General features: G+C 74.3%; 102 protein-coding genes and 3 riboswitches (2 of these 105 running past the window's edge). Of the genes, 56 read left to right on the forward strand and 46 right to left on the reverse strand.

Going from position 1 to position 114,462, the window contains the following annotated elements; genetic code table 11:
- A protein-coding gene (locus A8711_RS14020; protein ID WP_043323352.1) for a hypothetical protein crosses the window boundary here: on the reverse strand, positions 1-1,503 show its 5' portion. Its footprint begins 723 nt before the window's first position; only the first 1,503 of its 2,226 coding nucleotides appear in the window; its start codon is at positions 1,501-1,503; its stop codon lies off the left edge, out of view.
- A 174-nt stretch (positions 1,504-1,677) separates the two neighbouring features.
- Here A8711_RS14020 and A8711_RS14025 point away from each other — a divergent pair, with 174 nt between their 5' ends.
- Positions 1,678-1,962 carry a hypothetical protein gene (locus A8711_RS14025; protein ID WP_069088453.1) on the forward strand — a complete coding sequence of 95 codons (285 nt, stop codon included), beginning with the start codon at positions 1,678-1,680 and terminating at the stop codon, positions 1,960-1,962.
- Positions 1,963-1,984: 22 nt separating this feature from the next.
- Positions 1,985-3,214, forward strand: coding sequence for an epoxide hydrolase family protein (locus A8711_RS14030; protein WP_051610913.1), 1,230 nt, complete (start codon positions 1,985-1,987; stop codon positions 3,212-3,214).
- Positions 3,215-3,267: 53 nt separating this feature from the next.
- Here the strand turns inward: A8711_RS14030 and A8711_RS14035 are convergent, their stop codons facing one another.
- On the reverse strand, positions 3,268-4,233 hold the full coding sequence (locus A8711_RS14035; protein ID WP_030499177.1) for an N-acetylmuramoyl-L-alanine amidase: 966 nt from the start codon (positions 4,231-4,233) through the stop codon (positions 3,268-3,270).
- On the reverse strand, positions 4,233-4,385 hold the full coding sequence (locus A8711_RS32445) for a hypothetical protein (protein ID WP_176722812.1): 153 nt from the start codon (positions 4,383-4,385) through the stop codon (positions 4,233-4,235). The genes A8711_RS14035 and A8711_RS32445 overlap by 1 nt, the downstream gene beginning before the upstream one ends.
- A 210-nt stretch (positions 4,386-4,595) precedes the next feature.
- Between A8711_RS32445 and A8711_RS14040 the strand changes: the two genes are divergently transcribed.
- Positions 4,596-5,825, forward strand: coding sequence for a glycoside hydrolase domain-containing protein (locus A8711_RS14040; RefSeq protein ID WP_069088455.1), 1,230 nt, complete (start codon positions 4,596-4,598; stop codon positions 5,823-5,825).
- A 55-nt stretch (positions 5,826-5,880) separates the two neighbouring features.
- On the opposite strand, the gene A8711_RS14045 is transcribed toward A8711_RS14040, so the two are convergent.
- A complete protein-coding gene (locus A8711_RS14045; RefSeq protein ID WP_043323357.1) occupies positions 5,881-6,771 on the reverse strand; it encodes an SGNH/GDSL hydrolase family protein in 891 nt (296 codons plus the stop codon).
- A gap of 411 nt (positions 6,772-7,182) precedes the next feature.
- Between A8711_RS14045 and A8711_RS14050 the strand changes: the two genes are divergently transcribed.
- A complete protein-coding gene (locus A8711_RS14050; RefSeq protein ID WP_043323358.1) occupies positions 7,183-8,256 on the forward strand; it encodes a hypothetical protein in 1,074 nt (357 codons plus the stop codon).
- A 63-nt stretch (positions 8,257-8,319) separates the two neighbouring features.
- Here A8711_RS14050 and A8711_RS14055 read toward each other — a convergent pair whose 3' ends face one another.
- The 13 genes from A8711_RS14055 to A8711_RS14115 all read right to left on the reverse strand — a co-directional run bounded on the left by A8711_RS14055 (position 8,320) and on the right by A8711_RS14115 (position 23,252).
- On the reverse strand, positions 8,320-10,173 hold the full coding sequence (locus A8711_RS14055; protein ID WP_069088456.1) for an AfsR/SARP family transcriptional regulator: 1,854 nt from the start codon (positions 10,171-10,173) through the stop codon (positions 8,320-8,322).
- 101 nt (positions 10,174-10,274) lie between these two features.
- Complete coding sequence (locus A8711_RS14060) at positions 10,275-11,231, reverse strand: Gfo/Idh/MocA family protein (protein ID WP_043323360.1); 957 nt, start codon at positions 11,229-11,231, stop codon at positions 10,275-10,277.
- Positions 11,215-12,060, reverse strand: a complete 846-nt coding sequence (locus A8711_RS14065) for an inositol monophosphatase family protein (RefSeq protein ID WP_069088457.1) — start codon at positions 12,058-12,060, stop codon at positions 11,215-11,217. Before A8711_RS14065 ends, A8711_RS14060 begins: the two co-directional genes overlap by 17 nt.
- Positions 12,057-12,590 (reverse strand): flavin reductase family protein, encoded by a 534-nt coding sequence (locus A8711_RS14070; RefSeq protein ID WP_043323361.1) that lies wholly within the window; start codon positions 12,588-12,590, stop codon positions 12,057-12,059. The genes A8711_RS14065 and A8711_RS14070 overlap by 4 nt, the downstream gene beginning before the upstream one ends.
- Positions 12,587-14,080 carry an amino acid adenylation domain-containing protein gene (locus tag A8711_RS14075; RefSeq protein ID WP_064445641.1) on the reverse strand — a complete coding sequence of 498 codons (1,494 nt, stop codon included), beginning with the start codon at positions 14,078-14,080 and terminating at the stop codon, positions 12,587-12,589. The genes A8711_RS14070 and A8711_RS14075 overlap by 4 nt, the downstream gene beginning before the upstream one ends.
- 65 nt (positions 14,081-14,145) lie before the next feature.
- Complete coding sequence (locus tag A8711_RS14080; protein ID WP_083297011.1) at positions 14,146-15,258, reverse strand: acyl-CoA dehydrogenase family protein; 1,113 nt, start codon at positions 15,256-15,258, stop codon at positions 14,146-14,148.
- Positions 15,251-16,411: an acyl-CoA dehydrogenase family protein gene (locus A8711_RS14085; RefSeq protein ID WP_069088458.1), complete on the reverse strand. Its 1,161-nt coding sequence runs from the start codon at positions 16,409-16,411 to the stop codon at positions 15,251-15,253. Before A8711_RS14085 ends, A8711_RS14080 begins: the two co-directional genes overlap by 8 nt.
- Entirely contained in the window at positions 16,408-16,662 is a 255-nt protein-coding gene (locus A8711_RS14090; protein WP_043323366.1) for a phosphopantetheine-binding protein, read from the reverse strand. The genes A8711_RS14085 and A8711_RS14090 overlap by 4 nt, the downstream gene beginning before the upstream one ends.
- Positions 16,663-16,666: 4 nt before the next feature.
- Positions 16,667-17,914: a decarboxylase gene (locus A8711_RS14095; protein ID WP_069088459.1), complete on the reverse strand. Its 1,248-nt coding sequence runs from the start codon at positions 17,912-17,914 to the stop codon at positions 16,667-16,669.
- The gene (locus A8711_RS14100) at positions 17,907-19,406 is read right to left on the reverse strand and encodes a class I adenylate-forming enzyme family protein (RefSeq protein ID WP_069088460.1); all 1,500 of its coding nucleotides are present in this window, start codon (positions 19,404-19,406) and stop codon (positions 17,907-17,909) included. The genes A8711_RS14095 and A8711_RS14100 overlap by 8 nt, the downstream gene beginning before the upstream one ends.
- Positions 19,403-20,647 (reverse strand): acyl carrier protein, encoded by a 1,245-nt coding sequence (locus A8711_RS14105; protein ID WP_069088461.1) that lies wholly within the window; start codon positions 20,645-20,647, stop codon positions 19,403-19,405. The genes A8711_RS14100 and A8711_RS14105 overlap by 4 nt, the downstream gene beginning before the upstream one ends.
- Before the next feature lie 76 nt (positions 20,648-20,723).
- Positions 20,724-21,938, reverse strand: coding sequence for an inositol-3-phosphate synthase (locus tag A8711_RS14110; protein WP_051610915.1), 1,215 nt, complete (start codon positions 21,936-21,938; stop codon positions 20,724-20,726).
- 39 nt (positions 21,939-21,977) lie between these two features.
- A complete protein-coding gene (locus tag A8711_RS14115; RefSeq protein ID WP_233607809.1) occupies positions 21,978-23,252 on the reverse strand; it encodes a DegT/DnrJ/EryC1/StrS family aminotransferase in 1,275 nt (424 codons plus the stop codon).
- A gap of 105 nt (positions 23,253-23,357) precedes the next feature.
- Between A8711_RS14115 and A8711_RS14120 the strand changes: the two genes are divergently transcribed.
- From A8711_RS14120 to A8711_RS14130, 3 genes are read left to right on the forward strand one after another with little or no spacing between them, the layout of a single operon-like run.
- Complete coding sequence (locus A8711_RS14120) at positions 23,358-24,494, forward strand: glycosyltransferase (protein WP_233607808.1); 1,137 nt, start codon at positions 23,358-23,360, stop codon at positions 24,492-24,494.
- 14 nt (positions 24,495-24,508) lie between these two features.
- A complete protein-coding gene (locus A8711_RS14125) occupies positions 24,509-25,948 on the forward strand; it encodes a condensation domain-containing protein (protein ID WP_069088463.1) in 1,440 nt (479 codons plus the stop codon).
- Between the two features lie 38 nt (positions 25,949-25,986).
- Positions 25,987-27,222: an MFS transporter gene (locus A8711_RS14130; RefSeq protein WP_069088464.1), complete on the forward strand. Its 1,236-nt coding sequence runs from the start codon at positions 25,987-25,989 to the stop codon at positions 27,220-27,222.
- Positions 27,223-27,244: 22 nt separating this feature from the next.
- On the opposite strand, the gene A8711_RS14135 is transcribed toward A8711_RS14130, so the two are convergent.
- Together A8711_RS14135 and A8711_RS14140 are read right to left on the reverse strand one after the other, a co-directional pair.
- Positions 27,245-28,273 (reverse strand): ribonucleotide-diphosphate reductase subunit beta, encoded by a 1,029-nt coding sequence (locus A8711_RS14135; protein WP_043323372.1) that lies wholly within the window; start codon positions 28,271-28,273, stop codon positions 27,245-27,247.
- Complete coding sequence (locus A8711_RS14140) at positions 28,264-30,660, reverse strand: ribonucleoside-diphosphate reductase subunit alpha (protein ID WP_069088465.1); 2,397 nt, start codon at positions 30,658-30,660, stop codon at positions 28,264-28,266. The genes A8711_RS14135 and A8711_RS14140 overlap by 10 nt, the downstream gene beginning before the upstream one ends.
- 112 nt (positions 30,661-30,772) lie before the next feature.
- Positions 30,773-30,989: riboswitch (cobalamin riboswitch) on the reverse strand.
- Between the two features lie 120 nt (positions 30,990-31,109).
- Here A8711_RS14140 and A8711_RS14145 point away from each other — a divergent pair.
- Positions 31,110-31,937, forward strand: coding sequence for a PrsW family glutamic-type intramembrane protease (locus A8711_RS14145; protein ID WP_043323375.1), 828 nt, complete (start codon positions 31,110-31,112; stop codon positions 31,935-31,937).
- 35 nt (positions 31,938-31,972) lie between these two features.
- Here A8711_RS14145 and A8711_RS14150 read toward each other — a convergent pair whose 3' ends face one another.
- The 5 genes from A8711_RS14150 to A8711_RS14170 form a co-directional block, all read right to left on the reverse strand.
- The gene (locus A8711_RS14150; RefSeq protein ID WP_030499184.1) at positions 31,973-32,599 is read right to left on the reverse strand and encodes a LysE family translocator; all 627 of its coding nucleotides are present in this window, start codon (positions 32,597-32,599) and stop codon (positions 31,973-31,975) included.
- A gap of 3 nt (positions 32,600-32,602) precedes the next feature.
- Positions 32,603-33,115 carry an acyl-CoA thioesterase gene (locus A8711_RS14155; protein WP_030499185.1) on the reverse strand — a complete coding sequence of 171 codons (513 nt, stop codon included), beginning with the start codon at positions 33,113-33,115 and terminating at the stop codon, positions 32,603-32,605.
- 130 nt (positions 33,116-33,245) lie between these two features.
- Positions 33,246-33,447: riboswitch (cobalamin riboswitch) on the reverse strand.
- Positions 33,448-33,684: 237 nt separating this feature from the next.
- Positions 33,685-34,311, reverse strand: a complete 627-nt coding sequence (locus tag A8711_RS14160; RefSeq protein WP_043323378.1) for a copper resistance CopC family protein — start codon at positions 34,309-34,311, stop codon at positions 33,685-33,687.
- Between the two features lie 33 nt (positions 34,312-34,344).
- Complete coding sequence (locus A8711_RS14165) at positions 34,345-35,571, reverse strand: Dyp-type peroxidase (protein ID WP_069088466.1); 1,227 nt, start codon at positions 35,569-35,571, stop codon at positions 34,345-34,347.
- Positions 35,568-36,134 (reverse strand): copper chaperone PCu(A)C, encoded by a 567-nt coding sequence (locus tag A8711_RS14170; protein WP_069088467.1) that lies wholly within the window; start codon positions 36,132-36,134, stop codon positions 35,568-35,570. Before A8711_RS14170 ends, A8711_RS14165 begins: the two co-directional genes overlap by 4 nt.
- 213 nt (positions 36,135-36,347) lie before the next feature.
- Here A8711_RS14170 and A8711_RS14175 point away from each other — a divergent pair, with 213 nt between their 5' ends.
- The gene (locus A8711_RS14175; protein ID WP_043323380.1) at positions 36,348-36,749 is read left to right on the forward strand and encodes a Fur family transcriptional regulator; all 402 of its coding nucleotides are present in this window, start codon (positions 36,348-36,350) and stop codon (positions 36,747-36,749) included.
- 46 nt (positions 36,750-36,795) lie between these two features.
- Here A8711_RS14175 and A8711_RS14180 read toward each other — a convergent pair whose 3' ends face one another.
- The 4 genes from A8711_RS14180 to A8711_RS14195 all read right to left on the reverse strand — a co-directional run bounded on the left by A8711_RS14180 (position 36,796) and on the right by A8711_RS14195 (position 44,718).
- Positions 36,796-37,188, reverse strand: coding sequence for an SCO5389 family protein (locus A8711_RS14180; protein WP_069088468.1), 393 nt, complete (start codon positions 37,186-37,188; stop codon positions 36,796-36,798).
- A gap of 141 nt (positions 37,189-37,329) precedes the next feature.
- Positions 37,330-42,789, reverse strand: a complete 5,460-nt coding sequence (locus A8711_RS14185) for a carboxyl transferase domain-containing protein (RefSeq protein ID WP_069088469.1) — start codon at positions 42,787-42,789, stop codon at positions 37,330-37,332.
- Between the two features lie 232 nt (positions 42,790-43,021).
- The gene (locus tag A8711_RS14190; RefSeq protein ID WP_069088470.1) at positions 43,022-43,252 is read right to left on the reverse strand and encodes a DUF2188 domain-containing protein; all 231 of its coding nucleotides are present in this window, start codon (positions 43,250-43,252) and stop codon (positions 43,022-43,024) included.
- 86 nt (positions 43,253-43,338) lie between these two features.
- Positions 43,339-44,718: a rhodanese-like domain-containing protein gene (locus A8711_RS14195; protein ID WP_069088676.1), complete on the reverse strand. Its 1,380-nt coding sequence runs from the start codon at positions 44,716-44,718 to the stop codon at positions 43,339-43,341.
- A gap of 191 nt (positions 44,719-44,909) precedes the next feature.
- Between A8711_RS14195 and A8711_RS14200 the strand changes: the two genes are divergently transcribed.
- From A8711_RS14200 to A8711_RS14210, 3 genes are all read left to right on the forward strand, one after another.
- The gene (locus A8711_RS14200; protein ID WP_069088471.1) at positions 44,910-45,560 is read left to right on the forward strand and encodes a bifunctional 2-polyprenyl-6-hydroxyphenol methylase/3-demethylubiquinol 3-O-methyltransferase UbiG; all 651 of its coding nucleotides are present in this window, start codon (positions 44,910-44,912) and stop codon (positions 45,558-45,560) included.
- An 86-nt stretch (positions 45,561-45,646) separates the two neighbouring features.
- Positions 45,647-46,261, forward strand: coding sequence for a superoxide dismutase (locus tag A8711_RS14205; protein ID WP_064445658.1), 615 nt, complete (start codon positions 45,647-45,649; stop codon positions 46,259-46,261).
- A 4-nt stretch (positions 46,262-46,265) separates the two neighbouring features.
- Positions 46,266-46,532 (forward strand): hypothetical protein, encoded by a 267-nt coding sequence (locus A8711_RS14210; protein ID WP_064445659.1) that lies wholly within the window; start codon positions 46,266-46,268, stop codon positions 46,530-46,532.
- A 16-nt stretch (positions 46,533-46,548) separates the two neighbouring features.
- On the opposite strand, the gene A8711_RS14215 is transcribed toward A8711_RS14210, so the two are convergent.
- The 7 genes from A8711_RS14215 to A8711_RS14245 form a co-directional block, all read right to left on the reverse strand.
- The gene (locus A8711_RS14215; protein WP_233607857.1) at positions 46,549-47,775 is read right to left on the reverse strand and encodes a sugar efflux transporter; all 1,227 of its coding nucleotides are present in this window, start codon (positions 47,773-47,775) and stop codon (positions 46,549-46,551) included.
- A gap of 68 nt (positions 47,776-47,843) precedes the next feature.
- Positions 47,844-48,149 carry a DUF2470 domain-containing protein gene (locus tag A8711_RS14220; protein ID WP_013286808.1) on the reverse strand — a complete coding sequence of 102 codons (306 nt, stop codon included), beginning with the start codon at positions 48,147-48,149 and terminating at the stop codon, positions 47,844-47,846.
- A complete protein-coding gene (locus tag A8711_RS32835) occupies positions 48,146-48,811 on the reverse strand; it encodes a heme oxygenase (biliverdin-producing) (protein WP_043323393.1) in 666 nt (221 codons plus the stop codon). The genes A8711_RS14220 and A8711_RS32835 overlap by 4 nt, the downstream gene beginning before the upstream one ends.
- A 3-nt stretch (positions 48,812-48,814) precedes the next feature.
- Positions 48,815-49,684, reverse strand: a complete 870-nt coding sequence (locus A8711_RS32840; protein WP_051610918.1) for a heme ABC transporter ATP-binding protein — start codon at positions 49,682-49,684, stop codon at positions 48,815-48,817.
- A complete protein-coding gene (locus tag A8711_RS14235) occupies positions 49,681-50,781 on the reverse strand; it encodes an iron ABC transporter permease (protein WP_043323395.1) in 1,101 nt (366 codons plus the stop codon). Before A8711_RS14235 ends, A8711_RS32840 begins: the two co-directional genes overlap by 4 nt.
- The gene (locus A8711_RS14240; protein WP_233607858.1) at positions 50,778-51,812 is read right to left on the reverse strand and encodes a hemin ABC transporter substrate-binding protein; all 1,035 of its coding nucleotides are present in this window, start codon (positions 51,810-51,812) and stop codon (positions 50,778-50,780) included. Before A8711_RS14240 ends, A8711_RS14235 begins: the two co-directional genes overlap by 4 nt.
- Complete coding sequence (locus tag A8711_RS14245) at positions 51,809-52,636, reverse strand: neocarzinostatin apoprotein domain-containing protein (RefSeq protein ID WP_069088473.1); 828 nt, start codon at positions 52,634-52,636, stop codon at positions 51,809-51,811. The genes A8711_RS14240 and A8711_RS14245 overlap by 4 nt, the downstream gene beginning before the upstream one ends.
- 193 nt (positions 52,637-52,829) lie before the next feature.
- Here A8711_RS14245 and A8711_RS14250 point away from each other — a divergent pair, with 193 nt between their 5' ends.
- The 3 genes from A8711_RS14250 to A8711_RS14260 all read left to right on the forward strand — a co-directional run bounded on the left by A8711_RS14250 (position 52,830) and on the right by A8711_RS14260 (position 56,508).
- Positions 52,830-54,323, forward strand: coding sequence for an HtaA domain-containing protein (locus A8711_RS14250; RefSeq protein WP_043323401.1), 1,494 nt, complete (start codon positions 52,830-52,832; stop codon positions 54,321-54,323).
- 95 nt (positions 54,324-54,418) lie between these two features.
- Positions 54,419-55,609, forward strand: coding sequence for a WxL protein peptidoglycan domain-containing protein (locus tag A8711_RS14255; RefSeq protein ID WP_069088474.1), 1,191 nt, complete (start codon positions 54,419-54,421; stop codon positions 55,607-55,609).
- Positions 55,606-56,508, forward strand: a complete 903-nt coding sequence (locus A8711_RS14260) for a hypothetical protein (RefSeq protein WP_069088475.1) — start codon at positions 55,606-55,608, stop codon at positions 56,506-56,508. The genes A8711_RS14255 and A8711_RS14260 overlap by 4 nt, the downstream gene beginning before the upstream one ends.
- Here the strand turns inward: A8711_RS14260 and A8711_RS14265 are convergent.
- Complete coding sequence (locus A8711_RS14265) at positions 56,505-58,079, reverse strand: FMN-binding glutamate synthase family protein (protein WP_069088476.1); 1,575 nt, start codon at positions 58,077-58,079, stop codon at positions 56,505-56,507. The two genes, A8711_RS14260 and A8711_RS14265, sit on opposite strands and share 4 nt — an antisense overlap.
- A gap of 40 nt (positions 58,080-58,119) precedes the next feature.
- Here A8711_RS14265 and A8711_RS14270 point away from each other — a divergent pair, with 40 nt between their 5' ends.
- The 4 genes from A8711_RS14270 to A8711_RS14285 all read left to right on the forward strand — a co-directional run bounded on the left by A8711_RS14270 (position 58,120) and on the right by A8711_RS14285 (position 60,625).
- A complete protein-coding gene (locus A8711_RS14270; RefSeq protein ID WP_069088477.1) occupies positions 58,120-58,731 on the forward strand; it encodes an RNA polymerase sigma factor in 612 nt (203 codons plus the stop codon).
- Positions 58,724-59,437 carry a hypothetical protein gene (locus tag A8711_RS14275; protein ID WP_064445669.1) on the forward strand — a complete coding sequence of 238 codons (714 nt, stop codon included), beginning with the start codon at positions 58,724-58,726 and terminating at the stop codon, positions 59,435-59,437. Before A8711_RS14270 ends, A8711_RS14275 begins: the two co-directional genes overlap by 8 nt.
- A 65-nt stretch (positions 59,438-59,502) precedes the next feature.
- On the forward strand, positions 59,503-60,027 hold the full coding sequence (locus A8711_RS14280) for a hypothetical protein (RefSeq protein WP_043330037.1): 525 nt from the start codon (positions 59,503-59,505) through the stop codon (positions 60,025-60,027).
- 37 nt (positions 60,028-60,064) lie between these two features.
- The gene (locus A8711_RS14285) at positions 60,065-60,625 is read left to right on the forward strand and encodes a DUF5872 domain-containing protein (RefSeq protein WP_043323404.1); all 561 of its coding nucleotides are present in this window, start codon (positions 60,065-60,067) and stop codon (positions 60,623-60,625) included.
- A 64-nt stretch (positions 60,626-60,689) separates the two neighbouring features.
- On the opposite strand, the gene A8711_RS14290 is transcribed toward A8711_RS14285, so the two are convergent.
- Together A8711_RS14290 and A8711_RS14295 are read right to left on the reverse strand one after the other, a co-directional pair.
- Complete coding sequence (locus A8711_RS14290; RefSeq protein ID WP_043323406.1) at positions 60,690-61,883, reverse strand: endo-1,4-beta-xylanase; 1,194 nt, start codon at positions 61,881-61,883, stop codon at positions 60,690-60,692.
- Positions 61,884-62,085: 202 nt separating this feature from the next.
- Positions 62,086-63,090 (reverse strand): LacI family DNA-binding transcriptional regulator, encoded by a 1,005-nt coding sequence (locus tag A8711_RS14295; protein ID WP_043323408.1) that lies wholly within the window; start codon positions 63,088-63,090, stop codon positions 62,086-62,088.
- Between the two features lie 177 nt (positions 63,091-63,267).
- Here A8711_RS14295 and A8711_RS14300 point away from each other — a divergent pair, with 177 nt between their 5' ends.
- The 31 genes from A8711_RS14300 (at position 63,268) to A8711_RS14450 (ending at position 98,587) form a co-directional block, all read left to right on the forward strand.
- Entirely contained in the window at positions 63,268-64,536 is a 1,269-nt protein-coding gene (locus A8711_RS14300) for an ABC transporter substrate-binding protein (RefSeq protein ID WP_223201002.1), read from the forward strand.
- Entirely contained in the window at positions 64,533-65,531 is a 999-nt protein-coding gene (locus A8711_RS14305) for a carbohydrate ABC transporter permease (RefSeq protein WP_043323411.1), read from the forward strand. Before A8711_RS14300 ends, A8711_RS14305 begins: the two co-directional genes overlap by 4 nt.
- Positions 65,528-66,394: a carbohydrate ABC transporter permease gene (locus tag A8711_RS14310; RefSeq protein ID WP_043323413.1), complete on the forward strand. Its 867-nt coding sequence runs from the start codon at positions 65,528-65,530 to the stop codon at positions 66,392-66,394. The genes A8711_RS14305 and A8711_RS14310 overlap by 4 nt, the downstream gene beginning before the upstream one ends.
- 39 nt (positions 66,395-66,433) lie before the next feature.
- The gene (locus A8711_RS14315) at positions 66,434-68,758 is read left to right on the forward strand and encodes a glycoside hydrolase family 3 N-terminal domain-containing protein (RefSeq protein WP_043323415.1); all 2,325 of its coding nucleotides are present in this window, start codon (positions 66,434-66,436) and stop codon (positions 68,756-68,758) included.
- Positions 68,759-68,907: 149 nt separating this feature from the next.
- Positions 68,908-70,011 carry a glycosyltransferase family 39 protein gene (locus A8711_RS14320; RefSeq protein WP_069088478.1) on the forward strand — a complete coding sequence of 368 codons (1,104 nt, stop codon included), beginning with the start codon at positions 68,908-68,910 and terminating at the stop codon, positions 70,009-70,011.
- 101 nt (positions 70,012-70,112) lie between these two features.
- Positions 70,113-71,966: a glycosyltransferase family 2 protein gene (locus A8711_RS14325; protein WP_069088479.1), complete on the forward strand. Its 1,854-nt coding sequence runs from the start codon at positions 70,113-70,115 to the stop codon at positions 71,964-71,966.
- Positions 71,960-73,093, forward strand: a complete 1,134-nt coding sequence (locus A8711_RS14330; RefSeq protein ID WP_064445672.1) for a glycoside hydrolase family 26 protein — start codon at positions 71,960-71,962, stop codon at positions 73,091-73,093. Before A8711_RS14325 ends, A8711_RS14330 begins: the two co-directional genes overlap by 7 nt.
- Before the next feature lie 41 nt (positions 73,094-73,134).
- Positions 73,135-74,016, forward strand: a complete 882-nt coding sequence (locus tag A8711_RS31490) for a DUF1963 domain-containing protein (protein WP_083297012.1) — start codon at positions 73,135-73,137, stop codon at positions 74,014-74,016.
- A gap of 154 nt (positions 74,017-74,170) precedes the next feature.
- Complete coding sequence (locus A8711_RS14340) at positions 74,171-75,061, forward strand: lipase (protein WP_043330042.1); 891 nt, start codon at positions 74,171-74,173, stop codon at positions 75,059-75,061.
- A gap of 93 nt (positions 75,062-75,154) precedes the next feature.
- Positions 75,155-77,872 (forward strand): LuxR family transcriptional regulator, encoded by a 2,718-nt coding sequence (locus A8711_RS14345; protein ID WP_069088480.1) that lies wholly within the window; start codon positions 75,155-75,157, stop codon positions 77,870-77,872.
- Between the two features lie 565 nt (positions 77,873-78,437).
- Positions 78,438-80,717, forward strand: coding sequence for an FAD-dependent oxidoreductase (locus A8711_RS14350; protein WP_069088481.1), 2,280 nt, complete (start codon positions 78,438-78,440; stop codon positions 80,715-80,717).
- On the forward strand, positions 80,714-81,034 hold the full coding sequence (locus tag A8711_RS14355) for a putative quinol monooxygenase (RefSeq protein ID WP_043323424.1): 321 nt from the start codon (positions 80,714-80,716) through the stop codon (positions 81,032-81,034). Before A8711_RS14350 ends, A8711_RS14355 begins: the two co-directional genes overlap by 4 nt.
- Positions 81,031-82,257 (forward strand): cytochrome P450, encoded by a 1,227-nt coding sequence (locus A8711_RS14360; RefSeq protein WP_043323426.1) that lies wholly within the window; start codon positions 81,031-81,033, stop codon positions 82,255-82,257. The genes A8711_RS14355 and A8711_RS14360 overlap by 4 nt, the downstream gene beginning before the upstream one ends.
- Positions 82,258-82,309: 52 nt before the next feature.
- Complete coding sequence (locus tag A8711_RS14365; RefSeq protein ID WP_043323429.1) at positions 82,310-82,975, forward strand: TcmI family type II polyketide cyclase; 666 nt, start codon at positions 82,310-82,312, stop codon at positions 82,973-82,975.
- Positions 82,976-83,068: 93 nt separating this feature from the next.
- Complete coding sequence (locus tag A8711_RS14370) at positions 83,069-83,452, forward strand: DUF1622 domain-containing protein (RefSeq protein ID WP_043323431.1); 384 nt, start codon at positions 83,069-83,071, stop codon at positions 83,450-83,452.
- A gap of 55 nt (positions 83,453-83,507) precedes the next feature.
- Positions 83,508-85,628, forward strand: coding sequence for a heavy metal translocating P-type ATPase (locus tag A8711_RS14375; RefSeq protein ID WP_069088482.1), 2,121 nt, complete (start codon positions 83,508-83,510; stop codon positions 85,626-85,628).
- A 94-nt stretch (positions 85,629-85,722) separates the two neighbouring features.
- Positions 85,723-86,121, forward strand: coding sequence for a molybdopterin-binding protein (locus A8711_RS14380; RefSeq protein WP_043323433.1), 399 nt, complete (start codon positions 85,723-85,725; stop codon positions 86,119-86,121).
- A complete protein-coding gene (gene modA / locus A8711_RS14385) occupies positions 86,118-86,900 on the forward strand; it encodes a molybdate ABC transporter substrate-binding protein (RefSeq protein WP_069088483.1) in 783 nt (260 codons plus the stop codon). Before A8711_RS14380 ends, modA begins: the two co-directional genes overlap by 4 nt.
- Positions 86,897-87,694: an ABC transporter permease gene (locus tag A8711_RS14390; RefSeq protein WP_069088484.1), complete on the forward strand. Its 798-nt coding sequence runs from the start codon at positions 86,897-86,899 to the stop codon at positions 87,692-87,694. Before modA ends, A8711_RS14390 begins: the two co-directional genes overlap by 4 nt.
- Positions 87,691-88,746, forward strand: coding sequence for an ABC transporter ATP-binding protein (locus A8711_RS14395; protein WP_069088485.1), 1,056 nt, complete (start codon positions 87,691-87,693; stop codon positions 88,744-88,746). The genes A8711_RS14390 and A8711_RS14395 overlap by 4 nt, the downstream gene beginning before the upstream one ends.
- A gap of 104 nt (positions 88,747-88,850) precedes the next feature.
- Positions 88,851-89,114, forward strand: coding sequence for a hypothetical protein (locus tag A8711_RS14400; protein WP_205796395.1), 264 nt, complete (start codon positions 88,851-88,853; stop codon positions 89,112-89,114).
- Between the two features lie 49 nt (positions 89,115-89,163).
- Complete coding sequence (locus A8711_RS14405) at positions 89,164-90,183, forward strand: zinc-binding alcohol dehydrogenase (RefSeq protein WP_369830112.1); 1,020 nt, start codon at positions 89,164-89,166, stop codon at positions 90,181-90,183.
- A 2-nt stretch (positions 90,184-90,185) separates the two neighbouring features.
- Complete coding sequence (locus A8711_RS14410; protein WP_043323437.1) at positions 90,186-90,584, forward strand: 6-carboxytetrahydropterin synthase; 399 nt, start codon at positions 90,186-90,188, stop codon at positions 90,582-90,584.
- Between the two features lie 4 nt (positions 90,585-90,588).
- On the forward strand, positions 90,589-91,626 hold the full coding sequence (locus A8711_RS14415; protein ID WP_069088487.1) for a glycosyltransferase family 4 protein: 1,038 nt from the start codon (positions 90,589-90,591) through the stop codon (positions 91,624-91,626).
- The gene (locus A8711_RS14420) at positions 91,623-92,432 is read left to right on the forward strand and encodes a class I SAM-dependent methyltransferase (RefSeq protein WP_064445681.1); all 810 of its coding nucleotides are present in this window, start codon (positions 91,623-91,625) and stop codon (positions 92,430-92,432) included. The genes A8711_RS14415 and A8711_RS14420 overlap by 4 nt, the downstream gene beginning before the upstream one ends.
- 123 nt (positions 92,433-92,555) lie before the next feature.
- Positions 92,556-93,476, forward strand: a complete 921-nt coding sequence (locus A8711_RS14425; protein WP_176722819.1) for a lysylphosphatidylglycerol synthase transmembrane domain-containing protein — start codon at positions 92,556-92,558, stop codon at positions 93,474-93,476.
- Between the two features lie 69 nt (positions 93,477-93,545).
- A complete protein-coding gene (gene ribA, locus A8711_RS14430) occupies positions 93,546-94,175 on the forward strand; it encodes a GTP cyclohydrolase II (protein ID WP_030499246.1) in 630 nt (209 codons plus the stop codon).
- On the forward strand, positions 94,172-94,861 hold the full coding sequence (locus tag A8711_RS14435) for a RibD family protein (RefSeq protein ID WP_043323447.1): 690 nt from the start codon (positions 94,172-94,174) through the stop codon (positions 94,859-94,861). Before ribA ends, A8711_RS14435 begins: the two co-directional genes overlap by 4 nt.
- A 107-nt stretch (positions 94,862-94,968) precedes the next feature.
- Positions 94,969-96,648, forward strand: coding sequence for an extracellular solute-binding protein (locus A8711_RS14440; protein WP_043323449.1), 1,680 nt, complete (start codon positions 94,969-94,971; stop codon positions 96,646-96,648).
- Positions 96,645-97,670 (forward strand): sugar ABC transporter permease, encoded by a 1,026-nt coding sequence (locus A8711_RS14445; protein WP_069088489.1) that lies wholly within the window; start codon positions 96,645-96,647, stop codon positions 97,668-97,670. Before A8711_RS14440 ends, A8711_RS14445 begins: the two co-directional genes overlap by 4 nt.
- Positions 97,667-98,587 (forward strand): carbohydrate ABC transporter permease, encoded by a 921-nt coding sequence (locus A8711_RS14450; protein WP_043323451.1) that lies wholly within the window; start codon positions 97,667-97,669, stop codon positions 98,585-98,587. The genes A8711_RS14445 and A8711_RS14450 overlap by 4 nt, the downstream gene beginning before the upstream one ends.
- Before the next feature lie 9 nt (positions 98,588-98,596).
- On the opposite strand, the gene A8711_RS14455 is transcribed toward A8711_RS14450, so the two are convergent.
- The 5 genes from A8711_RS14455 to A8711_RS14470 form a co-directional block, all read right to left on the reverse strand.
- Complete coding sequence (locus A8711_RS14455) at positions 98,597-99,334, reverse strand: amino acid ABC transporter ATP-binding protein (protein ID WP_064445684.1); 738 nt, start codon at positions 99,332-99,334, stop codon at positions 98,597-98,599.
- Positions 99,331-100,107, reverse strand: coding sequence for an amino acid ABC transporter permease (locus A8711_RS14460; protein WP_069088490.1), 777 nt, complete (start codon positions 100,105-100,107; stop codon positions 99,331-99,333). The genes A8711_RS14455 and A8711_RS14460 overlap by 4 nt, the downstream gene beginning before the upstream one ends.
- 38 nt (positions 100,108-100,145) lie before the next feature.
- Positions 100,146-101,000, reverse strand: a complete 855-nt coding sequence (locus A8711_RS14465; RefSeq protein ID WP_069088491.1) for an ABC transporter substrate-binding protein — start codon at positions 100,998-101,000, stop codon at positions 100,146-100,148.
- A 109-nt stretch (positions 101,001-101,109) separates the two neighbouring features.
- The gene (locus A8711_RS32845; RefSeq protein ID WP_255358569.1) at positions 101,110-101,235 is read right to left on the reverse strand and encodes a hypothetical protein; all 126 of its coding nucleotides are present in this window, start codon (positions 101,233-101,235) and stop codon (positions 101,110-101,112) included.
- Positions 101,236-101,268: 33 nt separating this feature from the next.
- Positions 101,269-101,379: riboswitch (SAM riboswitch) on the reverse strand.
- 69 nt (positions 101,380-101,448) lie between these two features.
- Positions 101,449-102,924 (reverse strand): NAD(P)/FAD-dependent oxidoreductase, encoded by a 1,476-nt coding sequence (locus tag A8711_RS14470; RefSeq protein ID WP_069088492.1) that lies wholly within the window; start codon positions 102,922-102,924, stop codon positions 101,449-101,451.
- Positions 102,925-103,297: 373 nt separating this feature from the next.
- On the opposite strand from A8711_RS14470, the gene A8711_RS14475 reads away from it, so the two are divergent.
- Both A8711_RS14475 and A8711_RS14480 read left to right on the forward strand, forming a co-directional pair.
- Complete coding sequence (locus tag A8711_RS14475) at positions 103,298-104,614, forward strand: hypothetical protein (RefSeq protein ID WP_083297013.1); 1,317 nt, start codon at positions 103,298-103,300, stop codon at positions 104,612-104,614.
- Positions 104,615-104,678: 64 nt separating this feature from the next.
- Positions 104,679-105,131, forward strand: a complete 453-nt coding sequence (locus tag A8711_RS14480; protein WP_064445687.1) for a hypothetical protein — start codon at positions 104,679-104,681, stop codon at positions 105,129-105,131.
- Position 105,132: 1 nt separating this feature from the next.
- Here the strand turns inward: A8711_RS14480 and A8711_RS14485 are convergent, their stop codons facing one another.
- Together A8711_RS14485 and A8711_RS14490 are read right to left on the reverse strand one after the other, a co-directional pair.
- A complete protein-coding gene (locus A8711_RS14485) occupies positions 105,133-107,664 on the reverse strand; it encodes a hypothetical protein (protein ID WP_069088493.1) in 2,532 nt (843 codons plus the stop codon).
- Positions 107,661-108,995 (reverse strand): SWIM zinc finger family protein, encoded by a 1,335-nt coding sequence (locus A8711_RS14490; RefSeq protein ID WP_069088494.1) that lies wholly within the window; start codon positions 108,993-108,995, stop codon positions 107,661-107,663. Before A8711_RS14490 ends, A8711_RS14485 begins: the two co-directional genes overlap by 4 nt.
- 59 nt (positions 108,996-109,054) lie before the next feature.
- Between A8711_RS14490 and A8711_RS14495 the strand changes: the two genes are divergently transcribed.
- Both A8711_RS14495 and A8711_RS14500 read left to right on the forward strand, forming a co-directional pair.
- Positions 109,055-109,597, forward strand: a complete 543-nt coding sequence (locus A8711_RS14495) for a GNAT family N-acetyltransferase (protein WP_069088495.1) — start codon at positions 109,055-109,057, stop codon at positions 109,595-109,597.
- Positions 109,598-109,635: 38 nt separating this feature from the next.
- Positions 109,636-110,046 (forward strand): hypothetical protein, encoded by a 411-nt coding sequence (locus A8711_RS14500; RefSeq protein WP_069088496.1) that lies wholly within the window; start codon positions 109,636-109,638, stop codon positions 110,044-110,046.
- Positions 110,047-110,093: 47 nt separating this feature from the next.
- Here A8711_RS14500 and pgi read toward each other — a convergent pair whose 3' ends face one another.
- Positions 110,094-111,728 carry a glucose-6-phosphate isomerase gene (pgi, locus tag A8711_RS14505; protein WP_069088680.1) on the reverse strand — a complete coding sequence of 545 codons (1,635 nt, stop codon included), beginning with the start codon at positions 111,726-111,728 and terminating at the stop codon, positions 110,094-110,096.
- A gap of 243 nt (positions 111,729-111,971) precedes the next feature.
- On the opposite strand from pgi, the gene A8711_RS14510 reads away from it, so the two are divergent.
- Together A8711_RS14510 and A8711_RS14515 are read left to right on the forward strand one after the other, a co-directional pair.
- Positions 111,972-113,942 carry an ABC transporter ATP-binding protein gene (locus A8711_RS14510; protein WP_069088497.1) on the forward strand — a complete coding sequence of 657 codons (1,971 nt, stop codon included), beginning with the start codon at positions 111,972-111,974 and terminating at the stop codon, positions 113,940-113,942.
- A gap of 77 nt (positions 113,943-114,019) precedes the next feature.
- A protein-coding gene (locus A8711_RS14515) for an aldo/keto reductase (RefSeq protein ID WP_069088498.1) crosses the window boundary here: on the forward strand, positions 114,020-114,462 show its 5' portion. Its footprint extends 607 nt past the window's final position; only the first 443 of its 1,050 coding nucleotides appear in the window; the start codon lies at positions 114,020-114,022; its stop codon lies beyond the right edge, outside the window.

Genomic DNA, 114,462 nt, shown 5'->3' on the forward strand with positions numbered 1-114,462 from the left:
GCCCGGATCGGGACGGACCAGCGCCATCGCGGTGGTCGCCGCGCCCAGTCCGGCCATGACGGCGAACAGCACCGCCAGCGGCACCAGCAGGTCGGTGAACCGGGCCCGCACGATCATCGTCCGGACCTGCCGCAGCCGGGGCGCCGCCTCGGCCGGCGGCGACGGGAAGTCCCGCTCGACGATCGCCCCGGCGGCCCGCATCCGGCCGCGCCGGGACACCAGCGCCACCACTGCCGCGACCACCAGGGTGACCAGCAGCGCGCGGAAGAAGCCGTAGATCGCCCAGGTGTACGCGTGCGCCGGGCCCGGTATGTCGTCCGCCGGGGACACGCCCCGGTCCAGCAGGTCGGCGGTGCGCTGGACCAGCTCGGCGGAGTACGCCACCGCGAGCCCGCCCGCCGCCGCGGCTACCACGAGCGCCCCGAGCCCGTTCGGCGGCTGGTGGCCGCGGACTCGTAGGCGGTGCCAGATCAGCACCGCGGCCAGGCCGCCGAGCAGTACCGCGTGCGTGACCAGCAGCCAGGTCAGGATCGAGCCGTAGCCGGGCAGCCCGCCGCCGGCACGCCAGCGGGCCGGGGCGAACAGCAGATACCCGGCCACCACGACGGTGAGCCCGATCGCGGTGCCGCGCAGCACCCGGGCGACCCGGTCACGTCGCGGGTCGGTGGGCGCCCGGTCGACGAGCGGCGGCACGCAGACCAGGACCAGGCAGGCGAGCAGCACCGCGCCGGTGACCGCCAGCAGCACCGCCACCGTCGGCGGGACGCCCTGCGCGGCCCGGGCGGCGAGGAGACAGCCATCGAGGGTGGCGAAGGCCGCCGCGATGTGGATCGAACGCAGCCGGCCCATCAGCGGCTCGGTGTCCCACTGGCCGATCGTGCTCAGCGGAGGCCCGGCCGTCGCCCGCTCCGGCGCCCGGAACGCGGTGAACGAGCGTCCCGGCCGCCGGGAGCCCCACCAGACCAGGCTCACCGCGGCCGCCGGGACCAGCGCCAGCACCACCAGCCGCAGCCCGACCGGCCGCCCGCCCATCCAGGACAGCCACTCCCGGTCGGCGACGCACGCCGGGACGGACAGGCACTGCCAGGCCACCAGGTCCAGCGCGACCCCGGCCCCGGCGAGCACGTACAACGCGGTCAGGCTCAACCCCAGCACCCGGCACAGCGCCCGCACCACCGCGCCGCCGACGGCGTCCCCCGGCCGCATCCACACGGCCACGTTGAGCAGCATGAAGGGCATCAGGAACAGCAGCGAGAGGGTACGCAGCGCGGTGCCGGACGGCAGGTCGTTCCACTGGTACGCCTCCAGCGTCACTCCGCTCGCGCCGCGCCCGTCGGCCAGGTCCGGACGGGGACGGTAAAAGCCGGCGCTGCGGTCGCCCGCGACCTGCCGGACCAGCGGCCGGCCCAGCACCTCGGCGGCCCCGCCCGCGGAGACCCCGTGCACCCGCAGCTCCACCACCTCGCCCGGCGGGGCCTGCGCCCGCCCTGGTCCAGCCGTCATCGACCCTCCGCGACGTCCCGGCCGCCCACGCCGCCTGGCACGGCCCGCCCTCGGGTGGCGCAGCGTCCTACCCCGCCGGGCGGCGGGCAAACGCCCGCGCACCTGCCTCGGGCGGCCGTTCGAAGCCGTACCGTCCGGGTAACCGCCGACGGTCCGCCGAGGAAGGGGTCCCGCATGACCGGCGCTTCGCGTGACGACCTTGCCGTGGCGACCCGGCTGCCGCCGATCGACGTCCGCCGGTGGGTGAACTCCGCGCCGCTGACGCCGGAGGAGCTGCGCGGGCGCGTGGTTCTGGTCGACGTCTGGGAGTACACCTGCGTGAACTGGATCCGCACCGCCCCGTACGTGCGGGCGTGGCACCGCGACTACCGGGATCTGGGGCTCACGGTGATCGGCGCGCACGCTGGCCGACCGCTGGGTCGGCGTCTCCGCGCGTACGTCTTCACGTTCGGTCCCTGACCCGACCCGAGGAGGACAACCCGTGGCCGTCAAGACCCTGACGCCGACGCGTACCGGCGCCGACATCCGCGAGTTCCGCGTCGACGTGCCGGAGGCGGACCTGCAGGACCTGCGGACCCGGCTCGCGGCCACCCGGTGGCCAGAGCGCCAGACGGTGGACGACCAGTCCCAGGGTGTGCCGCTGGAGACCAGCCAGGCGCTGGCCCGGTACTGGGCGACCGAGTACGACTGGCGCAAGGTCGAGGCGCGGCTCAACGACCTGCCGAACTTCGTCACCGAGATCGACGGCCTGGACATCCACTTCATCCACGTCCGGTCCCGGCACGACGACGCGCTGCCGCTGATCGTCACTCACGGGTGGCCGGGATCGGTGATCGAGCAGCTGAAGATCATCGGCCCGCTCACCGACCCGACCGCGCACGGCGGCCGCGCCTCGGACGCGTTCCACCTGGTGATCCCGTCGATGCCCGGCTACGGCTTCTCCGGCAAGCCGGACGGGCCCGGCTGGGACCCGCAGCACATCGCCCGCGCCTGGACCGAGCTGATGCGGCGGCTGGGTTACACCCGGTTCGTGGCCCAGGGCGGCGACTGGGGCGCGCTGATCACCGACATGCTCGGCGTGCAGGCGCCGCCGGAACTCGCCGGCATCCATACGAACATGCCGTGCGTGGTGCCGCCGGACATCGACGCGCTGCTGCAACGCGGCATCACCGGCGTGAACAACCCCCTCGCGGAGCTGCCGGCCGGGCTCTCGGACGAGGAGCGGGCCGCCTGCGAGCGGATCGACTTCTTCTGGAAGCACTCCGCGTACGCGCTGATCATGACGACCCGCCCGGAGACGCTGACGGCGCTCGCCGACTCGCCGGCCGGGCTGGCGACGTTCATGCTCGACCACGACGCAGCCAGCCTGGATCTGATCTGCGCCGCCTTCGCCGGCCGGCCCGGCGGCCTGAGCCGCGACGACATCCTGGACAACGTCACGCTCTACTGGCTGACCAACACCGGCGTGTCCTCGGCCCGGCTGTACGCGCAGAACGCGCTGTCGTTCTTCGCCGCGAAGGGCGTCCGGGTGCCGGCCGCGGTGAGCCAGTTCCCGGACGAGATCCTGCTCGCGCCGCGCAGCTGGGCGGAGCGGGCGTACCCGAACCTGATCCACTACAACCAGCTGGACCGGGGTGGGCACTTCGCCGCCTGGGAGCAGCCGGAGTTGTTCGCGCAGGAGATGCGGGCGGCCTTCCGCTCGCTGCGCTGACTGCCGGGACGGATGCGGCCGGGTGGGATGTCCACCCGGCCGCGTCCGCGGATTCAGACCTCGGTCAGCCGGACCGCGTCGGCGATGACCAGGCCGGCGGCGGAGCTCCACCGGCTGACCGCCACCCGGTTGGCGTCCCCGGCCGGCAGCGTGAACGTGCCGAGTGAGCGCCACTGCCCGCCGGTCGCCCGCTGGTCGACGGTGACCGTCCGGTTGCCGGTGGTGGTGGCGACGATGTACGGCGTGGCCGCGTTGTAGCCCGCGTTCGCCGGCCACCACGCGTCGACCCGGTAGTTGCCGGTACGGGGGACGTTGAACTTGTACCAGGCGGCGTCGCTCGCGGCGACCGGGTCCGCGTACCGGTAGTCGGCGCCGTAGCGCTGCCCGGAGTAGGTCGAGGTGCCCCAGTTGGCGCTGGCGGTGAACCGGCCCGCGGTGGCGTTGTCCACCGTCGACGTCCAGCCGGTGCCGCCGCCGGCCATCTTGGCGGCCACGTCGGCGCGCATCGTGTTCAGGTCGATGAAGGACGGGTCGATCTTGCCGGTGGTGCTGGTCTCCCGGTGCCCCCGGGCGTAGCTGGAGTCCCGGCCGAGCCGCTTGAGCACGGCGGCGGTGGCCGCGATGCTCGCGTTGTACTGGGCGGTGGTCATCCGCTGGTCGACGCCGTTGTAGTCGATCTCCCAGCCGATCATCAGGGTGTTGCCGTCGCCGGCCGGGATCGGGCCGCTGCCGCCGCTGGTGCCGGCGTGGTTGCACCGGCCGGCCGAGATCACGTGGAACACGCCGTGGTAGTCCACGAGCGCCTGGCAGAGCGGGCCGGGCAGGTCGGAGCGGCCGTTGATGCAGATGTTCAGCGCCGGGTGCGGGTTGGTGGCGCTGGACGTGGCGGCGGTGTGGTGCCAGAGCACGCCGATCGGGTCGAACGAGCCGGAGCGCATCCGGTTGAGCCAGTCGCCCTCGACCACCACCTGCACGCCGGCGGCCCGCAGCACGTCAACGAGCCAGGGAATGGTGGCCATCACTGCTCCCGGAGCAGGTCGGCGAGGCACTCAACCTTCGGCGCGGCGTGCGCCGTACCGGGACGGACGGCCACCACGAGGGCGGCGGCCGCCAGGGCGGGTACGCCGAGCAGACCTCGGCGTCGCAGACGGGGGGATCGTGACGTGGGCATGGCGCTCCTCGGGTGACGGCGCAGTATCGATCGACGCTCGTGAGTGTGGGAACGCTATCCCGGCGTCGGGCGCTCTGTCGATACCCTTCAATGATCGTTTCCATTGTGAAAACTTTCGCCACCGCCATCTGTCGTCGTTCGTCGATGCGTGGTAGAAATCCTGCCCAAGTCTCGCCGTCGAGCGAGGAATCCTTCACAGGAGGGGCGCCGATGAGAGCGTTCGTCACGGCCCTGACACTTCTCGTTGTGGCCGCGGCCCCGGCCACCGCGGCCGCCCCGGCCGAGGCCGCCGCCGCTGTCGCCGCGGTCGGACCGCAGCCCGGCACCTTCACCGGCAAGGGCTTCGACACGTGCACCGCGCCGTCGCAGGCCGCGATGGACGCCTGGCTGACCGCCTCGCCGTACCGCGCGGTCGGCGTCTACATCAGCGGCGCCAGCCGCACGTGCGCCCAGCCCAACCTGACCGCGACCTGGGTCGCCGACCAGACCCGCAAGGGCTGGCGGCTGATCCCGATCGAGCTGGGCTACCAGGCGCCGTGCGGCACCCGTACGCCGAAGATGTCCGCCGACCCGGCCACCGCCCGCGGGCAGGGCCGGACCGCGGCGGACAGCGCGGCCGCCGCCGCGACGGCGCTCGGCATCGGCGCGGGCAGCACGCTCTACAACGACATCGAGCAGTACCCGTCGAACGCGAGCTGCCGTGCCGCCGTGCTCTCCTTCCTCTCCGGCTGGGTCGAGCGGCTGCACACGCGCGGCTACCTCGCCGGCATGTACTCCAGCGGCTCGTCCGGCATCACCGATGTCTGCGCCGCCTACGACGACACCCGGTACCTGCGCCTGGACCAGATCTGGATCGCCTGGTGGAACGGCGTCGCGGACACCGACGGGGGCACGTACTGCGCCGACGACCGCTACGCCGACCAGCAGCGCCTGCACCAGTACGCCGGGGACGTCACCGAGACGTGGGGCGGCGTGACCATGAAGATCGACCGCAACTACCTGGACGTACGGGCCGGCACCCCGCCCGCGACGTGGAGCGTCACGGTCGACAACGCCACGTCGGGCGGGTTCAGCGCGGGCGCGGCCTGGGGCGCCTCCGCGTACTCCGGGCAGCGCTACGGCGCCGACTACCGCTTCGCCACGCCGGTGGCGGCCAGCGACGTGGCCTGGTTCCGGGCGAGCCTGCCCGCGACCGGCGCCTACGAGGTGTCGGTGTGGTACCCGGCCGACCCCGGCTACAACGACCGCACCCCGTACCTGGTCGCCACCACGACCGGCAACCGGTCGGTGGCGGTCGACCAGCGCACCGGCGGCGGACGCTGGGTCTCGCTCGGCGTGTTCACGCTCGCCGCCGGCGCCGGGGACAAGGTCGGGGTGAGCCGCTGGAGCGCCGGGACCGGGTACGTGGTCGCCGACGCGGTCCGTATCACCCGGGTGTGAGCCCGCGGGCCGTGAGCCGGTTCCGCCTCGGCGGGGCCGGCTCACGGCGTCCGGGTCAGCTCAGGTGCGCCAGCAGGGCGGTGGCCATGCCCTGCTCACCGCGGGCGTTCGGGTGGAACGGCGCGGCCGAGTTCTGCGGCACCAGCCCCTCCACCCAGCGGGTGCCGCTGCTCTTGCACGCGTCCCGGCCGATCGACGGGGTGTAGACGTCGGCGTAGCTGGCCCCGCCCGCCGCCGCGGTGTCGGCGAGCATCGTGTTGAGCGCCTTCTGGACGCCGCGCAGGTACGGCACGTCCTGGTAGGCGATCGGCACCACCGGCCAGCAGCCGTACCCGCTGTCGGGCAGGATCGCCGGATAGCCGAGCACCACCACGCGCGCGTTCGGCGCGGCCTGGCGGACCGCCCGCAGCACGGCCGTCACCTTCGGCGCGGCGGCGGCGATCCGGGCCCGCAACTGGTCGGTGCCGCCCGCGGTGAACCGGTCCTTGCAGGGCGACCCGAGCGGGCTGCTCACGCTCGCCTCGGCGCAGTCGCCGATGATGCCGGAGAAGCCGATGTCGTTGCCGCCGATCTGGACCGTGACCAGCGCCGTGCTGGCGGTGACCGCGTTGACCTGCGGTGGCAGCGCGATGCCCAGCGCGCCGTCGCCGCCGTACAGGATGTCCTCGGTGGTGGCCCCGGAGCAGCTCACGTCGGTGAACGACGACGAACCGGCGGACGCCGCGACCAGGGACGGGTAGTTGCGGTTGGAGCGCAGGCAGTTCAGGTCGACCTGGGTGGGCACGAGCGGGGCGGAGGTGTAGGAGTCGCCGAGCGCCACGTACCGCCCGGTGGGCGCGGCGGCGACGGCGGGCGCGGTGGCCGCGAGCAGCACGCCGGCGGTGGCGGCGGCGACCGCGGCGAGTCTGGTGGCGGTCCGCATCAGCGGCAGGCGGGGACGGTTCATGGGGCCCTCCCGGAGGGGTCCTGGTGGTGGTGCTGGGATTCTGTCCACGCCTGTGGCGCACGTCAATATAGACAGGGCTCACTAAAGCGTGTCCCGGGATGTGGTCCGGCACTGCCTGGTGGAGGGTTGCCGACGCGGCCTCAGGTGTTGTGTGCGTCACACTTTTCGGCGTCCCCGGAGTCGGGTGCCGGGAGCCCGTAGACGGGTCGATTCGTTGCGGCGCAACGCTCCCCGGCACTGTCACTCCTGGTGGGTGGACCGGGGCCGGATTCGCGGAGGCACGCACCGGAGCCACCCCGGCACGGCTGGTGAGCGACCGATCGAACGTCGGCGATCCCGGATTTGCGGCCGTCATTACGCTGCGAAGTGGTTGATCGCCGGAACCACGGACGACAGGTGGAAGAACCTCAGATGAGTGACAATCACCCTCCCTACGGAGGCTATCCGGACCCGAACGCCGGAGCGTGGGGCAACCAGCCCGACCCGAACGCCCCGTACGGCGCGCAGCCGGCCTCCGGCGCGCCCTACGGCTCGCCGCCGGCGTCAGGTGCCCCCTACGGTTCGCAGCCGGCGTCGGGCGCGCCCTACGGCGCCCAGCCGGCCTCCGGCGCACCGTACGGCGCCCAGCCCGCTTCCGGCGCGCCCTACGGATCGCAGCCGGCCTCCGGCGCGCCGTACGGGGCGCCGCAGCCCGCGGTGTCGTACCCGGGGCAGGCCGGCTTCCCGCCGCCGGCCGCGCCCTACGCGCCCGGCACGCCCCAGGGCGGCGGCGGCAAGAGCAAGGGGCTGATCGTCGGCCTCGCCGCCGGTGCGGTGACGCTGACGCTGCTCTGCTGCGGCGGCGGGCTCGCCTACGTCGCCTTCAACGGCGACGAGGAGGACCCGAAGCCGGTCGCCTCCGGCAGCGCCACCCCCGGGCCGGACGGCAGTCCGTCCGCGACCCCCAGCGCGGACGGGCCGGAGTCGCCCGGGCCGGACGGTCCCACCAACAACGACGCGATCACCGCGCGGTACGCCAGCGAGATGTCGGCGGTCTGCGACGGGGGGCCGATCCTCAACGCCGCCCCGTACACCGCCCCGGCGGGCTCGAAGGCGTACGTCTTCTCCAACTCCCCGGACCGGCCGACGTTCTGGTCGCAGAAGACGATCAGCTCGGCCAAGCCGTACTACGCCAAGTCGGCGGACTTCGCCACCGTGTCCGTCATCGGCTGCCTCAAGATGGTCGAGGGCAGCGAGGGCACGCCGAAGAAGTGCCAGTACAAGAACAGCGAGGACAAGGTCGTCACCGTCGACTACATCTCCTCGCGGTACACGCTGACGTTCCACGCCGCCAAGACCGCCGAGAAGGTCGGTGACGGCGGCACGGTGAACGCTCCGGCCGCCCGCTGCCCGAGCTTCATCTCCTACAACAAGGTGACGATGAAGTCGTACGCGACGCCGGACAGCGGCACCATCGAGGCCGCGCTGGACCGCTTCCTCAAGTGAGGAGACCCGGATCGGGGTGTGCGCGTCGGCTGACCCGCACACCCCGATCCGGCTGCCGGCGGGTCAGGTGGCCGGCAACGGGCGGCCGTGCGCGTCCACACACTCGCGGGCGAAGAGCCGCAGCAGCTCCGGCAGGTGGAAGTGCTGGCCCGGATCGTCCGAGTCGACGGGCAGCAGCAGATTGTGCTGGACCAGGTGCTCCACCATCCGGTTGGCCTGCTGCCGGGGCAGGCGCAGGATCTCCACCGCGCTGGCCGGGGTGATGAACGAGCCGGCGCGGGCCAGCGCGCGCAGCGCCCGGCGGGCGTCGACGTCCAGCGCCTGGTAGCTGACCGAGAGGCTGTCGCGCACCGAGATGTCCCCGACGGCCAGCTCGGACAGCCGGTTCTCCTCGTCCTCCAGGTGCGCGGCGAAGCCGGGCAGGGCGACGTCGGGCTGGGTGACGAGCCGGCTGCCGACGATCCGCAGCGCCAGTGGCAACAGGTCGCAGGCCGCGGCGATCCGGCCGAACACCTCCGGTTGCTCACGTACCCGGCGCTCACCGGCGATCGTGGCCAGCAGTTCCACCGCGTCGGCGCGGTCGAGCGCGCCGAGCGTCAACCGCCAGCCGACGTCCAGGTCCAGCAGGCGCTGCCGGCTGTTGATCAGCACCAGGCTGCGGCCCGCGCCGGGCAGCAGCGGGCGCACCTGCTGCGCGCAGTGGACGTCGTCGATGATGAGCAGCAGCCGTCGGCCGGCGAGCGCGCACCGCAGCGCGGCGGAACGCTCCCGGATGTCCTCGGACACGTCGGCCAGCGGTACACCCAGCTCGACGAGCAGCTCCCTGATCAGTTCGCCGCTGCCGCGGGGTGTCTCGTCGCTGCTGTCGAAGCTGACGAAGAGCTGACCGTCGGGAAAGAGGTCGGCCAGGTCGTACCCGCTGGACACCGAGAACGACGACTTGCCGACGCCCGGCGCGCCGGACACGAGCACGACCCCGGCGTGCTCGTCGGCGCCGGCCGGGTCGGCGATCCCCTCGGCGATGGTGCGGAGCTGGCTGGCCGTGGTGTCCCGGCCGACCAGGGACGGCGGCTTCATCGGCAGGGCCTGCGGGCTCGGCGGCGGGCCGGGCGGCGCCGCGGGCCCGGCGCCGAGGGCCGCCGGCCAGCCGGACGGTGGTCGGACCTCGGCGGAGTCCCCGTCCAGCGCGGCCTGGAGGGCGCCCTGGAGGGTGGGACCGGGGTCGACGCCGAGCTCGTCGACGATGCCGCGCCGGGCCTGCTGGTACACGGCCAGCGCCTCGGCCACACGCCCCTCCAGCGTCAGCGCGGTCACCAGCTGCGCCTGCCGGCGTTCGTCGAGCGGCTCCTCGGCCACCATCCGGCGCAGCGACGGGATGACCCGGGCCGGTTGCCGCAGTCGCAGGCGCAGGTCGAACAGCTCGGTCGTGATCTCCCGGTGCTGCTCCCGCAGCGCCGTGACGGTCGCGCCCAGGTCGGTGCCCGGATCCGCCAGGTCCTCCAGCGGGGGCCCGCCCCACAGCTCGACCGCCTGGTCGAACAGCTCGGCGGCGACCTCCGGCCGGTCCCCCCGCGCGGCCCGGCGGGCGTCGTCGGTGAGACGCCGGAACCGCAGCAGGTCCAGCTCGTCCTCGTCGACCCGCAGGTGGTAGCCGGCGCCGTCGTGGACCAGCCGGTCGGCCGAGTCGCCGCCGCGGTCCAGCGCCTGCCGCAGCCGGTGTACGTACGTCCGCAGGTTGCGTACCGCCGACGCGGGCGGCGCGTCCGGCCACAGGCCGTCGACCAGCCGGGAGGTGGCGACCGTGCGCCCCGGGCTCAGCAGCAGCACGGCGAGCAGAAGGCGGGGCTTGGTGCCGGTGAGCGTGATCGGGTGATCGTCCACGTGAAGGGCCAGCGGGCCGAGGACACTGAACCGCATCGATGAATTCCCCCGCTCCGCAGGACCGTCCACAGTGTGGTGCACGGCTGGAATTCCCACCTTCGGCTGGGGAATACCTCGATCCCAGATGGTGCAAGTTGTCACCGATCGGTGTGTATCTCGTGACCCCGGGTGAGTTGCGCCGTCGCCCGGTGCGCCGCGTCGAGCACCGCCACCGCGTCCGCCACCCCGGCGCCCGCCGACCGGCCCGCGCGGACCAGCTCGGCGAAGTCCTCCGCCTGGCAGGCCAGGGCCGCGTACATGGTGGCGTCCCCGTCGGCCGGGTCGAGGAAGGTCAGCCGCTCGTGGTCCCGGGTGCCGAACACCTCCACCGTCGCCATGTCGCCGCCCCGGTGGTGCCGGCCGAGCGAGACCAGCGCGGTACCGCCGCCGGACAGGCCGAGCAACGCCTGCGCGCTGTCCACGTCCCGGCCGCGTACCGCCGGGTCGGTGACCGGACCGGCGGGCTGCGCGGCGACCCGGTCGATCTCCTGCCCGGTCAGCCACCGGATCTGGTCGAACTCGTGCACGCCCATGTCCACGAAGATCCCGCCGCTGCCGGTGCGGAACGCCGCCGCCGGCGGCTCGCCGTCCCACTGCGACGCGGCCACGAACAGGACCTCGCCGAGCGCGCCGCCGGCGATCCGCTCGCGCAGCCGGCGCAGCTGCGGGACGAACCGCCGCCAGTAGGCGACCTGGAACGGGATCCCGGCGGCGGCGGCCACCCGCCCCGCCTGCGCCGCCCCGGCCGGGTCGAGCCCGGCCGGCTTCTCGCACAGCACCGGCAGCCCGGCCTCGGCGGCGGCCGCGACCAGCTCGCCGTGCCGGCCGGTGGGCGCGGTCACCAGGAGACCGTCCGGCGTGGCGTCCGCGAGCAGGTCCGCCACGCTCGGGTACGCGGGCAGCCCGGCCGCGGCGACCTCCGCCCGTGCCGCCGGAACCGGGTCGACCACGTGCCGGATCCGGACCGTCCGGTGGTCGGCCAGGGCCCGCAGGTGGTGGCGGCCCATCCGGCCCGCCCCCACAAGTGCCAGCCGGAACTCATCGCTGCCGGTCATCGTCGGTTCCCTTCTTCTCGTCGGCGTCGTCCGTACGGTCGGGGCTCAGCCAGCCGGCCAGCGCGGCCACGACGGCCGGCGCGCCGGTGGCCAGGACCGCCATCCCGTCGTGGCGCCACCGCCGGGTCACCCCACCGGCGGCCTCGACCAGCGCGGTGCCGGCCGCGACGTCCCACGGCGCGGGGTCGAAGCTGACGAACGCGTCCAGTTCCCCCCGGGCCACCGCCGCCAGGTCGCAGACCGTGGAGCCGGAGTTGCGCAGGTCCGCGACCAGGGGCGCGACGCCGACGAGCGACTGGTACGCCCGCCGCCGCGGGCCGGGCGCGTTCGGCACCGCGAACGCCACCAGGGCGTGCCCCGGCGCGGCCTCCCGGTCGACGGTGACCGGGACGTCGCCGTCGAGCGCGCCGTCGCCGTCGAGCACCAGGCAGGCGCCGGTTGCCGGTTGCAGGATGGTGGCGGCGACCACCTGGCCGTCGCCGTCGTCGCAGCCGATCGCCACCGCGATGCTCACCGCGTAGCGGCTCGCCCCGTGGCTGAAGTTCAGCGTGCCGTCGAGCGGGTCGACTATCCAGCGCAGGCCGGAGCAGCCGGCGCTGAGCCCGGACTCCTCGGCCAGGACGGCGTCCTGCGGCCGGTCGCGGGCGAGCAGGTCGAGGATGGCCCGTTCGCTGGCGTGGTCGGCGGTGGTCACCGGGTCCTGTGCCGCCCCGCCCTTGTGCATGGTCCGGAAACCCTGGCTCCGTGCCTCGCGGATCGCGTCCGCCCCGGCCCGCGCGGCGCGCAGGCTCAGGTGGCGCAGGTCGCCGGGAGCGGCGCCGATGCTCATCGCGCCACCTGCGCTTCCGCCGGTGCGGCGACCCGCGCGTAGTGGCCGTCCACGAACAGCAGCGGTGGGGTCGGCCGGAGCAGGCCGGCGGAGCGGACCGCGCCGATCAGCACGGCGTGGTCACCGGCCGGGTCGGCGGAGACGGCCTCGCAGCCGAAGTACGCCACCCCGTCGGTCAGGCGTGGGCAGCCGGTCGCCCGCTCCGCGTCGTAGGTGACGCCGGTGAAGCCGTCGGCGCCGCTGGGCCGTCCCCGGCTGGCGAACCAGGCCGCCTCCGCGCGCTGGTCGTCGGCGAGCACTGTCACCGCGAAGCGCCCGGTACGCCGGACCGCGCCGAGCAGCCGGCAGTCCCGCCGCAGGCAGACCAGCAGCATCCGGGGCGACAGCGACACGGTGGTGAAGGAGTTGACCGTCATGCCCACCGGGCCGTCGGGTCCGACGGCCGTCGCCACCGCCACTCCGGTGGCGAACCGCCCGGCCACCGAACGGAACGCCCCTTCCTGCTCGTGTCCGTCTCCTGTCCCGGTCATCGTCGTTCTCCTCTCGTCGCGCTGCCGACCAGGTCGGCGGTCCGGCGTCGGTCGGTCTTGCCGTTGGCGTTCGTGGGAAGCGCGGCCACGTGGTGGATCCGGGCCGGCACCATGTAGCCGGGCAGCCGGTCCGCGCACCGGCGGGTCAACTCGGCGGTGATCCCGGCGGCGCCGGTGTAGACGGCGCGCAGGGCGACGTCGGCGCCCGCGCCGAACGCCAGCACCACCGCGTCCTGCACCCCCGGGTGGCCGCGCAGAACCATTTCGATCTCGCCGAGTTCGATCCGGTAGCCGCGCAGCTTCACCTGGTCGTCCAGGCGGCCGTGGTGCACGAGCGTGCCGTGCTCGCGGCGGACCCGGTCCCCGGTGCGGTAGTACCGGCGACCGGCGTACGTGACGAACCGGTCCTCGTCGTCGGCCGGGTCGAGGTAGCCGTCGAACCGCTGCGGCCCGTGCACGCACAGCTCGCCGTCGTCACCGCCGACGGTGCCGTCCTCGCCGCGCAGGATCGCGTCGAGCCCGGGGTGCGCGTCACCGATCGGCACGGTGCCGTTCGAGGTGGCCGGCCAGTCCGCCGGATCCGCCGGCAGCCGGTGACCGGTGCAGGTCACGGTCAGCTCGGTGGGACCGTAGAGGTTCTCCACCACGCTGCCCGGCGCCGCCGCCGCCCACGCCCGCGCCTGCTCCAGCGTCAGCGCCTCGCCGGCGAAGAGGCTGTGCCGCAGACCCGGCATGGCGCCGGGGGAGAGCATCCGCATCCGGCGGGCCAGCGAGACCACCGAGGGCACCGAGAACCAGTGCGTGATCCGTCGTTCGTTGACGAACCGCACCGGCGTCAGCACCTCGTCGGGCTGCGGCACCACGAGCGTGGCGCCGCCGCCCCAGGCGACGAACATGTCGAAGACGGACGGGTCGAAGGTCAGGTCGAAGGTCTGCGACAGCCGGTCGCCCGGGCCGACCGGGTAACGGTCCCGGCAGCACGTGAGGAACGCGTCGACGTTGCGGTGCCGGATCGGCACGCCCTTGGGCCGCCCGGTCGAGCCGGAGGTGAACAGCAGGTACGCCACGTCGTCCGGCGCCACCGGGGCGGCCGGCGGCGGGACGCCCGGCGCGCCGTCGAGGCGTACGGTCACGGCGTCGCCCGCGACCTGCGCCGCCGTCGCGGCGCCGGCGTCGTCGACCACCAGCGCGTCCACCCCCGCGTCCCGGCACAGCCGGGCGGTGCGGGCCGGTGGGAAGGCCGGGTTGAGCGGCACCACCACCGCTCCGGCGCGCAGCGCGGCCAGATAACCGGCGTACGCGGGCAGGCTGCGGGCGGCCAGCAGGCCGACCGCGCGCGGGCGTCGGCCCACCTCGGTGTGGATCCGGCCGGCGAGGCCGTCGGCGAGGTCGCGCAGCCGGCGGTAGGTCACCGGCTCCCCGCCGACCTCCAGCGCGACCGCCTCCGGCACCCGTGCCGCGGTTCGCTCGAACCACTGGTAGAGACTCACGGCGTTGCTCCCTTCGCTGTGCTGTCGTCGATCGGCGTCCCGCCGCCACCGGGCGCGGGACGCCCTCAGGTCACCGCGCCGGCCAGCTCGTCGGCGTGGTCGGCGATGCCGGCGAGCATCGCTCCGGTTGCTCCACCGGCGATGCCGAACATGGCCGCCTCGGTGCGCAGCTGCGCCTCCCCGCCGTCGCGGAACGCGTCCGCGCCGCGCAGGCGCACCGCCTCGGCGGCGACCCGGTCCACGGTCTCGGCGGCGCTGACCTTGAGCAGCATCCCGGTGACCGCGGACGGGACGGCCGCCGGCGCGTCCAGCAGCGGCGCGCACAGCGCGTCGAGCTGGTGCGTGGCGACCAGGCACCGGGCGTACCGCTCGCGGACGGCCGGGCGGTCCCACAGCGTGCCCGCTCCGGCCGGCCGGCGCCGCAGCCAGTCGCGCAGGCCCGCCAGCATCCGGTGGCAGATCGCCCGGGCCCACAGCGCCCCGGCGACCCGTTCGACGCCGACCTGCCGGGCGAACCCGGCCAGCGCCCGGCCGGGGCGGCCCAGTACGGCGTCCGGGGCCAGCGCCACGCCGGCGAAGCGCAGGTGGCCCACGCCGGAGCCGGCGAACGCCCGGCCGGCGGATCCGACTGTCACGCCGGGCGCGTCGGCCGGCGCCAGCACCCAGCAGAAGCTGGTGAAGTGCCGCGCCTCGCGGTGCCGGGCCAGCACCAGCGCCGCGTCGCAGCTCGTCGCGTTGGTGATCCAGTTCTTGCCACCGTCCAGGACGGCGCCGTCGTCGCCCAGCTTCACCCGGGTCGTGGCGTCGAGCAGGTCCGATCCCGACCCGGCGGCGTCGGTGACGGCCAGCGCCACCACGGTCTCGCCGCGCAGCATCCCGCGTCGCGCGCGCTCGGCCGGCCCGGTCGCGCCGGCCAGCAGCGGCAGCACCGTGGCGACCTGGACGCAGACCGACAGCGTCACGCCGAGCGGGCACCGGGCGTCCAGCTCGGTGAGCAGGGCCGACAGCCGCCGGGGGTCGGGCTGGACGCCGTCGGCGTAGAGCGCCTCGATGGTCCCGGCGGCGCCCAGCGCGCGCCACACCGCACCCGGGTCGGTGGGGTCCACGCCGGACAGCGCGGCGCCCGCCGGGGCGGCGTGGTCCCCGGCCGACGTCGGTGTCGCCCTCGGCTCAGGCAAGACGCACCCCCGGGTCGCGCAGTGACAGCGCCCCGTTCGCCAGGCGCAGCCGGTCGTTCGCGTAGTTCAGCGAGGCCGAGCGCAGATCCCGGAACGTGCGCTCCAGCGCCAGCGGCGAGTCGGTCAGGTAGCCGTGGCGCAGGCCCGCCAGCTCGACCAGTTCGTGCGCGGCGGCGAAGGACTCCTCGGCCGCGCGGATCTTCAGCGTGTTGAGCAGCAGTTGCACCGGCGCCGCCGACATGTCCGGCGCGTCGGTGACCACCGAGACGGTGTGCCGCAGCAGCGCGTGCGCCGCGTCCAGCCGGGCCCGGATCCCGGCCAGCCGCAGCAGCACCAGCTCGGAGGAGGGGGCGAACTGCCGCCGTCCCGCCTCGCTGCGGGCGTGCCGCAGCACCCGGGCGTACGCGCCGGCCGCCGCCCCGATCCAGGCCGCCGCCCAGCCGACGTGCGCCAGCGGCGCGAAGACAGTGGTGGCGATCTCCCGGAACCCGCCGTGTTCGCCGATCACCTGCCACTGCGGCACCGCGCCGCGCAGCCGCATCGGGACGCTGTGCGTGGCCCGCATGCCCAGCGGGCGCCACCCGCCGGTGACCTCGACCTCCACCTGGTCCCGGTCGGCGTAGACCAGGTCCACCTGGGCCGCCGAGCCGGCGCCCGGGGCGCGGGTGGTGATCAGGAAGGCGTCCGCGTACGGGCCGCCGGTGACGATCGGGGCCTGCCGGTCGACGCGCAGCATCTCGCCGTCGTGCTCCAGCGCCGACTCTGCGGTCAGCAGGTGACCGCCCTTGCCGGCCTCGGTGGTGACCGAGCCGAGATACCGCTCGCCCCGGGCCACCGACGGCAGCACCTCGGCGCGCAGCTTCTCCCCGCCGTACGCGGTGATCGCGGCGACCTGCTGGCAGTGCATGGCGAAGACCATCGCCACCGACATGTCCACCCGGCCCAGCGCCAGCGTGACGTCGACCAGGTCCGGCAGCGTCCCGCCGGCGCCGCCCTCGGCTTCGGGGACCAGCAGCCCCAGCAGCCCGCTACGACGCATGGCGGCCAGCGCCTCGGTGGGGAAGGCCGCGGTCTCGTCGGCCTCCCGGGCGTGCTCCGCCGCGATCTCGGCGACGGTCTCGACGGCCGGGGCGTACCCGGCGACGGCCGTCATCGGGAACCACCACCGACCGGTGTGCGCAGCTCCTCGACCACGCCCCACAGCCCGCCGGCGGTGGCGAACGTGGAGTCGACCAGCTTGTCGTCGGGCACGGCGACCCCGAACGTCTCCTCGATGGCGAACAGCAGCTCGATCTCGCGCATGGAGTCCAGGCCCAGGTCGCGCAGCCGGGCGTCCTCGGTGATCTCCTCCGGGCCGGCGAACTTGAGGAACGGCCGGAGCAGCTCGGTGAATTCGGTGTTCATGACGTCACCTTTCTTCTCGTGGTTCGTCAGTGGCTCCCGGCGCGTCGACCGGGTGCCGTGTCAGGGTCAGCCGGGACGTCTCGACGACGCGGTCGCCGTCGCAGACGACCTCGACCGGCGCCGGGTGGCCGAGGAAGGCCAGCAGGCTCGCCGAGAGCCCGTACGCCCCGACGTTCGGCACGGCGAGCACGTCGCCGGGCCGTACGTCGGGCAGGCTCGCGGCTCGGGCCCAGGTGTCCAGCGGCGTGCACAGCGGCCCGGCGACGATCGCGGCCTCCAGTGGCGCGCCGTCGCGGTCGTCAGCGGCGTGCAGGGCGGGCACGAGCGGCGGCAGCCGGCGCAGGCCGGACATCCCGCCGAGGTGGTTGATGCCGGACTCCAGCACCACCACCGGCGTGCCCTGCGACCGCTTGACGTCCAGCACCCGGGTCAGCAGCGTGCCGGCGGTGGCGGTGAGGAACCGTCCCGACTCGAAGGCCACCGTGGGCGCGCCGTCGCGCCAGCCGGGGAAGAGCCCGTCCAGGGCCGGGCCGACCCGGTCGGCGAGGCCGGTCAGGTCCGCGTTGTGGCCGGGCCGGGCGAACGGCGCGCCGAAGCCGCCGCCGAGGTCGAGCAGGGTCAGGTCGATGTCGAGCAGGTCCCGCAACCGCCGGGCGGTACGCGCCGCGGCGGTGAACTGGGACACCAGCGCGTCCACCGAGTCGACGTTGCTGCCGGTGTAGAGGTGGAACCCGCGTACCGGGGCCGACGGGCGGGAGCGGAACCGGTGCGGTTCCCGCTCGATCCAGTCGGCGTCGGCGCCGAACTGGGACGCGACGCCGGTCATGGTCAGCCCCTGACCCGGGTTGGGCACCCGGTCGTTGACCCGCAGCAGGCAGCGCAGTTCGACGCCGTGCGCGGCGGCGATCCGGTCGGCCTGGTCCAGGCCCTCGGGCGAGTCGACGGAGAACCAGCGGACACCGGCGCGTACCGCCTCGGTCACCTCGGCGTCGCGCTTGCCCGGTCCGGTGTAGAGCATGCGCTCGCCCGGCACGCCGGCCCGCAGCGCCGCGGCCAGCTCGCCCGGCGAGCAGATCTCCGCGTCGCAGCCGGCGGTGTGCAGCGCCGCGACCAGTGCCGGGTGCGGGTTGGCCTTGAGCGAGTAGAACAGCCGGCTCGGCGCGGGCAGCGCGGCGACCAGGGCGGCGTGGCTGGCGCGTACCCGGGCCAGGTCGTAGCGGTAGGCCGGGGTGTCGAAGGGCAGGTCAGCCATTGTGCTCACCCGCCAGCCGGGCCAGCGCCCGCCGGTCCACCTTGCCGTTGCCGGTGAGCGGCAGGTCGGGTAGCACGACGCAGCGCGCCGGCACCTTCATCTCCTCCAGCTGCTCCCGTAGCCGGCGCAGCACGTCGGCGGGGGTGAGCGCGGCCACCACGAACAGCGTCGCGCCGTCGTGGCCGTCGGCCGGCGGCAGCACCCCGGCCGCGGCCACGCCGTCGACCCGGTACGCCGCGGCCTCCACCTCGGTGGCGCTGACCCGGGTGCCCTTCTCCTTGTAGACGTCGTCGCGCCGGCCGGCGAAGTGGACGTACCCGTCGTCGTCCACGTGGCCGTGGTCGCCGGTGTGCAGCTGCGGGAAGAGCCCGTGTACGCGCCGGAACCGCTGGGCGGTCAGCTCGGGCCGCCGCCAGTAGCCGGCCATCACGTGCGGGCCGCGTACCACCAGCTCGCCGGGAACGCCCGGTGGTTGACGCCGCCCCTCGGCGTCCACTGTGAAGATCTCGGTGCCGGGCAGCGCCCGCCCGCAGGCGCCGGGCCGGCGCAGGTCGGCGTCCGGCGGCATGATCGCCGCGCGTTTGCACTCGGTGAGGCCGAACATGAGCTGGACGCTCAGGCCGGGCAGCAGCCGGCGCAGGCCGGCCAGCACCTCCGGGGGCATGGCGGCGCCGGTGTTGGTGAGCAGGCGCAGCGGCGGGCGCGGCGCGCCCGCGCGGCCGAGCAGCCGCAGCAGGTTGATCGCCAGCGACGGCACGCAGGGCAGCACCGTGGCGCCGGACTCGACCAGGCTCACCAGCAGGCGGCCACCGGTCTCCGCGCTGTCGCCCAGGCGCAGCCGGGCGCCGGCGACGGTGCTGAGGAAGATCTGGTAGAGGCCGTAGTCGAACGACGGCGGCAGCAGGACGTGCACCACGTCGTCGGGCCGGTAGCGCAGCTCCGACTGGATCGCCCGGACGGCGAACGTGACCTGGGCGTGCGTGGAGACCACGGCCTTCGGCATGCCGGTGCTGCCGGAGGTGTAGATCAGGCAGACCGGGTCGATGGCCAGCGGGCCCGGCCCGGCCGGCGCGTCGCCGCCGGCCGCGCCGGATGCCGCGCGCCGCAGCGCGGCGGCCCCTCGCGCCGGGACGCCACGGGCGTGGCACAGGCCGGTGAGCACCCGGTCGTCGGTGAGGACCAGGACCGGTTCGGCGTCGTCCAGCACGTGGGCGAGGGCGACCTCGGGGGCCGGCGTCCGGAGAACGACGAAGACCGCGCCGGTACGGGCGACCGCGTACAGCAGCGCCGGCAGCGTCGCGTCGGCGGGCAGCGCCACCAGCACCCGGTCGCCGCGCCGGACGCCCTGCCCGCGCAGCCAGCCGGCCAGGCGCAGACTGTCGGCCCGCACCTGACGGTACGTGCGCTCGACGGTCCCGTCCCCGGCGGCGGGCGCGTCGGGGCGCGCGCCGGCGGTGCGGTCCAGCAGGTCGTGCAGCAGTTCGGCACTCATCGGGCACCTCCGGTGGCGGCGCCGAACATGGCGCACAGGGAGCCGACGTCGCGCAGGTCGGCCGCGGAGAGCGCGGTGGCCGGAACCTCGACGCCGAGCCGCCGCTCGACCCGGTCGATGACGTCCACCAGCCGGAACGAGTCGAAGCCGGGAAGCTCCCGGAGCACGTCGGTGGTGCGCAGCGTCGAGCCGTCCAGGTCCAGGGTTTCGCCGAGCGCGCCGAGCACCGCGGCGCGTACGCCCTCTCCACCTGCCGGGTCCGGCGCGGGCCGCACGGCGTCGTGGCCGGGCGTGGCGGCCGGTTCGGCGATCGCCTCCAGCGCGTCGAGGTGGTCGGAGATCAGCTCGCCGAGCGCGTCCGCCAGTTCCGGCGCGGCCGGCCGGCCCGCCTGGGCCCGTCGCAGCGCCACGTAGCTGCGCGTGGCGAGCTGCTGCCAGCGCGCGGCCTGCCCGGCCAGCGCGGCGGCGGCCTCCGGCGCGACCGCCGCGAGCCAGCGCTCGTGCAGGTCGCGGGCGCGCGCCAGCAGCCAGACGTCGAGCACGAAGCGGTGCAGCCCGGCCACCGTGTCCAGGGCGGCGCCGGTGCGGTCCAGGTAGCGGGCGATCTCCGGGCGGGCCCGGCGAGCCCGGGCGGCGTTGCCGGCGAGCATGGCGGGCACGTCGATCGCCGGCGCCGGGTGCGCCGTCACCGCCAGCGTGTGCGCGCCGCCGGCCAGCGCCGCGTCGAACGCGGCGGTGGGCAGCCGCCACACGCCGGGCCGCGCGGGGCCCCAGGCGGTGTCGTTGTGGTAAGCGTCGACCACTGTGACCTGATCCGGCCCGGCCTCGGTGGCGAGGAAGCTGTGCCGCATGTGCTCGTGCCCGTGGTAGGGACACCACGGCAGGTCGTACGCGTCGGCGGTGACGTAGAGCGGCTGGCCGGGCGCGCACAGCCGGCGGACCTGCGGGCCGTCGAGCTGCATCCACCGGCCCTCGACGCGCAGGCCCAGCAGGTCGACCGCTTCGGCGGCCCGGTCGTCCGAGGTCGCCTCGACGGAGATCAGAGCGTCCTGATCCCGGGTGCGGAACCCGTACCGGGCGCCGAGGGCGAGATGGCTGCCGGACCCGTTCGCGTAGTCGGCGAGCAGAGCGAAGCTCGTCTGGAGACAGTCCAGCGCGGTCGCGTGCAGACCGGTCAGGATCGGCGTCCACACCGGATCCGTGCTCGGCCGGTCCGGCGCGTTCGGGACGTGTGGGGACATGGGAGGCTCCTCGATGCGGATACGTGGGGCGGGGCCGCCGGCGCGGGAGTCGCCGCGCCGGCGGCCGGTACGAAGGTCAGCTGTCGCCGCGGCCGTCCAGCCCGTTGGCCCAGCTGGCGAGCGCCTGCGCCTGCTCGGCCAGCGCGTGCTCGTCGGTGCCGATCGGGTCCTTGAAGAAGAACCCCAGCTCCTCGATCGGGCCGACGTGCCCGGCGCGGTGCGCCGCGGCGGTCAGCCGGGCCAGGTCGAGCACCAGCGGGGCGGCCAGCGTGGAGTCCACCCCGCTCCAGGTGAGCTGCATGGACATCCGGACGCCGAGGAAGCCCTCGAACGAGACGTGGTCCCAGGCGGTCTTGTGGTCGCCGAGGTCCGGCACGTTGTCGATGTGCAGCGGGGCGGTGACGTCCTCACCGAGCAGCGCGGGCAGCACGCCCGACTTCGAGCTGAGCTTGCTGCGGGCGTTGCGCGGGTCCTCCAGCGTCGCGCCGTCACCGCCGCCGAGCAGGTTCACCCCGGCCCAGGAGAGCACGTGCAGGGCGCGGCTGGTGAACATCGGCGCCAGGGCGGTACGCAGCAGCGTCTCCCCGGTCTTGCCGTCGGAGCCGGCGAACGGCACCCGCTCCCGCTGCGCCAGCATCTCCAGCGCGGGCAGCCGGGCGCCGGTGGACGGGGTGAAGTCGACGAAGCCGCAGCCGGCCCGGAACGCCGCGTACGCGACCACCGAGCTGGCCGGCAGCGCCTTGTCGTCCGGGTCGGCCAGGGCGCGGGTCAGCGCGTCCAGGTCGTCGTGCTCGGGCCGGTGGTCGGCCGGCGGCTCGGTGGAGGACACGTTGATGACGACGACCCGGGACAGCCCGTGGCGGGCGCGGAACTCCTCGATGTCGCCGGCCAGCCGGTCGACCACCTCGGCCAGCGGTCCGGTCTCGGTACGCGCGTCGTAGCCGGTGCGCAGGTTCTGCTCGACCTCGGGCAGGCTGCCCCGCACGGCGGCCAGCACCGGCGCTGGGATGACACCGGAGTCGACGAGCGACTCGGCCTTCTTCTCCAGCGGCGTGTCGACGATGTCGTGCCCGCCGACCACCAGGTCGGTCCAGCTCACCAGCGGCGCGTCGCGCAGCATGCCGGTGTCGGTGACGCAGCCGGTCGAGTCGGCCATGCCGGCGCGCAGCGCCAGCAGACCGGTGATCGCCGTGGTGGCGACCGAACCGCGGGCGCCGTTGAGCCACACGCCGACGGGTGCGTCCGTTTCGGGGGACGGGGCGTGCGAGGTCTCGCGTTGGGTGACGGTCACGGGAAGACTCCTTCTCTGGGTGCGCCGGGACGGCGCGGTTCAGCGGGTGAGCACCTTGGTGACGGCGGCGGCGATGTCCTCCATGTCCTGTTCGGTGCCGAGGAAGGTGCTGTGGTGTGTCTGGACGGTGTGTGCGGCGAGCCACTCGGTGTTGGGGTACGTGCGCTCCCGGTGGATCGCCGCGAAGCGTTCGGCCAGCGGCGCGAGCAGCGGCTTCGTCCACGGCTGCAGCAGCCGGCTGCGGTGCAGCGGCTCGTCGGTGCAGTAGAACCGCCGGCCCAGCTCGGCGGTGAGCGCGGCGGCCACGGCGGCGTTGTCCAGGCCGGCCGGCAGCTCGTCGAAGACGATCGTGCCCTCGTAGATCGAGATGCGGGTCTGCCCCGGCGCCGGTTGCAGCAGCCGTACGCCGTCGACACCGTCCAGCAGGTCGCCGAGCAGCCGGTAGTTGTGGTTGCGCACGTCGTGCTGGCCGTCCAGGACGGCCAGTTGCGCGCAGGCCACGGCGGCGGAGAACTCGCTCAGGCAGAAGTTGGCGCCCTGCACACCGGCGCTCTCCTCCAGGTCCAGTTCGCCGGCCGGCGTCCGGTCGCCCCGGTAGCGGCGCGAATCGGCCCGCAGCTCCTCGAGCACCGGCGCGAGCGTGTCGTCGTCGGTGACCACGGCCCCGCCCTCACCGCAGGTGAGGACCTTGCCGTGCTGGAAGCTGAAGCAGCCGAGCCGGCCGAGCGAGCCGGCCTGGCGGCCCTGCCAGGTGGCGCCGTGGGCCTGCGCGCAGTCCTCCACGACGGAGATGCCGCGCGGCCGGGTGACCGCGTCGAGCGCCGGCACGTCGGCCATGTTGGAGGCCCAGTGCACGGCGACCACGGCCCGCGGGTCCACGGACAGGTCGAGGTGGTCCGGCCCGACGCAGCCGGTGTCCCGGTCGACGTCGACGAGCACCGGGACCAGGCCGGCGCGCAGCGCGGCGGTCGCGGAGGCGGTCCAGGTCAGCGCCGGTACGAGCACCGTCTCGCCGTAGCCGAGGCCGAGTGACTCCAGGGCCACCACCAGGGCACTGGACCCGTGGTCGACCGGCACGCAGTGGCGGGTGCCGACGTAGCGGGCGAAGTCGGCGGCGAAACGTCGCTCGAACAGGACTGTGTCGCCGACGGACGGGCTGCTGATCGCCCACCGGCCGCCGGTCAGCACCGCGGACAGGTTGGCGGCGGCATCCGGCGCGGGGGTCGGCCAGCGTGGCCATGGGCGGTCCGGCGGGCGGACCGGCCGGCCGCCGTCCACGGCGAGCCGCCGGTCGATGGGGATGGAGGTCGTCATGCCTTCGACCTTGATGGCCATTGATACATCAGCGGTACATGTGCGATGGCCGCAACGGCCGGCGCTGTGTATCGGCGCTGTACCCCGGTGGTCGAACCTCGGGGCATGAGCCGATCCGCATCGCCCGTGGGCGAACCGACCGAACCCCGCGCCGTCACGCGCGGCGTCTCCGTGGTCATCCCGGTCAAGGACCGGGTGGCGGAGATGCGCCGCCAGCTCCGCAGTCTGCGCGACGCCGCCCCGAACTGCCCCGAGCCGGTGGAGGTGGTGGTCGTCGACGACTCGGCGCCCGCCGCGGCCGCCGCCCACCGGGCGGCCTGCGCCGAGTACGGCGCCCGCTACGTGCGCGGGCCCCGGCACGTCGGGGCCAAACGGAACCTGGGCGTCCGGCACGCCCGCCACGACCTGGTGCTGTTCACCGACTCCGACTGCCGGGTGCCGGCCGACCTGATCACCCGGTACGCGGCCCGGCTGCGCACCTCCGGCGAGGAGGTCGCCGGCGTCACCGGCCCGGTGATCGTCGAGCCCGGCGACAGCGCGTTCTTCCGCGTGATGCGCCGCTCCTACCTGCTGCTCGGCGACCTGACCCGGCCGCTGCACTACGAGCGCGTGTCCTGGGGCGCCGGCGCGAACATGGCCGTCAAGCGCGCCGTCTTCGAGGCGGTCGGCGGGTTCCCGGAGGACTCCCCGATGCCGCTGGGCGGGGAGGACCTGCACCTCGGGCTGCTCCTCACCGACGCCGGCTACGTGCTGCTCACCGACCCGGACGGCGTGGTCACCCACGACACCGGCGTCGCCGACACCTTCCGCGCGGTCGCCTACCGGTTCACCACGTACGGGCGCTCCGAGCAGTGGCTCTGCCTGGCCCACCCGCACCGGCGCCGGTTCGTGCTCAACACCGCCAGCACGCTCGCCGTGACCGCGCTGGCCGGGCTGCTGACCGCCCGGCGCAGCGGGGGACGCAGCCTGCTCGCGGTGCCGGCCGTCGCGGCCGCCGTGATCGCCGCGAAGACGCCCGGCCGGCTCGGCGGCGACCGGGGACCGCGTGCGGTGGCCGAGTCGGCGGCCTGCGCGGCGATCGAGACGCTCTTCGACGGGGCCGCGTTCGTCACCTCGCTGCGGCTCGGCCGTCCCGACCTGCTCTTCACCGGCTTCCGCGCGCCGGACGAGGCGGACTACCAGCCGGACGAGGCGGACCACCGGCCGGTCGCGCCGGTGGCCGCGCCGCCGGTGGCGGCCTGACGGGGGGAGTGGCAGTGCCGACGACGTACCCGCTGGCCCCCGGCCAGCAGATGATGTGGGAGTTCATGACCGCGCTCGACCCGGCCCGTCCCGGCGCCTCACGGCTCGTGGTGGTGGAGTTCCGCCGGTTGCGGGGCGCGCTGCGGGTCGACGTGCTGCGGCAGGCGATGCAGGACGTGGTGGACCGGCACGACGCGCTGCGGATGCGGTTCGACCGCATCGGCGTGCAGCCCGAGGTGCGGATCCTGCCGCACGTGGAGTCGCCGCTGGAGTACGTCGACCTGTCCGGACTGCCGCCGGCCGAGCAGCAGGCCCGCGTCGAGCAGATCGCGTACGCGCACCGCAACGACGCGTTCGACCCCGGCCGGGCGCCGCTGTGGCGGGCCGCGCTGGTCCGGCTCTCCGCGACCGAGCACGTGCTCGCGCTCTGCTTCTTCCACATGGTCTCCGACGGCTGGTCGTGCCGCGTCGTGGTGGAGGACCTGTGCCACGCGTACGCGGCCCGGCTCGGCGCGGCCGACCCGCAGCCGCCGCTGGGCGTGGACCCGGCCGCGCTCGCCGCGCTCCAGGAGGCGGAGCAGTCCGGCAACGGCGTCGACGCCGCCGCCCGGGCCGCGTACTGGCGGGACCGGCTGCGGCCGGTGGAGCCGTACCAGCTCTTCCCGGCGTCGCCGCCGGCGCCGGACGTCGCGCTCAGCGCCGAGGTGGCCACCCGCTTCGCGTTCCCGCCCGAGATTACCGCGCGGCTTCGTCCGGCCGCACGGCGGGCCCGCACCAGCCCGTACGTGCTGCTGCTCGCCGCGTACCTGGTGCTGCTGTCGCGGCGGGCCGGCCGGTCCCGGGTGGTGCTGGGCACCACCACGCTGGGCCGGGAGAGCCCGCTGTCCCGGCAGCTCGTCGGGCAGTTCACCAACAACGTCTACCTGCCGGTCGACGTTGCGCCGGACGCGCCGATGAGCGCTGTGGTCGGCGCCGCGCACGCCTCGCTGGCCGGGGCCGTCGCGCACGCCACCGCGTACCACCGGCTGGCCCGGGCGGTCCGTCCCGGCTTCGCGGCGATCCGCCCCTGGCCGGACAACCACCTGTTCGACGCCTGGTTCCAGTCCGCCGCGTCGGCGTCGCCGGTGCTGCACTGCCCGGATCTGCGGGTGGAGCCGGTCGACATCACCGCCCGGGCCGCGCCCGGCACCCCGCCGCCGGTGGTCGCCGCCGACGTGCCGCCCGAATGTCTGCCCGTCTGGGTCAAGCGGGGTTCACCGATCGTCGTGGTGGACGACGACCGGGCCGGCGGCGTGGTGATCCGCAACCGGGGTGTCTTCGGCGACGACCTGGTACGCGGGCTGATCGACGACTACGTCGCGGTGGTCTCGGCGCTCGTCACCGACCCCGGCACCACACCGGAACGGGTACGCCTTCCTGACGGTGCGTGCTTCCTCGACCACGCGATCGGGTAGGAGTTCCGACGGACCGATCCCAGAGAGGTACGACGACCATGACGGACACCTCGACGAACCAGCACACGACGGAGCAGCCCGCGCCGCCGGTGCCCCGCTCGGCCGTACGGGCCCGCTGGTCGGTGGCGCTGCTCTTCGTCATCATGGGCCTCGCCATCGGCGGGTGGTCGGCCCGCGTGCCGGAGGTGCGGGACGCGGTAGGGGTCGGCAACACCGGCTGGGGCCTGGCGAACATCGCCACGAACGCGGGGGAGCTGGTTTCCCTGGTCGTGGTGGCGGTGCTGATCAGCCGGATCAACACCCGCCGGCTGGCGCTGGCCGGGGCCGCGCTGATCCTGCTCAACGCGCCGCTGCTGGCCGCGTCCACCACTGTGGTGGCGCTGGTCGGCGGCCTCGCGGTCTGGGGCTTCGCGGCGAACCTGCTGGCCACGCCGATGAACGCCCAGTCGGTCGAGGTGCAGAAGCGGTACGGGCGGCCCATCCTGTCCACGTTCCACGCGGGCTTCAGCATCGGCATGCTGGTCGGCGGCCTCTGCGGCACCGGGGCCGCGGCGATCGGGATGTCGCCGTCGGCGCAGATGGCCGTCACCAGTGTCCTGCTGGGCGCGCTGCTGATCGCCACGCACCGCTGGCTGCCCGACACGCCCCGCCAGGAGACCAAGGACGGCGAGGCGCGGCGCCGGCTGCGTGACCGGTTCACCCCGCAACTGCTGCTGCTCGCGGTGATCGCCTTCCTCGCCTCGTTCATCGAGATGGCCGGCGCCCAGTGGAGCGCGCTGTACGCGACCGAGGTGGCCGGCGCCACGGCGGTGCTCGCCGCGGCCACGTACACCTGTCTCGCGCTGGCCGCGACCGTCGCCCGGCTGTTCGGCGACCGGCTGGCCGGCCGGGTCGGGCGGATCCGCTTCGTCCGGCTGTCCGCGCTGGTCGCGACAGCCGGCGTGGCGCTGCCGGTGGCGTACCCCCATCCGGCGGCGGTGATGGCCGGGTTCGGACTGCTCGGGTTCGGCCTGGCGTGCGTGACCCCGACGGTGCTCGGCTTCGCCGGTGAGCAGCCGGGCCTCACGTCCGGCGAGGGCGTCTCCGTGGTGGCGATGGGCCAGTGGCCGGGCGCGCTGCTCGCGGCGCCGGTGATCGGCCTGCTCGCCGGCGCGCTGGACCTGCGTACCGCGTTCGTGGTGGTGGCCGTGCTGGCGCTCGCCGTGGTGGCGTTGATCGGGCGGGTCCGGGCGGCGGCGCTGCCCGGTGAGAGCCCGGCCCCGCCCCGGCCGTGACGGCCGGGGCGGGGAGCGGCGGTCAGAAGTCGTCGTCGAACGTGACGCTGCCGGTCACGCCGACCTGGTACGCCGACACCCGACGCTCGAAGAAGTTCGACAGCTCCTGCACGTCCTGCAACTCCATGAACGCGAACGGGTTGGCGCTGCCGTACATCGGGGCGATGCCGAGCACCGCCAGGCGCCGGTCGGCCACGTGCTGGAGGTACTCGCGCATGTCGGCCAGCGACATCCCCGGCACGCCCTGGCCCAGCAGGTCCGCGGCGAAGCTCACCTCGCACTCCACCGCCTCGGCCAGCATCTCCTTCACCTGCTTCTCCATCTCGGCGTCGAACAGGTCCGGTTCCTCGGCGCGTACGGTCTCCACCACGTCGAACGCGAACGCCATGTGCATCGACTCGTCCCGGAACACCCAGTTGGTGCCGGAGGCCAGCCCGTTGAGCAGGCCCCGGGACCGCAGGAAGTAGACGTAGGCGAACGCGCCGTAGAAGAACAGGCCCTCGATGCACGCGGCGAAGCAGATCAGGTTGAGCAGGAACGCCCGCCGGTCGTCGCGGGTCCGCAGCTCGCGCAGCTCGAAGATCGAGTCGATCCACCGGAAGCAGAACTCGGCCTTGCGGGCGATCGACGGGATGTTCTCCACCGCGGCGAACGCGGCGAACCGTTCCTTCTCGTCCGGCACGTACGTGTCGAGCAGGTTCAGGTAGAACTGGACGTGCACCGCCTCCTCGAACAGCTGCCGGGACAGGTAGAGCCGGCCCTCGGGCGAGTTGACGTGCTGGTAGAGGTTGAGCACCAGGTTGTTGGCGACGATCGTGTCGCCGGTGGCGAAGAACGCCACCAGCCGCGACACCAGGTGCCGTTCGGCGGGGGACAGCTTCGCCAGGTCGGCGAGGTCCGAGTGCAGGTCCACCTCCTCGACCGTCCAGGTGTTCCTGATCGCGTCCTTGAACCGGTCGAAGAAGCGCGGGTAGCGCATCGGCCGCAGGGTCAGGTCCATGCCGGGGTCGAGCAGCATGTGCCGGGTCGGTGCGGTGGTGGTCACTGGCATGCCTCGCAGCTCTCGGGGTTCTCCAGGGAACAGGCCAGCGCCTCGTCGTCGCTCACGGCGGAGACCACGCCGGGCACCGGGGCGGGCACCGGGGCGACGGTGGCCTGCTGGATGCGGGTGGCGGGACGGGAACGCAGGTAGTAGGTGGTCTTCAGCCCGGCCTTCCAGGCGTACAGGTACATCGAGGACAGCTTGCCGATGGTCGGCGCGCTCAGGAACAGGTTCAGCGACTGGGACTGGTCGACGAACGGCGCCCGCGCGGCGGCCAGGTCGATCAGCGCCCGCTGCGGCAGCTCCCAGGCGGTGCGGAACAGCTCCCGCACCGGCGCGGGCAGCTCGGTGATGTCCTGCACCGAGCCCTCGGCCCGCTTGATCCGGTCGCGGACCTGCGGCGTCCACAGTCCGCGCGCCTTCAGCTCCCGCACCAGGTACGTGTTGACCTGGAGGAACTCCCCGGACATGGTCTCGCGCTTGAACAGGTTGGACACCTGCGGTTCGACGCACTCGTAGCAGCCGGCGATGGAGGCGATGGTGGCGGTCGGTGCGATCGCCACCAGCAGCGAGTTGCGCAGCCCGCCTGCGGCGATCCGCTCGCGCAGCGCCGCCCACCGTCCGGCCTGCGCCGGCTCCGCGCCCCACAGGTCCGGGTGCAGGTCACCCTTCGCGGCCCGGGTCTGCGGGTACGCCGGATGCGGCCCGAACCGCTCGGCCAGCCCGGCGGAGGTCTCCAGCGCGGTCAGCAGGATCTCCTCCTGCACGCGGGTGGACAGCTCCTTCGCCTCGGGGGAGTCGAACGGCAGGCGCAGCGTGAAGAACGCGTCCTGCAACCCCATCAGGCCGAGCCCGACCGGCCGCCAGCGCGGGTTCGACGCCGCCGCCTGCTCGGCCGGGTAGTAGTTGATGTCGATCACCCGGTCGAGGAACACCACAGCGGTGCGGACCGTGGCGCGCAGCCGCTCCCAGTCCACCCCGTCGGCGGTGACGTGGGCGCCGAGGTTCACCGAGCCGAGGTTGCACACCGCCGTCTCGGCGTCGTCGTTCACCTCCAGGATCTCGGTGCACAGGTTGGACAGGTGGATCACGTTGCCCGGCTCACCGGTCTGGTTGGACAGCCGGTTCGCGGCGTCCTTGAACGTCATCCAGCCGTTGCCGGTCTGCGCGAGCGTGCGCATCATCCGCCCGTACAGGTCCCGGGCCCGTACCGTGCGGACCGCGTTCTTCTCGGCCGCCCGGTACGCGGCGTCGAACGCCTCCCCGTACAGGTCGGGCAGCTCCGGGGCGTCCGACGGATCGACGAGCGACCACTCGCCGTCGGCCTCGACCCGGCGCATGAACTCGTCCGGGATCCAGTTGGCCAGGTTGAGGTTGTGCGTACGCCGGGACTCCTCGCCGGTGTTGTCCCGCAGCTCCAGGAACTCCTCCACGTCCGGGTGCCACGGCTCCAGGTAGACGCAGGCCGCGCCCTTGCGCCGGCCGCCCTGGTTGACCGCGGCCACCCCGGCGTCGAGCGTCTTGAGGAACGGCACGATGCCGTTGGACCGRCCGTTCGTGCCCCGGATCAGCGCGCCCCGGCCGCGCACCCGCGACCAGGCGATGCCGATGCCGCCGGAGAACTTCGACAGCTTCGCCACCTGGTGGTAGCGCTCGTAGATCGAGTCAAGCTCGTCGCGCGGCGAGTCGACCAGGAAGCACGACGACATCTGGGTGTGCCGGGTGCCGGAGTTGAACAGCGTGGGGGAGCTGGGCAGATAGGCCAGGCTGGACATCAGCCGGTAGAAGCCGACCGCCTCGCCCGGGGTGCGGGACAGTCCGCAGGCCACCCGCAGCAGCCAGTACTGCGGCGTCTCCACCACCAGCCGCGACTGCGGGTGCCGCAGCAGGTAGCGGTCCGCGACAGTGCGCAGTCCGAAGTACTCGAACCGCCTGTCGCCGTCCGGGTCCACGGCGTCGTCGAGCTTGCGCGCGTGCCGGGCGACGAACGCGGCCGTCTCGTCGCCGATCAGCCCCAGCCCGTGCGCGTACGCGATCGACTGGCTGAAGCTCGCCACGCCCTGACCGCGGACCTCCTTGTCCACGTACGCGGCCAGCAGCCTTGCCGCCAGCTTCGAGTACTGCGGCTCCTCGCCGATCAGCTCCGCCGCGGTCTGGATCGACAGCCGGTCCAGCTCGGCGGTGGTCGCCCCGTCGTAGAGCCCGCTGATCGTCTTGGTGGCCACCCGCAGCGGGTCCACCTCGTCCAGGTCGGCGACCCAGCGTTCGACCGCCCGGACGATCTTGCCGACGTCCACCGGCTCGGTGTCGCCGTCCCGTTTGCGTACCCGCATCGCCGGCCGGCGGGCCTCGGACCCGCCGCCGGTGGCCGGCGGGCTTTCCTGCACGACAGTCATGACCTCTCCTCGCTGTCACCGTCTGGAGACGGCGGGAGACGCCAACGGGCACGGCGCGGCCGGCCCGGCTGCTGGCGTCGGTCGTCCCGCGCGACCTCCGGCCGCCGTACGCGGAGGCGCACGGCGCGCTGGCAGGTCTTCGGACTCGCGGGCCCGACCGGGGTCGCCGGTCGCCTACCGGCCGTCGCTTCCCAGGCCGGTGGCCCAGTGCTGTTGACGGCTGTCGTTCCCACTCACCGCTGCGGGGCAGTCCCGGATTCCCACCGGGTTCCCTCTTGCCTCGGCCCCGCCCCGGAGGGCTCGGCCGAACCAGCTGCGGCACCACCATATATGGCGGTGAGGGCGGTTGGGCAACACCAGATGTCGTGTCGGGCGTGTCGCATGGATCTCACTGTCCACAGTGCCTACCCCCGATGCCGGCGCTCGCCGCCGGGCGCGATACTCGGCGTATGGGGAATACCGGACGCCGCTGGGCGTGGGTGGCGGTCCTGCTCGTCGGCGTCGGGCTTCACCTGCTGGTGCTGGAGACACTGTCCGGCACCGGCACCGTCACGTTCGTGCCGGCGCTGATCGTGCTCGGCGCGTGCGTCGCGCCCGCCACGTTCCTGGCCTTCGCCCAGGGGCGGCCGGCCCGCCGCCCGGTCCCCGGCTCCGTCGTCGGCGTCGCCGCGCTCCTCGGCGGCGTGGTCGGCGTGGTCGCCGCCGGCTGGCTGGAGTACGGCACCCTGCACCGCCTCGGCGTCCTGCCGATGGCGCTCGTCGGCCTGGCCGAGGAGACCGCGAAGCTGATCGTGCCGGCCGGCATCCTGCTGCTGTGGCGGCGGCACCGGTCACCGGCGCAGGGCCTGGTGATCGGCGTGGCCTCCGGCGCCGGGTTCGCCGCGCTGGAGACCATGGGGTACGCGTTCGCCGCGTTCGTCGGGTCGGAGGGCAACCTCGGCGCCGTCGAGCGGACGCTGCTGGTTCGCGGTCTCACCGCGCCCGCCGCGCACCTGGCCTGGACCGGGCTGACCGCCGCCGCGTTGTTCACGTTCGCCGCCGCGCCCGGCGGCCGGAGACTGGCGGCGTTCCTGCTCACCTTCGCCGCCGCCGTCACGCTGCACACCTGCTGGGACACGTTCGGCACGCAGCCCGCGTACGTGTTCATCGGCGGTGTGTCGCTGGGCTGGGTGCTGCTGCGCCTGCACCTGGACCGCGAGCGGCCCGCCGCCCCGCCCCGGGCGCCGGAGCGTGATCCTCACCAGCTCGCCGAGGTGGCGGGGTCGGAGCCCTCCTGATGCCGCGATCTCGGCGAGCTGGAGTCGAGCAAGCGTCAGCCGGCGGCCAGCCGGACACCGAGCGCGACGAAGGCGACAGCGCAGAGCCGGTCGACCCGCCGCGACCAGCGGCTGTCGCCCCAGCGGCGGGCGAACCGCCCGGCGCCCACGCCGAGAGCCAGGTCCACGGTGAGCTGCACCGCGACGAACAGCGCGCCGAGCAGCACCAGCTGTGCCGCCACCGGGCCCGCGTCGGGCCGGACGAACTGCGGCAGGAACGCCACGCTGAACAGGATCATCTTCGGGTTGAGCAGGTTCGTGAGCAGCCCGCGCCGGAACGCCCGCCCGGCGCCGCCGCCGTCCGCCCCGTCCGCCGCGACGCCGGGCCGGCCCGTGCCGCGCAGCGCCCGCAGGCCCAGCACGATCAGGTACGCCGCACCGGCCCACCGGATCGCGGTGAACAGCACCGGGGACGCGGCGATCACGGTGGCGAGTCCGGCCACCACGGCGGCGACGTGCACCGCCTCCCCGGCCGCGACCCCGAGCGCCGCCACCGCCCCGGCCCGCGCGCCGTACCGGGTGGCGTTGGCGAGCACGAACATCATGTCCGGCCCGGGGGTGAGCATGAGCACCACGATCGCGGCCAGGTATCCCGCGAGCGTGGCCGCCGACAGTCCGAGCACGCCTCAGCCCTCCTCGGCGCCGTCGAGCAGCGCCCGGCGCAGCGCCAGCCGGTGTTCGCGCCGGATCTGCGCCTCCCGGTAGCGCCGCCGGTCACCGTCGGTGCCGGGCAGCAGCGGCGGCACCGGCCGGGGCTGGCCCTCGTCGTCCACGGCCACCATCACCAGGTGCGCGGTCGCCACGTCCACCGGCGGCACCGCGCGGTCCCAGCGGTCCGCGCTGACCTTCACGGCCACCTCCATCGAGCTGCGGCCGGCCCAGGTGATCCGGGCGTCCACGTGCACCACGTCACCGACGCGGACAGCGCGCAGGAAGGCCGTCTCGTCGATGGCGGCGGTGACGGCCGGTCCGTCGGAGTGGCGGGCGGCGACCACCCCGGCGACCGAGTCGATCAGGTTGAGGATCCGGCCGCCGTGCACCGTGCCCATCAGGTTGGTGTGGTGCTGGTCCATGATCTGCGACAGGGTCAGGTGCGACGCCGACGGTGGTCGGCCGGTGAGGGTGATGGCATCGGTCACGGTGCGGTTCCGTCCTCGCAGAAGCGGACCGCCGACCGGACGGGGGAGTTGCACGTCGAGGCACGCCGACGGCTCCCGCCCGGCGTGTCACCCGCCCGACCCACCCGCGAGGTCGACGGCAGCGCGCACCGGTGGTACGCGCGACGCGGGCAGGTCTTCGGACTCGCGGGCCCGACCGGGGTCGCCGGTCGCCTACCGGCCGTCGCTTCCCAGGCCGGTGGCCCAGTGCTGTTGACGGCTGTCGTTCCCACTCACCGCTGCGGGGCAGTCCCGGACTTCCACCGGGTTCCCTCTTACGACACCCGGCCGTCGCCGACCGGGTGAACCAGCGCTCCCGGCAGCCTAACCCAGCCCCGACCCGCCCTCGCCGCGACCCGCGTTCCGCCCGTCCCGCAGACGCGCAGGCTCTTCGGCGCACCCGTTGCCGGGCCGCCGACGCGGACGCGGTCCACAGAAGGGGACTCGCCTCCCGCTTTGTAGGACGCCCGGAGATCTTGGAAGGAAAGCGCCCCTAGAGGGGCCGTTTCGTACCAAGATCTCCCGGGCCGTCCGCATCGGCGGGTGACGGGTCAGGACGAGCGGCGACGGCGGAGCAGCAGTGCCGCCGCGCCGGCCACCGCCACCGCGGCGACCGCTGCGCCGGCCAGCAGGCCCACCGGCAGACCGTCGTCGGCGTCGGCCGAAGCGTCGGCGCTCGCCGGAGAGGCGTCGGCGCCTGCCGCAGCGCCCGCCGAAGCCGAAGCGCCCGCCGAGACGTCTGCGGAGGCGGCCGGCGAGGGAGCGTCGGTGGTCGAGGACGTGGCGGCCGCCGGGGGAGCGGCCGGGTCGGCGACGGTGAAGCGGTACGAGCCCTGGACCGGGTGGCCGTCGCGGGAGACCACGCGGTAGGCGACGGTGTAGGTGCCGTTGCCCAGCGGCTCCTCGATCGTCACCGTGCCCGTCGCGCCGTCCACGGCGGGCGCGCTCGCGGGCACCTGACGGTCGGTGGCGTCGCGCAGCGTGATGGTGGTGAAGGCCGGGTTGAGCCGCTGCAGGAACCGCAGCGTCACCTGCGTCGGCGCGGTGGTGAGCCGGGCGTCGCGGGCCGGCGTGGCCTCCTGCAGCGAGTTGTGCGCCGCCGCGGGCGTGGCCGGGACCAGCAGCAGCGCCGCGGTGAACAGCGCGGCGAGGAGTGCGGAGACGGTACGGGTACGCATGACGCGCCTTCCTGGTCGTGGTCAGCGTCGTGGTCAGCCGAGCAGTTGCTGGCCGATCCAGCCGCCCTCGGGGCAGCCGGGCGGTACGGCGAACACGGCGGAGCCGATCGGGGTGGTCCACTCGTTGAGCAGGTCCCGTTCGGCCAGCCGCCGCTGGATGGGCAGGAACTGCCGGGCGATGTCGGCCTGGTACGCGGCGAAGACGAGCCCGCTGTCCGCGTGTCCCTCGGCGGTCGGCGCGCCGTCGTAGTTGTAGGGCCGGCGCAGGATCTTCTGCCGGTCGTCGGTGACGCGGGCCCGGGTCAGGTGCGAGAAGTCCGGGATCACGGTGAGCCCGTCCGGTCCGAGCGCGGCGAAGTCGGGCTCGTCGTGCTCCGCCTCGCCGGTCAGCGGCGCGCCGGTGTCGAGGCGCCGGCCCACCGCGAGTTCCCGGTCGGCGCGGCCGAGCAGGTCCCAGGTCTCCAGGTTCATGCTGATCCGGCGCACCACCAGGGTGGTGGAGTCGCGCAGCCAGTCCGGCCCGTCGGTCACCCAGACGGCGGTGTCCGCCGACACGCCGGGCTTCGGGTTGGCGGTGCCGTCGAGCTGGCCGAACAGGTTGCGCTGGGTGCGTCCGGGCTCGGCGCCGGCGGCCCGGCGGAAGCCCTGCTGCACCCAGCGGACGGTGGCGAACGGGCGGCTGTCCTTGGTCAGGACCCGTTGGGCGTGCGCGACGGTGAGCGGGTCGTCCGCGCAGATCTGCAGCAGCAGGTCGCCGCCGGACCAGCGGGGCTGCAACCGGTCGATCCGGAACGCCGGCAGGTCGGCCACCGACGTGGGGCGGCGGTCGTCGAGCCCGGCGGCGGCGTAGAGCCCGGGGCCGAAGCCGAACGTGACTGTCAGCCGGGCCGGCAGCAGGCCCAGTTCCGGCTCGGTGTCGGCCAGCGCCGGGCGACCCTGGGTGAGCCGGGCGGCGTCGTCGGAGAGCAGTCGCAGCATCCGCCCGAGCGCGGCCCGGTCCGTGCCCGGGCGCAGCGTGAACGCGACGAACGCGGCATGCGCCTGGGGCTCGGTGGTGACACCGGACTGGCGCGCGCCGTGGAACGGCTCGACAGCGTTGCCGACCTGGGCCACCGGGACGGCGTCGTCGGGGCGTACCCCGTGGGAACGGAGGGCGGCGAGGGCACCCGCGCCGGCCAGCGCGCCCCCGGCGGCCGCCGCGCCGCCGGTGAGCAGGCCGCGCCGGCTGACCCGGCGCGCGGGCGCGCCGGTTCCGGTCATGACGCGGGGCTCGCGCCGTGTCCGGGCGCGTACGTCTCCTGGGCGCCGGTGAACGGCTTGGCCACCGCGGTGAACGTCTGGGTGCGCCCGTCGGCGAAGGTGAGCGTGACGTCGAGCTGGTCGCCGGGGCGCACCGGGCGGGTCAGGTCCATCAGCATGAGATGGTCGCCGCCGGGCTCCAGCGCGGCCTGGGACCGGGCGGCGACCACGACGCCGCCCTGCTTCTGCCGCATCGCCATCTTCCCGTCGGTCATGGCCATCTCGTGGATCTCGGCCCGGGACACGTCGGTGGTCACCCCGGTGATCGTGACGTCGGCGTCGCCGTCGTTGACGAGCGTGGCGAACGCGGCGGTCATGCCCTTGTCGGCGGCCTTCACCCACGGGTCGCGGATCGTCAGCACGCCCGCTGCCGCGCTCGCCGGGGCCGAGGCGGGCGCCGACGCCGACGGCGCGGTTGTGGGCGTGGCGTCGGCGGAGCCGCAGGCGGCGACGGACGCGGCCAGGACGGCGGCGCCGATCAGGGCCGCCGTGCGTGGGAAGCGTCGGCTGGTGGTGCTGGGCATGCGGTCGTCCCCTCGAAGATCCGGTGTTCGTACCGTTGGTCGGGGCGGCGCCGCGGATAGTTCCGGCCCGGGGAGTCGGTCGCGTCACATGCACCCGGGCTCACCGCGACCGGGGACCGGGGAGCGCCCGGAAGGCATAATGGTTCCGGGTGTCACGTGGCGCGCCGGGCGCGGCCGTGGCCGGAGAGGGCGCCCGGACGAGGGAGGCGGACGGTGACGGCGACGACCGGGGCGACCCGCAACACCCGGCAGCGCGCCGAGGTGCTGGCGCTGTTGCGGGAGCTGGACGGCTTCCACAGCGCGCAGCAGTTGCACCAGATGCTCGTGCAGCGGCAGGCGAAGGTGGGTCTGACCACCGTCTACCGGACGTTGCAGCTGCTCGTCGACAACGGCGAGATCGACTCGGCGCGGCTGCCCGGCGGCGAGCACCTCTACCGGCGGTGCAGCCAGAGCCGCCATCACCACCACCTGGTCTGCCGCCGCTGCGGCCGTGCGGTGGAGGTGGCCGGCCCGGCCGTGGAGCGGTGGGCCGACCAGGTCGCCGCGCAGCACGGCTTCACCGACGTCGGGCACACCCTGGAGATCTTCGGCACCTGCGACCGCTGCGCCGCCTGAGCCACCGCCGCGGGCGGGCGGTGACCCGCCCGCGCCGGACCGCCGGTCAGCAGTTGCGCAGCACCGGTGACTGGTTCAGCAACTGGCCGCGGCTGGAGGTGAACCGGCGGTACGCCTCGGAGCCGGCCGCGCCGGGGCGGAACGCGGCCACCCGGTGGCAGTTCTGGAACGCCAGCGTGATCCCGAAGTGCCGCTCCAGCCCGGCGCGGATCGCGTCGCTGGCCATCGCACGCAGCAGTTGCCCGCGCTCGGCGTCGCCGGGCGGCGGTACGACGTTGTCGGCGAACTCGGCGTCGGTCGCGGCCAGGTCGGCGGCGACCCGGCTGACCGTCTCCCAGGCATACGGCAGGGAGTCGCGGACACATGCGACGAACGCCTCCTCGTCGACGGGACCGGTCTCGGCGGCGTGCAGCAGGGCGGGCGGAACGGTGAGCGACATGGGTCCTCCGGCAGCTCTAACGAACACGGTTTCCATTACCATCTGAGGACACCATGTCGCCGGACGACCGTCAAGGACCGGCGCACGCGAAACGGCGGACGGACCCGAAGGCCCGTCCGCCGTGTGACGTCGCGGAACGTGTCAGCGCAGGTGCGCCTCGATCGCCTCGATGACCCGGGGCCGTAGCTCGGCGGCGCGGATCACCGCGTCGACCGAGCCGACCTCGACCGCCCGCTGGATGCTGTGCACCCGGTCGAACTCGGCGGCCACCTCGCCCAGCTTCTCCGCCCGCACCGACCCGCGCAGCTCGTCCAGCTCCGCGCTGAGCGTGGCCCGCTCGGTACCGGTGGCGGACGCGACCCGGCCCTCCAGCTCGCGTACCCGGGAATCGGCCGCGGTGCGGGCGGCGACCTCACCGGCGAACACCACGGCGGCGGCCGGCGCGCCACCGAGCACCGAGGCGAACGACCCCTCGATCGCCAGCACCGTCATGTCCGGGTTGAGCGCCTTGGAGAAGACCACGAACGCGCCGCCGTGATAGCGCGAGATCACGCAGAACACGATCGGGCCGCGGAAGTTGACGATCGCCCGGCCGATCTCCGCGCCGTACTCCAGCTGGAGCTTGCGCATCGACTCGGGTGAGCCGTCGAAGCCGGACAGGTTCGCCAGCACGACCAGCGGCCGGTTGCCGCTGGCCGCGTTGATCGCCCGCGCGGCCTTCTTCGACGAGCGCGGGAACAGCGTGCCCGCGGTGTAGGTGTCCGGGCCGTCGGTGGGCGGGAAGCCGTGCCGGGGCACCGACCGCGACTCGATGCCGAGCAGGCACACCGGGATGCCGCCCAGGTGCACGTCCTGCACCACAGCGGTCTCCGCGTCGGCCATGCCCGCCCACCGCTCCAGCACCGGATGGTCCTGGTCGGCGAGGGCCCGCATGACGGTACGGATGTCGAACGGCTTCTTGCGGTCCGGGTTCGCGGTGGCGGAGAAGATCTCGCCCACCGTGGCGAAGTCGCTGCCGGCCACCGCGTGCGGGTAGCCGCAGATGTCCCGGTCCACCGGGTCCATGGTGACGGCCCGGCGCGGCGCGTGCTCGCCCGGCACGACGTACGTGTGGTCGTAGTGCGCCATCAGCACGTCCCGCGCGCCCGGCAGGTCCGGCGCCCAGTACTGCGCCTGCCCGTTCGGGCCCATCACCCGGTCGTAGCCGCCGATGCCGAAGTTGTCCTCGGCGGACACGCCGCCGGAGAAGTCCAGCGACTGCTTGCCGGTGAGCACCATCGCCGAGTCGGGCGTCATGACCAGCACGCCCTTGGTGTGCATGAGCATCGTCGCCTCGGCGTTCCAGTACGGCTGGGCGCCGACGTTGATGCCCGCGACCACGATGTTGATCTCGCCGCCGTCCTGGGTGAACTCGACGATCCGCTTCAGCGCCGCGGCCACCCAGTCCATGTTCTCGGTGCCGGAGGTCATCGAGATCCGGGCGCCGGCGCTCAGCGCGTACCACTCCAGCGGCACGTCCATCCGCTGCGCCAGGTCCAGCGCGGCGATCACCCGCCGGCACTCCGGCTCGGACAGCGCGCCCAGCGACTTGGTCGGATCGCCGAGCAGCACCACCCGGGTCACGCCCTGCGGGTGGCGGGGCGTCGGCGTGGTGACCACGCCGGCCACGATCGCCGCGCTGTTGCGGCCCTTGGGCCGGTCCACCGGCACCAGCTGGTGGTCCGCGTCCAGGTCGTGCTCGACGAAGTCGCCCAGCAGCCCGGTCAGCTCGTACGGGTAGACGGTGTTGCGGCTGGCCGCCCGCAGCACCTTCAGCCGGTACTCGTCCAGCGGCTCGACCGGCTCGCTCGGCGGCTCACCCACGTCGAGCCGGGCGTGCCCGGTGACGTCGAAGGTGATCCGCACGCCGACCTTGGTCAGCTCGCCGGTACGGCGGTCGCGCTGGCGCGCGATGAACAGGATCTCCTCCAGCTCCGCGCCCACGGTGGTGGGGCGTACCCGGCCGGCGATCAGCTCCATCTCCTCGCGGGTCAGCTCGCTGGGCGGCCACACGTAGATGACGATCCGGTTGGTCGGGAACCGCGACTTCGACGGCCGCCGCGACTGCGCCCGGCGGATCGAGTCGATGCAGGCCGCCACCGTGTCCTCGGTGGTGGGCAGCGACACCAGGCGGCCGTCCTGCTCCCGCAGCCCGGTCAGGTCGCGTACCTGCGCGAACGCGACCAGCCGCTGGTCGGACGGGTTCTGCCGGGCCACCGCCTGGAACAGGTAGACCTCCTCGTCCAGCGACGGCAGGCGGGTCAGGTCGAACTCGCGCAGCCGCTCCAGCTGCATCCGCTGCGCGATGTGCGGGTGCAGGCCGCGGATCAGGCGCTCCTCGGTCATCCCGTTTTCGCCGGGCCGGAACGTGAAGTGGTGGTGCATCACCGCGCCGCCGCGCCCGGCGACGGTGGTGGTGATCCGGCGTACCGCCGCCGGCAGCGGGTGCGCGTTCAGCACGTCGAGCAGCGCGGCGGCGGTGGCGTCGAAGTCCTCGGGCTGGTTCTCCCAGGACAGGTAGACGTCCGCGTCGACGGCGTCGCGGTCGCCGGCCACCTCGGCCAGTCCGCGCAGCGCGTCGCCGAGCGCGTCGAACCGCACCGCCGCCGACACGACGCTCGAACCGTCCCGCCCGGCCACCACGAACGTGCAGCCACCGGTGGCCCGGGTGGTGACCTCGGTGAGCGCCTTGTTGCCGTAGTAGCGGCGGGTCAGCACCTCCAGCATCGTCGCGTTGTCCAGGTCGTCGCGGACCAGGCGCTGGCCGAGCAGCCGGACCAGCGGCTCGGTGCTGCGTACCATCTCGGCGACCCGGTCGGCGCGGTCCGGCGCGTCCGGGTGCGTGTCGAGGTGCCGCAGGTGCGCGCGGACCCGCGCGTAGACCCGGGCCCGGTTGCGGCGCAGCAGCGGCTGGGCGAACCAGGCGAACACCACGCCCCGCGCCAGGTCGGCGACGACCGGGAAGCGGACCTGGGTGGCCGCGACGAGACGCTCCAGGGTGAGGCCGGCGGGCTCGCGCAGCGCCTCGTCCGGCGGCGGCTCGCGCAGCCACGAGCGCAGCAGCGCGGCGATCACCGTGGCGTCCGCGGCGGCCCGCTGCAGGGCCAGGAAGATCCGGAAGACCGCTGCCTCCAGCTCGGGGGAGCGGTCCAGCTCGGTGACACCGTAGTGGGCGAGCGCCTTGGCGAGGCGGGCCCGGAACGAGTCCGGGGAACCGGCCCGCTCGACGTCGAGGCTCTGCAGGTAGGTGTGGAAGTACTCGCGGGCGCTGTGCACGTGCCCGGCCGGCCCGTCGTCGCCGGGACGGTTGCGGCTCAGCTCGGCCAGGTCGGCGAAGACGCCGACCAGTTCCAGCTCCTCGGCCAGCGGCCGGTGCCCGGCCTCGGTGGCCGCCCGGCGCGCGTCCAGGTAGTCGTCGAGCACCCGGCGCTCGTCGTGCGGGTCGACGTCGTAGCCGAGCAGCAGCGCGCACAGGTCCTCCTGGCCGCGCTCGGCCCGGGACCGCGCCGGCACGTCCGCCGCAGGCGCCGGCAGGTCCAGCTCGACAGCGGGACCGGCCGGGCCGTCGGCGGCCTCGGCGCCTTCCTCGACGAGCGGCTCCAGACGCAGCAGCGGCGCACCCGCCTCCACCTGGGTGCCGACCTGAACCGACGACTCCTTGAGGCGGGCCCGGAACGGCGCGCGCAGCACCGTCTCCATCTTCATCGCCTCCAGCACCAGCACCGGCGCGCCGGCCTCGACCTCCGCGCCGACCGCAAGTGGCGTGGCGACCACGAGCGCCGGCATGGGGGAGCGCACCACGCCGCCCTCGTCGCGGCTGATCCGGTGCGTCACGCCGTCGACCTCGACCAGGTGCACCGGGCCGTGGGTGTCGGTGAGCAGGCGGAACCGGGCGCCGTTGACGGCGATCTGGCCGGTGTGCCGGTCGAAGCGGTCCAGCTCGACGTCGGCAGTGCGCACGTCGCCACCGGCCTCGACACCGACCCGGAACCGGTGCGCGCCGACCCGGGCCACCCGCATCCGGTAGGTCACGCCGCGCAGCTTCAGGTCCAGCGGCCGGCCGCTGCGGTGCTGCACCTGCGGGCGTCCACCCGCCGCTGTGGACAGCAACCGCTGCCGCTCGGCGGTCTCGTCCTCCTCGTACGCCTCGATCGCGGCGGCGGCGAGCGCGACGGCGGAGTGCCGGTGCGCGACCAGGCGGCCCTCGCCGCGTACCCGGTCGATCCAGCCGGTGTCCGCGCTGGCGTCGATCACCTCGGGCTGGTCGAGCAGGTCGAGCACGAAGCTCTTGTTCGTCGCGCCGCCGGCGATGACCACTGTGGTGTTCGCCATCGCCCGGCGCAGGCGGCCCAGCGCCTCGTCCCGGTCCCGGCCGTACGCGATGATCTTGGCGATCATGGAGTCGAAGTCGGCCGGGATGGTGTCGCCCTCGCTGACTCCGGTGTCGACCCGGATGCCCGGCCCGGCGGGCAGGTCCAGCCGGGTGATCCGGCCGGGGGAGGGCGCGAAGTCGCGGTCCGGGTCCTCGGCGTTGAGCCGCGCCTCGATCGCGTGCCCGCGCTCGACCGGCGGCTCGCCGGTGAGCCGGCCGCCACCGGCCACGTGCAACTGCGCCTTGACCAGGTCGAACCCGGTGGTCGCCTCGGTGATCGGGTGCTCGACCTGAAGGCGCGTGTTGACCTCCAGGAAGGCGAACAGCCGGTCGCCCGGGTGGTAGAGGAACTCGACAGTGGCCGCGCCCCGGTAGCCGACCGCCACCGCCAGGCGCTCCGCCGACGCCTTCAGCTCCGCCGCCTGCTCCGGGGCGAGCACCGGCGACGCGGACTCCTCGATCACCTTCTGGTTGCGCCGCTGCACCGAGCAGTCCCGTACCCCGAGCGCCCACGCGGTGCCCTGGCCGTCGGCGATCACCTGCACCTCGACGTGCCGGGCGCCGGTGACCAGGCGCTCCAGGAACACCACGCCGCTGCCGAACGCCCGCGCCGCCTCCTGGCTGGTGCGCTCGTAGGCGTCGGCCAGCTCGGCGTCGCTGCGGATCACCCGGATGCCGCGCCCGCCGCCACCCGCCGTGGCCTTCAGCATCAGCGGGTAGCCGATGTCGGCCGCCGCGCGCAGCGCGTCCTCCAGGCTCTCCACCGCGCCGCGGCTCCACGGCGCGACCGGCACGCCGACCTCCTCGGCGATCAGCTTCGCGCCGATCTTGTCGCCGAGCTTGCGCATGGCGTCCGGGCTCGGCCCGACGAACGTCACGCCGATCTTCTCGCACAGCTCGGCGAACGCCGGGTCCTCGGCCACGAAACCCCAGCCGACCCAGGCGGCGTCCGCGCCGGTCTCCACCAGCGCGCGTTCCAGCGCCTTCAGGTCCAGGTACGGGCGGGCGGACGCGGGGCCCAGGTCGTAGGCGACGTCCGCCTCGCGGACGAAGGTGGCGGTACGGTCGACGTCGGTGTACAGCGCGACGGTCTCGATCCGGCTGCCGGTCTCCGCGGCCAGTTCCCGGACCGCGTGGATGAGCCGCATCGCGGACTCACCACGGTTGACGATGGCGACACGGGTGAACACGTGACCGTCCCCTTCGATAGAACCACGGTGGCGCGCCGGGTGGCGACGATGCCCCCGGCTTGCCTCACCCTTCCGCCTGCGCGCGTACGGCGCCATGTCGTAACGGCCGAAGCCTGAGCGGGAGCCGTTGTAGGAACCGAACAAAACTTTTTAGCCAGCCACTCACTACCCGCCGGTACGCGCTACGGCGCCGGACCCGTGCGGGTCCGGCGCCGTGACGTGCGTGCGGGGCTCAGCCCGGAATGTCCCGGGGGTCGCGCTCGCGGGGGTACGTGTTCTTCTCGCCGATGGCGCCGTCCTGCTTCTTGATCACGTGCTCGGCGCCGCGCTCGACCGCCATCTCCCGGCCGGCCGCCTCCGCCTCCGCCTTGGTGTCGTGGCGGCTGCTCGCGCGCTCGTTGCCCTCCGGCCGGTTCTTCCACTGCCCGTCCTGCTGGTAGGTGTCGATGTCGCCCTTCGCCATGCCGTCAGCTCCCTCGATCGCGTGACTGATGACAAATGTCTGCCCATGCGAGGGGAGTGCTAATCCTGGCGGCCCGGATCCGTGCCTCACGCCGTGGCGTGCAGGTCCTGCCAGGCGCCGTAGCCGCCGAGGAGGTCGGACACGTCGGCGTGACCGGCGTTGCGCAGCAGGCTGGCGGCGACCGAGGAGCGGTAGCCGCCGGCGCAGTGCACGACGATCGGGCGCCCCACGGGCACCTCGCCGAGGCGGTGGGTCAGCTCGGCCAGCGGGATGTGCCGGGAACCGTCCACCGCGCCCTGCTCCCGCTCGCCGGCGTTGCGGACGTCCAGCACCACCGGCGCGTCCGGGCCGTCGAGGGCGTCGCGCAGTTCGGTGGCGGTGATCCGGCTGGCCCGGGTCATCTCGGTGACCATCTCCAGGAAGGCGTTGTCGGGTTCGCGGAGGTAGCCGATCACGTGGTCGAAGCCGATCCGGGCCAGGCGGACGACGATCTCCTCCTCGCGGTCCTGCGGGGCCACCACGAGCACCGGCCGGTCGGGTGCGACGACGCTGCCGGCGGTCTCGGCGAACCGGCCGTCGGCCGGGACGTTGAGCGCGCCGCGCAGGTGCCCGGCGGCGTACTCCTGCGGGTCGCGGGCGTCGACCACGACGGCGCCGTCGGCCCGGGCGGCCAGGAACTCGGCCGGGGTGAGTGGGCGGGCCGGCCGGGCGTGGTCGAACAGCTCCCGGGTCTTGCGGTTGAGCACCGCGTCGAAGGCGAAGTAGCCGGGCGCGGCCGGCTGACCGCCGGTGACCAGGGCGAGGAAGCGCTCCTCGCTCATCGGCGCGCAGGCGTAGTTGGTGCGGCGCTGCTCGCCGATGGTGGACTGCCGTTCGGTGGACAGGTTCTTGCCGCAGGCCGAGCCGGCGCCGTGGGCGGGAAAGACGCGTACCTCGTCGGGCAGGCCCATCAGCTTGCGCTGCACGCTGTCGTAGAGCATCCGGCCGAGTTCCTCGGCGGTCACGCCGAACGAGGCGAGCAGGTCGGGGCGGCCGACGTCGCCGATGAACAGCGCGTCGCCGGTCAGCACGCCGTACGGGACCGCGTCGTCGGCGCGCTCGTAGACCAGGATGCTGATCGACTCGGGTGTGTGTCCCGGGGTCTCCATGATCTCCAGGGTCACGTCGCCGAGGCTGATCCGTTCGCCGTCGGTGAGCTTGCGGCTCGGGTACTCGGTCTCGGCCCGGTGCCCGTAGCCGATCCACGCGCCGGTCGCGGCGGCCACCTCGAGGTGCCCGGCGAGGAAGTCGGCGTGGAAGTGGGTGTTGATGACGCCCTCGATCGTCAGGCCGTGCGCCTTGGCGTCGGTGAGGTACTCGTCGATGTCCCGGCGCGGGTCGACGAGCACGGCCCGGCCGGTGCGGTCGTCGGCGATCAGGTACGAGGCCTGGGACAGGCAGTCGAGGTAGTACTGGGTGAACAACATGAGCCGCACTCCTTCGCGCAGTGATGTCGGGCGATACGGCAACTGTAGCGCATACCCCCAGGGGTATATTTCGAGGCGGCTGCCGCCCGGAAGTATTTGCCGGAACGGCAAGGTTCCTTGCTGGCCGGTGGACCCCGGCGCACGATGGCGAGGGCCCGGGCGGGCAGACGCCCGGCGGCGAGGAGGCGGACATGACGGGGCACCACCACGAGCACCCGGCGGCGGACACCGACCCGGCCCGGTTCTGGGACGAGCGGTACGGCCAGCGGGACCGGATCTGGAGCGGCCGGGTGAACCCGGTCCTGGCCGAGGTGGCCGGCGCGCTGCCCCCGGGCACCGTGCTCGACCTGGGCAGCGGTGAGGGCGGCGACGCGGTGTGGCTGGCGACGCGGGGCTGGCGGGTCACCGCCGTGGACATCTCGTCGGTCGCGCTGGACCGCCTCGCGGTGGAGGCCGAGCGGGCTGGGGTGGCGGAGCGGATCACCACCGTCCGGCACGACCTCACCCAGGGCTTCCCGCCCGGCCGGTACGACCTGGTGTCCGCGCAGTTCTTCCAGTCGCCGCTGGTCCTGCCCCGGGAGACGGTGCTGCCCCCGGCGGCCGAGGCGGTCGCTCCCGGCGGCCGGCTGCTCGTCGTCGAGCACGGCGCGCCGCCGCCCTGGGCCGGGCCCGACACCGGCCACCACCGGTTCGCCGAACCGGAGGAGATTCTGGCCGCGATGAGCCTCGACCCGGACGGCTGGGACACCGAGCGGCTGGGCGCGGCGCGCCGTACCGCCACCGGCCCGGACGGGCAGACCGGCGAGCTGATCGACCACGTGGTGCTGGTGCGGCGCCACTGACCGGACGCGCGGGATGGGAGCACCGTCGGCCACCTTGTTGCACTATGTTGGCAACAGCAAAGATGCAGCAACAAAGTGGAGGATCGATGGCGCTCTACACCCTGCCCGACATGCCCTACGACTACGGCGCCCTGGAGCCCGCCATGTCCGGCGAGATCCTGGAACTGCACCACAGCAAGCACCACGCGGCGTACGTCAAGGGCGCCAACGACGGGCTGGAGCAGCTCGCGGAGGCGCGTGCGAAGGGCGACTTCGGCCGGCTGGTCGGGCTGGAGAAGACGTTCGCGTTCAACCTGTCCGGGCACGTGCTGCACACCATCTTCTGGGGGAACCTGTCGCCGGACGGCGGTGACCGCCCGGACGGCGAGCTGGCCGCGGCGATCGACGAGCACTTCGGCTCGTTCGACGCGTTCGCCGGCCAGCTGTCGGCGGCAACGAAGAGCGTGCAGGGCTCCGGGTGGGGCGTACTCGCCTGGGAGCCGCTGGGACAGCGACTGATCGTCGAGCAGGTCTACGACCACCACGGCAACGTCGGCCAGGGCACCACGCCGCTGCTGGTCTTCGACGCCTGGGAGCACGCCTACTACCTGCAGTACCGCAACGTGCGTCCGGACTACGTGGACCGGCTGTGGAACCTGGTGAACTGGTCGGACGTGATCGCACGCTTCGACGCCGCCCGCGCCGCGACGCCGAAGATCTGATCCGGTGAGCGGGCCCACCCCCGAGGCGGCGGAACTGGTGCAGCGCGCCGCCGGGGTGATCGCGGCCAAGCACCGGGGTGACCTCGCCGGTGCCGAGGATCTGCTCGCCGCGTTCCCCGGCGAGCAGGCCCGGACCCTCGGCTTCTACCTGCTCGCCGACCTGGCTCTCGGCCTGGTGCGGGCGAGCAGTGGGCAGAGCATGGACGACCTCGTCCGGGAGTTGTCCCTGCTGATCGCGGCCACCGCCGGCCGCCCGCCCGCCCCGAGCTGATCCCGGTGCCCGTGGGTCACCCGCCCACGGGCACCGACCCGGCCGCCCGCGCGGGCGGCCGGGTCAGCACCAGCACCAGCAGCCCGGCCGCGCACAGCGCGGTGCTCATGCCGTACGCCCACCGGTAGCCGACCTGCGCGGAGAGCCCGAGCAGCGGCCCGGCGAGCATCGCGCCGATCGGAAACGTGTTGGTGAACAGCGTGGTGGCCCGGCCCGGCTCGCCCGGCAGCAGATCCTGCACGTAGGCGATCCCGACGCCGGACACCGCGGCGATGAACAGCGCGTTCACCGGCTGCGCGAACAGCAGGAACGGCACGCTCGGCGCCAGCGCGGCGGCCGCGTAGTAGGCGACCCCGCAGCCGCCGCCGACCAAGATCAGCGGCCGCAGCCGGACCCGCGCGGTCAGCGCGCCCAGCCCGAGGATCAGCGGGATCTCCAGCGCCGCGCACAGGCCCAGCACCAGCCCGGCGCGGGAGGGGTCGTCGTGCAGTTCGGTGTCGATGAACAGCGGCATCGCCTGCACACCGACCGTCAGCGGACACTGGAGCAGCACGAACGTGAGCGCCGTCAGCGCCAGCCGCAGCCGGGACGCGCCGCGCGGGCCGGGCGTGGCGCCGTCCGGATCGGCCGCGACCGGCCGCGCCGGCAGCGGCAGCTCCTCCAGCCGGAACGCGGCCACCAGCGCGGCCAGCGCGTACATGACGGCGGCCATGCCGTAGACCAGGCGGAAGCCGCCGACGTCGAGCAGCACCGCGGCCAGCGCCGGCCCGGCCACCCAGGCGACCGAGAACACGGTACGCATGAGGCTGACGCCGAACGCCGCCCGCGCCGGATCGTCCCTGTCGAACAGCGCCCGGGTGTACGCGAACGACTGCGGGAACAGCGAGTTCGCCAGCGCGGTGGCGGTCGCGGTCAGCCCCAGCAGGATCCAGTAGTCCCGGACGTACGCGGTCAGGCCCGCGCCCAGCACGCCGGCCAGCGCGGCGCCGACCAGCAGCGCGCGCCGGATCGGCAGGCGGTCCGACAGCCGGCCGATCAGCGCGGAGGCGACCACCCCGGACAGCGGCGCGACGACCAGGAACACGGTCACCCGTAACGGACTGGCGTGGACCTCCCGGTCGAGGAACAGCGACAGGAACGGCAGCACCACGGCGGTGGACAGACCGACGGTCAGGAAGACCACACCCAGCGGGAGCAGCCGGAATCGGCCGGCGCGCACCGCCGGCCTCGTGTCCACAGCCATGCGGCGGACTGTACGCCGCGGCGGCGCGGCGGCCGACCGGGTTTCCGCGGCCCGGACGGTCCCGGCGCTCAGCCGGCCGGGCGGGGCGGTACGCCGGCCCGGTCGCAGGCCTCCCGGTACATGCGCACCACCTCCCGGCGGATCTGCGCCCGTTCGGTGAGCCGGTGGGCGAACGGGACGCGCACCGGAACCTCCGTGCCGCCGACGGTGACGGCGAAGTCGATGCCGTCGGCGTCCAGGCCGGTGGTGCGGGCCGCGGTGGCGTCCGGCCGGCCGCCGAGCGTACGGCAGATCAGCAGCGCGTCCCCGGCGTGGTCGTCGTTCATGTGCCGGCTGACGGCGGCGACCACCTCCGGCGGAAAGCCGGCGCTCACGCGGCGCCCTCCCGGCTGCCCGCCGCCACCAGGCGACCCAGGTCGGTGAAGACCGCGATGTTGTGCTCGTACGCCACCAGCACCTCGTCGCGCAGCGCCGCCCGGCCGGTCTCGTCCAGCGCGAGCGCGTCCAGCCTCGCCCGGTAGGCGTCCTTGTACGACTTCGGATCGGTGATCCGCGGGAAGCGGTAGAACGACGCCCCGGCCTCGCCGGTCACCCCGTAGTACCGGGCCACGCAGCGCCCGATGTGCCGCCCGCCGGACAGGTCGCCGAGATAGCGGATGTAGTGGTGCGCGATGAACCGCTCGGGCGATCCGGCGCAGGCCGAGGTGATCCGCGCGGCGTACGCGACAGCGGCCGGGACCGGCTCCATCACCTCGCGCCAGCGCGGGCCGAGCAGGAACCGCAGGTCGGCGGCGAGCGCGGGCAGCCGGGTCAGCGCGTCGTCGACGAACGGGCCGGCCAGCGGGTTCTCGCGCATCGTCTCCGCGACGCCCTCCAGCGCCGCGTAGATGCCGTGGTGCGCGACGACGAGCGCGGTGTAGCCGGCCACGTCGAGCTCACCGGCGGTGAGCGCGGAGACGTACCGCTGGGACTCGGCGCTCTGGTGCGCGTCGCGGGTCTCGGCGCGCAGCCGGGCCGCGAACGTCTGTGTATCCATCTGCTATCTCTCCTCGTCGGCTGACGGTCTTGCGGGCCGGCCGCGTCGGGGCACGATCAGCGGCAGCCCGTCACGCGGGTGGGGGACGACGTCGATGTCGTACCGGTAGACCCCGCTGAGCAGCGGGGCGGTGAGCACGTCGCGCGGCGCCCCGGCGGCGCGGACGCGACCGTCGCCGAGCAGGGTCACGGTGTCCGCGTACGCCCCGGTCAGCGTCAGGTCGTGCAGCACCACGACCACGGCGTCCCCGGCGCGGGCCCGCTCCCGGGCGATGTGCATGACCAGTTCCTGGTGCCGCAGGTCGAGCGCGGCGGTCGGCTCGTCGAGCAGCAGCGTGGTGGCCCGCTGCGCCAGGACCCGGGCCAGCGCGGCGCGGGCCTGCTCGCCGCCGGACAGCGCGGGGTACGGCCGGGCCGCGAAGCGGGCGACGTCGCAGCGGTCGAGCACGTCGGCGACGACGGCGTCGTCCTGGTCCCGCTCGGGTCGCCCGGCCCACGGCGCCCGGCCCATCCGCACCACCTCCCCGACCGTGAACGGGAAGCTGAGCGTGTTGCGCTGGGCGAGGACGGCGCGGCGCCAGGCCAGCTCCACCGGGCTCCACGACTCGCGGGGCAGCCCGTCGACCTCGATCCGGCCGGCGGCGGCCGGCACGTCACCGCTGATCGCGCCGAGCAGCGTCGACTTCCCGGCGCCGTTCGGCCCGACCAGGGCGTGCACCTCGCCGGCGCGTACCCGAAGGTCGATCCCGTCGAGCACGGTCCGGCCGGCGCGTTCGACGCGCAGCCCGGCCACCCGGATCCGGACGTGCCCGGCGGGCGCCGGGCGCGGCGGACGGGCGGCGGCGAACCGGCGCGGTGTACGCGGAAGGCTCATCCCCAGCCTCCGGCCCGGTCGCGGGTGCGGCGCAGCAGCCAGAAGAACGCCGGGCCGCCGATGACCGCGGTGAGCACGCCGAGGGGCAGCTCCTGGTGTTCGACGAGGGTACGCGCCGCGAGGTCGGCGCCGATCACCACGACGGCCCCGCCGAGCGCGCTGGCGACCAGCAGCACCCGGTGGCCCGGTCCGGCGACCATCCGGATCAGGTGCGGCACGACCAGTCCGACGAAGCTGATGATGCCGGTGAACGCGACAGCGGCGGCGCCGAGCAGCGCGGTGACGACGATCAGCCGCAGCCGCAGGCGTTCGGTGTTCACGCCGAGGTGCCGGGCGGCGGGTTCGCCGAGCGCGAGCAGGTCGAGCCGGCGCGCGTCGGCGCAGGCGACGGCGAGGCCGACGAGCAGGCACGGCGCGGCGAGACCGACGGCCGTCCAACTGGCCTGGGCGAGGCTGCCGAGGTTCCAGAACGCGATGGCCTGCACGCCGGACTGGTCGGTGACGAACATGAGCAGCCCGATCACCGAGCCGGCGACCGCGTTGACCGCGACGCCGGTCAGCACCAGCGTCACCACCTCGGTCCGGCCGCCGGCGCGGGCCAGCGCGTACACCAGGTAGGTGGTGGCGAGGCCGCCGGCGAAGGCGGCGAGCGGCACGGTCCATCCGCCCAGGACGGTGACGCCGGTGACGATGGCCAGGGCGGCGCCGACGGCGGCGCCGGCCGACACCCCGATGACGCCGGGCTCGGCGAGCGGGTTGCCGAAGACGCCCTGCATGACCGCGCCGGCGCAGCCGAGGGCGGCGCCGACGACGGCCGCCAGCAGCACCCGGGGGAAGCGGACGATCCAGAGCGCGTTCTCGCCCTGCGCCGCCGACGGCAGCGGACCGAGGTCCAGCCCGAGGCGGTGCAGCACGGAGCCGAGCACCTCGGCGGGGGAGATCGCCACCTGGCCGCGCCCGGCGGCCAGCAGGGCGACGAGCACGAGGGCGGCGCCGAGCCCGGCCACCAGGACGGCGCCCCGCCGGCCGGGCGACCGGGGCGCGCCGGTGACTGGCGCCGGGGCGGCGGGTGCGGGCCGCTTCCGTAGCGTGGTCACGACGGGTCCTCGCACGAGTAGACGGCGCGGGCCAGGGCCTGGACGACCCGGCCGGAGCGGACGCCGAAGGTGAGCAGCGTGCCGTCGGCCATGTCGACGACGCGCCGGTTCGCCCCGGCCGGCGTCTGCGCCACGCCGGGCAGCTTCACCAGACCGTCGACGCCGCCGACGGAGGCGAGCCCGGCGCTCATCACCAGGATCACGTCGGGCGCGGCGTTGATGAGGCCCTCGCTGGTCAGCGGACGGAACTTGGACAGCCCGGCGGCGCTGCCGGCGTCGACGCCGCCGACCGCCTCGATCATCGCGTCGGACCCGGCGCCCCGGCCGCCGATCAGGTAGACCCCGGCGGTGCCGCGCAGGTAGAGGAACGCGATCCGTGGCGCGCGGCCCGCCGGGGCGGTACGCCGGGCCTCGGCGATCTCGCTCCGCACGCGGCTCACCAGCCGTTCTCCGGCCTCGGGCACGCCGAGCGCCGCCGCGATCGCGCGGATGTGCGCCGGTACGCCGTCGAGCGTCGGCTCGGCAGGTACCCGCACGACCGGGATGCCGGCGGCGCGGAGCTGGCGCAGCACCTCGGGCGGCCCGACGCCGTCGTCGACGAGCACGACGCTGGGGTCGAGGTCGAGCACCGCCTCGGCGGAGAGGTCGTGCCCGCCCGGGGTGACCACCGGCAGGTGCGCGGCGGCGGGGAACGTGGTCGAGGTGTCCCGCCCGATGACGTTGCCGCCCAGGCCGAGGCCGAAGACGATCTCGGCGATCGAGCCGTGCAGGTTCACCGGGAGGATGCGGCTGACGTCGTCGACGGTCACCGTCGTGCCGTCGCCGGAGCGTACGGTGGCCGGCAGCGCGGGCGTGGGCGCCGGGCGGACCGGCTCGACGTCGGCGTCGTCCACTGTCGCGGTGACCGGGCCGCAGCCGGCGGCGGACGGCGTACCCGATCGGCCCGGCGCGGCGCAGCCGGTCGCCGCCAGGGTCACCGCGAGCAGCGCGACGAGTGGTCCCCGGCCCGGTCGCCGGTGCGGGCGGCTCACCGGCCGGCACCGCGACGGCGCCGCCAACGGCCGAGGCCGAGCAGGACGACCAGGGCCAGCGCGGCGGCCACCACCCCGACGGTCCATCCGCGTCCGGCCCCGGAGGTGTCGCTGACCCGCGTGACGTGGAGGTCGGAGGCCGCGGCCTGCGACGGCGCCCCCGCGCCGGGCGCGGCGCCCGTCACCCCTGCCGCCCCCGCTGGGGCCGGCGCGTTGCCGGAGGCGGCCGGGGCCGGCGCGTCCTGTCCGGTGGTGGTCCGGGGCGTGGCGGCGGGCGTGGTCGCCTTCGGCGCCGGGCCGGCCTTCGGCGGGGCGCTCGTGGCGCCGGCGGCGAACGTGACCGGCACCCGTACGTCCTGGGACCGGTCGGAGGCCCGGGTGTGGTCGGCGCGGGTGACGACCGCGCACCGCCGGACGGTGCAGTCGACGTCGCCGATGGTGGGGGTCACCTTGACCGTCACGGAGAAGGAGCCGCCGGGGCCGTACGGCTCGGGCAGGCCCTCGGCGTAGGCGGGCGGGTTCGACGAGATCCACTGCGAGGCGCCGAGGCTGCCGGTGGTGTCGGCGCCGCCGCCGCACGGGGTGGCCGCCACGCCCGGTCCGTTGTCGACGCAGTACGCGACGTAGATGCCCTTGTCGACGTCGTAGCCGCGCCCGGAGACGGACACGGTGGCGCCGGAGCGGCTCAGGCCGGTGCTCGGGGTGACGGTGAGCTTCTGGCCGCCGCTGCCGGTGGCGGTGCCGGCGTGGGCCGGCGCGGGCGTGGCGACGACGGCGGCGGTGAGCAGAACGGTGGTCCAGATGGTGCGGCGCCGTGCTCGCATCGGGCTCCTCACACGACAGGTCCGGCCGGACGTGCCGGCCGAGCGGTTACTTAGGTTTGGCTAACCTAAGTGGCGAACGCGCAGGTGGCAAGGGGTCCGTTCGGCTGAAGATCTTGGGACGCTTCGTGGATCACCCGATCATCTTAGGTTTGCCTAACCTAATGCCTTCGCTTTCCCTCCCGAGAGGAACAGCATGTTCAGATCCAGAGCCGGAGCCCTCCGGTCGATGCGCTGGGCGGCGGTGCTCGCCCTCGGCGTGTCGAGTGCGCTCGTGGGCGCCGGACCCGCCTCGGCGGCCGAGGCCGAGATCGCAAGCGGCAGCCTGAACTGGGGTTTCAAGGCCAGCTTCCGCAACTACGTCAAGGCCGGCAACGGGGACCCGCCGATCGCTGTCAGCAACGGCGCCACCGTCAACGCCGACGGCACGTTCACGTTCCCGTCGACCGGCGGCACGCACGACGCCGCCACCGGTACGACCAACGCCACGTACGGCGGCACCGTGGTGTTCTCGTACCCGGCGCACCTGCTGACCATCACGCTGGCCAACCCGACTGTCGCCGTCTCCGGCGGCACCGCCTCGCTGAAGGCGGACGTCGACCTGGCCACCACGATGACCGAGCCGGTCTCGGTGAAGCAGGCCACCATCGCCACCCTCACCGGCGCTCCCGCCACCAGCGGGAACACGGTGACCGGCAGCAACCTCGCCGCGGCGCTCACCAGCGTGGGAGCCGGCGCGTTCAACGGCTTCTACGCCGCCGGTGAGGCGCTGGACCCGGTGTCGTTCACGTTCACCACGGCAGGCGGCACCGCGCCCGCGACCCCGGCGGTGACCGTCGACCCGGCCCAGGGCCTCGACCCCGCCGGCGCGACTGTCACCGTACGCGGCACCGGCTTCGACCCGGACTTCAACAACGGGGCCGGCATCTACGTCTCGTTCGGACCGAAGGTCGACGAGCACTGGGCCAACGCCGGCGTCCTCCAGGTCACCAAGTGGGTCAACAAGACCAACGAGCCGACCGACGCCCGGGACCGGATGGCCGCCGACGGCAGCTTCACCACGACGCTGCCGATCAGCGCCGTCTACACCGACCGCAACGGCGACGAGGTGGACTGCACCGAGGTGCAGTGCTACGTCATCACCTTCGCCGCCCGCGGCTCGGCCGACCGCCGCCAGGACACGTTCACGCCGATCACCTTCACCCGTACCGGCGCGGGTGGGAACTCGGCCCAGCAGCGGATCACCAGCACCGTGACCGGCGGCCCGCTCAGCCTGAGCGTGGCCGGCGCGAACGTCGCCCTGCCGCCGGTCGGCAAGGGCGAGTACGCCCGGGCGCCGCTGAACACCGCCACGGTGGCCGACCTGCGCGGTGCCGGCACCGGCTGGAGCCTGGTCGGACAGGTTTCCGACTTCACCTCCGCCGCCGGTGGCGTCATCGCCGGGAACTACCTCGGCTGGGCGCCGACCGCGAACGTGGTGGACGACCCGCTGGGCGGCACCACCGGCGCCGTCACCCCGGGTGCGGTGGCCGCTCCCGGCGCCGGTCTCGGCGAGGCCCGAGCGTTGTGCACGGCCGGCGCCGGGACCAGCAACGGCGTCTTCGCCTGCGGCGCCGAGCTCAACCTCGGTGTGCCGGCGTCCGCCGCGGCGGGCGACTACGTCGCCACGCTCACCCTGACCCTCTCCTGATTCACCGACCGGGTTGGCCCTGGTGGGGCGCGGGCACGTCGCCCGTGCCCCACCAGCGGCGTCTGCCCGGCGACCACCTCGCAGCGGAGCACGGTATGCCCCTCCTCACGCCCTCCTCCCGCATCCCGGCCGCCCGGATCGGCGCCGCGCTCGCCGCCGTGCTGCTCGCGGTGCTGCTCGGGTCACCGTCGCGCGGCGAGGCGGCCCCCCGGCCGGCGCCGTCCGCCGACCCCGGCGCCGCCCGCTGGGCGGTCCAGCCGTCCGGGCCCGCGGGGCCGACCGGGCGCAACTACTTCACCTACGACCTGGCGCCGGGCGCCACGATCACCGACCACGTCGGGGTGACCAACCTCGGTGACCGGCCGCTCACCTTCGCGGTGTACGGCACCGACGCGTACACCACCACCGACGGCGCCTTCTCGCTGCTGCCCTCCGACCGGGCCGCCACCGACGTCGGCGCCTGGATCGGCGTCGAGCGGCGGAACTGGACCGTCCAGCCCGGCCGGCGCGCGGACATCCCGTTCCGCCTCACCGTGCCGCGCGACGCCACGCCGGGCGACCACACCGGTGGCGTGATCGCCGCGGTCGCCCAGGACGGCGTCACCGCCGACGGGCAGCGGGTCCGCCTCGACCAGCGGATCGCCGCCCGGGTCTACCTCCGCGTGGCCGGCGAGGTCCGCCCCGCCGTGACCGTCGAAACGGTACGCGTCGACTACGACACCCCGCTCAACCCGATCGGACGCGCCGACCTCACGGTCACCTACCGGATCCGCAACAGCGGCAACGTCCGCGTCGGCGGCACCGGCGCGGTGGTCGTCGACGGCCCGGGTGGCTGGACGCTGTCCCGGACCAGCCCGGTCGACCTGCCGGAGCTGCTGCCCGGCGCCGAGTTCACCGTCACCGAGCGGGTCACCGGGGTGCCGCCCGCGCTGCGGCTGACCGCGACAGTGGACCTCGCACCCACCACCGTCGACACCGCGCTGCCCCCGGTGCGGCGCACCGCGAGCGTGTGGGCGCCGCCCTGGCTGCTGATCGCCGCTCCGGCGGCCGCGGGAGCCTGGCTCCTCCACCTGCGCCGTCGTCGACGCCGCCCCACCTCGGCCGCGCCCTCCACCACGCCCGGGCCGGCGCCGGTGTCCGAGCCTCCGGCGACGGTTGCACCCGCCGGGCCGGCGTCGGTGTCCGAGCCCTCGGCCGCTCCCGGCGGGCCGGCGGATGCGTCCCGGGCCCCCGTCGCGGGAACGGCCGAACCCCCGGCGGGCGGCACGGCGGCCGGTGCCCGGTGACCCCGGTCCTGCCGGCCGCCGCCGCGATCCTCGCGCTGGCCGTGCCGGTCCCGGCACCGCCGTCCACGCCGGACGGCGCCGCCGTCTCCGCCCCGGCCGCGCCGTCGTCCACTGCGGCCTCCGCGCCGCCGCGGCCCGCTGTCGTCGTGCCGTCCGGCCCGCTGACTGTCGGGCAGCGGGTCACCGTCACGCTGCGCGGCTGGCCGGCCGGCCCGGTCCACCTCACGGTCTGCGGTAACGACGCCCGCCGGGGCGCGCTCGACTGCGCCAACGAGCAGGCCACCACCGTCCAGGCGCCGGCGGGCACGACGGCGGCGCCGATCGCGCTGGCGGCGCCACCCGTCGCCTGTCCCTGCGTGCTGCGCGCGCATGCGCTGACCGGCGCCGTCCAGGCCACCGCCGCGCTGCCGGTCCGGGGCGTGACCGCCGCCCCGGCGCCCGCGCCGGCCGCCACGCCGCGACTGCACCTCGACGAGCTGCGCGTCGCCGGCCGCCGCCCGCTGCGGGAATGGTTCGGGCTGCCCGAGACGCTCACCGTACGCGTCGCGCTGCGCAACCCCGGCCCGGCCGACGTGGTCGACCCGCCGTTCACGCTGCTGCTCGGCCGGCCCGGACGGGCGCACACCATCGTCGCCGCCCCGCCCCTGGGCACCATCGGCGCCGGGCAGGTCCGGACGTACGAGATCCCGGTGCCGGTGGACGTCGCCGTGCTCGGGGCACACGAACTCCACGGCCGCGTCGACCTGCCGGAACGGCCGGTCGCATTCGTGGTCGAGACCAGCCGCCACCCCTGGGGACTGCTCGGCGCGGCGGCGGTCCTGGTGGTGGCGCCGATCGTGCTCCGGCCGCGCCCGCCGCGCCGCCGGGGGCGGCACCGCACCGGCGAGGGAACCGGCTAGCCGACGGCGGTGGGGGAGGGCGGCGCGCTGCCGCCCTGCGGCGCCTCGGCGGTCATCAGCCGCACGATCTCCGCCCGGTCCGCTGCCGACGGCATCCCCCACTCCGGCCGGTAGCCGAACGCCCGGTCCAGCGGGATCGACGAGGTCCGGCCGTCGAGGATCTCCACCGCGTCGGTGCCGATCAGCCCGGGATGCTCGACGCCGCACGCCTCGGCCACCTTGACCAGGTCGCGGCGCAGCGTACGGATGTAGTTCGCGGCCCGCACCGACTTGCGGGCCGGGTCCAGACCCCGGGCCAGCCACGCGTTCTGCGTGGCGACGCCGGTCGGGCAGGTGTCGGTGTGGCACTTCTGCGCCTGGATGCAGCCGATCGCCAGCATCGCCTCCCGCCCGACGTTGACCATGTCGGCGCCGAGCGCGAACGCCACCACGGCGTTGTCGGGCAGGCCGAGCTTGCCGGCGCCGACGAACACCACCTTCTCGTGCAGGTCGCGTTCGGCGAACGTGCGGTAGACCCGGGAGAAGCCCTGCTGGAACGGCAGCGAGACCGAGTCGCTGAAGATCAGCGGCGCGGCCCCGGTGCCGCCCTCGCCCCCGTCGACGGTCACGAAGTCAACGCCGCGCCCGGTGTCGCGCATCAGCGTGGCCAGATCCTCCCAGAACCCGAGGTCGCCGACGGCGGACTTGATGCCGACCGGCAGGCCGGTCTCGGCGGCGAGCAGCTCCACCCAGTCGAGCAGGCTGTCGCAGTCGGAGAACTCGGCGTGCCGGGACGGGCTGACGCAGTCCTGACCGGCCGGGACGCCCCGGGTGGCGGCGATCTCGGCGGAGACCTTCGCCGCCGGCAGCAGGCCGCCGAGGCTCGGCTTGGCGCCCTGGCTGAGCTTGATCTCCAGCGCGCGTACCGGCGCCGACGCCACCAGGTCCTTGAGCCGCGGCAGGCTGAACCGGCCCTGCTCGTCGCGGCAGCCGAAGTACGCGGTGCCGAGCTGGAAGACCAGCTCACCGCCCATGCGGTGGTACGGCGACAGCCCGCCCTCGCCGGTGTTCTGCAGACAGCCGGCCAGCGCCGCGCCCCGGTTGAGCGCCTCCACCGCGTTGGCGGACAGCGAGCCGAAGCTCATGCCGGAGATGTTCACCACCGACTCCGGGCGGAACGCCCGCGCCCGGCCGCGCGCCGCCCCGAGCACCTTGGCGCAGGGCAGCGTCACGTCGTGCCCGGCGGTCGGCGCCGACGGCGGCACCGCCCGGCCGAACGTGCGGTGCTTGATGATCGGATAGCCGGAGGTGTGCTCGATGTCGTTGTCGGTGCCGAACCCGAAGTAGTTGTTCTCCTGCTTGGCCGAGGCGTACACCCAGCGCCGCTGGTCGCGGGTGAAGGGCCGCTCCTCGTCGTTGCCGGCCACGATGTACTGCCGCAGCTCCGGTCCGATCGACTCGATCAGGTACCGGGCCCGGCCCAGCACCGGGAAGTTGCGGCGCAGCGCGTGGTCGCGTTGCAGCAGGTCCCGCGCCGCCAGCGCGGCGACGGCGGCGACGGCTGCGGGTACGGCTCTTCTCGCCCAGCTCATCCCGCCACTCTTTCCGGCACGGTCACCGGTCAAACGCCTGATGGAACCCGGCCGCCCCGGGCGGTGTCATGGAAGCGGACCGACGGCGGAGGCTGCCCTGGACGACGACGACCTCGTCACCCGCGTACGCGCCGGCGACCGGGAGGCGTACGACGCCCTGGTCGCCCGGCACACCGCGTCCGCGTACCGGACGGCGGTGCTGCTGGGCGCCGGTCCGGACGCCGAGGACGTGGTCCAGGAGGCGTTCGTGAAGGCGTACCGGAAACTGTCCCGCTACCGGGCCGAGGCGTCGTTCCGGTCCTGGCTGCTCGCGATCGTCGCCAACGAGACCCGGAACCTGCACCGGACGCGCAGCCGGCGCGACGGGCTGACGCTGCGCGCGGCGGCGGCGGAACCGGTCGTGGCCGGCGGCGCCGACGACGGGCTCGACGCGGTGCTGGCGGCCGAACGCCGGGCCGCGCTGGTCGGAGCGCTGCGGCTGCTGCCCGTACGCGACCGCGAGGCGATCGTCTGCCGCTACCTGCTGGACCTCGGCGAGGACGAGACGGCCACGGTGCTGGGGCTGCCCCGGGGCACCGTGAAGTCGCGGACCCACCGGGCGCTGGCGAAGCTGCGTGCCCTGCTGGACCGGGAGGTGGCGCACCGTGGATGACCTGGAGCGGGAGCTGCGTGACCTGACCGGCTGGCTGGAGCCGGCGCGGACGCCCGACGTCACCGCGCGGGTCCGCGCCCGGCTCGACGCGCCCGCGCCGCGCCGCCGCCGGCGGTACGTGCTGGCCACCGTGCTCGCCGCGCTGCTCGTGGTGGCGCTGCCGCCGGGCCGCGCCGCGCTCGCCGACGCGGTGACCGGGCTGCTGCGGTTCTCCGGCGTCGTCATCGACTCCGCGCCCGCCCCGCCGCCGACCGGCACGCCCTCGCCACTGCCCGCGCAGCGGCACGTCGCCCTCGCCGAGGCGCAACGCCAGGTCCGCTTCCCGATCCGGGTGCCGTCCCGCCTGGGCGCGCCGGAACGGGTGCTGGTGGCCGACCCGGACGGCGCCGGCGGCCACCGGGTGGTCAGCCTGCTCTACCGGGGCGGCACGGTACGGCTGGACGCCTTCGACGGCTCGCTCGACATCGTGTTCCACAAGCGGTCCCTCGGCGCGGACGTGACGCTCACCCAGGTCGGTGGCGAGTTCGCGATCTGGGTCGGCGGTCCGCACGCGCTGGCGTACGTGGACCGGTCGGGCACGGAACGGGTCGCCACCGCGCGGTTGTCCGCGGCCACGCTCATCTGGGAGCAGGGCGGGCTGAGTTACCGGCTGGAGGGCGACCTCACCCGCGAGCAGGCGCTGGACGTCGCGGCCTCGCTCCGGTGAGCGACGGGAACCCGGCGGCCCCGGCCGGTGTCCTGTTGACGAGAGCCGTCGACGGGGAGGCCGCGATGTTCGTTGCGAGAAGAGTCCTGCTGGTGCCGGTCCTGCTGCTGGCCGGGTGCTCCGGTCCGGCCACGGTCCCGGCTGGAGCGCCGGTGACCTCGGCGCCGGCGGCCACCGAGCCGGCCGCGCCGGCGGCCTGCGCCGAACGGGTGGAGACCGGCCGGTTGCCGGACTGGGCGGACGCCGGGTTCACCGGCGACACCCGGATGCGGCACGTCTTCGGCGCCGGGGGCCACATCGTGGCGATCCTGTTCGCGTACCCGCTCGTGCACGCCCGGGGCGACGGTGCGAACAACAAGATCCTCTGGGTGGCGCGTCCCGAGGAAGGCCGCTCCGAGCCGGCGCCGCGGACGCCTCTGGTGATCACCGCGACCCGGGACGGGACGGGCGCCCCGGTCGTCCGCGAGGTGGACGGCGGGCCCGGGCCGTCCATCGTCGACCTGCCGGCCGCCGGGTGCTGGCGGCTGCGACTGGACTGGTCCGGCCGCACCGACACGATGGATCTGCTCTACCGGCCGGGACCCGGCTGACCGGCATGGCCGCCGCCGGCGCGGGTAACGCTGCGTCATGGCGAAGTACACCGAGCCGGAACTGCGCGAGCGCCTCAAGGCCGAGATCCGCGCCTCCGACAAGGGCGGACGGCCGGGGCAGTGGTCGGCCCGCAAGTCGCAGCTGCTGACGAACGAGTACAAGAAGGCCGGCGGGGGATTCGAGGGCCCGAAGGACGCACGGCAGCGGTCGCTGCAACGCTGGGGCGGCGAGAAGTGGCAGACCCGCAGCGGTGACACGCGCGCCCGCAACGGCGGCGAGACCCGTCGTTACCTGCCCGAACAGGCGTGGAAGGAGCTGTCGGAGGAGCAGCGGCGCGACACCGACACGCGCAAGCGCCGCGCGTCGCGCTCCGGCCGCCAGTACGTGCCGAACACCGGCCCGGCGAAGCGGGCCCGCCGGGACGCCACCGCCGCGGAGCAGATGACCGAGCTGCCGGTGACCGAGGCGGTCAAGCTCGTGCGCGACCTCGACACCCGTCAGCTCGACGCGGCGCTGCGCCGGGAACGGCGTGGCAAGGCCCGCAAGACGCTCATCGGACGGCTGGAGTCGGAACTGGGCCGCCGCCGGGCGGCGTGAGCGTGATCCCGTGGCGCACCGCGACGCAGGGGCCGGCCCGAAGGCCGGCCCCTGCGCGCGACAGTCAGCGGCGCGGGTGCTGCGGGATGCGCGGCAGCACGTAGGGCGGACCGGAGAACATCAGGTCTGCCTTGAGCTCGTGGTAGGCGAGCTTGGGCTGGTAGTTCTCGTCGTACACGGTGGCCAGGCCCTCCGGCGGGTCGGAGAACGCGCCGGGCACCCAGGAGTGCTTGTCGGTGAAGCCCCAGAGCGTGAACGACAAGCAGTGCCGCTCGGCCAGGCACGCCTGCATCAGCACGCTGAAGCCCGCCGCGGACGCCTGCAGACGCGGGTTGATCTCGGCGGAGTCGCCGGCCTCCACCCCGTCGGTGATCTGGCTGCGCACGTCCACCTCGGTGAGCGCCGTGGCCAGCCCGAGCCCGGCGAACTTGCGCAGGGCCGCGACCACCTGGAGCGTGCTGAAGTTGCCGTACTGGGTGCCCAGGTGGCCCTGCGCGCCCACGCCGTCGATCGGCACGCCCTTGGCCCGCAGGTCACGGACCATGTTGTAGACGAACTGCGTCTTGTCGTCGGCCGGGTTGCCGGAGCCGAACGCCTCGATGTTGTAGTCGTTGTAGAACAGCAGCGCCTTCGGGTCGGCGGCGCGGGCCCAGCGGAACGCGTCGGCGAGGTAGCCGGGCCCGAGGTTCTGCGCCCAGAACCCCTTGTAGTGCAGGGTGGACGGGGTGTCCCAGGGGTCGCTGACCGCCTCGTTCACCACGTCCCACTGCCAGATCTTGCCCTTGAAGTGGGTGACCACCGCGGTGATGTGGTTGCGCAGGATCTGGCGCAGCTCGGCCTTGCTGATCGAGCCGTCCGCGACGCCGCTGGTCAGCCACGCCGGCAGCTGGTTGTGCCAGACCAGCACGTGGCCCCGGACCCGCTGGTTGTTCTTGCGGGCGAACTCGATCAGCTCGTCGGCCGGTCCCCAGTTGTAGGTGCCGCGGGTGGGCTCCAGGCTCTCCCACTTCATCACGTTCTCGGCGGTGACGGTGGAGAACTCGGACGCGGCCAGCTCGCGGTACCGCGGCTCGGCGGCGTCGTTGAGGGCCGCCATGTCCACTGCGGTGCCCACGTACAGGCCGTGGCGCTTGGCCAGCTCGCGCAGGCTCTGCGCGGCCGGGTCGTACGGGCGTCCCGCCGTCGCGGGGACGACGTTGAGGGCGGTGGCGGTCACGACGGCGACCGCGCCGGCGGCGAGCCAGCGTCTCAGCTTCATCTCGTTCCTTCCGGGCAGGTGCGCTCGGCCCGAGGGCCGGCGGTGGCGGTGCCGGGGCCGCCGCGACGTGGAACGGAGCGGCGGGTGCCCGGGCGGGCGGTGCGGCTTCCGAAACTTCCGGGGCGTCTTCCGGAAGTAGCCCGAAACCTTACGGACCTCGATAGCCGCCCGTCAATCGCCGTTCGGGTAGGAGCGGGGCGTATCAGCGCAGGGGCGCGCAGGAGGCCCGCACGACCAGCTCGGTGGGGAGCTGGATGTGGGTCTCCCGCTCGACGCCGGCGATCAGGTCGATCAGCAGGCGCAGTGACTCGGCGCCCATGCGTTGCAGCGGCTGCCGGATCGTGGTGAGCGGCGGGTCGACCAGCGCCGACTCGGGGATGTTGTCGAAGCCGATGACCGACAGGTCGTCCGGTACGCGCAGGCCGAGGTCGCGGGCGACGTCCACGGTGGAGATGGCGGAGAGGTCGTTGCCGGCGAAGATCGCGGTCGGCCGGTCGGGGAGGGCGAGCAGTTCGGCGGCCGTGCTGGCGGCGCTCTCGGTGCGGAAGCCGCCCACCCGCACCAGCCGCTCGTCCACCGGCGTGCCCGCGTCGGCCATCGCCTTGCGGAACCCGGCCTCGCGCAGGCGGGCCGACTCCAGGTCGGGACGGCCGCTGATGTGCGCGATCCGGCGGTGCCCGAGCGACAGCAGGTAGTCGGTGGCCAGCACCGCGCCGGCGAAGTTGTCGGAGTCGACAGTGGGCAGGCCGGACGGGCCGGTGTGCGGGTCGACGGCCACCACGTGGAAACCGTGCTTGGTCTCGACCACCGTCGGCGTCACGATCACCGCGCCGTCGATGAGCGTGCCGGACAGGCGTGCCAGCGAGCGCCGCTCCCACCCTATGGCCGCGCCCTTGCCGTCCCCGCTGGAGTAGGCGAGCAGTTGGTAGCCGCTGCCGGCGACCTCGCGGGAGGCGCCCTTGAGCAGCTCGGTGGAGAACGGCTCGAACTCGGCGACCAGGATGCCCAGCACGTTCGTCCGGTGGCTGCGCAGGCTCTGCGCCCCCAGGCTGGCCTCGTATCCGAGTTCGTGGATGACCTGCTGGACGCGCTCGACGGTGGCCTGTGCGACGCCGTACCGACCATTGACAACTTTCGATACGGTTGCCACCGAGACGCCGGCTGTGCGGGCCACGTCTGACATCTTGACGCGCTGCGGGAACACCACGCCGACGATGATAGAGGGCCTTCCCAGGGTGATCGAAGACGTTTTCGAAAACGTTATCGATACCGATTGACTTCACGTTACGGCCCTGTAAAACTCCCCGGCAGGTAACCCGACTAAGTGGTCGAGGAGACATCTATGGCGATGAAGCGCCGTGCTGGCGCCGTCCTGGCACTGTTTGTGACAAGCGCTCTGCTGGCCTCCGCGTGCAGTGGAGGTGGCGACGACGACAAGGCCGCCGAGAGCGAGCTGTACAAGAACCCGGTGACGCTGACCTGGTGGCACAACGCCTCGCAGGACGGGCCCGGCAAGACGTACTGGGAGAAGGTCGCCAAGGACTTCTCCGCGGCCCACCCGACCGTCAAGATCGAGATCGAGGCGATCGAGACGAACCAGCTCCAGCGCACCCGGCTGCCCGCCGCGCTGCTGAGCAACGACCCGCCGGACATCTTCCAGGCATGGGGTGGCGGCGAGATGCGCGAGCAGGTCGAGGCCGACTACCTCAAGGACATCACCGACCAGGTGAAGAGCGAGGTCGCCGACATCGGCAGCGCCTCCGAGATCTGGCAGGTGGAGGGCAAGCAGTACGGCCTGCCGTTCCGGATGGGCATCGAAGGCATCTGGTACAACAAGGACATGTTCGCGAAGGCGGGCATCACGGCGCCGCCGACCACCTTCGAGGAACTCAACGCCGCGGTCACCAAGCTCAAGGCCATCAACGTCATCCCGATCGCCCTGGGCGCCGGGGACAAGTGGCCGGCCGCGCACTGGTGGTACAACTTCGCGCTGCGGGCCTGCTCGGTCGACACGCTGAAGAAGGCGACCAAGGACCGGACCTTCGACGACCCGTGTTTCGTCAAGGCCGGCCAGGACCTGAAGAGCTTCATCGACACCAAGCCGTTCCAGAACAACTTCATCGCCACGCCGGGCCAGAACGACCCGACCAGCGCCAACGGTCTGCTCGCCAACGGCAAGGCCGCGATGGAACTGATGGGCGACTGGAACCGTGGCACCCTGGACACCGTCGCCACGGACAAGGCGGCCCTGGGCAAGTTCCTGGGCTGGTTCCCGGTGCCGGCGATCTCCGGCTCCGCCGGTGACCCGAAGGCGGCCCTCGGCGGCGGCGACGGCTTCGCCTGCTCGAAGAACGCCCCGGCCGAGTGCGTCGAGTTCCTCAAGTACATCGTCAGCCCCGAGGTGCAGAAGGGCTACGCCGCCACCGGCACCGGCCTGCCGGTCGCCAAGGGCGCCGCCGACGGCGTCACCGACCCGGCGCTGAAGTCCATCCTGGAGGCCACCTCCTCGGCCACCTACGTGCAGCTCTGGCTGGACACGGCCTTCGGCAGCACCGTCGGCACCGCGATGAACGACGCGATCGTCGCGATCTTCGCCGGCAACGGGACACCTGAGAAGGTCGTCTCGGCCATGAAGGCGGCCGCAAGCAAGTGACGTCCGCATCGCAGACCCGTACGCCCGCCGACGGCGCTCTCGCGCCGCCGGCGGGCCTCCGGCCCGGCGCACGAGCCGCCTCACGCCGCGCCGAGACCCGCCGCAAGTGGTACGAGATCATCGGCCTGACGACGCCGGCGGTCCTCATCTACGTGCTGTTCGTGCTGGTGCCGATGGGCTTCGCGTTCTACTACAGCCTGTTCCGCTGGCGCGGGGTCGGGCCGCCCACCGAGTACGTCGGCTTCCGTAACTACACGCTCGCGTTCCAGGACCCGATCTTCCTCGACGCGCTGCGCAACAACGCCATCATCGTCTTCGGGTCGCTGCTCATCCAGGGGCCCGTCGCGCTCGGCATCGCCCTGCTGCTCAACCGCCGCTTCCGCGGGCGCTCCGCGTTCCGCCTGCTGGTCTTCGTGCCGTACGTGCTCGCCGAGGTCACCGTCGGCATCATGTGGAAGCTGATCCTGACCGACGGCGGCACGCTCGACGCGCTGCTGCGGTCGGTCGGGCTGGGCGGGCTGGTGCAGGCGTGGCTGGCCGACCTCGACGTGGTCATCTGGACCCTGCTGTTCGTGCTCACCTGGAAGTACGTCGGCTTCGCCATCATCCTGCTGCTCGCCGGCCTGTCGAACGTGCCGCCCGAGCTGAACGAGGCCGCCGAGATCGACGGCGCGAGCTGGTGGCAGATCCAGCGTCACGTCACGTTGCCACTGCTCGGCCCGACCATCCGGATCTGGATGTTCCTGTCGATGATCGGCTCGTTGCAGGTCTTCGACATGGTCTGGGTGACCTCCGTGCCCGCGGTGCGGTCGCTCGGCGCCTCGGCCACCATGGCGACGTACATGGTGGACAACGGCTTCTTCGCCCGGCTGTGGGGCTACGGCAACGCGGTCGCCGTGATCCTGTTCGCCATCTCGTTCGTCGCGGCGCTGCTGTTCCAGCGGTTCCTGCTCAGCCGTGACATCGAGGGCGCCATCACCCGGAAGGGGAAGTGACAGTGGCCGTGAACTCCGTACCCGCCCCTTCGCCCGGGCGCCGTCCGGTGCAGTGGAGCTCGCCGCTGACGTACGCGATCGCGCTCGCGGTCGCGGCCGTGTCGATCGCCCCCGTCGTGTACGTCATCGTCGGTGGCTTCCGGACCACGCCGCAGATCGTGAACGACCCGGCCGGCCTGCCCGACCCGTGGGTCTGGGACAACTACTACCGGGTGCTCACGCAGAGCGACTTCTGGCGGCAGGCGTTCAACAGCGCGGTGATCGCTCTGGGCACCACGCTCGGCGTGGTGGTGCTCGGCATGGCCGCCGCGTTCGTGCTCGCCCGGTACTCGTTCCGGGGGCGTGAATGGCTCTACACGTTCTTCACGCTCGGTCTGCTCTTCCCGGCCGGCGCGGCGATCCTGCCGCTGTACCTCCTGCTGCGTGACCTGAGCCTGATCAACTCCTACTACGCGGTGATCCTTCCGCAGGTCGCCTTCTCGCTGCCGCTGACGATCGTCATCCTGCGGCCGTTCCTGTCGGCCATCCCGCGGGAGCTGGAGGACGCGGCCGCCATCGACGGCGCCGGCCGGCTCGGCTTCCTCTGGCGGATCGTGCTGCCGCTGTCGCGGCCCGCGATCGTCACCGTCGGTATCCTCGCGTTCGTGGCGAGCTGGAACGCGTTCCTCCTGCCGCTGCTCGTCCTCGGGGACGTCAACCTGCACACCCTGCCGCTGGGCGTGCAGAACTTCTCCAGCCAGTACACCACCGACACCGCGGGCGTCCTCGCCTTCACCTCACTGGCGATGCTGCCGGCGCTGCTGTTCTTCACCCTCGCGGAGAAGCAGATCGTGGGCGGGCTCCAGGGCGCGGTCAAGGGCTGAGCGGCAGCAGCACCAGCACAACCAATGGAAAGGCACACCATGACAGGGGTCCACGCGGTGGTGGACGGGCCGGTACCGGCCCAGGCAGATTCGGACCACGACCGGTCGGACGGGCACGACGCCGAGACGCGCGTACGGGAACTGCTCGCTCGCATGACGACCGAGGAGAAGATCGCGCAGCTCGTCGGGTTCTGGGAGAAGGAGGACGGTGAGGCGGTCGCGCCCCTGCAGGGCGAGTTCGCCGACAGCGGCCGGCTCGAAGACTTCGCCCGGCACGGGCTGGGTCACCTCACCCGCCCCTACGGCACCCGCCCGGTCGATTCCGCGGCCCGCGCGGCCTGGCTGTGGAAGTTCCAGCGGGACCTGGTGACCGGTACCCGGCTGGGCATCCCGGCCATCGTGCACGAGGAGTGCCTGACCGGCCTGTCGGCCTGGAAGGCGGCCACCTTCCCGACGCCGCTTGCCTGGGGCGCCGCGTTCGACCCCGAGCTGGTCACCGAGATGGCGGCGGCGATCGGGGCCTCGATGCGCGCGCTCGGCATCCACCAGGGACTGTCCCCGGTGCTGGACGTGATCCGGGACCCGCGCTGGGGCCGGGTCGACGAGTGCATCGCCGAGGATCCGTACCTCGTGGGCACCATCGGCACCTCGTACGTGCGGGGACTGCAGTCGCAGGGCGTGCTCGCGACGCTGAAGCACTTCGCCGGCTACTCCGCCTCGCGGGCCGGGCGCAACTTCGGCCCGGTGCACGCCGGTCCCCGGGAACTCGCCGACGTGCTGCTGCCGCCGTTCGAGATGGCGATCCGCGACGGCGACGCGCGCAGCGTCATGCACTCGTACGCCGAGATCGACGGCGTGCCGGTCGCCGCCGACCCGACCATGCTCACCGACCTGCTGCGGGACCGGTGGGGGTTCGACGGCACCGTGGTGGCCGACTACTACGGCGTCGCCTTCCTCAACCTGCTGCACCACGTCGCGGCCGACCACGCGGACGCGGCGGCGCAGGCGCTGGCCGCGGGCCTGGACATCGAGTTGCCCACCGGCGACGCCTTCCTGACGCTGACCGAGTCGGTGCGGGCCGGCACTGTCGACGAGGCGCTGGTCGACCGGGCGGTGTTGCGCGTGCTGCGCCAGAAGCAGGAACTCGGGCTGCTCGACGCCACGTTCGCCGACGAGCCGCCGGGTGCCGTGGACCTCGACTCGCCGGAGCACCGGTCGATCGCGCGCCGGCTCGCCGAGGAGTCGATCGTCCTGGTCGCCAACGAGGGCGTGCTCCCGCTGCCGGCGGGCCGCCGCGTGGCGGTGGTCGGCCCGAACGCCGACCGGCAGGGCGCGTTGTTCGGCTGCTATTCCTTCCTCAACCACGTGCTGGCCCATCACCCGGGCGTGGAGACCGGCTTCGAGGTGCCGACCGTCCTGGAGGCGGTGCGCGCCGAGTTCGGCGCCGACCGGGTCACCTTCGCGGCCGGCTGCGAGGTGGACTCGGCGGACCGGTCCGGCTTCGACGAGGCGGTCGCCGTCGCGTCCGCCGCCGACGTGGCGGTCCTCGTGGTCGGCGACCACGCCAGCCTGTTCGGCCGCGGCACGGTCGGGGAGGGCTGCGACCGGGACGACCTGGAGCTGCCCGGCGTGCAGCGCCAGCTCGTCGAGGCGGTGCTGGACACCGGCACCCCGGTCGTCCTGGTGCTGCTGACCGGCCGGCCGTACGCGCTGGGCTGGGCGCTGACCCGGTGCGCGGCGGTGCTGCAGACGTTCTTCCCGGGCGAGGAGGGCGCCGGGGCGATCGCGGGTGTGCTCTCCGGGCGGGTCAACCCGTCCGGCCGGCTGCCGGTCACCCTGCCCGGCTCGGCCGGCGCGCAGCCGTACTCGTACCTGCACCCGGAGCTGGGGGCGGGCACGAACGGCACCAACCTGCCGGCGACGCCGGTGGCGCCGTTCGGTCACGGGCTGTCCTACACCACGTTCGCGTACACCGACCTGACCGTGCCGGCCGAGGTGCCGGCCGACGGGGCGCTGCGGGTGTCGGTGCGGGTCACGAACACCGGCGCGGTCGCCGGTGACGACGTGGTGCAGCTCTACGGCCGGGACCTGGTCGCCTCGGTGACCCGGCCGGTGGCGCAGCTGCTCGGCTACCGGCGGGTGCGTCTGGAGCCGGGGGCCTCGGTCACCGTCGAGCTGAGCGTGCCGACCACGCGGCTGGCCTTCACCGACCGCACGCTCACCCGCGTGGTGGAGCCCGGGGAGGTCGACGTCTGGGTGGGTACGAGCGCCCGGCGCGACGTCCAGGCGCGGACCACGCTGACCGGCGACACCGTCGAGATCACCGCCGCCTCGCCCCGCTGGACGACCACCGACCTCCGCTGAGCCGGGTCCGCCGGTCGTCCACGGGGCGGACGGCGGACCCTTTCAACCCATATTGACCTTATGTCGGTTTTGGCTCAGTAGGCTCCAGGATGTCATCCAGCCCCGGCTGGATCCCGGTCGCCGGCACCCACAGGGATGCGTGAGTCACGATGATGGACGCGGACACCATGGTCCTGCCCCGGATCGGGGACGCCGCGGTCGAGGACCCCTGGGGCGAGGACCGTCCGCGCCGCTCCACCGTCCGCGCCGCGACCGCCGCCGTGACCCGGTGGCGGATCGCGGCGTGGCTGCTGCCCGCGGTCCTGACCGGCGCGCTCGGCGCGACCCGGATCGCGACAGCGGGTCCGAGCGCCGGGGAGTCGGCGGCCCGCCGGGCGGCGACGTCGCCCTGGCAGGGGATCGGGCTCACCGGCGACGACATCGCGCTCGGGCCGTACCACCTGCTCCTGCGCGGCTGGGCGGAGCTGTTCGGCGCGACGGACCTCGCGCTGCGCGTACCGTCGCTGCTGGCCATGGTCGGGGCCGCGGCGCTCGTCGGCGCGGTCGCCACCCGGATCGCCACGCCCGCCGCCGGCCTGCTGGCCGGCCTGATCTTCGCGGCGCTGCCGACCTCGATCCGGTACGCGCAGCAGGCGCAGCCGTACGCCCTGGCGGTGTTCGCCGCCGTGCTCGCCACCTGGCTGCTGGCGTCCGCGCTCGACCGGCCGCGCCCGCGGCGGCTCGTGCCCTACGCGGGCGCGGTGCTGCTGCTCGGTCTGTGCCAGCCGGTGGCGTTGCTGCTGCTCGCCGCGCACGGCTGGGTCGTGCTGGCGTTCCGCCGCCGGGACACCGTCCGGTGGCTGGCCGCAGTGGCCGTCGGGCTGCTGCCGGTCGCCGCGCTGCTCGCCGTCGGCGTGCGTGAGGGCGGGCGCCTGGCGTCCGGCGCGTGGCCCGGCGCCGCCGTGCTGGCGGCCACGCCCGGAGAGCTGTTCGGCGTCGTCGCGCTCGGCGGCGTGCTGGCCGGGCTGGCCCTGTTCAGCCTCCCGCTGCGGTACCCGGCCGCGATCTGTACCGCCTGGGCGCTGGTGCCGGCGCTCGGGCTGCTGGCGCTGGCGCAGGCCGTGCCGGTCTGGTCGGCGGTGAACCTGCTGTTCACGGTGCCGGCCTGGGCGGTGCTCGGCGGGGTCGCCCTGGCCCGGGCGCGTGCGGCCGGCGCGCTCGCCGTGCTGGCTCTCGTGGCGCTGCTGGCGGCGGCGGCCCAGCTTCCCGCCTGACCGTCGACGAACGGGCGACGTCTGCCTGATTCGCCCTTTTTGTAGTTGATTGTCGGCTTAGCATTCGGTCGGCTCCTGAGCCTGCAGACCATGGGGGAAACGTGGCCGTCGCCGCCGATACACGCCCGTCCCGCGCCACGACGGCCGGGCCGCCGGGTGGCCGCCCGATCGCGCCCGTCCCGCCCGGGACGCCGGCCGATCCGGACCGCCGGCAGCGCAACGTCCGCGCCCGCCTGGCGTACGCCCGGTGCGGCGCCGTCGCCGGTCCGCTGCGCCCGCCGCGCGGCCCGGACGCGGCGGTCGAGTTCCGCCCCACCGCCTCGGTGGCCGCGCGGGTCGTGCTGACGCTGCTGGTGCTCGTCAACAGCGCCGCCGGGCTCGTCTTCGTCGGCTGGCTGCTGCTGCCCCAGCATGTGCCCGGCCCCGGCGTGGTCGGGCTCGGCGGGTGGCAGACCGCCGCCGCCCGGCTCGCGTTCTGCGTCGTCGTCGGCGTCGAGCTGATCCGCCTGGCGCAGAACGTGGTGGTCTGGGTCTTCGCCTTCCACGCCCGGGACCCGGTGCCGGTCGACCCGCCGGTCGGCCTGCGGGTCGCGCTGCTCACCACCATCGTGCCGAGCAAGGAGCCGCTGGACGTCGCGGAGCGTACGCTGCGCCGGCTCCGGGAGATCGTCTACTGCGGGCACGTCGACGTGTGGATCCTCGACGAGGGCGACGACCCGGCGGTCCGGGCGATGGCCGCGCGGCTGGGCGTACGCCACTTCACCCGTAAGGGCCGGCCCGAGTACAACCGGCCCGGCGGCGAGTTCCGGGCCCGGACCAAGTCCGGCAACCACAACGCCTGGCGGGCCGAGCACGAGCACCGCTACGACGTGGTCGCGAACGTCGACCCGGACCACGTGCCGCTGCCGAACTTCCTGGAACGCACGCTCGGCTACTTCCGCGACCCGGATGTGGCGTTCGTGGTGACGCCCCAGGTGTACGGCAACATGCACCAGAACTTCGTCGCCCACGGCGCCTCCGTGCAGCAGTACCTCTACAACGGCCTGATCGCCCGCGGCGGCAACGGCCTGGACGCGCCGCTGCTCACCGGCACCGGGCACCTCTACCGCCCGGCGGCCTGGCGGACCATCGGCGGCTACCAGGACTCGATCATCGAGGACCACCTCACCAGCATCCGCGTGCACGCCGCCGTCAACCCGGCCACCGGCCGCCGGTGGAAGGGCGTCTACACCCCGGACGTGGTGGCGCTCGGTGAGGGGCCGACGTCCTGGGCGGACTACTTCAACCAGCAGAAGCGCTGGGCCGCCGGGATCTGCGAGATCCTGCTCCGCCGCGAGATGCGTACGCCGCGCGACCTGCCGTCGCGCCGTCGCTGGCAGTACCGCCTGCTCCAGTTCTACTACCCGAGCGTCGCGGTGAGCCTGCTGCTGGGCAACGCCGCCACCGCGCTCTACCTGCTGACCGGCGTCGACGCGGGCCGGCTCGACCCGCAGGTGTGGGCGACGCTGTGGGGCGCCACCGTCGGCACCTGGTTCCTGCTCTGGCTCTGGCTGCGGCGCTTCAACATCGCCCCGCACGAACGCGAGGAGGTGGGCGTGGCCGGCATGGCGCTCGCCCTGTTCGCCGGGCCGGTCTACGTGGCCGCGGCGGCCGGCGCGCTGCTGCGCCGCCGGCTCGGCTTCGTGGTGACCGCCAAGGGGGCGCTGCGCACTGTGGAGTCCCTGCGCACGTTCCGGCTGCATCTGTGCTGGGCGCTGGCGGCGGCCGGGCTGCTCGCGGCGAGCTTCGCGCTCGGCCACGACTATCCGCTGCTGCGGATCTGGCCGGCGCTGACGCTGCTGACCGGGCTCGCGCCACCGCTGATCGCCTGGGTGGAGGGCCTGCGGGACCGCCGGCGCCGGTCGGCGGAGGCGGCGTGGAAGCAGCCGGCGGCTGAGGGCGGTGTCCCGTGCTGAGGCCGACCGCGCCCCGGGTGGGCCTCGCGCTGGCCGGGTTGCTGCTGCTCGCGTACGCCTTCGTGGTGGCGCCCGGAGCGTGGCGCGACCCGGGCACGGGCGCATCGGCGCACGGGCGCGTCCCGGCGACGCCGCAGGCGAGCGCCGGCGCGCCGGGCGGCGGCCTGTTCCCCCCGGCCGGGCAGGCGTTCTTCGGGGTGATGACCGACAAGGGACCGCACGACTTCGCGCCGGTCGACCGGTTCGTCGAGGCGGCCGGGCGGGCGCCGCAGGTGATGCTCTTCGGCGCCGACTGGGCGTCGGCCGAGTTCGACCGGAGCCTGTTCGACCGGATCGCCGAGCGGGGCATGATGCCCATGCTCGGCTGGGAGCCGTGGGACCACACGGTCGACCTGGCGGCCCGGCGCACCGGCCTGGCGGTCCGGCAGATCGACCGGCTCCGGGCCACCCAGCCGGACTACCGGCTGGACCGGATCGCGCGCGGCGACTTCGACGCCTACCTGCGGTCCTGGGCCGAGGGGGTCCGGTCGCTCGGCTACCCGGTCGCGATCCGCTTCGCGCACGAGATGAACGGCGACTGGTATCCGTGGTGCGAGCGGGCCAACGGCAACCGCCCCGGCGACTACGTGCGGGCCTGGCGGCACGTGCACGACCTCTTCGCCCGGGCCGGCGCCACGAACGTCACCTGGGTGTGGAGCCCGAACGCCCGCTGGGACAAGACGACAGCCGGGCTGACCGGGCTCTACCCGGGTGACGACTACGTCGACTGGGTCGGCGTCACCGGCTACTACGGCACCGGCGCGTTCACCAAGACGTACTGGTCGTTCGACCAGATCTTCGGCCCGACCATCGCCGAGATCCGCAAGGTCACCCGCAGGCCGCTGGTGGTCACCGAGACCGGCGCCGCCGACACCGCCGGACGCAAGGCCCGGTGGATCCGGGAGACGTTCGGCTCCCTGCCCCGGTACCCGGACCTGATCGGGCTGATCTGGTTCGAGGTGGACAAGGAGCAGGACTGGCGCATCGCCGGGTCACCCGCCGCGGCGACCGCGTTCGCCGAGGCGGTGGGCGGCGCGCGCTACGACGTGACCTGGTCGGCGACATCGAGGCCGCGCGCCGGGCCCTGACCCACCCTCCATGTCGGACGGTGCCGCTACTCTCCACGATCATGGATGAGAGAGAGCAGTTCCGGCGGGCGGCGATCGAGCAGGGCGTGCCCGAGGGCGAGGTGGCCCGCTTCGCGGAGCTGATCCGGTTCCGGATCCACGCCTGGCGGCGTGAGGACGGCGTGCACGCCGGGCGGCGGGGCGGGCGGCCGCGGCTGCCGGTGGGCGTGCCGTGGCCCACGTGCCCGGAGGGCTCTCCGTTGCCGTTCCTGCTCCGGCTCGACTGCGCGGCGCTGCCCCGGGTGCCCGACCTCGCCCTGCCGGCCGACGGCACGCTGCTGTTCTTCCTCGACCAGGAGGGCGCACAGGACGTCTGCGGCATCGAGAACGAGAAGGCGTACGCGCGGGTCGTGTACGTCCCGGCCGGCGCCGAGACGGTGGACGGTGTGGACGTCCTACCCGCCGGGACCGACCTGGGCCGTTTCCTCGCCCCCGAGCACGAGATGTACGCCGGGCTCCAGGCGGAACTGCCGGACTGGCTGGACCGCTCGGAGGAGTGGCTGTGCGACACCCAGATCAAGCTGCTGCGCGACCTGCCGCACCGCAAGGAGATGGGCGCGCTGCTCGAGCAGCTCTGGCCGGAGCGGGACGGGTGGATTCAGCACGACGTCTTCGTCGGCGGCTACACCATCTCGGCGCAGGATCCGCCCGAGACGTTCATGACGGACCGGGAGCGGATGCAGCAGGCGAGCTCCCTGCCCCGCGCGGAGCGGCTGGTGGCTCAGTACGAGGAAGAACAGCGGGTGGTGCGCGAGTGGGTGCCGCTGGCCCAGTTCGGCGTACCGGACGAGGAGTACGTCAACGCGCGGTTCCTGATCCGCCACGACGACCTCGCCGCCGGGCGGTTCGACAGGGTGCTGTCCTTCTGCGAGTTCACCGAGTGACAGCCGGGCCGGTTCAGCGTGCGGACCGCCCGCAGTGCCGCCTCCACGTCCTGCCCGCCGCCCGCGCGGACCGGTGATTTCGCCGATGCGCGGCGCGCCGAAGGCATCGATGCTGACCCATGTCGATGTAATTCCGGCGCAAGGAGTGACCGACGTGCCCACCACCATCCGTTCCCGTACCCCCGTCCGTGCCCTGGCCCGGTTCGCCGTGGCGGCGCTGCTCGCCACCGGCGGCGCGCTCGCCGCCCCGGTCGCGGCGAGCGCCGCCAGCCCCTACGAGCGCGGCCCGGCGCCCACCAGCGCCATCCTGGAGGCCAGCCGCGGCCCGTTCGCCACCTCGTCGATCAACGTCTCCTCGCTGAGCGTGACCGGCTTCGGCGGCGGCGTCATCTACTACCCGACCAGCACCGCCGAGGGCACCTTCGGCGCGGTCGCCATCTCGCCCGGCTACACCGCCTCCTGGTCCAGCCTGAGCTGGCTCGGCCCGCGGATCGCCTCACACGGCTTCGTGGTGATCGGCATCGAGACCAACACCCGGCTGGACCAGCCGGCCAGCCGGGGCCGGCAGCTCCTGGCCGCGCTGGACTACCTGACCGAGCGCAGCTCGGTGCGCGGCCGGATCGACTCGTCCCGGCTCGCGGTGGCCGGTCACTCGATGGGCGGCGGCGGCAGCCTGGAGGCCGCGGCGGCGCGGCCGTCGCTGCAGGCCGCCGTTCCGCTGGCGCCGTGGAACCTGGACAAGACCTGGTCCGATGTACGGGTGCCGACGCTCATCATCGGCGGCGAGACCGACAGCGTCGCGCCGGTGGCGACCCACTCGATCCCGTTCTACAACAGCATCCCGGCGTCCTCGGAGAAGGCGTACCTGGAGCTGGACGGCGCGAGCCACTTCTTCCCGCAGACGACGAACACGCCGACGGCGAAGCAGATGGTGGCCTGGCTGAAGCGGTTCGTCGACGACGACACCCGCTACGAGCAGTTCCTCTGCCCCGGCCCGAGCGGGTCGGCGATCCAGGAGTACCGCAACACCTGCCCCAGCGCCTGAGCCCGTCCGCTGCCGGGGTGGTCGTCGCGACGACCACCCCGGCAGCATGTCCGCCTCTTTTCCGACGGGTTGCCCATCTGTGACACTGCATGCATGCTTTCTGCATCGACAGTGCATATTGCTCTGCGGGGCCGGGACGACGAGTGCGACGCGATCCGCCGGCTCCTCGACCGGGACTCCGGCGGCGCGCTGCTGTTCCACGGGCCGCCCGGCGCCGGCCGCGGCGCCCTGCTGGCGTACGCCCGCCGGTGGGCGACGGGACGCACGGTGCTCACCGGCGCCGGCCTGGCCGACGAGTCGACGTTGCCCTACGCCGGCCTGCACCGCCTGCTCGACCCGGTGCTGGACGCGGACACCGCGCTGCCGGTGCGGCAGCGCCGGCTGCTGCGCCGCGTGCTCGGCGGCGACGGCTGCCCGGCCGACCAGCGGCTGGCCCTCGCCGCGGCGGTCCGCTCCCTGCTCGCCGCCGTGGCCGCGGACCGGCCGCTGCTGTGCACGGTGGACGACCTCGACATCGGCGACCGGCAGAGCGCCTGGACGCTCGCCGTCGTGGCGCGCCGACTGCGCCGGCTGCCGGTGGCGGTGCTGCTGACCGCCACCGCCCCGGCCACTGTCGACGGCGTGCCGGCGCACCGGCTGCGCCCGCTGGACGCCGACGAGTGCCACGCGATGCTCACCGACCGGGGGCACCGGCCGTCCGCGCCGGTGGCCGCCGCGCTGGCCACGCTCAGCGGCGGCAGCCCGGCGGCGCTGGCCGACCTGGCCGGCAGCCTCACCCCGGCCCAGTGGCGGGGCGAGGCGCCGTTGCCCGGCACGCCGCCGGTGGACGGCGCGCTCGCCGCCGCGTACCGGGCCCGCCTGGACCGGCTGCCGGCGCCGACCCGGCGGATGGTGCTGCTCGCCGCGCTCGACGACGCCGCCGACCCGGGCACGCTGGTACGCGCCGCCTGGTCCGCCGGTCTGACCGTGGAAGCGCTCGCCCCCGCCGAGGCGGCCGGGCTGCTGCGGACCGGGCCCGGCGGGGTGACGTTCCCGCACCCGCTCGCCCGCACGATGATCACCGCCGTCGCGCCGCTGGCCGACCTGCGCGCGGCGCACCTGCTGCTGGCCGGCACGCTCGCCGGCGGCCCGCTGGGCCGCGCGCTGCGCCACGCCACCGCCCCCGACTGCCCGGCCGACGTGCTCGCCGCCGAACTGACGGCGGCGGTGGACGGGGCGTCCGACCGCGCCGCCGCGGCCGCCGCGCTGCGCCGCGCCGCCGAGCTGACCGCCGATCCCGGGCGGGCCGCCGAACTGACGGTGGCGGCGGCCCGCTGCGCCTGGACCGCCGGCGACCCGGACCAGGCCCGGGGGCTGCTACGGCACCTGACCGCCGCGCCGCCCGCACAGGACCGGGCCGACCTGCTCCGCGGCGAGATGCAGCTGCGCTGCGACGCGCCCGCCGCCGCGGTCGCCACGCTGCTGGCCGCCGCCGACGCGGTCGCGCCGGCCGACCGGCGCTCCGCCCTGCTCGCGCTGGTCCGCGCGGGCGAGGCCATCTGCGTCACCGGCGACCAGTTCCGCTACGCCGAGGTGGCCCGCCGCGCGGAGGCGCTGCGGCGGCCCGGCGACCCGCCCGACCTGGACCTGCTGGCCACCTTCGCGGTGGGCGTCGGGGCGACCCTGCGCGGCGACCACGCCCGTGGCGGTCCGGCGCTGCGCCGGGTCGTCGTCCTCGGCGGCCGGCTGTCCGGGCCCGCGCTCACCCCGGGCGCGCTGGTCTGCGCCGCCGCGGCGGCGCTGCTGGTGGCGGTGGACGGGCCCGCGCACCGGCTCGCCGGCCGGGCGGTCGACGTGGCCCGCTCGCGCGGCGAGCTGTCCCTGCTGCCCCGGGCGCTGGAGCTGCGCGCCGTCGCCGAGTACTGGCTGGGCCGGCACGAGGCGGCGGCGGAGACCGCCCGCGAGGGCGTGCGCGCCGCCCGCGACACCGGCCAGCACGCCTGCGCCCAGGTGCACCTCGGCATCCTCGCGGTGCTGGCCGCGGTACGCGCCGACCGGGCCGGCGCGCTGGCCCGGATCGCCGAGATCGGTGACGGGGCCGCGCCCGGGAGCCGGCCGGACGCGTACGCCAGGTGGGCGCTCGGTGTGCTGGACCTCATCGACGGCCGGTACGCCGACGCGGTCGCCCGGCTGTCCACGCTGGCCCGCACCGGCACCGGGCGGGGGCAGGTGCTGGTGCAGGTGATGGCCACGCCGTACCTGGTGGAGGCCGCCGCCCATGACGGCAGGCGCCCGGCCGCCGCGCTCGCCGTGTTCGACCACTGGGCCAGCAGCACGGCCAGCCCGTCGCGGCGGGCCCTGGCGGCGCGCTGCCGCGCGCTGCTCGCGCCCCGGGGCGGCCCGGAGGCCGAACGGGAGTTCCACGCGGCGCTGCGGCTGCACCCGGCCGACACCGACCGGTTCGAGCGGGCCCGCACCGAACTGCTGTTCGGCCGCGAGCTGCGCCGCCGGCGCCGCCCCCGCGACGCCCGGGCCCACCTGCACCGGGCGCGGGAGACGTTCACAGTGCTCGGCGCGACCGTCTGGGCCGACCGGGCGGGCGAGGAGCTGCGCGCGGCGGGGGAGTCGGTCGGGCCGGCGCCGAACGGCCCGGAGCAGTTGCTGACCGGGCAGCAGCTGCACATCGCCCGGTTGGTCGCGCAGGGGGCGACCAACCGGGAGATCGCCACCCGGATGTCGTTGTCCACCCGGACCGTCGACCACCACCTGCGCAACGTGTTCCACCGGCTGGGTGTGCGCTCCCGCACCGAACTGGCCCGCCTGCTGGCCTGACCACCGGCCGCGCCCCGCCCCGCCCCGCCGCGCCGCGCCGCGACCGTCGTCGGGCCGGGCCGCAGGCACGTCGCGCCGCGCCGGCCCCGCGACCGGCACGGTGCACGCCGTGACCGTGCACACCCGCCACCCCTCCCCACCCCGGTCGCGGAGAGTCACGGGAGTGTCCGGCGGGACGTGCGCACATGGCCGCCTTTGCTCTGCAGCCGCGTACGCATCGATCACTGACAGTGCTCGTTCGGGATCTTGCCGAAATCGGGCTGACCGTCCGGGCCGCAGGTCAGTGCAGTGATGCGCCAATGGCTGCAGAGCAAAGGCGGCCGAAAGGCCTGCCTGCCCGACCTCGACGCTCTCACGCTCGGTGAGGTCGACGCAGAGTGAGGCAGGTGGGGAATCCGTCTGCCGGCTGCGCCGGTCGCACGGCATCAGCACGCTCCCGACCGTCGTGCGCGCCGTCCCGGCGGCGTCACCGGGGCCGGACCTCCGGCGGGTCGACGGTGACGAGGTGGTGACGCGGGCTGCGGCAGGGTCGCGGCACGACGACGGCACGGTTCGAGGGGGCTGCATGATCAGGACGATGCTCCGGCTGCGCGCGCGCCCCGGGTGCGAGCCCGCCGTCGGGCCCGCGTTCGAGACCGTGGCGGGGCAGCTCGGCGCGCTGGCCGGCAACCTGCGGCACGAGCTGCTGCGCGACGCCCTCGACCCGCGCGGCTTCGTCGTCGTCACCGAATGGGCCGACGAGGCGGCGCTGAGCGCGTACCGGCGCGGGCCGGTGGCGGCCCGCCTGGCCGGCCTGCTCCAGCCGCTGACCGAGCCGGCCGACGGCCCCGGCTACCCGCTGCTGCGCGAGACCGGGGACGGCGAGGGCCCGGTCTACGTGGACGTCGAGCTGACCGTGCCGCGCGACCGGCTCGCCGAGTTCCACCGGGGCTACCCCGAGGTGGTACGGCGGATGACCGCGATACCCGGCTACCGCCGCGAGCAGCTGCTGCGCGAACCCGGCTCGGACATCCACCACATCTTCGCCGAGTGGGACGGCGCCGCGCCGTTCCTCGCCTGGATCAGCGACCCGGCCCACGCCTCCGCGCAGGCCGGACCGATCGCACCGTTCCTTCTCGACATCCGGCGCCGCCTGTTCCACGTCGTGCCCGACGCGGACGGCAGAAGTCACCCCACCACGGGCTGGGAGGCCGACGTGCACAGGACAACAGACGTACTCGTCGTCGGGGCGGGGCCCACCGGGCTGACCGCCGCCGTCGAACTGGCCCGGCGGGGCATCGACTGCCTGGTGATCGAGAAGCAGGCCACCCCGCCCGGCCACGCCGACAAGGCGATCGGCGTGCACTGCCGCACCATGGAGATCTGGGAGGAGCAGGGCGTCGTCCGGGAGGCGATGGACGCCGGCATCTGGCTCACCGGCAACATGGTGTTCGTCAACGGCGCGCAGACCCACCGGATGAGCTGGGAGCTGCCCGGCCTGCCGTACGCCCACCTCGGCCTGCCGCAGTACGAGACCGAGCGCATCCTCACCGACCGGCTCGCCGCCCTCGGGGTGCGCCCGCGGCGCGGCGCCGAACTCGCCGACCTCACCCAGGACGCCGACGGCGTGACCGCCACCGTCCGCACCGCCGACGGCGGCACCGAGACGGTACGCGCCCGGTACGTCGTCGGCGCCGACGGCGCGCACAGCCGCGTCCGGGAGCGGCTCGGGCTCACCTTCACCGGCGGGCTGGGCCGGTTCCCGCAACTGTTCATGCTGGTCGACGTCGACGTGAACTGGGACGTGCCGGACGGGCACCTGCTGCGGTTCCTGCACATGACCGACGGGCAGATGGACGGGATGCTGGTCTGCGTACCGCTGCGCGGCGAGCACCGCTACCGCATAGCCACCCTCGCCCCGCCCCGGTTCTTCGCCCAGACCGGCGGACGCGACGCCCCGCCCGGGTTCAGCGAGGAACTCGACGAGCCCACCATCGAAGACGTGCAGGCCGCGCTGGACCGCCTCGCGCCACCCGGCACCCGGGCGAGCAACCTGCGCTGGTCGTCGGTGTTCCGGATCAGCCACGGCATCGTCGACCGCTACCGCGACGGCCGGATCTTCGTCGCCGGGGACGCCGCCCACCTGCACCCGCCGGCCGGCGGCCAGGGCATGAACACGGGCATCCAGGACGCCTGGAATCTGGCCTGGAAACTCGCGCTCGCGGTACGCGGGCTCGCCGCGCCCGGACTGCTGGACAGCTACGAGACCGAGCGGCGGCCGGAGGGCGAGGAGATCGTCGGCCGGGCGGTACGGATGGCCGGCACCGAGGAGGTGGACCGCGCCGACCTGGAACGGCAGTTCCTCCAGGAGATGTCCATGCTGCTCAGTTACGCCGGCAGCCCGCTGGTCGGGGAGACCGTCGCCGACCCGGCCGCGCTCGGCGACGCGCCCCGCCCCGGCGACATCGCGCCCGACGTCGACGGGCTGCGCCGCCGTGGCGTCGGCCATCCGCTGCGGCTGCGTGACCTGACCCGGGGCACCCGGCACACGCTGCTGCTCTACGCCGACCGCACGGCCGGCGCGGCGGAGCTGGCCGCGTTCACCGGCCTGTGCGTCGACGCGCGGCGGCTCGCCGGTGGGGAGCTCGACGCGTACCTGCTGCTCGACCCGGACGCCGACGAACCGCGACTGCTGGACCCGCCGGTGGTGCGCGACGCCGAGCGCCGCTTCCGCGCCGGGTACGGGCTGGACGGCACCGGCCTGTACCTGATCCGCCCGGACGGGCACGTCGGCTTCCGGGGCGCGCCGGTCGACCCGGACGCGCTGCGCAAGCACCTGCACCTGGTGTTCGGGGGCGCGCGGTGAGCCGGGTCCGGACCGTGCTGGCGATGCGGACCCGGGAGGGGTGCGCGGAGCGCTTCGAGGCCGAATGGCTCAGCGCCGCCGAACAGATCCGCACCCTGGACGGCTGCCTGCACCAGGACCTGGTCCGTGACGCCGACGACCCGCGCAGCTACCTGGTCATCAGCGACTGGGCCGACCGCGAGCGGCTGGACGCGTTCGGCCGCAGCGAGCAGCGCGACCGGCTGCTGCGCGTCATCCGGGAGCTGCGCGAGTCCGCGGACCGGCACACCTACCAGGTGCTGCACAGCGTGGCCGGCGAGCCGGGGGAGGGGCGATGACCGACGACGTGATGCCGGCGAGCGAGCTGTACACCGACTCGTTCGCGGCCGACCCGTACCCCGCGCTGGCGCGGCTGCGCGCCGAGCGGCCGGTCTGCCCGGTCGGCTCGCCGCGCTTCGACTCCTGGCTGATCACCCGCTTCGACGACGCGCGCACCGCGCTGACCGACCCGCGCCTGTCCAAGGACCTGTACGGCCCGGACCAGCACTACCTGAAGATCTTCGGCCCGAACTCCGAGGGCCTGAACCGCAACATGCTCAACTCCGACCCGCCGGAGCACACCCGGCTGCGTCGCGTGGTGTCGCAGGCGTTCGCGCCGCGGCGGATCGAGGCGCTGCGCCCCCGGGTGGCGTCGATCGTCGACCAGCTGATCGACAAGATGGCGCCGCACGGCGAGGCGGACCTGATGCACGAGTTCGCCATCCCGCTGCCGATGACTGTCATCTGCGAACTGCTCGGCGTGCCGCCGGCCGACCACGACCGGGTGCTCGACTGGACCCAGGTCATCCGCACCTCCGGCTCCACCAGCCGGCCGCCGGCGCAGGAACGGGCCGCGGTGCAGGAGGCCCAGCTGCGGCTGCACCACTACCTGGCCGGGCTGGTCCGGGCCAAACGCGACGACCCGGCCGACGACATCATCGCCGCGTTGATCCGGGCGGTCGACCAGGACGGGACGCTGTCCGAGGCGGAACTGGTCACCACCACGTTCCTGCTGCTGTTCGCCGGGCACCAGACCACCGCCGACTTCCTCGGCAACGCGGTGCTGGCGCTGCTCACCCACCCCGAGCAGATGGAACTGCTGCGCGCCACGCCGCGCCTGCTGCCGGCCGCGATCGAGGAACTGCTCCGGTTCGACGGGCCGCTGCCCGTGGCCAGCCCGCGCATCGCCACCGAGGACGTCGACTACCAGGGCGTACGCATCCCGCGTGGCGCGATCGTCGGAGTCGCGATCAACGCGGCCAACCACGACCCGGCGCACTTCGCCGACCCGGACCGGCTGGACCTGCGCCGCGTCCGGGGCCCGCACCTCGGGTTCGGGCACGGCGTCCACTACTGCCTGGGCGTCTCGCTGGCCCGGATGGAGGCCGAACTCGCGCTCGGCGCGCTGCTGCGCCGGCTGCCCGGACTGCGCCTGGGCGTGCCGCTCGCGCAGGTGCGCCGGCTCCCCGCCGCCTCGCCGTTCCGCGGCCTGCTGGAACTGCCTGTCACCTTCACCGCCTGACGGCGCCGCCGCCTCGCGCCGCCGCCCCCGTCGCAATCATCAAGGAGCAGTCATGGTCTTCCGCAACGTGATCGTCTGTCACATGGTCCCCGGCAGCGAGCAGATCGTCGGCGACGTGTTCGGCCACTACGACCAGGCCACCCGGCCGCAGGACCTGGGCGTCATCGGCCGGTACCTGCTGTCCCACCACGACCTCTACCTGCACGTGATCGAGCGGGAGCAGGACCCGCGGATCTCCGGGCAGACGCGCGGGCTGCCCGCCTTCCAGAAGATCGCCGAGGAGATCGGCCCGTACGTGACCCCGTACCCGCGCTACTGGAAGAACCCGTCGGACTCGGTGGCCAAGGAGTTCTACCACTGGGCGCCCGAGGGCGAGCCGCCCGCCGACACCACGCTCACCGTCATCGTCGGGCGGATCAAGCCCGGCGCCGAGCCGGACGTGGCGCGGGTCTTCGCCGAGTCCGACGCCGGGTCGCTTCCGGCCGACCTCGGGGTCACCGGCCGCTGGCTCTACTCGATCGACGACGTCTACGTGCACCTGCTGGAACAGGAGACGTCGGCGGCCGAGGCCACCCGCGACCGGCACGGCGACAAGCCCGCCTTCGGCAAGGTGATGCAGGACCTCGGCCCGTACATCGAGCCGTACCGGCCGGAGAAGTGGCAGGGCCCGCAGGACTCCCTGGCCACCGTCTTCTACCGCTGGCAGGCCCAGGACTGAGCACGCCTCCGCGCTCCCGCCCTCCGGGTGGCGGGAGCGCGGAAACGCCGCCCCCGCGACCGGCCGTACGCCAGGCTGGTGCGGGGGTGCCGGGTGCCGACGAAGGAGATCGTCCAGCACGTCGGGGCGCTGCTGGACCTGGCCGGGGTGCTGGTGATCGCGGTCGGCGTCGCGGTCGCCACAGTCGTGTTCGCGGTGCGCTGCGTCCGGACCCGGCAGGTGGTGGCGCACTACCGGGCGTACCGGCAGGGGGTCGGCCGGGCCATCCTGCTCGGCCTGGAGTTCCTGGTCGGCGGCGACATCATCCGGACCGTCGCGGTGTCGCCCACGTTCACCAGCGTCGGCGTGCTGGCGCTGATCGTGCTGGTCCGTACGTTCCTCAGCTTCTCCCTCGAGGTGGAGCTGGACGGCCGGTGGCCCTGGCAGGGCCGCCCTCCGGCGGACCGGCCGAGCGTCGGCGCCCGCCCGCAGCGCTGATCGCCCGTCACGTATTACCCCCAGGGGGTATGGTGGTCGGCGGAGGTGACGCCCGATGGAGCACTCACCCGCTCACCACGGCGACCACGGCACCGATCATGGCGGCGGCGCGCACGCCGGGCACGACCCGGAGCAGTTCCGCCGCCGATTCTGGCTGAGCCTGGCGCTGACCCTGCCGATCGTCGCCACCAGTCACATGGTGATGGACTGGTTCGGCTACTCGCTCGAGTTCCCCGGCGTGCGCTGGGTCGGCCCGGTGCTCGGCACCGTGGTCTTCCTCTACGGCGGCTGGCCGTTCCTCACCGGCGGCCTGCGTGAGCTGCGCGAACGCAGCCCCGGCATGATGCTGCTGATCTCGATGGCGATAGTCGTCGCGTACCTCGCCTCGGCCGCCACCAGCATCGGCCTGTTCGACCTGGACTTCTGGTGGGAGCTGGCCGCGCTGGTCACCATCATGCTGCTCGGCCACTGGCAGGAGATGCGGGCGGTCGGGCAGGCACGCGGCGCGCTCGGCGCCCTCGCGGCGCTGCTGCCCGACGACGCCGAGCGCCTGGACGACGCCGGGCGGCCGCATCCGGTGCCGGTCGGCGAGCTGCGGGTGGGCGACCTGGTGCTGGTGCGCCCCGGCGGACGGGTGCCGGCCGACGGGCGGATCGTCGAGGGCGCCGCCGAGCTGGACGAGTCGATGATCACCGGCGAGTCGCGGCCGGTGGCCCGCGCCGCCGGGGACCGGGTGGTCGCCGGCACCGTGGCCACCGACTCCACCCTCCGGGTACGCGTCGAGGCGGTCGGCGCGGACACCGCGCTGGCCGGCATCGGGCGGCTCGTCGCCGAGGCGCAGGCCTCCGGCGGGCGCGCACAGGTGCTCGCCGACCGGTTCGCCGCGCTGCTGTTCTACCTGGCGGCGTTCGCCGGCCTGGCGACGTTCGCGGTGTGGGCGCTGCTCGGCGACCCCGACCAGGCGGTGGTACGCACCGTGACGGTGCTGGTGATCGCCTGCCCGCACGCGCTCGGCCTGGCCATTCCGCTGGTGGTGGCGCTGTCCACAGCGCTGTCGGCCCGTGCCGGCATCCTGGTCAAGGACCGGCTCGCGCTGGAGCGGATGCGCACCGTCGACACCGTCCTGTTCGACAAGACCGGCACGCTCACCACCGGCCGGCACACGGTGACCGGAGTGGCCGCCACCGGGGGGCTGGACTCCACGGCCGCCCTGGCCCTGGCCGGCGCGGTCGAGGCCGACAGCGAGCACCCGCTGGCCCGCGCGCTCGTCGCCGCTGCCGACGCGCGGCCGACGTCCGACGCCGGGCCGACGTCTCCCGGGCCGACGTCTCCGACCGGGTCCGACGCCGAGCCCGGCCCGGCGCGTCCGGTCGCGCGCGGCTTCCGGGCGCTGACCGGCCGGGGCGTGCGCGCCACGGTGGACGGCGTGGACTGGGCGGTCGGCGGGCCGGCCCTGCTGCGCGAGCTCGACGCCCCGGTGCCGGACGACCTGGCCCGGGCCGCGCAGGAGTGGTCGGGCCGGGGCGCCGCGGTGCTGCACCTGGTCCGCCTGCCCGAGGGCGGGCCGCCGGAGGTGACCGCCGTGTTCGGGCTGGAGGACCAGGTCCGCCCGGAGGCGCGGGCAGCCGTGGCCGAGCTGCGCGACCTCGGCGTACGCAAGATCGTGATGATCACCGGCGACGCGCGCCCGGTGGCCGAGGCGGTCGCCGCCGACCTCGGGTTCCGGCCCGGCGTCGACGAGGTCTTCGCCGAGGTGCTCCCGGCCGACAAGGACAAGGCGGTCGCCGAGCTGCGCGGTCGGGGACTGACGGTGGCCATGGTCGGCGACGGCGTGAACGACGCCCCGGCGCTCGCGCGCGCCGACGTCGGGCTGGCCATCGGTGCCGGCACCGACGTGGCGATCGAGTCCGCCGGGGTGGTGCTGGCCGGCTCCGACCCGCGCGGCGTCGGCGGCGTGATCCGGCTGTCCCGCGCGTCGTACCGGAAGATGCGGCAGAACCTGGCCTGGGCGGCCGGCTACAACGTGGTCGCGATCCCGCTGGCCGCCGGTGTCCTCGCCTGGGCCGGGGTCGCGCTCAGCCCGGCGCTGGGCGCGGTGCTGATGTCCGCCTCCACCATCGTGGTGGCGCTCAACGCCCAACTGCTGCGCCGGGTCCGGATCACCCCGGCCGACTGACCCGCAGTTCCGGTTCCCGAGCCGCCTTGAGGTTCGCGGATGCGAGCCACCATGCCCCTTCCAGCCCGCACCTGCGGGCCGCTAGGGTGAGCGCGTGACGGTGTTCCGGATCGGTGAGGCAGCCGAACTGCTCGGGGTCAGCGCGGACACGGTCCGCCGCTGGATCGACGCCGGCAAGCTGCCGGCCACCCGCGACGAGCACGGTCACCGGGTGCTCGACGGCGCCGACGTCGCAGCGTTCGTCCGCGCCCCCGGCCACCCCGAGCTGTCCTCGGCCCGCAACCGGCTGCGCGGCATCGTCACCGCCGTGGTCAAGGACACCGTGATGGCCCAGGTGGACATCCAGGCCGGGCCGTTCCGGGTGGTGTCGCTGATGAGCCGCGAGGCCGTCGACGACCTCGACCTCCAGGTCGGCGCCGTCGCCGTCGCCGTGATCAAGTCGACCACCGTCGTGGTCGAGCGTGCCACCCCCAGGGGAAGGACCAGCCCGTGACCGTACGGTGGATCCGCGCCGCCCTCGCCGGCGCGCTGGTGGCGGCGCTCGGCCTGACCGGCTGCGGCGGCGCGGACGCCCCGGCCGGGCCCGACGGCGCCGGCCCGGTGACGGTGTTCGCCGCCGCCTCGCTCACCGAGTCGTTCACCCGGCTCGGCAAGGACTACGAGACCGCGCACCCGGGCCGTACCGTCCGGTTCAACTTCGGCGGCAGCTCCGGGCTCGCCACCCAGATCACCCAGGGCGCGCCCGCCGACGTGTTCGCCGCCGCGTCCCCGGCCACCATGAAGACGGTCACCGACGCCGGTGACGCCGCGGGCGAGCCGGCGGTGCTGGTCCGCAACCAGCTCGTCGTGGCTGTACCCCGGGGTAACCCGGCCAGGGTCGGCGGTCTGGCCGACCTCGCCCGTCCCGGCGTCAAGGTGGCGCTCTGCGCCGAGCAGGTGCCCTGCGGCGCCGCCGCGCGTACCGCGCTGGACGCGGCCGGTGTTCGGCTCACGCCCGCCACGCTCGAACAGGACGTCAAGGGCGCGCTGGCCAAGCTGCGCCTCGGCGAGGTCGACGCCGCGCTGGTCTACCGCACCGACGTCCGCGCCGCTCCCGGGCTCGACGCCGTCGAGTTCCCGGAGTCCGCGCGCGCGGTGAACGACTACCCGATCGTGGTGCTGCGCGCCGCCGGGAACCCGGCCGGCGCCCGCGCCTTCGTCGACTTCGTCCGCTCCGACGCCGGGCTCGCCGTGCTCACCGCCGCCGGGTTCCAGGCGCCGCCCGGCGCATGAGCCGCACGGTACGCCGGCAGCGGGTGCCGGTCGCCCTGCTCGTGCCCGCCGGGCTGGGACTGGCCTTCCTCGTCCTGCCGCTGGCCGGTCTGCTGCTGCGAGCCCCCTGGACCACGCTGCCCGGGCGGCTGACCGAACCGGGTGTGCTCACCGCGCTGCGGCTGTCGCTGGTGACCGCCACCGTCGCCACGCTGCTCTGCGTGGCGCTCGGCGTACCCCTGGCGTGGCTGCTGGCCCGGGTGGAGTTCCCCGGGCGGCGGCTGGTCCGGGCGCTGGTCACGGTGCCGCTGGTGCTGCCGCCGGTGGTCGGCGGCGTGGCGCTGCTGCTGGTCTTCGGCCGGCGCGGGCTGATCGGCTCGTGGCTGGACGAGACGTTCGGGGTGACGCTGCCGTTCACCACCGCCGGGGTGGTGCTGGCCGAGGCGTTCGTGGCCATGCCGTTCCTGGTCATCGCCGTCGAGGGGGCGCTGCGCGGCGCCGACCCCCGGTACGAGGAGGCCGCCGCCACGCTCGGCGCCGGGCGGTTCACCACGTTCACCCGGGTCACGCTGCCGCTGGTCGCCCCGGGCGTGGCGGCCGGGGCGGTGCTCTGCTGGGCCCGCGCACTCGGCGAGTTCGGCGCCACCATCACGTTCGCCGGCAACTATCCGGGCCGCACCCAGACCATGCCGCTGGCTGTCTACCTGGCGCTGGAGACCGACCTGCAGGCCGCGATCGTGCTGAGCCTGATCCTGCTCACCGTCTCCGTGGTCATCCTCGCCGCCCTGCGCGACAAGTGGGTCGGCAGCACATGACCGCGCTGCTGGACGCGCATCTGGCCGCCGAGCGGGACGGCTTCAGCCTCGACGTGCGGCTGCGCATCGCCGCCGGTGAGGTGGTGGCGCTGCTCGGCCCCAACGGCGCGGGCAAGACCACCGCGCTGCGGGTGCTCGCCGGGCTGCACCCGCTCACCGCCGGGCACCTCACGCTCGACGGAGCCGACCTGGACCGGCCGGACCGCCGGATGTGGACGCCGCCGGAACGGCGGCCGGTCGGCGTGGTGTTCCAGGACTACCTGCTGTTCCCGCACCTGAGCGCGCTGGACAACGTGGCGTTCGGGCCGCGCCGCCGGGGCGCCGACAAGCGGGCCGCCCGCGCCCGTGCCCAGGAGTGGCTGGACCGGGTCGGCCTCGGCGACCAGGCCCGGCGCCGGCCCCGGCAGCTCTCCGGCGGGCAGGCGCAGCGGGTCGCGCTGGCCCGCGCGCTCGCCGTCGACCCGGCCCTGCTGCTGCTCGACGAGCCCCTGGCCGCGCTCGACGCGCGGACCCGGCTGGACACCCGCGCCGAACTCCAGCGCCACCTCGGCGCGCATCCCGGCGCGACGCTGCTCGTCACCCACGACCCCCTCGACGCGCTGGTGCTCGCCGACCGGCTGGTCATCGTGGAGCACGGCCGGGTGGTGCAGGAGGGTGACGCCGCAACCGTCACGGCGCGGCCACGCACCGACTACGTGGCCCGGCTGGTCGGCCTGAACCTGCACCGCGGCCGCGCCGACGGGCACACGGTCACCGTCGGTGAGCTGGCACTCACCACCGCCGACACCGTCCACGGTGACGTGTTCGTCGCCTACCCGCCGGCCGCTGTGGCGCTGCACCCGTCCCGGCCCGAGGGCAGCCCGCGCAACGTGTGGGCGGCCACCGTCACCGGCGTGCAGCGCCACGGCGACAACCTGCGCGTGCAGCTGGCCGGCCCGGTCGAGGTGGCTGCCGACGTCACGCCCGCCGCCGCGGCCCACCTCGGGCTGATCCCCGGCCGGCCGGTCTGGGCGGCGGTCAAGGCAGCGGAGACGCGCGCCTATCCGGCGTGACAAACACCGCTGGTCGCGGCATGTGCGCAGGTGAGAGGTTTGATCTGCGCTCAACCGGTCACTGGGACGGTAGCGACGACGCAAAGGGGGACACGGTGCCCGACATGATCCGCAACAGGTCCAGTCAGGACGCCGACCTGCCACGGGGAGTCACCGACCCGTTGCTCTGGCGGGCCGCGTACGACGTGGCCGTCGCGCACCGGCCCGACGAGTCCGGCCGGTGCGAGAGCCTGCTGTGTGACGGTCAGGTCGCGCCGTGCGACGCGCTGACGGCGGCCCACCGGGCGATGGAGCTGGCCGGGGACCGGCACGCCGACCGGGCCGAGCCGGAAACGTGGCGTACGGAGCAGCGGCGGCGCGCCGCCTGAGCACCGGGTCGCGGGCGGTTCGAACCGTTGACGCCCCGCTTCCGTGTTTATGATCGACAACTCGGTCGGAATGCGGGGAAGAGGAGAGTTCGTGACGGTAGACGCCCAGGCGTTCTGGCTCCGCGCTCCCGGCGAGGGCGAGATCCGGCCGGTGCGCGTCGCCTCGCCCGGCCCGGGTGAGGTGCTGGTGCGTACCCGCTTCTCCGGCGTCAGCCGCGGCACCGAGACGCTCGTGTTCACCGGCCGTGTCCCGGCCGACCAGCACGCCGCCATGCGCGCGCCGTTCCAGGAGGGCGACTTCCCCGCCCCGGTCAAGTACGGCTACCTCAGCGTCGGCACTGTCGAGGCCGGCGACGAGCGGCTGCTCGGCCGTACCGTCTTCTGCCTCTACCCGCACCAGAGCGCGTACGTGGTCCCGGCCGACGCCGTGACCGTCGTGCCGGACGGCGTGCCGGCGCAGCGCGCGGTGCTGGCCGGCACCGTGGAGACCGCGGTGAACGCGCTGTGGGACGCCGCGCCGCTGGTCGGCGACCGGGTCACGGTGATCGGCGGCGGGATGGTCGGCTGCGCGGTCACCGCGCTGCTGGCCCGCTTCCCCGGCGTCCGGGTCGAGCTGGTCGACGCCGACCCGGCCCGCGCCGACGTGGCCGCCGCGCTCGGCGCCGACTTCGCCGCGCCCGCCGACGCGGCCGGCGGTCGCGACCTGGTGGTGCACGCCAGCGCCACCGCCGACGGGCTGCAGCGCGGTCTGGAGCTGCTGCGTCCCGAGGGCACCGTGCTGGAGCTGAGCTGGTACGGCGACCGGCCGGTCACGCTCGCGCTCGGCGGCGCGTTCCACTCCCGACGGCTGCGCATCCGCAGCAGCCAGGTCGGCACGGTGTCGCCCCGGCGCGCCGACCGCAGCTACGCCGACCGGCTCGCCCTGGCCCTGGACCTGCTCGCCGACCCGGCGTTCGACGCGCTGCTCACCGGCCGGTCCCGCTTCGACGACCTGCCCGACGTGCTGGACCGGCTCGCCTCGGGCCGTCTTCCGGCGCTGTGCCATCTCATCACCTACGGCGAGGAGTGAACGTGTTCAGCGTGACCGTCCGGGACCACATCATGGTCGCCCACAGCTTCCGCGGCGAGGTGTTCGGCCCGGCCCAGCGGCTGCACGGCGCGACGTTCGTCGTCGACGCCACGTTCCGCCGGCCGGAACTGGACGACGACGGGATCGTGGTCGACATCGGGCTGGCCACCGAGCAGCTCAAGGCCGTGCTCGGCGAGCTGAACTACCGCAATCTCGACGACGAGTCCGCCTTCACCGGGGTGAACACCACCACCGAGGTGCTGGCCCGTACGGTGGCCGACCGGCTCGCCGACGCGGTGACGGCCGGCCGGCTGGGGGAGGGGGCGCGCGGCCTGACCGGGATCACCGTCACCCTGCACGAGTCACACATCGCCTGGGCGAGCTACGAGCGGTCGCTCTGACCGGATGAGCGTCGTCCACGTGGTGCTGCCGGGTGACATCGACGACCCGGCGGACCCCAGCGGCGGCAACGCCTACGACCGGCACGTCTGCCGTGGCCTGGCCGGACGCGGCTGGACGGTCCGGGAACACCAGGTGCCCGGCGGCTGGCCGCACCCGGGGCCACGCGAGCGCGCCGACCTGGCCGGACTGCTCGGCGGGCTCCCCGACGGCGCGACGGTGCTGCTCGACGGCCTGGTCGCCTCCACAGTGCCGGACGTGCTCGCCCCGCACGCCGCGCGGCTGCGCCTGGTGATCCTGGTGCACCTGCCGATCGAGGGAGAGACCGAGGCACGGGCGCTGGCGGCGGCCACCGCAGTGGTAGCCACCAGCGAGTGGACCCGCGGCCGGCTGCTCGACCGCTACCGGCTGCGCCCCGAACTGGTGACGGCCGCCCCACCCGGCGTCGACCCGGCGCCCGTCGCCCCCGGCACGCCCGGCGGTGGGCGGCTGCTCTGCGTCGCCGCCGTCACGGCGGTCAAGGGCCACGACGTGCTCGCCGCCGCGCTCGCCGAGGTGGCGGACCTGAACTGGACCTGCGACTGGGTGGGACCGCTGGAGCGGGACCGGCCCTTCGCCGACCGGATGCGCGGGCGGCTCGCCGCCGAGGGCCTGGGCGCCCGGGTCCGGCTCACCGGCCCCCGTACCCGGCCGGACCTGGCCGCCACCTACGCCGCCGCCGATCTGCTGGTTCAGCTCTCGCGACAGGAGACGTACGGGATGGTGGTCACCGAGGCGCTGGCCCGGGGCGTACCGGTGCTGGCCAGCGACACCGGCGGCCTGCCGGCCACGCTCGGGCACGCGCCCGGCGGCGAGCGGCCCGGCCTGCTGGTGCCACCGGACGACCCGGGCGCGACCGCCGCGGCGCTGCGCCGCTGGCTCACCGACCCCGGCCTGCGGGACCGGCTGCGCCGCGCCGCCCGGCAGCGGCGGGACACCCTCACCGGCTGGCCGGTCACAGTGGACCGCCTGGCGACGGCGCTGAAGGAGGCGACCGCGGCATGACCACCTCACTCCCGCCCGGCTTCGCGGACTGGCTGCGGCTGCGAGAGCCCGCCGACGCGGCGGCCCGCAGCGCCGAGCTGGCCGACGCGGTCCGCGACCGGATGCCCGCCGGCCGGCCGCTCGTCGTGCACGACCTGGGCAGCGGCACCGGTTCGATGGCCCGCTGGCTCGCGCCCCGGCTGCCCGGCCCGCAACGCTGGGTGCTGCACGAACGCGACCGGGACCTGCTGGCGCTGGCCCGCTCGGCGCGGCTCACCGCCGCCGACGGGGCCGAGGTCACCGTGACGACGCTCGACTCGGACATCACCCGGCTGACCGCCGCCGACCTGGCCGGCGCGCACCTGGTCACCGCGTCCGCGCTGCTGGACATGCTCACCGCCGAGGAGGTCGAGCGGATGGCGGCGGCCTGCGCCGGGCACCCGACGCTGTTCGCGCTCACCGTCAGCGGGCGGGCCGAGTTCACCCCGCCGCACCCGCTCGACGCCGAGCTGACCGCCGCGTTCAACGCCCACCAGCGGCGCACCGTCGACGGCCGGGCGCTGCTCGGGCCGGACGCCGTGGACGCCGCCGTGGCCGCGTTCTCCCGTCACGGCGTCGAGGTCGTGGTGCGCCCCACCCCGTGGCGGCTCGGCCCGGAGCAGGCGGAACTGGCCGCCGAATGGCTCACCGGCTGGGTCGCCGCAGCGGTCGAGGAACTACCGCATCTGTCCGGGCCCGCCGGGACGTATCAGAAGTGGCGGCTCGCCGAGGCCGCCGCTGGCCGGCTCGACGTGGTGCTGCACCACGCCGACCTGCTCGCCGGCTGAACCGTACCGGCTGCTGGCACGTGACAACCGGTGGGAACAAGGGAGGACCGTTTGTCACACGTCGCCGTCGCCGTCGCCGGACCCGTACCGGCTGTCACGCCCGCGCCGCCGCGCCGGGCCCGGGTGCGCCGGGCCTGGATCCGCCCTTTGCTCGGGCTCGCGGTGCTCGCCGTGCTCGTCGCGTCAGTGGGCACCGGTCCGTTCCTGGCCGGGCTGCGCCTGATCGACGCGCCGGCGCTGGCCGCCGCGCTCGGCATCGGCGTGATCACCACCGTCTGCTGCGCCTGGCGCTGGTCGCTTGTCGCCGGCGGGCTGGGCGTACGGCTGCCGATGCGCGCCGCGGTGGCGCACTGCTACCGGGCGATCTTCCTGAACTCGACGCTGCCCGGTGGCGTGCTCGGCGACGTGCACCGGGCGGTCCGGCACGGCCGCGACGCCGGGGACGTGGCCCGGGGCGTACGGGCGGTGGTCTGGGAGCGCACCGCCGGTCAGGTGGTGCAGGTGGTCATCGCGGTGGCGCTGCTCGCCGCGTTCCCGTCACCGGTGCGCCGGTACCTGCCGTGGCTGGCGGCCGGCCTGGCCGTGGTGGCGCTGGCGCTGGCGCTGGCCGCCCGCGCGGTGCCCCGCTCCGGGGCGTCCCGCTGGGCGCGGGCGGCCCGGACCGTGGTCGCCGACGTGCGCTCCGGCGTGCTGGGCCGCCGGACCTGGGCCGGTGTGGTGATCGCCTCGACTGTGGTGTTCGCCGGCCACCTGGCCACGTTCGTGGTGGCCGCCCGCACCGCCGGGACGGACGCCCCGCTGTCCCGCCTGCTGCCGTTGACGCTGCTCGCCCTGCTGGCCATGGCGGTGCCGCTCAACGTGGGCGGGTTCGGCCCGCGCGAGGGGGTCGCCGCGTGGGCGTTCGCCTCGGCCGGGCTGACCGCCGCGCAGGGTGTGGCGACCGGCACGGTGTACGGCGCGCTGGTGCTGGTGGCCAGCCTGCCCGGCGCCGCGGTGCTGCTGGCACGGCGGATGCCCCGGCGGGAGCCCGGCAACTGTCGGTGATCCCGCCTACGGTGGGGGAGCGAGGTGTGCGTCGCCGGGTCCGCCCGGCGACCGGACGACAGGAGAACCATGGACGAAACCCTGCCCACCGCGACGGTCCGGACCCGCGTGACGGTCCCGCTACGGTTCCCCGACGGTTACGTGACGACCGCGCGCGTGCACACCTTCCACGGTCTCGTCGACGGGCGCGAGCACCTGGCGTTCGGGCTCGGTGAACACGTCGACGCCGACCCGCCGCTGGTCCGCCCGCACAGCGAGTGCCTCACCGGGGACGTGTTCGGCAGCCAGCGCTGCGACTGCGGGCCGCAGTTGCGCGAGGCGGTCGAGCGCATCGCCGAGGCCGGTGGCTACCTGCTCTACCTGCGGCAGGAGGGGCGGGGCATCGGCCTGTACGCCAAGCTCGACGCGTACGCGCTGCAGGACGACGGCCTCGACACGTACGAGGCGAACCTGGCGCTCGGGCGCGGCGCGGACGAGCGTGACTACACGGTGGCCGCGCAGATGCTCGGCGCGCTGGGCGTGGACCGGGTGGCCCTGCTCAGCAACAACCCGGACAAGGCGGCCCAGCTCGAACGGCTGGGCGTCACGGTGGCCGACCGGGTGTCCACCGGCGTGCACCTGTCGCCGGCGAACGCCGGTTACCTGGCGGCCAAGGTGACCCGCGCCGATCACGCCCTCGACCTGCCGTTCGTGCCGTGACCACCCGCCCGTACGTCCTGCTCAGCTGCGCGATGTCGATCGACGGCTACATCGACGACGCGACCACCGACCGGCTGCTGCTGTCGAACGACGACGACCTGGACCGGGTCGACGCGACCCGGGCCGGGTGCGACGCGATCCTGGTGGGCGCGGCGACAGTGCGCCGCGACGACCCCCGCCTGCTGGTGCGCAGCGAGCGGCGGCGCGCCGAGCGGGTGGCGCGCGGCCTGCCCCCGTCGCCGGTGAAGGTGACAGTCACCGGCAGCGGCGACCTCGACCCGGGGGCGCGCTTCTTCACCATGGGTGACGGGCTCAAGCTGGTGTACTGCCCGAGCGGAGTGGTGGACAAGGCCCGTGAGCAGGTCGGCGCCGTGTCCACGGTGGTCGACGCGGGCGATCCGGCCACCGCGGAGGCGGTGGTGGCCGACCTGGCCGGGCGCGGCGTGACGCGCCTGATGGTGGAGGGCGGCGGCTCGATGCACCGCCAGTTCCTCACCGCCGGCCTGGCCGACGAGCTGCACCTGGTGGTCGCCCCGTTCTTCGTGGGGGACCGTCGGGCGCCGCGCTTCGTCGGGGACGGCCGCTTCCCGTGGCACCCGGGGCGTCGGGCCCGGGTGGTCGAGGTACGCCAGATCGGCGACGTGGTGCTCACCCGCTACGCGTTGTCCGACCGCTGCCCGGCCTGACCCGTCGTCCCGCCCGGTCCACCCTTGTGCAAGCTCACGGTCGTGATTAGTTTGTTGACCATCCATACGAACTAATCCACTGCGCATCCCTTCCCGAAGGGGGACCGATGACCGCGCACCACCCCGACCCGGGCTCCTCCCGCCGTCGCTTCCTCGGCCTGGTCGGCCTCGGCGTGGCCGCCACCACCGCCGGCCCGCTGCTCGCCGGCTGCTCGGAGAAGCCGGCCGGCACCGGCGCCGCCCAGAACCTCGACGCCGTCTCCGGCCTGCTGCCCAACCACAAGGACCTGCCCGGCGGCATCAAGCCCGACATCGTCGGCACCCGGCCGGTGCCCGACGGCTACACCCGCTACCCGGCCAGCCTCGTCGACGCCGTCACCGACAAGCCCGGCACCAGCGGCAAGCAGGTCACCGCCATGACCCCCGCCTGGGGCCCGGCGCCGCCCGGCGTCGCGCAGAGCGCCTACCTCCAGGCGGTCAACGCCGAGCTGGGCACGCCCGTCAACTTCACCATCCAGGACGGCAACACGTACGCCGACAAGCTCAACGCGATGCTCGGCGCGCGCGACGTGCCGGACCTGCTGTGCGTACCGGGGTGGGAGGTGGAGAAGATCCCGCGCTTCGCCGAGGCCATCAAGGTGCTCTTCGAGGACCTGACCGACCACCTCAGCGGCGACGCCGCCGCCGCGTACCCGATGCTGGCGAGCTTCCCCACCGGGGCCTGGCGGCGCGCGGTCTGGAACGAGCGGCTCATGTCCGTGCCCAACCCCACCGACGGGCCGTTCCCGTGGGCGCTGTTCACCCGCAAGGACGTCCTCGACGCGCGCGGCCTGGCCGTGCCGGCGAACCTGGACGACCTGCTCGCCGTGGCCAAGCAGGTGACCGACCCGGCGCGCAAGGTGTGGGCGTTCAACGACGTCTTCGCCATGATCCAGATGTTCCACAAGGTGCCGGGTCACAAGGGCGGATGGCGGGTCAAGTCCGACGGCACCCCCGAGTTCAAGTACGAGACCCCGGAGTTCCGCCGCGCGCTGGAGGTGATGGCCAAGATCTACGCCGACGGCCTGGTCCACCCGGACATCGTGGCCAGCAGGGGCGCGGACGCGAAGCAGCTGTTCGCCAAGAACGGCGCGATCGTGTTCCTCCAGGACGGCGTCGGCTTCTGGCAGGGCGCCCAGGCCGAGCACCAGAAGACCAACCCCAAGCTGAACATCCAGCCGGTGCCGATCTTCTCCGCCACCGGCGGCGACCCGCTGGTCTGGGGCGACGACGAGCCGATTTCCTACACGTTCGTCAAGAAGGGCCTCGGCAAGGACCGGGTCCAGGAGCTGCTGCGGATCATCAACTGGTGCTCCGCGCCGCTGGGCAGCCAGGAGGCGCAGCTGCGGGACTTCGGCGTCGCGGGCAAGCACCACAACCCGTCGCCGAACGGGCCGGTCAAGACCGACCTGGCGTTCAAGGAGATCGCCAACCAGTACTTCTTCATCAGCGGCCGCAACCCCACCATCGGGCCGTTCCCGGACACCCCGCGCTTCGTGCCGGACGTGCTCGCGTACTCCAACGAGATGGTCAAGCACATGGAGCCCAACCCGTGGGCCGGGGTGAAGCTGGAGATGCCCGCCGCGTACAAGGCCAACCAGGTGCCCACCGAGGACAAGTTCACCGACGTGCTGCGCGGCCGCCGACCGCTGAGCGACGTGGACGCCATCGTCAAGGAGTGGAAGGCCGCCGGCGGCGAAGAGGCCCGGAAGCTGCTCGCCGACGCGCTGCCCAAGGCGGGCCGATGAGCGAGCCGGCCGTCCTGGCCGGGCCCGAGCGGGCCCGGCCGGACGCCCCGGCCTCGCCCGGCCGACCGCCCGGCCGACCTCCCCGCCGCCGCCGGGTGCCGCTGCGCACCCGGCTGCGGCGGGACTGGCAGCTGCTCGCCATGGTGGCGCCCGGCTTCGGAATCCTGCTGGTCTTCAGCTACCTGCCGATCGCCGGCAACGTCATCGCGTTCCAGGACTACAACCCCTACCTGGGCGACAACCCGTGGCAGGCGTTCGCGCACAGCGACTGGATCGGCTTCGGCCAGTTCCAGCTGCTGTTCTCCGACCCGGCGTTCTGGGACGCGTTCCGCAACACGCTGGCGATCACCGCGTTCCAGCTCGTCTTCTTCTTCCCGCTGCCGATCCTGCTGGCCATCGCGCTGCACAACCTGCTGTCCAGCCGGCTGCGCGGGCTCATCCAGACCATCGTCTACCTGCCGCACTTCTTCAGCTGGGTGCTGGTGGTCACGTTCTTCGTGGCGATGCTCGGCGGCGCGGGGCTGCTCGCCCAGACCATGCGCGACGCCGGGATGCAGCCGTGGAACGTGATGACCAACCCGGACACGTTCATCGTGCTGGTCACCGTCGAGGCGGTGTGGAAGGACGTCGGCTGGGGCACCATCGTCTTCCTGGCCGCGCTGTCCACCATCGACCAGAACCTCTACGAGGCCGCCGCCGCCGACGGCGCCGGCCGGTGGCGGCGGCTGTGGCACATCACGCTGCCCGGTCTGCGACCGGTGATCGTGCTGCTGCTCATCCTGCGCCTGGGCGACGCGCTCTCAGTCGGCTTCGAGCAGTTCCTGCTGCAACGCGACGCCGTCGGCCGGCAGGCCGCCGAGGTGCTCGACACCTTCGTCTACCACTTCTCCATCGCCACCGGGAACTACGGGTACGGCGCCGCGGCCGGACTGTTCAAGGCCGTCATCGGGCTGGTGCTGATCCTGGCCGCCAACCGGGTGGCGCACATGCTCGGCGAACGAGGGATCTACTCCAAGTCATGACCACGCTGATCCGCCGGGTCGCCGGCGACCGATCCCGCCGGCCGGTGTGGCAGGAACCGCCCACCCCGGTCGGGCAGGGCCTCAAGGCCGTCGTGCTCACAGTGCTCGTGGCGGGCGTGCTGTTCCCGCTCTGGGTGATCCTGGTGACCAGCCTGTCCTCGCGGGAGACCATCGCGCGGGCCGGCGGCCTGGTGGTCGTGCCCCGGGGCATCGACACGTCCGCGTACGAGACGATCTTCGCCGGGGGTGCTGTCACCCGGGCCCTCTGGATCAGCACGCTCGTCACGGTGATCGGCACCGCCATCGCGCTGACGGTCACCGTGCTCGCCGCGTACGGGCTGTCCCGGCCGGGCTCGCTGGGGCACCGCTGGCTGCTGGCGTACTTCCTGATCCCGTTCCTGGTCTACCCGCCGCTGGTGCCCCGCTACCTGGTGGTCACCGGGCTCGGCCTGAAGGACACCATCTGGGCGCTGGTCCTGCCACCGGCGATCAGCGTGTTCAACCTGGTCGTGGTGCGCGGGTTCTTCCAGGGCATCCCGTCGGAGCTGCTGGACAGCGCCCGCATCGACGGCGCGAGCGACTTCCGTACGCTCGCGCGCATCGTGCTGCCGCTGTCCCGCGCGGTCATCGCCGTGGTCGGCCTGTTCTACGCGGTCAGCTACTGGAACGTCTGGTTCGACGCGCTGCTGTTCATCGACCGCAACGACATGTACCCGATCCAGCGGGTGCTGCAGAGCTACCTGCTGGCCGGGCAGGCCCCGCACACCTCCGGCGGCAGCAGCGGGGTGACCATGCCGCCGACCGAGGCGGTCAAGATGGCGGTCGTGGTGCTGACCGTCGCGCCGATCGTCGCCGTCTACCCGTTCATCCAGCGGCACTTCGTCAAGGGCGTGCTGATCGGCGCGGTGAAGGGCTGAGGCGGCCGGTCACAGAACCTGGGACAGGAAGCGTCGCAGCCGCGGGTGCTCCGGCGCCTCGAACACCGCCTCCGGCGGGCCGGACTCCAGCACCACGCCCGCGTCCATGAACGCCACCGTGTCGGCGACGCTGCGCGCGAACCCCATCTCGTGCGTCACCACGACCATCGTCATGCCGGCCGCGGCCAGGTCCGCCATCACCGCGAGCACGCCCTTGACCAGCTCCGGGTCCAGCGCGCTGGTCGCCTCGTCGAAGAGCATCACCTGCGGGCGCAGCGCCAGCGCCCGCGCGATCGCGACGCGCTGCTGCTGCCCGCCGGAGAGCTGCGCCGGCCGCGCGTCGGCCTTGCCGGCCAGGCCGACCAGGTCGAGCTGGGCGCGGGCGAGCGCCACCGCCTCGTCCTCGTCGAGCTTCTTCAGCTTGCGCAGCGCCAGCGTGATGTTGCGCAGCACGCTCAGGTGCGGGAAGAGGTTGAACTGCTGGAACACCATGCCGATGCGCTGGCGCAGCGCGTCCGGGTCGTCGCGCAGCACGCTGCGGCCGTCCAGCAGCACGTCGCCCCGGTCCGGCTCGATCAGCCGGTTGATGGTGCGCAGCAGCGTGGACTTGCCGGAGCCGGACGGGCCGATCACGCAGGCGGCGCCGCCGCGCGCCACGTCCAGGTCCGCGCCGCGCAGCACCCGGTGCGCGCCGAAGGCCAGGTGCACGTCGCGGACGGCCAGGCTGACCGAGGTGGTGGTGGTCATCGCGGGTCCTTTCCGGACGGGGTGAGGTCGACCGGCTCGGCATCCGGCTCCGGCTCGGGCGGCGCGGCCGGGCGGCCCTGCCGCAGCCGCCGGTCCAGCCAGTTCACCGCGTGGGTCAGCGGCACGGTCAGCAACAGGTAGAACAGCCCGGCCAGCAGCAGCGCGGACTGGTTGCCGGTGTTCGCGGCGTAGTCCTGCCCGATCCGGAACAGCTCCCGCTGGCTGGCCAGCAGGCCGAGGAAGTAGACCAGGCTGGAGTCCTTGATCAGCGAGATGAGCTGGTTGACCCAGGCGGGCAGCACCCGGCGCACGCCCTGCGGGATGATCACCAGGCGCATCGCCTCGCCCCAGGAGAAGCCGAGCGCCCGCGCGCCCTCCAACTGGGCGGCCTCCACGCTCAGGATGCCGGCCCGGAAGATCTCGCCGAGGTAGGCGGCGGCGATCAGGGACAGCGCCAGCACGCCCAGGGGATAGGGGTTCGGGCCCCAGACCTGCATGCCCAGCGGCGCCAGGCCGACGCCGATGAGCAGGATGGTCGCCGCGGCCGGCAGGCCGCGGAACACGTCGGTGTAGATCCGCGCCGGCCAGCGCAACCACCGGGTACGCGAGATGCCGGCGACGGCCAGCAGCATGCCCAGCACCGAGCCGAGCAGGGCGGCGGAGACCGCCAGGGTGAGCGTGTTCGGCAGCCCGACGGTCAGCATCTCCGGCAGCGCCTCGCGCATCGACTCCCAGTCGAAGAACGTCTCCCAGAGGGTGCTCAGTGGGTCCATGTCCGCTCCGTCCGCCCTGCTCGTGCTCGGTTACCGGCTCAGGAGGCGGCCGACGGCGCCGGCGCCGCCACCGACCCGCTGCCGGGCTTGAAGTCGGCCGGGATCGGCCGCCCCGGGTAGTACTCGGCCTGCAGGCGGCTCCACGTGCCGTCCGCGATCACCTCGTCGAGGCCCTTGTTCAGCGCCTCGCGCAGCTTGTCGTTGCCCTTCGCCACGGCGAACGCGGTCGGGGTGGGGCTGAGCTGCTTCGCCGCGACCTTGATCTTGCCGTTGCTGTCGGCGGCGGACTTGTCGCCGATCTCCGCCGGGGCGATCCAGGCGTCCGCGGTGCCGGCCTTGAGCTGGTTGATCGCGCTGTTGTAGTCGGGCACCCGCACCGGGTCGAGGTTCTGCTTGGTGGCGTAGTCGTCCTGCACGGTGCCCTGCACCACCACCACACGCTTGCCGGCGAGCTGGTCGAAGCCGGTGAGCGTGGATCCGGCCGGCACGTCCAGGCCGAAGTAGCCGAAGTCGTAGCCGTTGCCGAAGTCAACTGTCTTCTTGCGCGCCTCGGTGATCGTGATCGAGGAGCTGCCGACGTCGAACTTGCCGCTGTTGACCTGGGAGAGCAGGGCGGAGAAGTCGGTGCCGACGAACTCCACCTTCAGGTCGATCTTGGCAGCCACGGCCCGCAGCAGCTCGTTGTCGAAGCCGGTGAACTTCCCGTCCTTCAGGAAGACGTTCGGCGGCGCGTCGGTGAGCGTTCCGGCGCGGATCACGCCGGGCTGGAGCAGGCCGTACGGGTTGTCGGCCGCGTCGGTGTCGTCGCCGCCGCAGGCGGTGAGCACGGTGACGGCGAGCAGAGCCGCGGCGCCGACGGCGACGGCACGGGTCAGGACGGTACGGAAACGCACGATGTCTCTCCAGAGTGGATGGACGCGCGGAGGTGCGCGTCGGCGCCGGCCCGCCGGACGGACGGCCGGGCCGGAGAAGGATGGATCGGAAAGAGGGGGTGGCGCTCGCTCAGCGCGCGAGGCGACAAGCGTCGCTGCACACCCGCATCAGGTCGACGTGGCGGCGCTTGACCAGCGCGAAGCGGGCCGGGTACGCGGCGACGTCGCCGGAGGGGGTGGAGGGTGGTACGGACATCGGTCTCCCTGGTCTGGTGCTGACCTGGGTGCCAGGCCACGCTTGCACCGGCGGCTGCCGGTGCCTGGTCTTCACCCGGGGCACCCCACCGCGGAGGAGGGTTGCCGGCCAGCGAGCCGGGGCTTCGCGCTGGCGCTCATGACCTGCCCAGAAGGCTAGCAGCACCGCCAGGGCGGCCGTCCAGCGGTTATGACCACCCTCACGCGCGGCGCCTTACCGACGGGCCGGGACGACCGGCGCGTCCCGGCCGGTGCCGTGCCGCGACGGGCTGCGCTGCTCGTGGTAGTCCTGTTCCACGTTGACGGTCCAGACGTCGTGCTCCGCGCCGTGCGCGATGTTCTCCGCGGTCAGCATCGCGGTGAGCATCGAATGGTCGGCGTTGTTGTACCGGTGCATGCCGTTGCGCCCGACCGGGTGCACGTTCGGCACGTTCGCAGCAAGCCAGCCCCGGATGACGTCGACGTTGCGCTGGTACCGCTCGTCGTAGACCGGGTACGCCTTCGGCATCCGGACCACGTAACCGGTCTCCACGCAGCCGGGCTTGACCAGGCCCAGCCGCTCCAGCTCGGCGGTGGCGAACGCGACCAGTTCGGCGTCCGGCGTCCGCCACATCTCGTCGCCCTCGAACACGAAGTACTCCAGCCCCAGGCACGTCCGCCCGTCCTTGACCAGGTACGGCGACCAGGAGCCGAAGTTCTGGATCCGGCCCACCCGGGCCGCCGGGTCGTGCACGTAGATCCAGTTGTCCGGGAATGAGAACTCCTCCGGCACCACGAGCGCGACGGTCAGGAAGTCCCGGTACCGCAGGTCGTCGGCGGCGGCCCGCACCTCGGGCGGCGCCTCCGGCCGCATCGCCCGCACCAGCGCGGAGATCGGCATCGAGGAGATCACATGATCGGCCGGCTCGGTCCGCTCACCGTCCGCGTCGACGAGCGTCACCGCTGTCGCCCGCCGGGCCGCCGGGTCCCGCCGTACCTCGGTCACCCAGGCGCCGGTGCGTACCGTGCCGCCGCGTCGGGCGACCTCCTCGGCGCAGCGCTCCCACATCATCCCGGGGCCGTGCTTCGGGTACTGGAACTCCTCGATCAGGCTGGTCACGTCCGTGCGGTCGCGCCGGGGCAGCAGCGCGTTGCGCATCGCGGTGGCCAGCGACAGGTTCTTGATCCGCTGGGCCGCCCAGTCGGCCTGCAACTGGTCCGCCGGCATCCCCCAGACCTTCTCCGTGTACGTCTTGAAGAAGATCGAGTAGAGCCGCCAGCCGAACCGCGCCGACACCCACCCCTCGAAGTGCGACTGGTCCTTCGGCGGGCGCAGCCGGGCCCGGCCGTACGAGGCCAGACAGCGCGCCGCCTCCAGCAGGCCGAGGTTGCGCAGCGCGTTCCCGGCGCTGAGCGGATAGTCGAACAGCGCCCCGCGGTAGTAGATCCGGCTCATCCGCGGCCGGAGCAGGAAGTCCTCGTCCGGCAGGATCTCGTGCCAGAAGTCCTCGACCCGGGACACCTTGGTGAAGAAGCGGTGCCCGCCGATGTCGAAGCGCCAGCCCTCGCGCTCCACGGTCCGGCTGATCCCGCCGACCACGTCGTCGGCCTCGTAGACCCGGACCGGCTCGCCGTGCCGCAGCAGCTCGTACGCGGCGGTCAACCCGGCCGGCCCCGCCCCGATGATCACGGTTCCGTCGCCGTCACCCATGCCGTCCGCGCCCCCTGCCGCCAGCCTCCCGATGCGGCACCGCGCATACCCGTCCTGCCGCCGTCCTCACCTGCGCACCCACCCCGATGCGCCGCCCACCCACCCCGCCCCACTCCGCCCCGACCCGACCCGACCCGGCCCCGTCGATCATGAAGTTGACGGCGTTTGGTGTCTGATTTGTCGCCGCCAACCTCATGATCGACGCGGGCATGGGGGCGTGCCGGACAGGTGTGTGGGCGGGCCGGACGGGGCAGGCCGGAGGGGTGTGGGCCGGACGGGTGCCGGCGGGGACGGGTGTGGGCGGGGGCGGACGGGGAATGCGGGCCGGGTTTCCGGCCGGCACGTCGGCCAGGGGCCGACCGGTGGGAGCGCGATGACGGAGGAGCGGCGGGTCGATCCCGGTGGCGCGGCCGACCCCGAACGCGCGGCCGAATCCTTCCGCGCGGCCGAATCTGAACGCGCGGCCGGCCCTGCCGTCGGGGCGCGCTCCGGGCGTACCCGGTGGTGGTCGCGTGGAATCCGGGTCGTCCGCGGGGTGCCCGAGCCGTGGGGATTCGTGTTCGCCGTCTTCGTCGGCTCGAAGCTCGTGCTCAGCCTGCTCGGCGTGCTGGTGCTGGCCGCCTGGGACGGGGTGCCCGGCGCGCCGCCGGCCGGCGAGACCGGGATGCGGGAGCAGCAGGACGCGATCTCGTCGCACCGCTGGTTCTCGCTCTGGTTCGCCTGGGACTCGTTCCTCTACGAGCACCTGGCCCGGCTGCCACTGGACCGGCCGTGGCCGGACTTCGGCTTCCCGCTGCTCTATCCGTTCCTGGCCCGGCCGCTCGCGCCGCTGCTCGGCGGTCACACCGCCTGGGCTCTGCTGCTGGTCAGCAACGTGGCGCTGGTGGTGCAGCTCTACTTCGCGTACCGGCTGGGGGGCCGGCTGCTCGGCGGCGCCGCACCGGCCGACGGCCGGCGAGCGGTCCGGTACCTGCTGCTCCTGCCGACGGCGTTCCTGTTCCAGGCGGCGCTCACCGAGTCCCTGTTCGTCTGCCTGGCGCTGGCCACCTTCTGGTACGCCGAACGACGCCGCTGGCTGGTCGTCGGCGTGGTCGGCTACTTCCTGGCGATGAGCCGCTCCGTCGGCTTCCTCGTGGTGGCGCCGCTGGCGCTGGTGCTGCTCCGCCAGCACGGCTGGCGGGCCGGCCCGCGCGCGTGGCCGCGACTGCTGCGCGAGGGCTGGCCGCTGGTGCTGGTGCCGGCGGGCTGGCTGACGTTCATGGCGTTCTGCCGCTGGCAGAGCGGGGACTGGTTCGCCTACCAGCACGCGCAGGAGACCGGCTGGGCGATCCGGTTGCAGAACCCCGTCGCGACGGCGGTGTCCGCGCTGACCGGCGGCAACTCGGCCGACGCGCTGCGGGTGTGGATCGCGGTGGCGACGCTGGTGGTGGCGGTCGTCGGGCTGCGCCGCCGGGCCGACTGGCCGTACCTGGTCTACACGCTCGTCGTGGTGCTGGTGCCACTGTCGATGGGGCCGCCGGTGTACAAGAGCCTCCTGCGCTACCTGCTCGCCGCGTTCCCGGTCGCGTTCGTGCTGGCCCGCTGGGCTCGCCGGCCCGGCCTCGACGGCTGGCTCACCGCCGCGCTGGCGCTGCTGCAGGGCGCGTTGTTCGCGGTCTGGCTCACCTACTGGACCCACCTGATCATCTGACGGCCGCCCCGGCCCGCCGCCCCGTCGTCCGGCGCTCCGCTCGGGCGGACCGCAGAATGGGCTGATGACCGATCGGCGGGTGACCCTGGACGACCTCGGCGCCTGGTTGATCAAGGGCAACGCGGACGCGGTGGACCTTACGGCCCGCTTCGCCGCCGACCCGCGCGTCACCGGCTGGTGCGTCCGCCCCGGCTACCGGGTACGCCTGATGCGCGCCGGCCAGCCGGTGGTGTTCTGGGCCAGCGGCAGCCGGGGCCGGACGCCGTACGGCGTCTGGGGCGTCGGGCGGATCGCCGCCCCGCCGCAGCCCGGCGCGCCGGGCGAGCCGTGGACCGCGCCGCTGGACCTGACGATCCTGGACGAGCCACTGCGGGTACGCCGCGAGGTGCTGCGCGCCGACCCGCGGCTGGCCGGGGCCGAGGTGCTCCGGCAGCCGCAGGCGGCGAATCCCTCGTACCTGACCGTGGCGCAGTTCGACGCGCTGTGCGCCTACCTGCCCGGCGACGGGGGCGGCTGACTCAGGCGGCCAGGGCGGCGGCGAGCCGCCGGGCCTCGGCGACCAGCCGGCTGCTGCCGCCCCGGGCCACCACGTCGGCCAGCCCTGGTACCTCGATCCGGACGCCCGTCGCGGTCGCCGCCTCCGCCGCCAGCGCGAGCAGGTCCGGCGTGCCCCGCGGTGGCGTCGGCCCGGCCAGCAGCGGCGGCAACGCCGCGGCGAGCAGCCGCCAGACGCTCAGCCGGGCGCCCGCCGCCAGCGCGTCCCGCAGCGGCGTGACGGCCCGGGTGAGGATCACCTGCCCCTGCGCCCCCATCTCGCCCAGATGCCCGCCCACCGCCGGCGCGTTCAGGTCACCGGCGGCGGCCAGGATCAGCAGCGCGTCGAGCGCGGCCACCCGGTCCGCCTCGTGCCGGGCGCACAGCCCGTACGCCACGGCCAGGTCCAGCGCCGGACCGCCCGCGCCTGTGCACTCGGCGAGCGTCAGCAGGACCGGCCCACGCCCGGCGAAGTCCTCCTGGGCGGCCATGGCCAGCTCGGGAAGGACCTGGGCGGCGACCACGCCCCGGTGGCCGGGCAGGACGGCCGGCCACAGGTGCCCGGCGTCGAAGATCCGGCGGCCGATCGCCGCCGGCCGCACAGTGAGCAGGCCGAACCGGTCGTCCACGTCGGCCGGTGGGGTGAGCGCGACGAGCCGCCGTCGTTCCGGCAACTGGTCGTAGCTCCAGTCGTAGCGGCCGGACCGGTCCCGCCGGCCCACCGTCACCACCTCCTGCACCGGCGCCGGCACGCCACCGCCGCGCAGCCAGGCCGCCAGCTCGACGCCGCCCGGCGTGCCGAGCGCCTCGGCGCGGGCCGCAAGCGGCTCGTCGACCCCGGCCGGCAGGCGCAACAACGCCTGCGTGTAGTCCCACCTCCAGTACGGACGGTCGCCGAGCGCCGCCAGCCGCTCGTAGAGCACCTGCGGTTCGACCGCCCCGGTGGCCGAGGTGGGCGCGGACAACAGCCCTGGATCGTCACGGCCGTCCAGGCGCTGCCCGGCCTCGGCCAGCCGGAGGCGGTATAGCCACATCGGCGCGGGGCGGCCGGAGGCCACCGCGGCAGGCCCGCCACCGGCCGTAGCCAGCGTCGAGGCCCAGCCGTCGCGGCGCCGGGTGGCGTCCCCGATACGCGCGACGAACAGCAGCAGCCGGTCGATCTCGAACGAGGGGTCGGACCGGGCCCAGATGTGCTCGTACTCGGCCACCTGCTCCCGGCGCAGCACCGGCGCCAGCGCGACCTCGAGACGGTCGCGGTCACGGGTGCCCAGCCGCAGCAGCCCGTCCATGACCCGTTCCAGCACCGAGGCCGGCCACAGTCCGCGCAGTGTCGCCGCCACCTCCTCCACCAGCTCGTCCACGTCGGCGATCGGCGGTGGCGCGGCCGGCGCCGGCAGCGGCGGCGGCAGGTCGTCACGAGGCTCGGCCACGGTGGCGACCGCCACCGGCCGGTGACCGTGCCGCTGCGCCAGCGTCAGCGCGCGCTCGCGCAGTCCGGCGTCCGGGTGACCGGCCGCCACGGCGAGCACCGCGCCGACCTCCGTGGCCTGATCCGGGTGCTGCCGGGCCAGCCGGTCGAGCCAGGTCAACTGTGCCCGGACCAGCGCCTTCTCCGGCCGGGCCAGCACCGTCCGGGCGGTTTCCCACAGCGCCTCCGGCTCGGCGGCGTCACCGGCCTCCCGCAGCGTCCGCTGGGCGGCGCGGGCCACCGGCCCCGGCCCGTCGGCGAGCAGCCGCAGATAGGCGCTCGACCGCACCGCCACCTCGTCGGGGGTCGGCGCCAGCAGGTCGTGCAGCGCCAGGAACGGGCGCAGCGCGCCGGGCCGGTCGCCGCGCAGCAGCCGGCCGAGCACGCCGTTGAGCAGGGCAGCGCGGTCGAGCCGGCCCTCCGCCGCCAGCGCCGCCAGCGCACGGGGCAGGGCATCCGCGTCCGTGCCCGCGCCGTCGCCGCGGGCCAGTTCGGTGCCCACGCCGTCCACCTCGAACAGGCGCGGCAGCAGCGCGTCCAGGAACGGGTCCGCGCGCAGCCGGTCCACAGTGGGTGGGCGCGTCCCGCGTGGGGCCGGGGAGCCCTGTGCGGCCGCCCACCCGCGCACGAAGTCGTCCCCGGTCGGCGGCGGCGCCTTCTCCGCCAGCAGGAGACCGGCGACGAACCGCCAGCCCGCGAGCATCCGGTCCCGGGGCAGCCGGTCGGCCAGCTTGTACGCCACGTCCGCCAGCCAGGTCACCCCGCGTTCCCGGGCCACGTCGACCACCGGCGCGGCGTCGACGCCGCTCAGCCAGACCGAGCGGCGGCCGAGCAGCGCGGCCACCTTCGTCGGCGTGCTCAGCGTCCCCACCGCTGCGACCGCCAGCGTCGCCGCCTCGCCCTGCCACCACCAGGCGTCCCGCCTGCGGCGCACGTCGGCGACCAGTTCGTCGCCGAGCGCCCGCCGGGCCGGCTCGTCCAACCCGGCCAGGGCGGAGCGGACCTCGGACATCCTGCCGCGCACCACCGCCTCGACGAACCCGGTCACGACAGCACCTCCACCGGCGCCGCGACCATCGACACGGCCAGCGCGTGCCGGCACGGCCCCCGCTGCCCGCGGTGCCGCGCCCACCAGCGACAGGTGCAGGAGTATGCGCCGTCCGGGTGGCGGCGCACCCGGTAGACCTCGGCGTCGGTGCGTACCGTCGCGTCCTCGCCGTCGCGCTCGACCGCGCCGCGCTCGACCAGCGCCCGCGCGCCGAGCAGCCGCGGGTTGTCCCGCTCCGCGCGGCCCGCGTCGTAGGGCATCACCCGGTGGAAGTACGCCCCGTCCGCCACGTCGTACCCGACCCGCCCGGCGGTGCCCAGCTGGGCGAGCGCGGCACGCACCCGCCCGTCGGGCAGCGCGGCGGCGTCGGCCAGCGCGGCCACGTCGATCGTCGGATCCCAGTTGAGCAGCGCGCCCACCAGTTCCGCGTCGTCGACCACGTCGTCACCGGCGAGCGCCGCCAGCGCCGCGCCCTCGCCGGAGAACCCCCGGTACGGCTCGGGGGACAGCGTCAGCGACACCCGCAGCGCCCCGGTGTCCAGCTCCCACGTGCTCGGCACGGCCGGCGATCCGGCGCGCACCGCCGGGCCGTACACCCGCAGCGTGCGGGCGTGGCGCAGCACGCCGCGCAGCGCCGCCAGCCGGCCCGCGCCGGCCAGGCAGACCGCGCCCGGCGCCGGCCGGGAGGTCAGCCGCAGCGTACGCCCGGCGGGCACCGCCCACAGCACGCTGCGGTCCGTCGCGGCGGGCAGCCGGCGCAGGAACGCCGCCGCCTCCGCCGCCGGGATCTCGGCGCGCGGCTCGAAGCCGGCGGTGAGCACGTGCACCTCGGCGAAGCCGCGCAGCCAGCGTCCGGGCAGCGGCACCTTCCGCTCGACCACCGAGCCGTCCATGGTGGAGACGGTCAGGTCGTCCGGGCCGACCGCCACGTGCAGCGGCTCGATGCCGCCCACCCGGGCCAGCGCCTCCCGCAGCGGCGGGTTCACGTCCACGTTCGTGGTGCCGTGGCCGCTGATCTCGCCGTCCAGCCCGGCCGGCAGGACGTCCATCCGGGCGTACACCCCGCAGCAGCCGGAGAACGACTCGAACCGCAGGCGGCCCCGGCTGCCGGTGACCACCGGGTCCAGGCTGGCCGGGTTGACCGGCTGGTGGTAGCGGGTGCGGGCCACCTCGGCGACGGCGAGCAGCCCGGCCGCCGCGACGGCCGGGGCGGTGAGGAACCCGGCGAAGAAGCGCGGGTTGGCCGCCGGGCCGCCGCAGGTCTGCAGATCGAGACCGGCGGCGCGCAGCGCGGACGGCTGAAGGTATCGGTACGTCTGGACGGCGTTCACGGCGCAGACCGTAGAGGGACCGACCGACAAAAGCGCGACGGTCCTGCTAGCTTCCTCGGATGTTCGCCCACGCCCTCACCGACGACGCGGAGCTGCGTCCACTGTCGCCCTGGCACGCCGACGAGTTCCTGGCCAACCTCGACCGCTGCCGCGAGCACATCTCGCCGTGGGTCGGCGCGTCCTTCGTCGCCACCGACGCCGAGTCGGCCCGCAAGGTCCTCCAGGCGTACGCCGACCGGTGGGCCCGCGACGACGGCGGCCTCTGGGGCATCTGGCAGCGCGGCACGCTCGTCGGCGGCGTGCTGTTCGTGTCGCTGAGCACCGCGCGCGGGGTGTGCGAGGCGGGCTGCTGGCTGGAACCGGGCGCCGAGGGGCAGGGCCTGGTCACCCGTGCCGCGCGCGTGATCATCGACTGGGCGGTGCGGGAGCGCGGCATCCACCGGGTCGAGTGGATCACGAAGGCCGGCAACGACCGCAGCATCGCCGTCGCCAAGCGGCTCGGTATGAGCCGCGACGGCGTCCTGCGCGGGGCCGCCGCGACGCCGGAGGGCCGCGCCGACATGGAGGTCTGGTCGGTGCTGGCGCCGGAGTGGACGACCTGACCGCCGAAACTGTCGTACCCGGACGTGAACATGTGTCCATGGCTGTCCCCGCACTGGCCGACCGGTCCCCGCAGCCGCGCGCCCTGCCGCTGCGCGAGGTCCGCACCCGGCTCACCCAGCTCGTCTCCCTGGCCGAGCTGACCGACACCGTCACCCTCGTCACCCGCGACGGCGATTCCCGCCCGATCGCCGCGATCGTGCCCGCCCCGGCCGCCCGCACCGGGGCCCAGGCGCGCGCCGACGCCGAACGCGTCGCAGCGATCAGCGCCGGCTGGGCCCGCCGCCTAGAGGAGCTGCACCAGCAGTCCGGCCGGCGGCACGCCGCCGAGTTGCGGGCGCTGGCCGACGCGCTGGCCGAGGCGTGGGCCGAACTCGACCGCCGCGCCCCGGCCGGCGACCCGGCGCTGATCCGGCTGCGCGCGGCGCACGCCGACCTGCTGCGCCGCTGACCCGTGGCGTCCCGGCCGGTCGCGCGCGGGACGCCACGGGTACGCGGTCAGCTCCGGCCGCGCTCGGCCCGGTAGCGGCGGATCAGCTCGGCGGTCGAGGTGTCCACGTCGGCCAGGTCCGGGTCCGGCCCGGTCAGCTTCGGCGCGAGCTGGTTGGCCATCACCTTGCCCAGCTCCACACCCCACTGGTCGAAGGCGTTGATGTCCCAGACCGCGGCCTCGGTGAACGTGATGTGCTCGTAGAGCGCGATCAGCTGGCCCAGCGTCGACGGGGTGAGCTTCGGCGCCAGGATCGACGTGGTCGGGTGGTTGCCGGCCATCACCCGGTGCGCCACCACCTCGGGCGCGGTGCCCTCGGCCTCCACCTGCTCCCGGGTCCGCCCGAACGCCAGCGCGGCGGTCTGGGCGAAGAAGTTCGACATGAACAGGTCGTGCATGTCGCCCAGGTCGTGGTTGGGCCGGCTGAACGCGATGAAGTCCGCCGGGATCAGCCGGGTGCCCTGGTGGATGAGCTGGTAGAAGGCGTGCTGGCCGTTGGTGCCCGGCTCACCCCAGAAGATCTCCCCGGTCGGGTACGTCACCGGCGAGCCGTCGACGCGTACCGACTTGCCGTTGCTCTCCATGGTGAGCTGCTGCAGGTAGGCGGGGAAGCGGTGCAGGTACTGCGAGTAGGGCAGCACCGCGTGGGTCTCCGCGCCGAGGAAGTCGGTGTACCAGACGTTGAGCAGGCCGAGCAGCGCCGGCACGTTGCGTTCCACCGGAGCGGACCGGAAGTGCTCGTCGACCGCGTGGTAGCCGGCCAGCATCTCGCGGAACCGGTCCGGCCCGATCGCGAGCATCACCGACAGGCCGACCGCCGACGGCAGCGAGTAGCGTCCGCCCACCCAGTCCCAGAAGCCGAACATGTTCTCCGGGTCGATGCCGAAGTCCCGGACCCGCTGCTCGTTGGTGCTGACCGCGACGAAGTGGCGGGCCACCGCGTCGTCGTCCGCGTCCAGCCCGGCGAGCAGCCAGCGCCGCGCCTGGTCGGCGTTGGCGAGCGTCTCCTGGGTGGAGAACGTCTTGGAGACCACCACGAACAGCGTGCTCGCCGGGTCCAGGTCGGCGGTCTTGTCGTGGATGTCGGTCGGGTCGATGTTCGACACGAACCGGCAGCTGATGCCCGCGTCCCGGTACGCCTTCAGCGCCTCGTACGCCATCACCGGCCCCAGGTCGGAGCCGCCGATGCCGATGTTCACCACAGTGGTGATCCGCTCGCCGGTGTGGCCGCGCCACGATCCGGAGCGCACCCGCTGCGCGAACGCCGACATGCGGTCCAGCACGGCGTGCACGTCGGCGACCACGTCCTGGCCGTCCACGGTGAGTGAGGCGTCCGCGGGCAGGCGCAGCGCGGTGTGCAGCACGGCCCGGTCCTCGGTCACGTTGATGTGCCGCCCGGCGAACATGGCCGCGATCCGGTCGGCCAGCCCGATCCGCTCGGCGAGCGCGCCGAGCAGCGCGACGGTCTCGTCGGTGATCAGGTTCTTGCTGTAGTCCACGTGCAGGTCGGCGACCTCACCGGTGAGCCGCTCACCCCGCTGCCCGTCGGCGGCGAACAGGTCGCGCAGGTGCGTGCCGCGCATCGCCTCGGCGTGCTTGCGCAGCGCCTGCCATTCGTCGGTGGTGGTGACGTCCACAGCCATCGGGTCGATCTTCTCCTTCACGACGGGCGGTCGGCCGGCCTGCGCCGGCGAACCCCACAAGCCTGCCACCCGGACCGGTCGCGCGCGACGCGACCCGGCGGCGACCACCGTGCGGGCGGTCTTTCGCCCGCCGCCCGGTGGACACGCGGTTGGGACGCCTGTACGACACGCCGAACACGGGGAGACATCTGTCGATTGCGGAACGTAAGCTCCGGAGTCGTCGGCGTACCGGAGGAGACGCGTATGGCAGCGGTTTTCGGTCCTCGGCGCCCCTCGGACGAGCACCCGCCGGACGAGCCCGCCCCGGCCGGGAGCGCGGCGGGCGACGAGACGTCGCTGCCGGAGCTGGCGGACGGGCACTGGATGAACCGCGCCACCGAGTTCGCCCACACCAGCTTCTGGTCGGTGGCGCGCCGGCTGCCCGCCCTCGTCCGCGAGGCCATCGGCCTGGCCTGGGCGACCAGCCGCCGAGACACGCTCGCCTCGATCGGGCTCAACGTGGTCGCCGGCCTGCTCACCACCTTCGGCCTGCTCGCCACCACCGGCGTGCTCCGGCAACTCTTCGCCGACGGGCCCACACCGGACCGGATCCGGGCGGCCCTGCCCGCGCTCCTGCTCGCGGCCGCCGCCGTGACGGCCCGGGGAGCGCTGACTGTCGCCGCCGGCTGGGCGCAGGCGCGGCTCATCCCGCAGATCAACTACCAGGTGGAACTCCGGCTGTTCGAGGCGACCACCGCTGTGGAACTCGCCGCGTTCGACGACGCCGGCTTCGCCGAGGAGATGGATCGTGCCCGGGATCGGGGCATGGCCGAGGCCGCGTCGATCGTGGACCACACCGTGAACCTGGTGACCGGGGTCGTGGGTGTGCTGGCCACCGCCGCCGCGGTCACCGTCATCCAGCCCGTCCTGCTGCCGTGCCTGCTGCTCGCCGCGGTGCCCGAGGCGGTCACCGCGGTCAAACTGGCGCGGCGGCAGTACCTGGCGCTGCTGGCCTGGATCACCCGTCGCCGCCGGATGTACCTGCTGGCCCGTTTGATGGCCGATCGGCACACCGCCGCCGAGATCCGTGCCTACCAGATGCGGGACTTCCTGCTGGCCGAGTACCACCGGATGATGACCGTCGAGACCCAGGCCCAGCTCCGGCTGGCCCGTTCGCAGACCGTCACCCGAGGACTCGGCCTGTCGGTGACCGGCGTGGCCGCGTTCGCGGTCTACGCTGTACTGGGCGGGCTGCTGATGGGCGGCGTGGTCGCGCTGGCGGCGGCGGCCACCGCGCTGCTCGCGCTCCAGGCCGCGCGGACGAGCCTGCGCACCGCGATCTTCGCCACCAATTCGCTCTACGAGGACGCGCTCTACTACCAGGACTACCGCGACTTCCTCGACCGGGCCACCCGGCGGATCCCGGCCGGCGGGCACCTGCCCGTCGACGGGTTCACGCGCATCGACGTCGAGCGGGTCAGCCTGCGCTACCCGGACACCGACACGGCGGCGGTCGACGAGGTAAGCCTCACGTTCCGGCGCGGTGAGGTGATCGCGCTGGTGGGGGAGAACGGCTCCGGCAAGACCACGCTCGCCAAGCTGATCGCCGGCCTCTACCGGCCCACCGGCGGCACGATCCGCTGGGATGGCGTGGACACCGCCGAACTGGACCCACGGCAGACCGCCGCCCAGGTCGCGGTGATGAGCCAGGACTGGTGGAGGTTCCCGTTCACCGCCCGGCAGAACATCCGCGTCGGCCGCCACGACCGCGCCGACGGGCCCGGCCCCAGCGTGGAGACCGCCGCCCGCGACGCCGCCGCGCACGACATGATCAGCGAGCTGCCGTTCGGGTACGACACGCTGCTGGACCGGCAGTTCAAGGACGGCCAGGACCTGTCCGGCGGGCAGTGGCAGCGGCTGGTGGCCGCACGAGGCCTCTACCGCGACGCCCGGCTGCTGATCTGCGACGAGCCGTCCGCAGCGCTGGACGCGCGTGCCGAGCACGCCCTCTTCCAGCATCTGCGGCGGCACCCGGACCGGGCCGTCGTGCTGATCACCCACCGGCTGGCGAACGTGCGGCACGCCGACCGGATCTTCGTGATGGACCACGGCCGGCTCGTGCAGTCCGGCAACCACGACACGTTGATGGCCCAGGGCGGGCTCTACCGCGAGCTGTTCGAGTTGCAGGCGGCCGGCTACCTCGCCGGCAGCGCGGAACCCGCCGCCGACGGTTGACCTCCAGCGCACTCGAACTCCTACCGTGACCGGACCGCGCGCCATCCGGCCGGCGCGGTGCGAACCAGGGAGCTCACATGCGCTATCGCGTCCTCGGCGGCACCGGCATCGAGGTCAGCGTCCACTGCCTCGGCACCATGATGTTCGGCGCGGTCGGCAACCCCGACCACGACGACTGCGCCCGGATCGTCCACGCGGCACTCGACCGCGGCGTCAACTTCGTGGACACCGCCGACATGTACTCGGCCGGCGAGTCCGAGGAGATCGTCGGCAAGGCCCTGCGTGGCCGCCGCGACGACGTGGTGCTCGCCACGAAGGTCCACTTCCCGATGGGGGAGGGGCCCAACCGGGGCGGCAACTCGCGCCGCTGGATCGTCCGTGCGGTCGAGGACAGCCTGCGCCGGCTGGGCACCGACTGGATCGACCTCTACCAGGTGCACCGCCCCGACCACACCACGGACGTCGAGGAGACGCTCGGCGCGCTCACCGACCTGGTCCGGGCCGGGAAGATCCGCGCCTT

It is taken from the genome of Micromonospora sp. II, from assembly GCF_001709195.1.
GTDB lineage: Bacteria > Actinomycetota > Actinomycetes > Mycobacteriales > Micromonosporaceae > Micromonospora > Micromonospora chalcea.

Coding starts and splice junctions, on each gene's coding strand:
- A8711_RS14045 (WP_043323357.1), bottom strand. CDS start 6,771: ATGAACCGTCCCCGCCTGCCGCTGATGCGGACCGCCACCAGACTCGCC.
- A8711_RS14470 (WP_069088492.1), bottom strand. CDS start 102,924: ATGGGTGACGGCGACGGAACCGTGATCATCGGGGCGGGGCCGGCCGGG.
- A8711_RS14085 (WP_069088458.1), bottom strand. CDS start 16,411: ATGACGGCCGTCGCCGGGTACGCCCCGGCCGTCGAGACCGTCGCCGAG.
- A8711_RS14420 (WP_064445681.1), top strand. CDS start 91,623: ATGACCACCTCACTCCCGCCCGGCTTCGCGGACTGGCTGCGGCTGCGA.
- A8711_RS14035 (WP_030499177.1), bottom strand. CDS start 4,233: ATGGCCACCATTCCCTGGCTCGTTGACGTGCTGCGGGCCGCCGGCGTG.
- A8711_RS14130 (WP_069088464.1), top strand. CDS start 25,987: ATGACGGACACCTCGACGAACCAGCACACGACGGAGCAGCCCGCGCCG.
- A8711_RS14025 (WP_069088453.1), top strand. CDS start 1,678: ATGACCGGCGCTTCGCGTGACGACCTTGCCGTGGCGACCCGGCTGCCG.
- A8711_RS14315 (WP_043323415.1), top strand. CDS start 66,434: ATGACAGGGGTCCACGCGGTGGTGGACGGGCCGGTACCGGCCCAGGCA.
- A8711_RS14265 (WP_069088476.1), bottom strand. CDS start 58,079: ATGAGCTGGGCGAGAAGAGCCGTACCCGCAGCCGTCGCCGCCGTCGCC.
- A8711_RS14215 (WP_233607857.1), bottom strand. CDS start 47,775: ATGGCTGTGGACACGAGGCCGGCGGTGCGCGCCGGCCGATTCCGGCTG.
- A8711_RS14245 (WP_069088473.1), bottom strand. CDS start 52,636: ATGCGAGCACGGCGCCGCACCATCTGGACCACCGTTCTGCTCACCGCC.
- A8711_RS14115 (WP_233607809.1), bottom strand. CDS start 23,252: ATGACGACCTCCATCCCCATCGACCGGCGGCTCGCCGTGGACGGCGGC.
- A8711_RS14445 (WP_069088489.1), top strand. CDS start 96,645: ATGAGCGAGCCGGCCGTCCTGGCCGGGCCCGAGCGGGCCCGGCCGGAC.
- A8711_RS14285 (WP_043323404.1), top strand. CDS start 60,065: ATGGCGAAGTACACCGAGCCGGAACTGCGCGAGCGCCTCAAGGCCGAG.
- A8711_RS32835 (WP_043323393.1), bottom strand. CDS start 48,811: ATGGATACACAGACGTTCGCGGCCCGGCTGCGCGCCGAGACCCGCGAC.
- A8711_RS14390 (WP_069088484.1), top strand. CDS start 86,897: ATGAGCCGCACGGTACGCCGGCAGCGGGTGCCGGTCGCCCTGCTCGTG.
- A8711_RS14400 (WP_205796395.1), top strand. CDS start 88,851: ATGATCCGCAACAGGTCCAGTCAGGACGCCGACCTGCCACGGGGAGTC.
- A8711_RS14280 (WP_043330037.1), top strand. CDS start 59,503: ATGTTCGTTGCGAGAAGAGTCCTGCTGGTGCCGGTCCTGCTGCTGGCC.
- A8711_RS14060 (WP_043323360.1), bottom strand. CDS start 11,231: ATGACCGGCAGCGATGAGTTCCGGCTGGCACTTGTGGGGGCGGGCCGG.
- A8711_RS14480 (WP_064445687.1), top strand. CDS start 104,679: ATGACCGATCGGCGGGTGACCCTGGACGACCTCGGCGCCTGGTTGATC.
- A8711_RS14460 (WP_069088490.1), bottom strand. CDS start 100,107: ATGGACCCACTGAGCACCCTCTGGGAGACGTTCTTCGACTGGGAGTCG.
- A8711_RS14360 (WP_043323426.1), top strand. CDS start 81,031: ATGACCGACGACGTGATGCCGGCGAGCGAGCTGTACACCGACTCGTTC.
- A8711_RS14050 (WP_043323358.1), top strand. CDS start 7,183: ATGAGTGACAATCACCCTCCCTACGGAGGCTATCCGGACCCGAACGCC.
- A8711_RS14405 (WP_369830112.1), top strand. CDS start 89,164: ATGATCGACAACTCGGTCGGAATGCGGGGAAGAGGAGAGTTCGTGACG.
- A8711_RS14120 (WP_233607808.1), top strand. CDS start 23,358: ATGAGCCGATCCGCATCGCCCGTGGGCGAACCGACCGAACCCCGCGCC.
- A8711_RS14375 (WP_069088482.1), top strand. CDS start 83,508: ATGGAGCACTCACCCGCTCACCACGGCGACCACGGCACCGATCATGGC.
- pgi (WP_069088680.1), bottom strand. CDS start 111,728: ATGGCTGTGGACGTCACCACCACCGACGAATGGCAGGCGCTGCGCAAG.
- A8711_RS14440 (WP_043323449.1), top strand. CDS start 94,969: ATGACCGCGCACCACCCCGACCCGGGCTCCTCCCGCCGTCGCTTCCTC.
- A8711_RS14205 (WP_064445658.1), top strand. CDS start 45,647: ATGGCGCTCTACACCCTGCCCGACATGCCCTACGACTACGGCGCCCTG.
- A8711_RS14455 (WP_064445684.1), bottom strand. CDS start 99,334: ATGACCACCACCACCTCGGTCAGCCTGGCCGTCCGCGACGTGCACCTG.
- A8711_RS14395 (WP_069088485.1), top strand. CDS start 87,691: ATGACCGCGCTGCTGGACGCGCATCTGGCCGCCGAGCGGGACGGCTTC.
- A8711_RS14065 (WP_069088457.1), bottom strand. CDS start 12,060: ATGAGCATCGGCGCCGCTCCCGGCGACCTGCGCCACCTGAGCCTGCGC.
- A8711_RS14160 (WP_043323378.1), bottom strand. CDS start 34,311: ATGCGTACCCGTACCGTCTCCGCACTCCTCGCCGCGCTGTTCACCGCG.
- A8711_RS32445 (WP_176722812.1), bottom strand. CDS start 4,385: ATGCCCACGTCACGATCCCCCCGTCTGCGACGCCGAGGTCTGCTCGGC.
- A8711_RS14055 (WP_069088456.1), bottom strand. CDS start 10,173: ATGCGGTTCAGTGTCCTCGGCCCGCTGGCCCTTCACGTGGACGATCAC.
- A8711_RS14510 (WP_069088497.1), top strand. CDS start 111,972: ATGGCAGCGGTTTTCGGTCCTCGGCGCCCCTCGGACGAGCACCCGCCG.
- A8711_RS14090 (WP_043323366.1), bottom strand. CDS start 16,662: ATGAACACCGAATTCACCGAGCTGCTCCGGCCGTTCCTCAAGTTCGCC.
- A8711_RS14350 (WP_069088481.1), top strand. CDS start 78,438: ATGATCAGGACGATGCTCCGGCTGCGCGCGCGCCCCGGGTGCGAGCCC.
- A8711_RS14250 (WP_043323401.1), top strand. CDS start 52,830: ATGTTCAGATCCAGAGCCGGAGCCCTCCGGTCGATGCGCTGGGCGGCG.
- A8711_RS14180 (WP_069088468.1), bottom strand. CDS start 37,188: ATGTCGCTCACCGTTCCGCCCGCCCTGCTGCACGCCGCCGAGACCGGT.
- A8711_RS14190 (WP_069088470.1), bottom strand. CDS start 43,252: ATGGCGAAGGGCGACATCGACACCTACCAGCAGGACGGGCAGTGGAAG.
- A8711_RS14450 (WP_043323451.1), top strand. CDS start 97,667: ATGACCACGCTGATCCGCCGGGTCGCCGGCGACCGATCCCGCCGGCCG.
- A8711_RS32840 (WP_051610918.1), bottom strand. CDS start 49,684: ATGAGCCTTCCGCGTACACCGCGCCGGTTCGCCGCCGCCCGTCCGCCG.
- A8711_RS14040 (WP_069088455.1), top strand. CDS start 4,596: ATGAGAGCGTTCGTCACGGCCCTGACACTTCTCGTTGTGGCCGCGGCC.
- A8711_RS14100 (WP_069088460.1), bottom strand. CDS start 19,406: ATGAGTGCCGAACTGCTGCACGACCTGCTGGACCGCACCGCCGGCGCG.
- A8711_RS14165 (WP_069088466.1), bottom strand. CDS start 35,571: ATGACCGGAACCGGCGCGCCCGCGCGCCGGGTCAGCCGGCGCGGCCTG.
- A8711_RS14475 (WP_083297013.1), top strand. CDS start 103,298: ATGACGGAGGAGCGGCGGGTCGATCCCGGTGGCGCGGCCGACCCCGAA.
- A8711_RS14095 (WP_069088459.1), bottom strand. CDS start 17,914: ATGGCTGACCTGCCCTTCGACACCCCGGCCTACCGCTACGACCTGGCC.
- A8711_RS14320 (WP_069088478.1), top strand. CDS start 68,908: ATGATGGACGCGGACACCATGGTCCTGCCCCGGATCGGGGACGCCGCG.
- A8711_RS31490 (WP_083297012.1), top strand. CDS start 73,135: ATGGATGAGAGAGAGCAGTTCCGGCGGGCGGCGATCGAGCAGGGCGTG.
- A8711_RS14200 (WP_069088471.1), top strand. CDS start 44,910: ATGACGGGGCACCACCACGAGCACCCGGCGGCGGACACCGACCCGGCC.
- A8711_RS14195 (WP_069088676.1), bottom strand. CDS start 44,718: ATGTTGTTCACCCAGTACTACCTCGACTGCCTGTCCCAGGCCTCGTAC.
- A8711_RS14255 (WP_069088474.1), top strand. CDS start 54,419: ATGCCCCTCCTCACGCCCTCCTCCCGCATCCCGGCCGCCCGGATCGGC.
- A8711_RS14345 (WP_069088480.1), top strand. CDS start 75,155: ATGCTTTCTGCATCGACAGTGCATATTGCTCTGCGGGGCCGGGACGAC.
- A8711_RS14070 (WP_043323361.1), bottom strand. CDS start 12,590: ATGACCGGGACAGGAGACGGACACGAGCAGGAAGGGGCGTTCCGTTCG.
- A8711_RS14135 (WP_043323372.1), bottom strand. CDS start 28,273: ATGCCAGTGACCACCACCGCACCGACCCGGCACATGCTGCTCGACCCC.
- A8711_RS14170 (WP_069088467.1), bottom strand. CDS start 36,134: ATGCCCAGCACCACCAGCCGACGCTTCCCACGCACGGCGGCCCTGATC.
- A8711_RS14270 (WP_069088477.1), top strand. CDS start 58,120: ATGGAACCCGGCCGCCCCGGGCGGTGTCATGGAAGCGGACCGACGGCG.
- A8711_RS14290 (WP_043323406.1), bottom strand. CDS start 61,883: ATGAAGCTGAGACGCTGGCTCGCCGCCGGCGCGGTCGCCGTCGTGACC.
- ribA (WP_030499246.1), top strand. CDS start 93,546: ATGGACGAAACCCTGCCCACCGCGACGGTCCGGACCCGCGTGACGGTC.
- A8711_RS14105 (WP_069088461.1), bottom strand. CDS start 20,647: ATGTCCCCACACGTCCCGAACGCGCCGGACCGGCCGAGCACGGATCCG.
- A8711_RS14365 (WP_043323429.1), top strand. CDS start 82,310: ATGGTCTTCCGCAACGTGATCGTCTGTCACATGGTCCCCGGCAGCGAG.
- A8711_RS14495 (WP_069088495.1), top strand. CDS start 109,055: ATGTTCGCCCACGCCCTCACCGACGACGCGGAGCTGCGTCCACTGTCG.
- A8711_RS14145 (WP_043323375.1), top strand. CDS start 31,110: ATGGGGAATACCGGACGCCGCTGGGCGTGGGTGGCGGTCCTGCTCGTC.
- A8711_RS32845 (WP_255358569.1), bottom strand. CDS start 101,235: ATGTCCGTACCACCCTCCACCCCCTCCGGCGACGTCGCCGCGTACCCG.
- A8711_RS14415 (WP_069088487.1), top strand. CDS start 90,589: ATGAGCGTCGTCCACGTGGTGCTGCCGGGTGACATCGACGACCCGGCG.
- A8711_RS14500 (WP_069088496.1), top strand. CDS start 109,636: ATGGCTGTCCCCGCACTGGCCGACCGGTCCCCGCAGCCGCGCGCCCTG.